Origin of the sequence: Desulfurococcus sp. (assembly GCF_038881575.1) — an archaeon.
Taxonomy (GTDB): domain Archaea; phylum Thermoproteota; class Thermoprotei_A; order Sulfolobales; family Desulfurococcaceae; genus Desulfurococcus.
In genome coordinates, this window is the sequence record NZ_JAVZPN010000003.1 from 144,576 (window position 1) to 239,905 (window position 95,330).

98 protein-coding genes, 4 tRNA genes and 1 pseudogene (1 of these 103 only partly in view) are annotated in these 95,330 nt (G+C 43.2%); 39 read left to right on the top strand and 64 right to left on the bottom strand.

Going from position 1 to position 95,330, the window contains the following annotated elements; translation table 11 throughout:
- The 3 genes from QXV08_RS04240 to QXV08_RS04250 all read right to left on the bottom strand — a co-directional run.
- Window positions 1-300, bottom strand: partial view of an ABC transporter substrate-binding protein gene (locus QXV08_RS04240; RefSeq protein WP_342786522.1) — the 5' end (the start) only. The gene continues 732 nt to the left of window position 1, outside the view; only the first 300 of its 1,032 coding nucleotides appear in the window; it begins with the start codon at window positions 298-300; the stop codon falls past the left edge of the window.
- A 96-nt stretch (window positions 301-396) separates the two neighbouring features.
- Window positions 397-978, bottom strand: a complete 582-nt coding sequence (locus QXV08_RS04245; protein ID WP_342786523.1) for a hypothetical protein — start codon at window positions 976-978, stop codon at window positions 397-399.
- Window positions 979-987: 9 nt separating this feature from the next.
- Window positions 988-1,533: an isochorismatase family cysteine hydrolase gene (locus QXV08_RS04250; RefSeq protein WP_342786524.1), complete on the bottom strand. Its 546-nt coding sequence runs from the start codon at window positions 1,531-1,533 to the stop codon at window positions 988-990.
- Window positions 1,534-1,760: 227 nt separating this feature from the next.
- Between QXV08_RS04250 and QXV08_RS04255 the strand changes: the two genes are divergently transcribed.
- Window positions 1,761-3,041 (top strand): Glu/Leu/Phe/Val dehydrogenase, encoded by a 1,281-nt coding sequence (locus QXV08_RS04255; protein ID WP_342786525.1) that lies wholly within the window; start codon window positions 1,761-1,763, stop codon window positions 3,039-3,041.
- Here the strand turns inward: QXV08_RS04255 and QXV08_RS04260 are convergent.
- The gene (locus QXV08_RS04260) at window positions 3,038-3,295 is read right to left on the bottom strand and encodes a DUF504 domain-containing protein (protein WP_342786526.1); all 258 of its coding nucleotides are present in this window, start codon (window positions 3,293-3,295) and stop codon (window positions 3,038-3,040) included. The two genes, QXV08_RS04255 and QXV08_RS04260, sit on opposite strands and share 4 nt — an antisense overlap.
- 191 nt (window positions 3,296-3,486) lie before the next feature.
- Here QXV08_RS04260 and QXV08_RS04265 point away from each other — a divergent pair, with 191 nt between their 5' ends.
- Window positions 3,487-3,729, top strand: coding sequence for a hypothetical protein (locus QXV08_RS04265; protein ID WP_342786527.1), 243 nt, complete (start codon window positions 3,487-3,489; stop codon window positions 3,727-3,729).
- Between the two features lie 57 nt (window positions 3,730-3,786).
- Here QXV08_RS04265 and QXV08_RS04270 read toward each other — a convergent pair whose 3' ends face one another.
- A complete protein-coding gene (locus QXV08_RS04270) occupies window positions 3,787-4,887 on the bottom strand; it encodes a polyprenyl synthetase family protein (protein ID WP_342786528.1) in 1,101 nt (366 codons plus the stop codon).
- Between the two features lie 328 nt (window positions 4,888-5,215).
- Between QXV08_RS04270 and QXV08_RS04275 the strand changes: the two genes are divergently transcribed.
- Complete coding sequence (locus QXV08_RS04275) at window positions 5,216-5,866, top strand: orotidine 5'-phosphate decarboxylase / HUMPS family protein (RefSeq protein ID WP_342786529.1); 651 nt, start codon at window positions 5,216-5,218, stop codon at window positions 5,864-5,866.
- A 29-nt stretch (window positions 5,867-5,895) separates the two neighbouring features.
- Here the strand turns inward: QXV08_RS04275 and QXV08_RS04280 are convergent, their stop codons facing one another.
- Entirely contained in the window at window positions 5,896-7,002 is a 1,107-nt protein-coding gene (locus tag QXV08_RS04280) for a tryptophan--tRNA ligase (RefSeq protein WP_342788267.1), read from the bottom strand.
- A 123-nt stretch (window positions 7,003-7,125) separates the two neighbouring features.
- Window positions 7,126-8,940, bottom strand: coding sequence for a glutamine--fructose-6-phosphate transaminase (isomerizing) (gene glmS / locus QXV08_RS04285; protein WP_342791458.1), 1,815 nt, complete (start codon window positions 8,938-8,940; stop codon window positions 7,126-7,128).
- Window positions 8,941-9,010: 70 nt separating this feature from the next.
- On the opposite strand from glmS, the gene QXV08_RS04290 reads away from it, so the two are divergent.
- A complete protein-coding gene (locus tag QXV08_RS04290) occupies window positions 9,011-9,694 on the top strand; it encodes a GTP cyclohydrolase (protein ID WP_342821418.1) in 684 nt (227 codons plus the stop codon).
- A gap of 148 nt (window positions 9,695-9,842) precedes the next feature.
- Here QXV08_RS04290 and QXV08_RS04295 read toward each other — a convergent pair whose 3' ends face one another.
- Window positions 9,843-10,142: a hypothetical protein gene (locus QXV08_RS04295; RefSeq protein ID WP_342821419.1), complete on the bottom strand. Its 300-nt coding sequence runs from the start codon at window positions 10,140-10,142 to the stop codon at window positions 9,843-9,845.
- A gap of 152 nt (window positions 10,143-10,294) precedes the next feature.
- Here QXV08_RS04295 and QXV08_RS04300 point away from each other — a divergent pair, with 152 nt between their 5' ends.
- Entirely contained in the window at window positions 10,295-10,918 is a 624-nt protein-coding gene (locus tag QXV08_RS04300) for a Snf7 family protein (RefSeq protein ID WP_342788169.1), read from the top strand.
- On the opposite strand, the gene QXV08_RS04305 is transcribed toward QXV08_RS04300, so the two are convergent.
- The 4 genes from QXV08_RS04305 to QXV08_RS04320 are packed head-to-tail and all read right to left on the bottom strand — an operon-like array spanning window position 10,915 to window position 13,654.
- Window positions 10,915-11,448, bottom strand: a complete 534-nt coding sequence (locus QXV08_RS04305; RefSeq protein WP_342788170.1) for a hypothetical protein — start codon at window positions 11,446-11,448, stop codon at window positions 10,915-10,917. The two genes, QXV08_RS04300 and QXV08_RS04305, sit on opposite strands and share 4 nt — an antisense overlap.
- Window positions 11,449-11,469: 21 nt before the next feature.
- The gene (locus QXV08_RS04310; RefSeq protein WP_342788171.1) at window positions 11,470-12,489 is read right to left on the bottom strand and encodes an AIR synthase family protein; all 1,020 of its coding nucleotides are present in this window, start codon (window positions 12,487-12,489) and stop codon (window positions 11,470-11,472) included.
- Window positions 12,490-12,494: 5 nt separating this feature from the next.
- Window positions 12,495-12,770, bottom strand: a complete 276-nt coding sequence (locus QXV08_RS04315; protein WP_342786766.1) for a hypothetical protein — start codon at window positions 12,768-12,770, stop codon at window positions 12,495-12,497.
- Between the two features lie 38 nt (window positions 12,771-12,808).
- Window positions 12,809-13,654 carry a TatD family hydrolase gene (locus tag QXV08_RS04320; RefSeq protein ID WP_342786765.1) on the bottom strand — a complete coding sequence of 282 codons (846 nt, stop codon included), beginning with the start codon at window positions 13,652-13,654 and terminating at the stop codon, window positions 12,809-12,811.
- Between the two features lie 139 nt (window positions 13,655-13,793).
- Between QXV08_RS04320 and QXV08_RS04325 the strand changes: the two genes are divergently transcribed.
- Entirely contained in the window at window positions 13,794-14,324 is a 531-nt protein-coding gene (locus tag QXV08_RS04325; RefSeq protein WP_342786764.1) for an ECF transporter S component, read from the top strand.
- 111 nt (window positions 14,325-14,435) lie between these two features.
- Complete coding sequence (locus QXV08_RS04330) at window positions 14,436-14,867, top strand: hypothetical protein (protein WP_342786763.1); 432 nt, start codon at window positions 14,436-14,438, stop codon at window positions 14,865-14,867.
- Here the strand turns inward: QXV08_RS04330 and QXV08_RS04335 are convergent.
- The 5 genes from QXV08_RS04335 to QXV08_RS04355 all read right to left on the bottom strand — a co-directional run bounded on the left by QXV08_RS04335 (window position 14,854) and on the right by QXV08_RS04355 (window position 19,348).
- Window positions 14,854-15,696, bottom strand: a complete 843-nt coding sequence (locus tag QXV08_RS04335) for an NAD+ synthase (protein WP_342786762.1) — start codon at window positions 15,694-15,696, stop codon at window positions 14,854-14,856. The genes QXV08_RS04330 and QXV08_RS04335 overlap by 14 nt on opposite strands.
- A gap of 652 nt (window positions 15,697-16,348) precedes the next feature.
- Window positions 16,349-17,038 (bottom strand): TIGR00296 family protein, encoded by a 690-nt coding sequence (locus QXV08_RS04340; RefSeq protein ID WP_342786761.1) that lies wholly within the window; start codon window positions 17,036-17,038, stop codon window positions 16,349-16,351.
- The gene (locus tag QXV08_RS04345) at window positions 17,004-17,552 is read right to left on the bottom strand and encodes a Mut7-C RNAse domain-containing protein (RefSeq protein ID WP_342786760.1); all 549 of its coding nucleotides are present in this window, start codon (window positions 17,550-17,552) and stop codon (window positions 17,004-17,006) included. The genes QXV08_RS04340 and QXV08_RS04345 overlap by 35 nt, the downstream gene beginning before the upstream one ends.
- Window positions 17,549-18,382 (bottom strand): CBS domain-containing protein, encoded by an 834-nt coding sequence (locus QXV08_RS04350; protein ID WP_342788172.1) that lies wholly within the window; start codon window positions 18,380-18,382, stop codon window positions 17,549-17,551. The genes QXV08_RS04345 and QXV08_RS04350 overlap by 4 nt, the downstream gene beginning before the upstream one ends.
- 3 nt (window positions 18,383-18,385) lie before the next feature.
- Window positions 18,386-19,348, bottom strand: coding sequence for a CBS domain-containing protein (locus QXV08_RS04355; RefSeq protein WP_342788173.1), 963 nt, complete (start codon window positions 19,346-19,348; stop codon window positions 18,386-18,388).
- A 244-nt stretch (window positions 19,349-19,592) separates the two neighbouring features.
- Between QXV08_RS04355 and QXV08_RS04360 the strand changes: the two genes are divergently transcribed.
- Entirely contained in the window at window positions 19,593-20,093 is a 501-nt protein-coding gene (locus QXV08_RS04360; RefSeq protein WP_342786404.1) for a flavin reductase family protein, read from the top strand.
- A gap of 51 nt (window positions 20,094-20,144) precedes the next feature.
- On the opposite strand, the gene QXV08_RS04365 is transcribed toward QXV08_RS04360, so the two are convergent.
- Window positions 20,145-20,603 (bottom strand): Lrp/AsnC family transcriptional regulator, encoded by a 459-nt coding sequence (locus QXV08_RS04365; RefSeq protein ID WP_342786405.1) that lies wholly within the window; start codon window positions 20,601-20,603, stop codon window positions 20,145-20,147.
- Between the two features lie 92 nt (window positions 20,604-20,695).
- Here QXV08_RS04365 and QXV08_RS04370 point away from each other — a divergent pair, with 92 nt between their 5' ends.
- Window positions 20,696-21,988 carry a glutamine synthetase family protein gene (locus QXV08_RS04370; protein WP_342786406.1) on the top strand — a complete coding sequence of 431 codons (1,293 nt, stop codon included), beginning with the start codon at window positions 20,696-20,698 and terminating at the stop codon, window positions 21,986-21,988.
- 15 nt (window positions 21,989-22,003) lie between these two features.
- Here the strand turns inward: QXV08_RS04370 and QXV08_RS04375 are convergent, their stop codons facing one another.
- Entirely contained in the window at window positions 22,004-23,131 is a 1,128-nt protein-coding gene (locus QXV08_RS04375; RefSeq protein ID WP_342786407.1) for an NAD(P)/FAD-dependent oxidoreductase, read from the bottom strand.
- Window positions 23,131-23,499, bottom strand: coding sequence for an adenosylmethionine decarboxylase (gene speD, locus QXV08_RS04380; RefSeq protein WP_342786408.1), 369 nt, complete (start codon window positions 23,497-23,499; stop codon window positions 23,131-23,133). Before speD ends, QXV08_RS04375 begins: the two co-directional genes overlap by 1 nt.
- A gap of 475 nt (window positions 23,500-23,974) precedes the next feature.
- On the opposite strand from speD, the gene QXV08_RS04385 reads away from it, so the two are divergent.
- Entirely contained in the window at window positions 23,975-24,211 is a 237-nt protein-coding gene (locus QXV08_RS04385; protein ID WP_342788174.1) for a hypothetical protein, read from the top strand.
- Here the strand turns inward: QXV08_RS04385 and QXV08_RS04390 are convergent.
- From QXV08_RS04390 to sufC, 3 genes are read right to left on the bottom strand one after another with little or no spacing between them, the layout of a single operon-like run.
- Window positions 24,198-25,211: a SufD family Fe-S cluster assembly protein gene (locus tag QXV08_RS04390; protein WP_342786410.1), complete on the bottom strand. Its 1,014-nt coding sequence runs from the start codon at window positions 25,209-25,211 to the stop codon at window positions 24,198-24,200. The genes QXV08_RS04385 and QXV08_RS04390 overlap by 14 nt on opposite strands.
- Entirely contained in the window at window positions 25,211-26,617 is a 1,407-nt protein-coding gene (gene sufB / locus QXV08_RS04395; RefSeq protein ID WP_342786411.1) for a Fe-S cluster assembly protein SufB, read from the bottom strand. Before sufB ends, QXV08_RS04390 begins: the two co-directional genes overlap by 1 nt.
- 6 nt (window positions 26,618-26,623) lie before the next feature.
- On the bottom strand, window positions 26,624-27,358 hold the full coding sequence (sufC, locus tag QXV08_RS04400) for a Fe-S cluster assembly ATPase SufC (RefSeq protein ID WP_342786412.1): 735 nt from the start codon (window positions 27,356-27,358) through the stop codon (window positions 26,624-26,626).
- Between the two features lie 165 nt (window positions 27,359-27,523).
- On the opposite strand from sufC, the gene arcC reads away from it, so the two are divergent.
- The 3 genes from arcC to QXV08_RS04415 all read left to right on the top strand — a co-directional run bounded on the left by arcC (window position 27,524) and on the right by QXV08_RS04415 (window position 31,004).
- The gene (arcC, locus tag QXV08_RS04405; RefSeq protein WP_342786413.1) at window positions 27,524-28,495 is read left to right on the top strand and encodes a carbamate kinase; all 972 of its coding nucleotides are present in this window, start codon (window positions 27,524-27,526) and stop codon (window positions 28,493-28,495) included.
- A gap of 163 nt (window positions 28,496-28,658) precedes the next feature.
- The gene (locus tag QXV08_RS04410; protein ID WP_342786414.1) at window positions 28,659-29,513 is read left to right on the top strand and encodes a DMT family transporter; all 855 of its coding nucleotides are present in this window, start codon (window positions 28,659-28,661) and stop codon (window positions 29,511-29,513) included.
- Between the two features lie 96 nt (window positions 29,514-29,609).
- Window positions 29,610-31,004, top strand: a complete 1,395-nt coding sequence (locus QXV08_RS04415; RefSeq protein ID WP_342786415.1) for an amidohydrolase family protein — start codon at window positions 29,610-29,612, stop codon at window positions 31,002-31,004.
- A 20-nt stretch (window positions 31,005-31,024) separates the two neighbouring features.
- Here the strand turns inward: QXV08_RS04415 and QXV08_RS04420 are convergent, their stop codons facing one another.
- The 3 genes from QXV08_RS04420 to QXV08_RS04430 are packed head-to-tail and all read right to left on the bottom strand — an operon-like array spanning window position 31,025 to window position 33,167.
- Window positions 31,025-31,432: a Trm112 family protein gene (locus QXV08_RS04420; RefSeq protein ID WP_342786464.1), complete on the bottom strand. Its 408-nt coding sequence runs from the start codon at window positions 31,430-31,432 to the stop codon at window positions 31,025-31,027.
- The gene (glmM, locus tag QXV08_RS04425) at window positions 31,432-32,808 is read right to left on the bottom strand and encodes a phosphoglucosamine mutase (RefSeq protein ID WP_342786416.1); all 1,377 of its coding nucleotides are present in this window, start codon (window positions 32,806-32,808) and stop codon (window positions 31,432-31,434) included. Before glmM ends, QXV08_RS04420 begins: the two co-directional genes overlap by 1 nt.
- A complete protein-coding gene (locus QXV08_RS04430) occupies window positions 32,805-33,167 on the bottom strand; it encodes a hypothetical protein (RefSeq protein ID WP_342786417.1) in 363 nt (120 codons plus the stop codon). Before QXV08_RS04430 ends, glmM begins: the two co-directional genes overlap by 4 nt.
- Window positions 33,168-33,247: 80 nt before the next feature.
- On the opposite strand from QXV08_RS04430, the gene QXV08_RS04435 reads away from it, so the two are divergent.
- The gene (locus QXV08_RS04435) at window positions 33,248-33,577 is read left to right on the top strand and encodes a hypothetical protein (RefSeq protein WP_342786418.1); all 330 of its coding nucleotides are present in this window, start codon (window positions 33,248-33,250) and stop codon (window positions 33,575-33,577) included.
- A 36-nt stretch (window positions 33,578-33,613) separates the two neighbouring features.
- Here the strand turns inward: QXV08_RS04435 and QXV08_RS04440 are convergent, their stop codons facing one another.
- Both QXV08_RS04440 and rnhB read right to left on the bottom strand, forming a co-directional pair.
- Window positions 33,614-34,774 carry a TGS domain-containing protein gene (locus QXV08_RS04440; protein WP_342786419.1) on the bottom strand — a complete coding sequence of 387 codons (1,161 nt, stop codon included), beginning with the start codon at window positions 34,772-34,774 and terminating at the stop codon, window positions 33,614-33,616.
- On the bottom strand, window positions 34,740-35,504 hold the full coding sequence (gene rnhB, locus QXV08_RS04445; protein ID WP_342786420.1) for a ribonuclease HII: 765 nt from the start codon (window positions 35,502-35,504) through the stop codon (window positions 34,740-34,742). The genes QXV08_RS04440 and rnhB overlap by 35 nt, the downstream gene beginning before the upstream one ends.
- 319 nt (window positions 35,505-35,823) lie before the next feature.
- Between rnhB and QXV08_RS04450 the strand changes: the two genes are divergently transcribed.
- A complete protein-coding gene (locus QXV08_RS04450; RefSeq protein ID WP_342786421.1) occupies window positions 35,824-36,222 on the top strand; it encodes a DUF2153 domain-containing protein in 399 nt (132 codons plus the stop codon).
- Between the two features lie 5 nt (window positions 36,223-36,227).
- On the opposite strand, the gene QXV08_RS04455 is transcribed toward QXV08_RS04450, so the two are convergent.
- The 3 genes from QXV08_RS04455 to QXV08_RS04465 all read right to left on the bottom strand — a co-directional run bounded on the left by QXV08_RS04455 (window position 36,228) and on the right by QXV08_RS04465 (window position 38,342).
- Window positions 36,228-36,707: a hypothetical protein gene (locus QXV08_RS04455; protein ID WP_342786422.1), complete on the bottom strand. Its 480-nt coding sequence runs from the start codon at window positions 36,705-36,707 to the stop codon at window positions 36,228-36,230.
- A 100-nt stretch (window positions 36,708-36,807) separates the two neighbouring features.
- Window positions 36,808-37,653, bottom strand: coding sequence for a hypothetical protein (locus QXV08_RS04460; RefSeq protein ID WP_342786423.1), 846 nt, complete (start codon window positions 37,651-37,653; stop codon window positions 36,808-36,810).
- A gap of 188 nt (window positions 37,654-37,841) precedes the next feature.
- Entirely contained in the window at window positions 37,842-38,342 is a 501-nt protein-coding gene (locus QXV08_RS04465; protein ID WP_342786424.1) for a hydrolase, read from the bottom strand.
- Window positions 38,343-38,773: 431 nt separating this feature from the next.
- On the opposite strand from QXV08_RS04465, the gene QXV08_RS04470 reads away from it, so the two are divergent.
- The 4 genes from QXV08_RS04470 to QXV08_RS04485 all read left to right on the top strand — a co-directional run bounded on the left by QXV08_RS04470 (window position 38,774) and on the right by QXV08_RS04485 (window position 44,470).
- Complete coding sequence (locus QXV08_RS04470; protein WP_342786425.1) at window positions 38,774-40,126, top strand: RuvB-like helicase; 1,353 nt, start codon at window positions 38,774-38,776, stop codon at window positions 40,124-40,126.
- Window positions 40,127-40,151: 25 nt separating this feature from the next.
- On the top strand, window positions 40,152-41,294 hold the full coding sequence (locus QXV08_RS04475; protein WP_342786426.1) for an aminotransferase class V-fold PLP-dependent enzyme: 1,143 nt from the start codon (window positions 40,152-40,154) through the stop codon (window positions 41,292-41,294).
- Window positions 41,295-41,296: 2 nt separating this feature from the next.
- The gene (locus tag QXV08_RS04480; RefSeq protein ID WP_342786427.1) at window positions 41,297-42,184 is read left to right on the top strand and encodes an RIO1 family regulatory kinase/ATPase; all 888 of its coding nucleotides are present in this window, start codon (window positions 41,297-41,299) and stop codon (window positions 42,182-42,184) included.
- 318 nt (window positions 42,185-42,502) lie between these two features.
- The gene (locus tag QXV08_RS04485; protein WP_342786428.1) at window positions 42,503-44,470 is read left to right on the top strand and encodes a DUF460 domain-containing protein; all 1,968 of its coding nucleotides are present in this window, start codon (window positions 42,503-42,505) and stop codon (window positions 44,468-44,470) included.
- A gap of 1 nt (window position 44,471) precedes the next feature.
- Here QXV08_RS04485 and QXV08_RS04490 read toward each other — a convergent pair whose 3' ends face one another.
- The gene (locus QXV08_RS04490; protein ID WP_342786429.1) at window positions 44,472-45,716 is read right to left on the bottom strand and encodes a methionine adenosyltransferase; all 1,245 of its coding nucleotides are present in this window, start codon (window positions 45,714-45,716) and stop codon (window positions 44,472-44,474) included.
- A 177-nt stretch (window positions 45,717-45,893) separates the two neighbouring features.
- Window positions 45,894-47,879, bottom strand: coding sequence for a ribosome rescue protein RqcH (gene rqcH / locus QXV08_RS04495; RefSeq protein WP_342786465.1), 1,986 nt, complete (start codon window positions 47,877-47,879; stop codon window positions 45,894-45,896).
- A 50-nt stretch (window positions 47,880-47,929) separates the two neighbouring features.
- Here rqcH and QXV08_RS04500 point away from each other — a divergent pair, with 50 nt between their 5' ends.
- Both QXV08_RS04500 and QXV08_RS04505 read left to right on the top strand, forming a co-directional pair.
- Window positions 47,930-48,214, top strand: coding sequence for a hypothetical protein (locus QXV08_RS04500; RefSeq protein WP_342786430.1), 285 nt, complete (start codon window positions 47,930-47,932; stop codon window positions 48,212-48,214).
- Window positions 48,211-48,843: an RNA methyltransferase gene (locus tag QXV08_RS04505; RefSeq protein ID WP_342786431.1), complete on the top strand. Its 633-nt coding sequence runs from the start codon at window positions 48,211-48,213 to the stop codon at window positions 48,841-48,843. Before QXV08_RS04500 ends, QXV08_RS04505 begins: the two co-directional genes overlap by 4 nt.
- A 15-nt stretch (window positions 48,844-48,858) precedes the next feature.
- Here the strand turns inward: QXV08_RS04505 and QXV08_RS04510 are convergent.
- Window positions 48,859-48,943 (bottom strand) — tRNA-Tyr (locus QXV08_RS04510).
- A gap of 59 nt (window positions 48,944-49,002) precedes the next feature.
- Here QXV08_RS04510 and QXV08_RS04515 point away from each other — a divergent pair.
- Window positions 49,003-49,638 carry a haloacid dehalogenase gene (locus tag QXV08_RS04515; RefSeq protein WP_342786432.1) on the top strand — a complete coding sequence of 212 codons (636 nt, stop codon included), beginning with the start codon at window positions 49,003-49,005 and terminating at the stop codon, window positions 49,636-49,638.
- 109 nt (window positions 49,639-49,747) lie between these two features.
- A complete protein-coding gene (locus QXV08_RS04520; protein ID WP_342786433.1) occupies window positions 49,748-50,203 on the top strand; it encodes an ArsR family transcriptional regulator in 456 nt (151 codons plus the stop codon).
- A 9-nt stretch (window positions 50,204-50,212) separates the two neighbouring features.
- On the opposite strand, the gene QXV08_RS04525 is transcribed toward QXV08_RS04520, so the two are convergent.
- A complete protein-coding gene (locus QXV08_RS04525) occupies window positions 50,213-51,532 on the bottom strand; it encodes a TIGR04013 family B12-binding domain/radical SAM domain-containing protein (protein WP_342786434.1) in 1,320 nt (439 codons plus the stop codon).
- A 114-nt stretch (window positions 51,533-51,646) separates the two neighbouring features.
- Between QXV08_RS04525 and QXV08_RS04530 the strand changes: the two genes are divergently transcribed.
- The gene (locus tag QXV08_RS04530) at window positions 51,647-51,928 is read left to right on the top strand and encodes an ArsR family transcriptional regulator (protein WP_342786435.1); all 282 of its coding nucleotides are present in this window, start codon (window positions 51,647-51,649) and stop codon (window positions 51,926-51,928) included.
- Here the strand turns inward: QXV08_RS04530 and QXV08_RS04535 are convergent.
- Window positions 51,918-52,601 (bottom strand): HAD hydrolase-like protein, encoded by a 684-nt coding sequence (locus QXV08_RS04535; RefSeq protein ID WP_342786466.1) that lies wholly within the window; start codon window positions 52,599-52,601, stop codon window positions 51,918-51,920. The two genes, QXV08_RS04530 and QXV08_RS04535, sit on opposite strands and share 11 nt — an antisense overlap.
- 186 nt (window positions 52,602-52,787) lie before the next feature.
- Between QXV08_RS04535 and QXV08_RS04540 the strand changes: the two genes are divergently transcribed.
- Both QXV08_RS04540 and QXV08_RS04545 read left to right on the top strand, forming a co-directional pair.
- Window positions 52,788-53,273: a hypothetical protein gene (locus tag QXV08_RS04540; protein WP_342786436.1), complete on the top strand. Its 486-nt coding sequence runs from the start codon at window positions 52,788-52,790 to the stop codon at window positions 53,271-53,273.
- Between the two features lie 18 nt (window positions 53,274-53,291).
- Complete coding sequence (locus tag QXV08_RS04545) at window positions 53,292-54,014, top strand: TatD family hydrolase (RefSeq protein WP_342786437.1); 723 nt, start codon at window positions 53,292-53,294, stop codon at window positions 54,012-54,014.
- On the opposite strand, the gene QXV08_RS04550 is transcribed toward QXV08_RS04545, so the two are convergent.
- On the bottom strand, window positions 54,007-54,279 hold the full coding sequence (locus QXV08_RS04550; RefSeq protein WP_342786438.1) for a hypothetical protein: 273 nt from the start codon (window positions 54,277-54,279) through the stop codon (window positions 54,007-54,009). The genes QXV08_RS04545 and QXV08_RS04550 overlap by 8 nt on opposite strands.
- A 56-nt stretch (window positions 54,280-54,335) precedes the next feature.
- Window positions 54,336-55,049 (bottom strand): transcriptional regulator, encoded by a 714-nt coding sequence (locus QXV08_RS04555; RefSeq protein WP_342786439.1) that lies wholly within the window; start codon window positions 55,047-55,049, stop codon window positions 54,336-54,338.
- Between the two features lie 312 nt (window positions 55,050-55,361).
- Here QXV08_RS04555 and QXV08_RS04560 point away from each other — a divergent pair, with 312 nt between their 5' ends.
- Complete coding sequence (locus tag QXV08_RS04560) at window positions 55,362-55,670, top strand: hypothetical protein (protein ID WP_342786440.1); 309 nt, start codon at window positions 55,362-55,364, stop codon at window positions 55,668-55,670.
- Here QXV08_RS04560 and QXV08_RS04565 read toward each other — a convergent pair.
- Window positions 55,650-56,732 carry an L-threonylcarbamoyladenylate synthase gene (locus QXV08_RS04565; protein ID WP_342786441.1) on the bottom strand — a complete coding sequence of 361 codons (1,083 nt, stop codon included), beginning with the start codon at window positions 56,730-56,732 and terminating at the stop codon, window positions 55,650-55,652. The genes QXV08_RS04560 and QXV08_RS04565 overlap by 21 nt on opposite strands.
- 90 nt (window positions 56,733-56,822) lie before the next feature.
- Here QXV08_RS04565 and QXV08_RS04570 point away from each other — a divergent pair, with 90 nt between their 5' ends.
- The gene (locus QXV08_RS04570; RefSeq protein ID WP_342786467.1) at window positions 56,823-57,611 is read left to right on the top strand and encodes a KaiC domain-containing protein; all 789 of its coding nucleotides are present in this window, start codon (window positions 56,823-56,825) and stop codon (window positions 57,609-57,611) included.
- On the opposite strand, the gene QXV08_RS04575 is transcribed toward QXV08_RS04570, so the two are convergent.
- Both QXV08_RS04575 and QXV08_RS04580 read right to left on the bottom strand, forming a co-directional pair.
- The gene (locus QXV08_RS04575) at window positions 57,608-60,052 is read right to left on the bottom strand and encodes a tRNA(Met) cytidine acetyltransferase TmcA (RefSeq protein WP_342786442.1); all 2,445 of its coding nucleotides are present in this window, start codon (window positions 60,050-60,052) and stop codon (window positions 57,608-57,610) included. The genes QXV08_RS04570 and QXV08_RS04575 overlap by 4 nt on opposite strands.
- 62 nt (window positions 60,053-60,114) lie before the next feature.
- Window positions 60,115-62,355, bottom strand: a complete 2,241-nt coding sequence (locus QXV08_RS04580) for a CDC48 family AAA ATPase (RefSeq protein ID WP_342786443.1) — start codon at window positions 62,353-62,355, stop codon at window positions 60,115-60,117.
- Window positions 62,356-62,444: 89 nt separating this feature from the next.
- Between QXV08_RS04580 and QXV08_RS04585 the strand changes: the two genes are divergently transcribed.
- Complete coding sequence (locus QXV08_RS04585; protein ID WP_342786444.1) at window positions 62,445-63,194, top strand: KaiC domain-containing protein; 750 nt, start codon at window positions 62,445-62,447, stop codon at window positions 63,192-63,194.
- Between the two features lie 56 nt (window positions 63,195-63,250).
- Here the strand turns inward: QXV08_RS04585 and QXV08_RS04590 are convergent, their stop codons facing one another.
- Complete coding sequence (locus QXV08_RS04590; RefSeq protein ID WP_342786445.1) at window positions 63,251-63,562, bottom strand: hypothetical protein; 312 nt, start codon at window positions 63,560-63,562, stop codon at window positions 63,251-63,253.
- 440 nt (window positions 63,563-64,002) lie between these two features.
- On the opposite strand from QXV08_RS04590, the gene QXV08_RS04595 reads away from it, so the two are divergent.
- The 5 genes and pseudogenes from QXV08_RS04595 (at window position 64,003) to QXV08_RS04615 (ending at window position 68,703) form a co-directional block, all read left to right on the top strand.
- Entirely contained in the window at window positions 64,003-64,587 is a 585-nt protein-coding gene (locus tag QXV08_RS04595) for a UbiX family flavin prenyltransferase (protein ID WP_342786446.1), read from the top strand.
- Window positions 64,588-65,010: 423 nt separating this feature from the next.
- Window positions 65,011-65,679 carry a DUF47 family protein gene (locus tag QXV08_RS04600; protein ID WP_342786447.1) on the top strand — a complete coding sequence of 223 codons (669 nt, stop codon included), beginning with the start codon at window positions 65,011-65,013 and terminating at the stop codon, window positions 65,677-65,679.
- Window positions 65,680-65,708: 29 nt separating this feature from the next.
- Window positions 65,709-66,227, top strand: a pseudogene (endA, locus tag QXV08_RS04605) (tRNA-intron lyase); the annotation flags it as partial.
- Between the two features lie 270 nt (window positions 66,228-66,497).
- Window positions 66,498-66,941: a hypothetical protein gene (locus tag QXV08_RS04610; RefSeq protein WP_342786448.1), complete on the top strand. Its 444-nt coding sequence runs from the start codon at window positions 66,498-66,500 to the stop codon at window positions 66,939-66,941.
- Window positions 66,942-67,110: 169 nt separating this feature from the next.
- Window positions 67,111-68,703, top strand: coding sequence for a radical SAM protein (locus tag QXV08_RS04615; RefSeq protein WP_342786449.1), 1,593 nt, complete (start codon window positions 67,111-67,113; stop codon window positions 68,701-68,703).
- Here the strand turns inward: QXV08_RS04615 and QXV08_RS04620 are convergent.
- From QXV08_RS04620 to glyS, 3 genes are read right to left on the bottom strand one after another with little or no spacing between them, the layout of a single operon-like run.
- A complete protein-coding gene (locus QXV08_RS04620; protein ID WP_342786450.1) occupies window positions 68,678-69,052 on the bottom strand; it encodes a hypothetical protein in 375 nt (124 codons plus the stop codon). The two genes, QXV08_RS04615 and QXV08_RS04620, sit on opposite strands and share 26 nt — an antisense overlap.
- A 13-nt stretch (window positions 69,053-69,065) precedes the next feature.
- Entirely contained in the window at window positions 69,066-69,443 is a 378-nt protein-coding gene (locus QXV08_RS04625) for a hypothetical protein (protein ID WP_342786451.1), read from the bottom strand.
- 56 nt (window positions 69,444-69,499) lie between these two features.
- The gene (gene glyS / locus QXV08_RS04630; protein WP_342786452.1) at window positions 69,500-71,251 is read right to left on the bottom strand and encodes a glycine--tRNA ligase; all 1,752 of its coding nucleotides are present in this window, start codon (window positions 71,249-71,251) and stop codon (window positions 69,500-69,502) included.
- A 69-nt stretch (window positions 71,252-71,320) separates the two neighbouring features.
- Between glyS and speB the strand changes: the two genes are divergently transcribed.
- Window positions 71,321-72,187 carry an agmatinase gene (gene speB / locus QXV08_RS04635; protein ID WP_342786453.1) on the top strand — a complete coding sequence of 289 codons (867 nt, stop codon included), beginning with the start codon at window positions 71,321-71,323 and terminating at the stop codon, window positions 72,185-72,187.
- Window positions 72,188-72,198: 11 nt separating this feature from the next.
- Here speB and QXV08_RS04640 read toward each other — a convergent pair whose 3' ends face one another.
- Window positions 72,199-72,348 carry a hypothetical protein gene (locus QXV08_RS04640; RefSeq protein WP_014766970.1) on the bottom strand — a complete coding sequence of 50 codons (150 nt, stop codon included), beginning with the start codon at window positions 72,346-72,348 and terminating at the stop codon, window positions 72,199-72,201.
- 97 nt (window positions 72,349-72,445) lie between these two features.
- On the opposite strand from QXV08_RS04640, the gene yciH reads away from it, so the two are divergent.
- Window positions 72,446-72,763: a stress response translation initiation inhibitor YciH gene (gene yciH / locus QXV08_RS04645; RefSeq protein WP_012607726.1), complete on the top strand. Its 318-nt coding sequence runs from the start codon at window positions 72,446-72,448 to the stop codon at window positions 72,761-72,763.
- 90 nt (window positions 72,764-72,853) lie between these two features.
- On the opposite strand, the gene QXV08_RS04650 is transcribed toward yciH, so the two are convergent.
- The 5 genes from QXV08_RS04650 to QXV08_RS04675 all read right to left on the bottom strand — a co-directional run bounded on the left by QXV08_RS04650 (window position 72,854) and on the right by QXV08_RS04675 (window position 77,105).
- Entirely contained in the window at window positions 72,854-73,813 is a 960-nt protein-coding gene (locus QXV08_RS04650) for a transcription initiation factor IIB (RefSeq protein WP_404991004.1), read from the bottom strand.
- 207 nt (window positions 73,814-74,020) lie between these two features.
- Complete coding sequence (locus QXV08_RS04655) at window positions 74,021-74,176, bottom strand: BtpA/SgcQ family protein (protein WP_342786469.1); 156 nt, start codon at window positions 74,174-74,176, stop codon at window positions 74,021-74,023.
- A gap of 583 nt (window positions 74,177-74,759) precedes the next feature.
- Window positions 74,760-74,844, bottom strand: a tRNA-Leu gene (locus QXV08_RS04665).
- A 406-nt stretch (window positions 74,845-75,250) separates the two neighbouring features.
- Window positions 75,251-75,360, bottom strand: a tRNA-Ser gene (locus tag QXV08_RS04670).
- 152 nt (window positions 75,361-75,512) lie between these two features.
- On the bottom strand, window positions 75,513-77,105 hold the full coding sequence (locus tag QXV08_RS04675) for a CTP synthase (RefSeq protein ID WP_342786454.1): 1,593 nt from the start codon (window positions 77,103-77,105) through the stop codon (window positions 75,513-75,515).
- 59 nt (window positions 77,106-77,164) lie between these two features.
- Here QXV08_RS04675 and QXV08_RS04680 point away from each other — a divergent pair, with 59 nt between their 5' ends.
- Window positions 77,165-77,722, top strand: a complete 558-nt coding sequence (locus QXV08_RS04680) for a phosphoribosyltransferase (RefSeq protein ID WP_342786455.1) — start codon at window positions 77,165-77,167, stop codon at window positions 77,720-77,722.
- A 26-nt stretch (window positions 77,723-77,748) separates the two neighbouring features.
- On the opposite strand, the gene alaXM is transcribed toward QXV08_RS04680, so the two are convergent.
- The 9 genes from alaXM to QXV08_RS04725 all read right to left on the bottom strand — a co-directional run bounded on the left by alaXM (window position 77,749) and on the right by QXV08_RS04725 (window position 87,904).
- Entirely contained in the window at window positions 77,749-78,468 is a 720-nt protein-coding gene (gene alaXM / locus QXV08_RS04685; RefSeq protein WP_342786456.1) for an alanyl-tRNA editing protein AlaXM, read from the bottom strand.
- A gap of 50 nt (window positions 78,469-78,518) precedes the next feature.
- A tRNA-Gln gene (locus QXV08_RS04690) sits at window positions 78,519-78,607 on the bottom strand.
- A gap of 309 nt (window positions 78,608-78,916) precedes the next feature.
- Window positions 78,917-80,212, bottom strand: a complete 1,296-nt coding sequence (locus QXV08_RS04695) for a hypothetical protein (RefSeq protein WP_342786457.1) — start codon at window positions 80,210-80,212, stop codon at window positions 78,917-78,919.
- Window positions 80,212-80,598, bottom strand: a complete 387-nt coding sequence (locus QXV08_RS04700) for a hypothetical protein (protein ID WP_342786458.1) — start codon at window positions 80,596-80,598, stop codon at window positions 80,212-80,214. Before QXV08_RS04700 ends, QXV08_RS04695 begins: the two co-directional genes overlap by 1 nt.
- Window positions 80,595-81,713 carry a hypothetical protein gene (locus QXV08_RS04705; RefSeq protein ID WP_342786459.1) on the bottom strand — a complete coding sequence of 373 codons (1,119 nt, stop codon included), beginning with the start codon at window positions 81,711-81,713 and terminating at the stop codon, window positions 80,595-80,597. The genes QXV08_RS04700 and QXV08_RS04705 overlap by 4 nt, the downstream gene beginning before the upstream one ends.
- Complete coding sequence (locus QXV08_RS04710; protein WP_342786460.1) at window positions 81,710-84,340, bottom strand: DUF2341 domain-containing protein; 2,631 nt, start codon at window positions 84,338-84,340, stop codon at window positions 81,710-81,712. Before QXV08_RS04710 ends, QXV08_RS04705 begins: the two co-directional genes overlap by 4 nt.
- Window position 84,341: 1 nt before the next feature.
- Window positions 84,342-85,109 carry a hypothetical protein gene (locus QXV08_RS04715; protein WP_342786461.1) on the bottom strand — a complete coding sequence of 256 codons (768 nt, stop codon included), beginning with the start codon at window positions 85,107-85,109 and terminating at the stop codon, window positions 84,342-84,344.
- A 261-nt stretch (window positions 85,110-85,370) separates the two neighbouring features.
- On the bottom strand, window positions 85,371-86,153 hold the full coding sequence (locus QXV08_RS04720) for a hypothetical protein (protein WP_342786462.1): 783 nt from the start codon (window positions 86,151-86,153) through the stop codon (window positions 85,371-85,373).
- An 8-nt stretch (window positions 86,154-86,161) separates the two neighbouring features.
- Entirely contained in the window at window positions 86,162-87,904 is a 1,743-nt protein-coding gene (locus QXV08_RS04725; protein ID WP_342788175.1) for a type II secretion system F family protein, read from the bottom strand.
- 163 nt (window positions 87,905-88,067) lie between these two features.
- On the opposite strand from QXV08_RS04725, the gene QXV08_RS04730 reads away from it, so the two are divergent.
- Window positions 88,068-89,732 carry a type II/IV secretion system ATPase subunit gene (locus tag QXV08_RS04730; RefSeq protein ID WP_342788176.1) on the top strand — a complete coding sequence of 555 codons (1,665 nt, stop codon included), beginning with the start codon at window positions 88,068-88,070 and terminating at the stop codon, window positions 89,730-89,732.
- A gap of 31 nt (window positions 89,733-89,763) precedes the next feature.
- Here QXV08_RS04730 and QXV08_RS04735 read toward each other — a convergent pair whose 3' ends face one another.
- Window positions 89,764-90,513, bottom strand: a complete 750-nt coding sequence (locus tag QXV08_RS04735; RefSeq protein ID WP_342786662.1) for a hypothetical protein — start codon at window positions 90,511-90,513, stop codon at window positions 89,764-89,766.
- Between the two features lie 140 nt (window positions 90,514-90,653).
- On the opposite strand from QXV08_RS04735, the gene QXV08_RS04740 reads away from it, so the two are divergent.
- A complete protein-coding gene (locus QXV08_RS04740) occupies window positions 90,654-91,610 on the top strand; it encodes a DHHA1 domain-containing protein (RefSeq protein ID WP_342786661.1) in 957 nt (318 codons plus the stop codon).
- Here the strand turns inward: QXV08_RS04740 and QXV08_RS04745 are convergent.
- The 3 genes from QXV08_RS04745 to QXV08_RS04755 form a co-directional block, all read right to left on the bottom strand.
- On the bottom strand, window positions 91,607-92,152 hold the full coding sequence (locus QXV08_RS04745; protein ID WP_342791513.1) for a DUF429 domain-containing protein: 546 nt from the start codon (window positions 92,150-92,152) through the stop codon (window positions 91,607-91,609). The genes QXV08_RS04740 and QXV08_RS04745 overlap by 4 nt on opposite strands.
- Complete coding sequence (locus tag QXV08_RS04750) at window positions 92,146-93,516, bottom strand: geranylgeranyl reductase family protein (protein WP_342786658.1); 1,371 nt, start codon at window positions 93,514-93,516, stop codon at window positions 92,146-92,148. Before QXV08_RS04750 ends, QXV08_RS04745 begins: the two co-directional genes overlap by 7 nt.
- Before the next feature lie 88 nt (window positions 93,517-93,604).
- On the bottom strand, window positions 93,605-95,134 hold the full coding sequence (locus QXV08_RS04755) for an AMP phosphorylase (RefSeq protein ID WP_342786657.1): 1,530 nt from the start codon (window positions 95,132-95,134) through the stop codon (window positions 93,605-93,607).
- Between the last annotated feature and the right edge of the window lie 196 nt (window positions 95,135-95,330).

The window sequence follows — 95,330 nt, forward strand, 5'->3', positions numbered from 1 at the left end:
AGTTGACCACCAGTACCCGCCGACGTCAATTACATCGCGTGACTTGAGAATGCTTGAGATATTAAACCATGTATCGCTTAACGATATCGAATCAGCCCCCACTACTCTATCTAGTTCATCTAGGTAAGCAAGGATCTCCGTGATGGATGGGCTGAGGGAAACTATTTTAGATGGTGCTTCATTAAGACTTATGGTTCTCCCAGTAGCATCTTGTACTATTACTCCGGCTTTTACAGGGATATTTGCAACTATAAGTAGGGCAAGTATTATTATATATCCATATTTAATCTGCTTGGACATTTTGTCCAACACCAAACAATACTAGAAAACAGCACGTATTAAAAACTTTTCTAGGGGGAATCTCAAATCTACATCCAAACTCTTAAAGGAATTTAGTCAGACCATTGATTCTGTACATATGTTTACAAGGGCGTTGAGAACAGCTGATTCATATAGTAATGGTATATGCTTTCTCCATAAAACTAATACCGAGTTATTTTCCAGGAGAGTTGTAGGCACGAGTTCGATGTATCTTCTACTAAGTTCTTCGGGAACCAATGGGAATACTATTCTATCCAGTACTACACCAATAACCTCTATACATTCTCTATCCCTGGTTTCAACAATGATCCAATCTCTTACCTCCACTATTTTTGACTTAACTGTTTTAAGGAGGCCCGGATCGACTGGGTGAAATATTGTGAGGAAGTATTGTTTAACTGGTTGTGTAATTATTGATGCTTGATGGATACCCTCTGTCACGAATTCATATAGTTCCGGGCGTGTTTTCTGAAGTGATTTAATGTATTCGTTTATCCGGCGTATTCTTCTCTCCCCTATACTGGTTTTCCTTGACACCGAGACTCTTCCAAGACCCTCCTTATGTATCCCCAGTATAACTACTAATAGCTCTGCTACAGTGAATCCCGACTCCTTTGAAATATTTTTAATTGTTTCCAGTAAGCCACAGTTGATCACTGTTCACCACTATTTGTTGCTTATGAATTCTATTACTTCCTTGGACTTCATTATCCTGCATCCAAGTATGGTCTTCATATAGTTTAACGCCCACTCGTGGTCGCTTCTACTAAAAGCGCTCACTGCATCCTCGACTACTATAATCTGGTACCTGTTATAGAATGCATCTATTGCTGTGTGGAGTACGCATATATGAGTATGTATACCTGTTATAATCACAGTGTCCACGCCTAGGTCTCTGAGCATGTAGTCTAAGCCTGTTTCCCTGAAGCCGCTATAGGATCTCTTATATAACACTATATCGCTTGGTCCAGGCCTCAGCTCCTCTATAATCTCTGACTCTGGATCATTATACATTGCATGCGACCCCCATATGGATAACTCATGGTCAAATGGATAGTGGTGATCAGCTAGGTATATAACTGGGAATCCCCTGTTATGCATGGCGCTTGCTAGATCCTTTATCACAGGGATTATTCTCGACGCCTCCGGGCTTCTTAATCTACCATATACAAACTCCTTTAACATGTCCACTACTAGTAGAGCCGGCTTCAAGAATGACACCGGTTATTAATAAAGGTGGTTGAGGGAATTAAAAATTAATGTGATGACCGACTTCGGTTCTGAGTCAAAGCGATGAAGACCCGTGTGAGGGCTGATATTAATAGGATGTATCATACGTTACTTCATGAGTCCTGGAAGCGTATTCAGGTATATATCGTATATATTGATAGGTAATCTTTTTAAAGCATTCCAGGAATAATAGTTATTCGGTGAAAAATATGAACGAATATGCATCACTATATGAAAATGATCCAGTATACCAGATGGCTGTGAAGCAGCTGCGTGAATCGGCATCGCTTCTAGGATTATCCGATGAAATCGTCGAAATACTCAGACACCCGGAGAAACTGGTACAGGTCAAAATCACTATTAGGAGGGATAATGGTAAGCTAGAGACGTATCTAGGCTGGAGGAGTCAGCACAACAGTGCACTAGGACCTTATAAGGGAGGAGTAAGATATGGTGAAGACGTGACCCCTGGTGAAGTAGTTGCCTTATCAATGTGGATGACCTGGAAGACCTCCCTAGCTGGCATACCTTATGGCGGTGGAAAGGGAGGTGTAAGGGTTAACCCGAAGGCTTTAAGCCAGAGAGAGCTAGAGGAGTTGAGTAGGAAGTTCTTTGCCGGCATAGCCAAGGACGTGGGCCCGGATGTAGATATACCTGCCCCAGACGTATACACTAATCCACAGACAATGGCATGGTACTTCGATGAATATAGTAAGATAGTGGGATACCAGGCATGGGGAGTCGTTACCGCGAAGCCTGTGGAGCTTGGAGGACTATATGCAAGGGTTGTATCAACAGGATATGGTACAGCTCTTACTGCAAGAGAGGCAGCTAAGAGATGGATAGGTGGATTGGAGGGTAAAACAGTTGCAGTACATGGTTTCGGAAACGTTGGCATGTATGCTGCAAAATATCTTGCTGAATGGGGTGCAAGAGTAGTTGCTGTAAGTGACAGCAGTGGATACATATATGATCCGAGCGGATTAGATATCGAGGAAGCAATAAGGGTTAAGGAGACAACAGGCAAGGTGGTAAACTATAAGAAGGGGAATGTGAAGGTCTCTGGAAACCATATGGAACTACTTGAATTACCCGTTGACATCCTAATACCAGCTGCAACACAGGATGTTATAACAAAGGAAAACGTTAATAGAATAAAGGCTAAAGTCATTGCGGAGGGTGCTAATGGCCCAACCACGCCTGAAGCCGAGAAGGTGTTACATGAGAAAGGCGTGATCATAGTGCCGGATATACTAGCGAACTCAGGAGGAGTGACAATGAGCTGGATCGAGTGGAGCCATAACAGGATGGGATGTTGGCTCACTGATGAGGAGGCATTATCGAGGCTGGATAAAATGATGTCACTAAACTTTAACAGAGTGTACGATGAGTGGAGAAAGAGGTTCCCAGAGCATCCAATGAGGACTGCTGCCTACGCTATAGCTGTAGACCGTGTTGTAAAGGCTATGAAGCTAAGGGGATGGATCTAACCCTCATATCTTCCCCTCTTATATAAAACTCTATTATTTTTATCCCTGATCTCCTCAACCCTGTGCAATGGTATGACCTCGTCATATGTGTATATATATCCTGCCCGTAGATCGATTATTAACTCACCGGGCACGGGCTTCAGGATTTCACCACTCTCTACCCGGTATCTTATGTAGATCACATAGTTGTTTTTAAATCCGCCGAAAACTATTCTCCTAAGCCAGTTCTCTAACTCCCCTCTCTTACGCCCCATATCTACTTAAGCCACCTTCAACTACCTGATCTAAGTGATCCATTTAAGACTACTTATAGCTTAACCTGGTTAAGTGGACCTTGATTTAAGAGATAAGTGGTTTTAATTAATTCCTTACTCTAATAATTTATCAGGTAAAGTCATGCTAGGTAATGTTGCAGCAAGCGTCTCAATTAGTATGAGGGGTAGTTATGGGTAGGAAGAAAATAGTAGGGTTGATAATCACTTTTAGCACTCTTGCTCTCGGTGTCATTTATACCTATCTACTGTTCTTCTCCACGCATCAAGTCCAGGCTCTGACATTAAAGCTCACAGTATACTTTTTTGTAATTGTTTTGCTGGCATCCCTATTTATAGTCGGTTACACCTTACTGAGGACAAACGTGTTTCCTCCGGAGGAGGTTGAAGAAGCTGTTTCCAGTGAGAAGGCCTAGGGATACGGGGCTAGTTGTTCCACAGGTTTGCTCTTGTAGACCTGTAGAGTTATAGTGCTATTTTTCACGGTATGCTAGTTTCTCCAGGAGCCATTTTAATATGTTGACTGCTTGAGCTGATATTTCCTTGGATTCCTCAAGTGCTTTCAAGGCGTTTTCCACATGTCTCTTTATCAGCTCCTCATTGTATTCCAGGCTACCTGTTTCACGGACTATCTCCTGCACATATTTCACGTGTTCCTGGGTTACTTCATTTATTCCCAGCACATCATATATCTCACTTAGCCGTCTCTTTACTTCATGGTCTCCGAGCTCGTAGGCCTTCACTACCAGGAGCGTCTTCTTCTTACCTCTGACATCGCTTCCAACAGGTTTACCCGTCTGCCGTGGGTCACCATAGAGGCCTATGATATCGTCCCTCAGCTGGAACGCTATACCGGCTGGGATAGCGTAGGAGGTGAGCTCCCGTAGTATTTTCTCACTATATTTCCCAGATGCTATCACGCCTAAGTGCAAGGGTAGTTCTATAGTGTAGGAGGCTGTCTTAAGAGTGTGGACTAATAGTACGTCTCTCTCGGATACGTTGCCCAGTGGTTTATTGGAAAACAGGACATCTAGGTATTGCCCGTAGGCAACCATTCTCAACCCCCTACTATATGTTTCCAATAGCCTTCTTAATGTTTCCCCAGGTAAATTCGCCCTTGAAATATATTCGACAGCTGTCGCCTCCAAGTAGTCTCCAACTGTTATGGCTTGTGAATCACCGTAATGCACGCAGTCTCCCTTCATCTCTTTTAGACATTTATCCCTAAACCATGCGTGTACAGTTGGGCCGCCCCGGCGGAGTTCATCCCTATCCATTATATCATCGTGTATAAGGAGATAGCTTTGAAGTAGCTCAATACCAGTCATCACATTTGTTATAGTTGCTAGATCGCCGCTTCCCCATTCCCTGCTCCAGTAGCCCACGAGGGCTAGAAACGCCCTCAGCCTTTTACCGCCTCTCAGAGTATAATCCGAGGCTATCTCGATAATATCATATGTAAGTGGTGAAACAGAGGATGCCTCTTCCTCTAGTTTTGAAAACACTGTTTTCAAGTTGTCCTCAACGAGTTTCACACTATATTTCAGCAACTCATCGTAATTTATTTGGCCCATGTATACACCCACATATTTCTTATTAAGGGCTTCAATAATAAGCTTGAGTTCCTGTATCTCCAACTAGCTTCCAGTATACTCTAGGAATACTAGGGTATTTTCCCATAAACCAGTCTAGGAGATCAGGTAGCCTGAAAATATAATAATGTTATGTCCTGCTCCACCATCAGCTTCCATTTCTCCCTTAGAGATGCTTTTAACTCTTTTACAATCGAAAGCCCCGTCCTTCAGGGCAGGGGGAGGTCAGACCCATCTACATCATCTATGAAAATATAATTTATAGAAAATATAATTTATACTCGGGATATAAGAAGACATGTGATGCAACATGGCTAGAATACTTCAAGTCGCGCTTGACCTAGCAGAGCTAACGAAATCTGTTGACATAGCAACCAAGATAGCCTCACATGTACAGTGTAAAAATATATGGCTCGAAGTAGGCACACCATTATTGAAGGCGTGGGGCAAGATAGCTGTAAAAGCATTGAAGAACCTGACAAACTGTTTCATACTAGTGGATACTAAAACCATTGATGTTCCCTCTATAGAGGGCGGTATAGTACTTGATGCGGGCGGCGACGCCTTCACAGTGCTAGGTGTGGCTGATGACGAGGTGGTCAAGGAGGCGGTTGAGACTGCTAGGTCCCGTGGCAAGCTAGTTGTGGCTGACCTCATAAGTCATCCATCTCCTGTTAATAGGGCTATCGAGCTGGATAGGTTGGGTGTGGACGTGGTATTATATCATGTAGGTATAAGTGTTCAAAAAGCCAGGGGTATAACTGTAGCCCATATGCTTAAGGAAATAGAGAATCTAAGGAGAAGCATCTCGGCTAAAATAGCTGTAGCCGGCGGAATAAAACCTGGAGACGTCGGAGAACTGGTTTCGAGAGGGGTTGACATCATAGTGGTGGGGGGTGCTATAACAAAGGCAACTAATCCTCTGGAAGTAGTGGATGAAATACTCAGAGAGCTTTCATAATAACATGAAGCGGTGGAGCTATGGGTAGGTTAAAAAGACGGCTTCTTCAATATTTTTTCCACTATTCCGCTGGCGATCACTTCCTTGAATCTCTTCTGGTGCTCTATAAGTAGCTTTCTAAGCTTCTCAGCTGCTATACGCTTGCATTGCCCACAGAGTATTTTACCGTTCACACACTCATCATATCTTTCCTTCAATTCTTTTTCATCATCTATTAAATGATATACGTAGAGCTCGAATATGCTACACTTCCATGGCTCTCCCCCAAGTCTTCTCTGCTCCTCTGCTGTAGCCCTTCCACCGGTTAACGCGTTCGCAAGCTTCTTTTCCGCTATCTCTGGATCGTCGTCGAGGTGTATAGCGTATTCAGGACGGCTTTTACTCATCTTGTTTCCATCTAATCCCCTTAATAGCTTATGATAGATGGAGCTCGGTCTCCTTAACCCCAACTCCTGCTCAAATCTATCAGCTATATCCCTTGTCAACCTCAGGTGTGGGTCTTGATCGGCTCCAACAGGCACCACTACATACTTGTAGCCTCCATATTTATCTAGTTGAAGATGTAGTATATCCGACGATTGTGTGAGTGCAGCCATTATTTTACCAGGGTTTATATCGCCGTATATAGCCTCCATTTCAGCCATAGTAATCTTCCTAGAGAATAATTGTATGAGTCTATAGTATTCACTATCCATAGCTGTCTGATAGTAGAATTCCGCGTTATCCGGGTTTATCCCCCATGCAATAGAGTGGGCTACAAATTCCATCCCTCTTCTTATTACCTCACTCCTATCCTCTCTTCTCACAATATATGCTTCGGCATCCGCTATAGCTATTTTTATATGTGCTCCAAGGGATTGAAGGAACCTTAATTCCTCGTAAACCATCGCTGTCCCAAGGTGGGGTCTTCCGCTAGGCATGAACCCTGTAAGCACAGCCACTTTTTCACCGCGTTTAAGTGCTTCAAGCCATACGTCGAAATCCCTGTGTCCGAATATGACTAGTCTCTCGAAGTACTTGTGTTTATGGGGTAGTAGTCCTAGGATCTTATCGACCGGGCTAATACCGAATTCCTCCAGTAGTTTCCTATAATCCTCTATAGCGTAGTGACCCCATGGATCTAGTTTGGCGCTCATTTCAACCACCCTATTCAAATTCTGGCTCGGTCCCGGAGATTCCTCATCACTATTCAACCTGGACTAGGATACCTCATTGCCTTCATCGATTAATAAGAGAGAGCATTGAAAGGAGTATTAAAGTTATGTCGTTATAGCCTTTGCCAGCCCTGGTGGGTGATCTATCGGTCTTCCAAGCTTCACGCCGATCCTGTATGAGAACAATTGAAGCGGTATCGTCGCTATAATAGGGTATAGGTATTTTTTACCCGGCACTTCCACACATATATTTTTACACGAGGCATCATCGATATTGATGGAGAACAACATGGCTTCACGGTTGAGGACCTCTTTTACAACTTTCAAATAGAGTTGTCTCGCTGATTCTTCAAAGGGCTCGATTAGTATCACTGGGAATTCACGGGATACCAGGGTAAGAGGGCCGTGTCTCAATTCACCTAGTTGCATCCCTTCTGCATGTATTAAGGCTGCCTCCTTAAGCTTCAATGCACCCTCCAGCGCTATAGGGTATGTGATGCCGCTTCCGGCCACGTATACATTATAGAATAATGGGAGGGAATCCACTATCGATGTAATCCTGGAGTCAAGCCTTGTAATTAATTCCTTAAGCTCTTTACTTGTGTTCCTAATCTCGTTAATTATCGTATTATAATCGTTGAAGCTCTGCCTTCCATTAAATATCCCAGTGTATGATGCCAGTAGTAATAATGCAGCTATTGTCGCGGAGAAAGACTTAGTGGCCGGCACAGCGATCTCGGGGCCTGCCCCTATTGGTAGATACACGTTTGATTCTAACGCAAGGCGTGAACCAACATTGTTAGTGACCCCTACAATAACGGCTCCTCGTTGCTTAGCTAGTTTAACGCTATTTATTACATCACTCGTCTCACCACTCTGGCTCACCGCTATAAGAACAGAGCCCGTGGTTATGGATTCTAGTATAGAGTAGGGGAACTCAGCCGCTGAGACAGGTGTGATGGAGACACCGGCTAGCTCGGCGAAATAGTATGAGGCAACTAATCCTGCATGGAGGCTTGAACCGTTCGCAACTATATAGACGTCTCTAGCGCCATGTATGATCATCGAGGCTAGTCTTAGGTATTTATCCATTATTGTAATGGTTGTCCTATAGATAGCGTCCGGGGTCTCATATATCTCCTTCAGCATGTAGTGCGGGAAGCCGGCTTTTTCCACGTATTCAATGCCATATTTAACATGCTTACTCTGTAGACTAGCTAAATCCACGTGTTCTCCTGTCGAGATCCTATATAATGCTTGTTTCTCTAAGCTGATTAATCCAGCCATTCCATCATCAATAATGTATGCTGTGTCTGCTAATCCGTGAAGCGATGTTAGATCACTGGAGAGGTACACGCATTGAGAACCGATCCCTATGACCAGGGGCTGGCCGTTCTGAATAAATAATATACCATCCACCCCGGAGACGAGGAATGCTAATGAGTATAGGCCCTTCAACTCGCTACCTACCCTTAGTAAAGCTCTTAGTAGGTCCTTCTCCATAGTATAGTATTTCTCGAGGAGGTGCACCGCGATCTCTGTATCGGTTCTCGATCTTAATATATGCCCTTCTTTTTCAAGCCCTGTCCTATATGCCTCATAATTGTCTATTATGCCATCTCCAACAACAGCTATTCTCCCGTTGCAATCGGTTAATGGATGAGTATTTTCATAAACTGGCCAGCCACGGCTCGCATACCTGGTGTGGGCCAACGCTATGCGGGAGGGTATGTTTTCCAGGTCTACTTGCTTAACCACATTGTTCAAGTGTCCTGGGGCTTTCCTAATCTCAAGCCCCTTGTCTACGAGGAATGCAACACCGGCGCCATCGTATCCTCTATAAAGGAGTCTTCGTAGCCCAGTAACTATGAGTCCCCCAGGTATAGTGGTGCTGCATATTACGCCGAATATACCTCCCATACTAAAGCACCATTTTAATAATTCGACTCCCTATTTATATTAATTTAGCTAGCGTACAGGAGAGCACGTCATGCCTCGATACACTATTATAAAACTCAGAGAGCTCCATAGGTACCTCAACAATAAGAAGTATTCCGAGAAAACCCGTCGCCTATTAGAATATAGTAGTAGTGTTCACTCCATTATTAACAGGGTTCTCCAACCCTATGGAGGAATAGTGTTCAACCTCGATACCGGCGAGTATATTGCGTTAACTAATGGGATAGGTGAGGACATACATAGGGAATTATTAATTGAACTAGATAAGGAGACCATACACGGGGTTCAGATAGCCTCTGTGACGGCTTCAAACCCATTAACGGCTTTACTGGGTGCATCAATATATTTCAGTAAAGGCCATAGATTCGTGTTCGAGGAAGAAGCAGGGGGTAGAGACGAGTACTGGGTTGCATCGATACAGCTACCATTATTCTCCAGCGGTTACGATGCATACATAGTGTATAACTCACTGTATAGCTCGATTCATAGGGCGGCAGAGAAGTATGGGGGACTACTTGTTGAGAAAGCAACTGGATTAGTAACTATTGTTGGAGGTAAGGAACTCGGGTCCCTAGTTAATGAGTTAACAAGCATAGGGTTTGTCGGGGTAGGAGTGTCCCCCATCGGCTGTAACGCGTATAGGAATGCTTTTAAAGCGCTTCAACACCTAATTGATGGAGTCATGAATGAGAGGTTATATATCATACAAGAATGAAGATGATTTCATTGTGTGTTGAAGGATTCTAGAGCCATCAGCTTCGGGGCCCGTTCATCGCCTGGCTCACCGGTAATACCATTCATCACGAGATAAATTAATTCATTTGAGCCTTAAATCCTTAAATTCAATAATTGGTGAAGGCTGGTTATGGGGCATGCATGGTTGAATCAACTATGGTCAGCTTTCCTAAGGAACCTCTGGATCTCGCGAAACCTATATATATATTGATTATTCTAAGCGACTGCTCCACTTCCTCACTGTAGAAGCAGGAGGAGTCAATTTTACTTCCATCAATTAATGTTGCAACGAGCTTCTTAAAACCTTTTTTATCGCAGTCCAGGATGTCAACCTTTATCACAACCCCGATCATCGCGAGTGCTTCTATGTGTCTTAGGCTACAATTACTCCAGCATGTGATATATTTCTTCAACTCTTCCGTAGACACGGAGACCACTCTCTAACATAGAAAACTAGTAGAACACTAGGAATGCATTGTTTATAAATGTTTTCACCGGGGAAATCAAACGAACCTTTTTGTCGTAGGGGGTCGAGGGTTTAAAAATAAACATTTATGCATAAGCATAGCGGGGAAAACCTATGAGCTATAGAAGAGAGGAAACCGTTGGGGAGAAATTAAGAAAATTGTTCACAAATGATAAGGACCCCGTTGAGAAGAAGGCTATAATCGCCCAGTACAGAATAAAGACTGCGATAGGTAGGATAAACAACTACCTTGAAAAACTCTCTGAAAGAGACCGTGAATTATTTGAGATGATAGTTGAATCACTTACAAAGAAAGATGAGTTAAGGGCTAAAATGTATGCCAAGGAAGTAGCTGAAATAAGGAAGGTCAGTAAGCAATTACTCACCGTACAATATGCATTAGAGCATGCCGCATTAAAGCTCGAGACATTCATAATATACGGTGGTGCTGTGAACGAGGTTGCACCGGTACTCGGCGTTATGAAGGAAGCAGTAAATATATTGAGGGGTGTGGCACCAGACATATGGATCGACCTACAGTACGCTGTGAGGGAACTAGAGACAGCTGTAGGCGCTGGAATCGTAGACCTAACCACGGATATAGGAGTAGGTATGGACAGCGAGGCGAAGAAGGTATTAGAGGAGGCGAAGATCGTAGCAGAGCAGAAGATGAAGGAGAAGTTTGCGGAGCTGCCGAAGGCTATTGTTCCAGAGGGAGAAAGCGTAAAGAGCGGCTAACCGGCTTTTTTACTTACATACTGTTCAATTAACTGTGATACTTTAAGGTCTATGTTTTTTCCGAGTACTCTTAGGGTATTTACTAGTTCATCTCTCTTTGATATATAATCCTCTGCCTTTAATGGATCGATCTCGACACTCACCCCTTTTACACGCATGTATATTCTACCAGGCTCTATCAATAGAACCGTGTTTCTTGTCTTTATGCTTATCGAGTTTTTCTCCGGGTTTACCGATACAATAATATATTCCGGTTTACTCCGCATAACCACTATTTCGTTTTTACCTATTATAAGATAGGTATATGATGCCAGCCTAGTAACCCCCCTCTTTACATCCTCGGCCTTCAGTCTTTTATCCACTTGATCAAGCCACATAGCAATATCATCAACTATCTTCCTTAGCCCCGAGATTAGGGTGATGGACTTTGGGTCTAATTCATGTCTTTCAATGACTTGGGACTTAATGTTTTGTGAGAGCATTGTAAGTGCTCTAACTACTCCCTCGATGGTGGGCGGTGTAGCACTCATTGCATTCACCAAGTCTCAGACTCATTTATTCCACAGCTTATAAATTTCATCAACTATATCGGAGTCTATAATAGTAATGGTTTCCCCACTATCTCCCTTAATTATGACCCTTCCCTCCCCTCTGGTAACCCGTCCCACTACACTGTGCCTGATACCATGCTTCTTCAACTCATTTAACAAGCTGTCTAAGTAGCCAGGAGTGACTGTTGCAACGATACATCCACTACTCAGTAATCTAAGCGGGTCTACGTTGACAGCGCTTGTTATTCTTTTAACCTCCTCATCGATGTAGAATGCCTTTTCTAAGACTACGATGTCTTTCCCGCTGGCGGATGCTACTTCTCTAAGGGCTTGTAATATACCTCCCTCTGTAGCATCATGCATAGTGTTCACGTAGTCTTTTATAGCTAAAGCTGTCTTAACAATACTTACATCGTAGATGAAGCTGCGTGCATGTTCGATAACATCTCTCGGAACTTTCCCCAGTAATTTATCCCCGAAGTCCCATGCAATAACCCCTGTACCCTCACCCCCTATCTTCCCGATTACAACCACGTAGTCCCCTTCCCTAGCGTCTCTCGTGGAAATTACCCTTCCATTAGTGTACCCTATCACGGTCATCGCTATTATCGGTCTATCTAATCCCGGCGTGACCTCTGTATGACCCCCTATAGCTACACCATGTATCTCGCTTAGTGCTTTCCCCATATCACTGAACAATTCCTCCGCCTCCTCCACACTATAATGCCTTGGGATTAACACTACTGGCATGAACCATTTCGGGGTCACCCCTCTAACAGCTATATCGTTGCTTGCTACGTGCACGGCTAGATAACCGGCTTTTTTCACTCCAGTGGTTATGGGGTCCACGTGTGTCACGAGAAAACCGTCTTTAAACCTGATGACGGCAGCGTCTTCGCCCTGCATCGGGCCTATTACTAGGTCCGGATCCATTGAGGGAAGCAGCGAGAGAAACCTATTCATAATGCTCCATGAAAACTTCCCGGTCTTATCCATAAGCAACCCTCGGTTCCTCCACATGGTATTCAATTATCTATCTTAAGCTTTAAATGATACTTTGCAGCGCAGTCTTTGCAGATATATTCTACAGGAGAGACCTGTATAAGGCAGTCTTCGCAACCAATCCTTCCACAATGCTTACAGTACCCGATAGATAGTTGTTGACCACAAATCTCGCATAATGCCTCACTGCATATTTTACATGTCTTCTTCGCCGAGTCAAAGTCATCCTCACACACTCTTCTACCACAGAGCTTGCACTTATACAATGCCTCCTTCTCACCGCATATTTCACAGTTCATCTTCCTCACCTAGTTTCCCTTGAAGTGTTCGTCTCCTCTTATGGTAAAACACCATAGTATCTCGATATGTTGTCAACCATTACTCTATAAACATACTCCTCATCAACCAGGTTATCCTCCAAGTAATTTCTTATGACTCTAGGTATTTCCCAGGGATATGATGCCACACCGGGTCTTCCTGGGTCATCTATAAAGTCCGATTCTATCATGGCGTTGGAAAGCTTCAGGGAGACAGCTTCCTTATTAAAGCTCTTTATGGGTATAGTGTATCCTAGCCCGAGTTCCTCAGCCGATACAGCCGTGTCTATTGCTGAGTGGTGGAGTATTATCTTACTGTGTTTAAACCCTATTAAGTCCCTCAGCTTCCTAATGGAGTATGCTGTGATCCACCCACCTTGCTCTAAATGTAGATGCACCACTGCATCATAGTTTCTAGCTATTTCTAGTGCCCTAATCATTATTGCCTCGGAGACAACAACTCTCTCCACGCTTGTCCCATAGTGTTGCCTACCGACTTCACCGATCCCGTCGAGAAGACCATTCTTCAAGGCATCCTCTATCAGGTTTAAAACCTTCTCAGCAAGCTCGTAGAGGCGTCTGCCTTTAATGCCTTGCCTATAGTATTCATCTACTTCAGCAGGGTGGAAACCCATAAGTCTAACTATTTTCACCCCGTTCTCAACCGCTGCCTTCGCCTCCCTGTCTAATATCTCAAGTACTCTTCTATATGACTCTATATTGATCTCCTTTATGCCATAGTGATATGGGGGAAGAGCGACGAGTGCCATAAACCAGCCACCCTCCTTGCGGAACTTTGCTGAGATCCTGCCAGCCCCAAGGCCTTTAACAGGGTTTGAATGTAGGTGTGCATCGCTGAAGAACATCGTACACGCCCCGTGTGCTCTACAATAGCGTTATCATTTTTAAATACCTCATGTAGTTGCTTTATATGATTGGTTTTTGATAACATAGTAATTGAATATTTAATAACCATGATATAAATATCGATACATGGTGATATAGATGGATCAGGCAGTGAAAAAATATACAATAGTGGATATATTATTACTCGGCGTTATCGCAGCTATATATAGCGTCCTCTTCTACGTATGGTGGGATGTATATTATCTCATAAAAGCCATTGGTGGGCCCATCGTGGCTAGATTAATCACGTATGGATTATGGTTTATGCCAGCTCCCCTGGCGGCATCTCTAATCCGTAAACCAGGAAGCGCGTTACTAGGCGAGTTCCTTCCAGCATTACTAGAATCAATAATACCTACTCCAGGCGGGTTAACGAATGCTATATATGGTATAGCTCAGGGAGTATTTAGCGAGGCATCATATGCAGCCTTTATATATAGAAGGTATGGGTTGCTACAGGCATGCCTAGCAGGGGCTTTACCAGCGGTACCAGCATTTATTCTAGACGCCCTATTATTCGGCGATATCTACCCAGTTAACGAGGCAGTAGTGGTTATAGCGGCCATAGCGTTAAGTGGAGCATTATACGGTGCGGTATCATACCTAGCGGCTAAGGTGGTTAAAGGCTGAGGAATGATAACTCGAAGTGTAACTCCGGAGACTATTGTTTTATATATGATTAAAAGCCTCTGTACTCCTAAGAACTTAGTAGTTTATCCCGGGATTTTGGGTGTAGGTAGCATGACTACCCGTATTATTCTCAGGAACGATGTTGTTGATGTAAATGGGAGAGCCTACTCGGCTCCCCAGATAGTTTTGAAGGGAGTTTTCACCGGGGAAATAGTTTTAACTAGAGATAAAATAGAAGGGGTTCTCACAGCTGATACTGATCCAAGGGTCTTATTAGAGGAAAACATCCTTTTCGTAGACAACGGGGTCGAATTAACTGGGACTGTTAACTCAATAGATATCCGTGGAATGCAGCGGGACATCACAATATCTACGGGTATTGGAAAATACCGTGGCTCCGAAGTAGTTGTGAGGCTCGAGAACACAAGATCTATAATAAGTCTAAGCACTCATCCATTAAATGCAAGACTAGTGTTCGAAAACCCTTACATAGAGGTTAAACAATCCTTTCTCGATGTAATCATTAAGGTTAGATCTCTCTAATTGGTTGGGGAAGCCATGGTAGACTAGGTATGGGCGGTAACCTCCTCTTATGCCGGCTCCTCCTATGTAGCGTTAGAACTTTTTCAAACACGTTTAGGGGTAGGCCGGTTGCATCAACGGCTTCTTCCATGCTTAATCCCTTATCGATTAACGAGTAGAATACTAGGTCTACCATGTTATATGATAAGCCAAGCTCCTCTTCAGCCAGATGATCCCTCCATAGTCTCGGTGAGCTCGGCTTACTGGTTATTCTTACAGGTAGCCCAAGATACCTACCCATCTCCCTGACCTGTGTCTTGTATAGGCATGCAATGGGCAATACGTCCACGCCTCCATCACCGTATTTTGTGAAGTACCCTAGGAGAATTTCGCTTCTATCCCCTGTGCCGATCACCACACCATTCAACTTGTTTGCTAAATAGTATAAAATATTCATCCTAATCCTGGCTCTTAGATTCCCGGTGCTTAATTTCTCGTTTACATCGAAGCCTGGTATAACTCTATAAGAGTCGACTACGTTATCGATTGGTATGATCATGTATTCCACGCTGAGATCCCTTGATAATTCCACTGCATCATCTACGTCTTCGGTAGGTGTCACCCTTGTATCAGGCATTATGACTCCGATAACCCGGTCCGATCCAACCGCGTCAACAAGTAGCTTCAGTGTTACAGACGAGTCAAGTCCACCGCTTAAACCAATAATGGCTTTCTTTGCTCCGGAATCATTGAAATATTTCTCAATAAAATCCGCTATCGATCTAGCTACGACATCAAATGGTATCGCTAATAAATCCTCAATGGAGATATGCTTCAAATCCGGCACCATTTAAATAATCTGTCTCGTCGAAGCTTAAAAGGACTCGCTTGTAAACAGTGTATTTGAGAATAGATTTTCATAATATACCTGATCAATTAGTACGTGGTGGTTATCCATCTTGACACCTGGTTTAAACTACTGTTAACTCAACCAGTATTTCCTTATGGCTGGATAAAACATCATAGCATGTAGCATTCAAAAGACAGGTATCCGGTGCCGCGATTGCTCCCATCCGGCTAGAGACCCATGAACCCAGGAGTACGAGTTCAAAGCGAATTTAACCAATACTTTTAATTATAATTATCGAGTGATTCACATTATTTCTTAGGCTTCTCCTAGATTATCCGGTTGATTGATGAAGCATTAACCGTTTCTCCCTAGGTGTTCACTCTAATCACTTTATATTATGTTCATGGTCGCGCCTTAGGGCTCCTGCCTCGCTTAGAGGGCCCCCATCTATGGATAGATACCTCACTGTACTACGGTTCATCGCCAACAGAAAATTCAAAAGCATTTAAATCCACGAGTTAAATATGCGATACCCTGTTATTCGGTTTGGTTATTTTTGTCTCAAGCACGTGGATAGCGTATTATTATAAGATTTGGTTATTTGAAAAGTATTCATGAAAATCGTTCCAGCCTGATCCTTGTTTCAAAAATATCAAGACGGCCGGGCATCCCCGGGTTTCTTGCATGAGGCCTCATACTCGTTATACATGTCTCTCTCGTATATTTCTCCACTTGGTGCTTTCTCTCTGAATACTCTGCCTTCGTAAATATATATTTTCGTTGATTTATCAAGCCAGCAGTCAGGCCTCAACCCTGCTTTCAGGCATGTTTCTGCGAGGAATGTCTCTTCATCCCAGCAGTACTCCACCGGTACAACTGGGAGTAGCGTTCCCTTAAACCAACCTTTCTCTGCTACCAATCCATGTTTCCCGATAATGATCATTGATGGTATTTGCCACCTATCCTCTACAACTACTGATACAGGGTTGGAAAGCACTGTTACCTCTACTATTATCTCCCCTAGCTCATCCGGGCTAAGTGGGGGGAAGCGTGGATCATTTACGGCTGCCTCAATAGCCGATTCAATGGTTGACTCTATTAAACTATACACAGGAGCCAGGAATCCTATGCATCCCCGGAGAGACGTTCTTCCGGTCGCATCAATCCTCTCTATAGTGGTGAAGGTCATGCCTGGCCTTCTTAGTTTTTCACTAATTACAGCATAGTTAGCAGCATCTACGTGCTCACCCTTTGTCACATATGCCTCTATTGCTTTCCTCGCTATCTTAACTAGGAGAACCCCTTCCTCAAAGGTTAACTCTGAAGGGTGCACTGGGTTCACTAATCATCCCCTTCTCAAATTGTTTTTGAAACATGCCCAGTTTCTTCCTTGCATCACTCAGTATCGTCTCAATCATTCTCCAGTGGTTTCCTACCCAATATACTTTACCACAGCGTGGGCAAATCCAGAAGTCTTCATGTATACTGTATACTCTTGGAGGAACCTTATCCCTTACTTCACTCTTATCTGTTTTCCTTAAGGGTGTATTGTCTTCGGGGCACCTTGTCTTCTCATAGTCCACGTAGAGTCTTATGCCTGTTAACCCCGCTATCCTGGCCAGCATGGTAGCTAGGTCCTCATCCTGCAGAAGAATACTTTTCAACCCCCTCTTCAATGCTTTATGATGTAGGCTTCTATCTCTTGTAAGTATTATCCTACCCTCTAGCTCCGCCCTCCTAAGTATTAGCCAATCCTCCATTTTATTCCCGTAAACAGTGTCATAGCCTAGTATTCTAAGCCATCTCGCCAGGGAGCCTAGCATAGCGTCTACGATGAATTTCTGCTCACTGCTCATCTTGTTATACCCAGGATTTTTAAGGCTAGATAACCTATTAAATCATGTTCTCTTACTATGCCGCTCACCTTACCCTCATTATTTAATACTAATACGCCGCGTGTCTTCTCCTCGTAAAGTATTCGTGCCGCCTTATATATCTCGGCTTCCTCGCTCACCACTGGCAGGCTTCTTTTATAGTAGTTCCTTACCACTAGCTCCTCTATCCTCTCCTTTCTATGTTTCTCAGGAATGTTCTCAATGAATGTTGTGAAGGCATATGCTAGATCCATTATGGTTATGTACCCAATAGGCTTACCATCCTCGCCCACCACTACCGCGAAGCTTTCATCACGGTTCAACATGCCCTGCCTAAGCATCAAGAGACTATCGTCTGCCCTGATCTTCAAGTAGTCCTTCTTCACAATTTTCGAAACCGGGTCTGTAATGGACTCGGCCAGCTTTAACAGGCTCCACCTGTAGATAGCTCCCTCTAGTCCTTCGTTGCCTACAATAGGCAGTATCCCGATGGATTTCGAGGCCATGGTTTTCACTATATCGCTTAAAGGTGTATCTAGTCTAGCTATTAATGGCTGTATACTCATGAAGCCCGATACTCTTAGCCTGCCAGGTGATGAGAGTCTGAGCCTCTCAGTGGCTATTTTCCCCACTATGTCTCTACTTGAGACTACTCCTGCAATGTTTTTAACATACTTTTCATTAACCCTCTTATTCTCCAGTATTATTGCCTTATCGTTTCCTGTTTTCTTAAGGAGTCTTACATAATTTATGAGCGAGTCGTTTTTATCCAGGGTTGCCGGCGTCTTCTCAATAAACTCGTCTAGGCTCATATGCTAACCAGCCCTGTACCCCGCTATTGTTAAGGCGTATAATACATCTCTCTCCGTGATTATTCCCTGGAGTACTCCTTCATCGTCAACAACGAGTGCAGAGCTGACCCCTTTATCTATAATTTCCTGTATCGCTACTGCTAGATCATCATCGGGCTTCACAGTTACTAGGGAGCTTGTCATCAAGTCCTCGATTTTCCTAGAGTGCACCTCCCTTATATCCCCGGTACTGGTGTCTCCGTATACTCTATGACTCCCGAAGTATTTGACTATATCCATTGCAGTCAGAATGCCCACCACAGTGTTGCCGCTTGTCACGGGCAGTCTTCTAAACCCATGGGTACCCATGGTTTCCAGTGCTTTTCCTAGTGTTGAATTGATACTTATTGTTAAAACCGGTGTTGACATAGCTTCCCTGGCTTTTAAACCGGTCTTGATGATGCCGTAGAGGTATTTAACGAGATCATGTTCAGTGATGATGCCGTAGATAGTGTTATCCCTATTCAATATGGGGATAACGCCTATGCCGTGCACGATCATTGCTTCAAGCACGTTGATTAATGTATCGTCAACGTATAAGCTAATAGGGTTTTTCACCATTATGGTCTCAACAATTTCCTTCTCAAGGGCTGAGTAGATATTATATTTATGCCTGTTGGCAACGATCTTGAAGTATTCTCCACCACCGAGATAACTAATTAAGTCTCCAAGGGTGAGTAAACCGTGAAGCCTCCTATCACTTAGTGAAACAAGGAGGCTTCTCCCATATGTAGACATCTCCTCAAGGGCCCGCCTTATCACGGTTGAGGGAGAGACTGTCCTGGGCTCTCTTCTAGCAATAAAGTAAAGCTCCTTCTCTACCTTGAAGATATTGTCATCAAAATTGGGGGTACCATCGCTTCTAAGTAGCCTGTATGGATCAGTTTTCCTGAGAGGACGGGGCTTCCGGGATATTGGTACATTCATTTCGACACCAAGTATAATAAATATTTGTTCCAGCATTAATTAATGTTTCCACTTGGAATATCCATGGAATAACTATTGAAACACATATGTATATAACTATATATAGAATACTATGATATATAAAACTATAAAGTTCATAAATCCTGTGGATTCAAAAATGATATTAAACAACGTAATCCCATATAAGGAAGGTGAATCCAGGCCCAAGATATATTGGAAAACCCTATAAGAGGGGATAGTAGGTATGGAGTCTATAGATTTACTCAGTGTATTGGGCTTAATCCCGCATCCACTAGTTATAGTTACAGCCGGAGACCCGGATAAACCTAGTGAACGTGGTGGCATGGTGGCTGCATGGCTTACCAGGGTATCATGGGATCCACCGTTATTAGCTGTATCTATATCGCAGAAGAGATTCACCTATCAATTAATCAAGAAATACAGGGGCTTTGCTATTCATCCTGTGACCAGCGGAATGGAGGAGAAGGTTGTGGATGTATTTGGTTCACTGAGTGGTAGAAACGCTGATAAGTTTGCATTGCTTGGTGTGAAGCCGTTGAGGGCAAAGAGAATAGTGGCACCTATACTACCCAATTCTCCACTTACGATTGAATGTGAATATATTAATGAGGTGCAAACCGGTGATCACCAATTGATAATTGCTAGAGTTGTCGACGCGTATGGTAGTACCACTTTTAAACCTCTGGTATACCGGAGAGATGTTTTCGCTGAGTCACCGGTATAAATCCCTTAAATGCCTTTCAACATCAATATTTTTCTCCATAGTGGCAAAGGATTAATCCAGCGGTAAATGTATGTTCTCCTTTATAGTCCTAAACACTATGCTTGTACGCGTCTGCTTCACGTAGGGGTTTTGTAATACCCATTTAATGAAGCTGTCGAGCTCCCTTATTTCCTTGAAAACAGCTATAACGGCTACATCGAATTCCCCAGTTATATCATATACTGTGAGCACGTTAGGGTGTTGGGATATATATCTCTCAACATCTATAATGTGCTTGCCATCCACGTTCATTAATACAAGTGCCTTAACCGTGTAGCCGAGTTTCTCATAGTCTATTAGCACGGTATACTTTCTCAAAACACCTTTCTCAAGTAGTCTCCTGATTCTCTCATGTATTGTTGAAACAGGTCTACCCAGTTTCTCAGCGATAGACTTAAGGGATTGACGACTGTCTTCCTGTAAAATGTTCAGGATCTTCTTGTCTATATCGTCTATAATTTTAGAATTCATACAATAACCCTCGTTATCCCTATGTATATTTTTCATTGATCTAGAAAACAGTTTAAAAACTTATTCATAGAATTTACGCATCTAGTGGGAATATGTATAAGACCACACTCCATATACTATTCACTGACGTTACCGGGGCCCACCGTAGGGTATCGATATCAATAAGTGGCAAGCCTGAGATTCTTGAGGGAATCATGGTTGGTGTCGATGGCTCAAGCATACCCGGGTATAGCTCAATAGAGAAGAGCGATCTCTATGTTAAGCCGGCTTCATCGAAGATAATTGATTTATCAAGGTTTAACAAGGGGTATTGGGTACCTGGGAAAATAGTAATGCATGATGGGAGAGAGCATCCATGGGATCCCAGGTTGATCGCTGACAAACTCACTGATGAGCTTCATAACGAAGGTTATATATCCAGGGTTGGCTGCGAGCTAGAATTCTATGTTGTGGAGAATATAGAGTATAGGCTTGGAAGGGAAAAACAATACTTGCTAGTCAGAAATATTAGCAGGAACAGTATCGAAAAGCTTGGGAGAAGCTATTACGCCTTAAACGTGTCTCTAACTATGGAGGAGCCTTTCACGGAGTTAATTAACGTGCTTAATGGTGACGCTGTTACACTATCGAAGATTCACAGGGAGAATGGTTTTTCAAACCAGTACGAGATATCTCTAGCCCCCAGTAGCCTTGTTGGCTTAGGGGATGATATACTGCTGGCTATAGCTTCAATCAGGGAAGTATTGCGTTCATATGGATTAACTAGTGTTTTCCTACCCAAGCCATTTATGGATGACTACGGTAGCGGGCTCCATATACATGTTAGCCTGTGGAGTGGCGATAGGGACCTCTTCTTTGATGGAGGCGAGTTAAGTAATATTGGGAGATACTTTATCGGGGGTATACTAGAACATGCGGAGAGCCTTACCGCGTTTACCAACCCATCAACTAATAGTTATAGAAGACTTATAGAGGGATTTGAGGCACCTGTATATGTGTCATGGGGTATAGGCAACCGCTCCACTATGGTAAGGATACCTCTTAATGGCGGGAGGATTGAAATAAGAACACCTGATGCCTCTATGAATCCCTACCTAGGTTTATCAGCTATAATATTAGCCGGACTCGACGGGGTAAAGAGGAAAATAGATCCAGGAGACCCACTCAACTATAATGTATATGAGAAACGGGAGGGAAAACTAAGGAGGCTTCCAAGGAGTCTAGAGGAGGCTGTTGAATACCTTATCAGCGATAATGAGTACTTGAGGCCCATATTCCCGAGGGACTTGCTGGAATACTATGCGGAGATTAAACTCAGGGAGGCCAGGAGGATTCGCAGCATCCCGGGTATTGTGGATTATATCACCTTGGAACACCTTGCCTAGGTTGGGAACACTTGTTTACGAATTTCTATGTATTCCATGATCTCTTAGAGGACTAGCTAGGAAGGGGAGTAAGCCGCCCAGTATTAGTGGTATGGTTTTAAATATAAGCACATAGTGCTTATCGTAGTCGCTTGGCATGAAGAACCCTATCTTATTTAAACCTGTTATGAAGGGTACTGGTATTTTCATCGATATCTTTCTAAGTATGCTTAAAGCTTGATGCTCCAGAAGTAATTTATGAACAGCACTATGGTAAATTCCCTTATAACTACTAAGACTATTGTTATCTATGGCTTCGCCCAGGTATTTTGATAATTTAAAAATATAGTGGAGTCCACCCCCCGTATATGGTTTAGTCAATGGGACACTATCCCCGTGGAACACTATTCTACCAGCATAGACCGGATCCAGTAGTGGCTTGTCCCTTGGTATTATCCCACCGAATTTCTCGATCACTTCTCCTCGTTTTACCCCGTAGACAGTGGTTATACGCTTAAGTGCTTTCTCAATTATTTCTACGCGGGGTTCATCGAATCCCCCTCCTATTATAGCTGTATCTTTATCCAATGGTATAATCCATGAGAAAAAGCCAGGTGTGAATTCCGAATAGCTTATATATATAGTATCAACATCAATATTTTCAACCCTAGACAAGTACTGGATTCCAATAATAAATCCAGGATAGGGATTTACGAAAAAACGTCTAAACCTCCCACCAGTTCCCTCGGCTACAAGTATTATATTACACTGGTATTCAACACTTCCAATAGATATGGTATTGATTCCTACCGGTTTAGCTGTGGAAGCATAAAGTATTCTATGTCCCTTTCCCTCGACGAGTGAGGCAAGCTTCTCTTCTAGCAGTGGTCTGTTAATGTGGAATACGAATTTATCCCTGTAGGATACCTCGTATACTCGGTTAAAAGCGTGGAATAATATTGTATTATAGGATGCATCAGTAATATCGCCCACATAACTCCTCATTAACCTGAGTGTCTCAATCCCTATTAGCCCGCTACAATGCTTAGGGATCCCGGGTTGCCTATGTTCCTCGAAAACAACTACATCCCTGCTCCCAATAAAAACAAGAGGGCTCAACCCAGCTGGGCCAGCACCAATTACGCATACATCTGTTTCAATCATTAATTATCCTCGTAGTCCCTACTCGCCACTCTCAATGTATGCCTTTTGGCTTTTAAAGCGTGAACAATATACTTGTATGCTTTAACCGGGTCGCCTTTATTGCCACAAGTATATACATCTACTGTGGCAAAAGCGAATTCGGGCCACGTATGAATACTTATATGGCTCTCCAACACTATGCCAACGACGCTTACACCAGGGTTGATCTTCCACGCCTTTACATCAAGTAATGTGAAACCACCTATTTCAGCTGCCTTCCTAACTATTTCTACTAAATCTTCCTCATTCATTAAAATCCCTGGGTCGCACTCGTAGAGCTCGCCGTAAACATGCTTCCCTATGACTTTCTTAATGGTAAGCGCTTCCATATCAACCCCCTCCCCTTCAATAATAAATCCCCCTCTCCCTATTTATAAATTTTACCCCCTTACCAAGCCGAGCTAGTTTAAAAGGAAGAGGTTTAATTCAATAATAAATCAGCTTACCACTACTAGATCACAGAATAGGTTCATTGAGGGGATAGGCGAAAATCCGCATCATGTTGAACAAGGTTGGTGAGGTAAAAAAAGTGTGATTGAAACAAGAGATTTAACAAGCAGGATGTTACTTCTTTTGTTCAGGTTTTTGCTCCTGTTTCTTCTCTTCCTTCTTACCCTTCTTGGACATGCAGATCCCCTGTAGAGGGCTCGATTAGGTAGTATCAATAAGGATGCTTATAAATATTTTAATGTTGAAATTGTTTGTATTATTTATGCTGTGGGCAGCATCTCATAAAATACATTAGATAACTATCGTTGCAGCTGAAGGTAGTTCTTAATAGGGTCGAAAGGAGTTAGAAGAATAATGGTGGTTACAGTGGTTTTACAACTCGACCTCACCAAGGCTGGTGGATGTAGTGATAATCCATTGTCGAGGTTGATATCCATCATAAAGGAAAACATAGATGAGGTGGAGGTTACCACAACACCCGAGATAATACCCCAGGGTTTGGCACAACTACTTGGCAATAGATATGGTTATAAAGTAAGTGTTAAAACCGTTGAGAATAATAGAATAATATATGTTTTCAAGAAGAGCTGATATTGCTTAAAATAATTTCTCTCGCAGTTCTACTCAGTCCTCTTGTTAGGAAGCCGTGTACCAGTAACATGGCCGCCTCCTCTGGTCTCAGCCCTCTTGTCTCGAGATAGAATAATTTATCCATGGTTAACAAATAATTCCTAGCGTAATGTCTGGCCTCCACTATATTATTGGAATGTATATCTAGGAATGGATGCATGTATACTGTACTCTCAGCATCATTAATCAATGACTCAATGCCATACACTATTCTAGAGCCAGATGCCCTCCTGGAGACTACGCCTCTGCCACGTAGAACAGCTATAGAGCCCCCCTCCAGTCTAGATCTTATATATGACTCCACGCTTGCACTAGGATTATCTATATATGAGTAATCTTCTACCTCTACACGTGATCCCTGTGTAGAGTTAACCAGTATAGTCTTCCCCATTGATGAGCCAGCACCCTGAATGGATTCCACTCTGGCTTGTAGTATAGAGCCAGTGTTGAATAATGCTACGAGGGCTAGCCTGCTTGCATCCCCTTGCTCAACCATGATTTCGCTGAGATCCATCGCCCTCCTACCTGATTTATGAATCAAGAGTACCTCGTGATCAACTCCTTTAACCACAGTTACTTTTATACCCATGATTCTATGTGCGGGATTCTCCGGTATTCTTAGAATCGTGAGACCTGAACCCTCTAAGATCAGCTCTATATACCCTACAGCTATCACGTCATCCTCAGAGTCCTCTACATTTACATCAAATACTCCACCAGTGCTTCGAACCCTGTAGAAGCCCTGGGACACTGTGATTACCGGGATTGATTTAAACCCTATGTTACCACTTGGTGGAAGCGGATCAATAAATACATCGGTGCTCAAGTCTTTAATTAATATGTTAGTGACAGGGGCTTCCCTGTTTAATGCTCTCCGAACAAGTTCTTCAAGCGGGGATTTATCAATGTATTTTTTAATGGTTGGTGAGTCCCCCACCCCTCTTGCAGCCGTCTTAGCCATTATCCAACCCCTCCGATCTCCTTGAATTCTAACTGTATAACCTTCGTCAACATCGATACATACTCGAATGGTAGCTTCGGAAAAATGTCCCTAACAAATCCGAGTACTATGAGCGAGACGGCTTCCTTCTCGCTTAGACCCCTAGAAGCCATGTAGAATAACTGATCCTCAGTTATCCTGAACGTAGTTGCTTCATGAGCGACTTCAGCATCCTTCTCCATAATGTGTTCTATCGGATATGTACTACTAGAGCTCTTATCGTCGAGTATAAGGCTGTCGCATTGCGTATAGCTCTTTACATTGAGGGCTCCCTTGTTCACCTGTACTAGTCCTCTATATATATTTATTCCCCCATTACTGCTAATACTCTTGGATATTATCCTGCTACTAGTATAGGGTGCGGCATGAATAATCTTCGACCCGGTGTCCTTAACCACATTACCATTACTTATACCTATCACGGTGCTCGTCGTCTTCGAGCCCCTCCCCTTTAATATCGTAGACGGATATGTCACGGTTATTTTACTACCTATGCTTCCCTCAACCCATTCTATAATGGCTCCATCCTCCGCAATACCTCTCTTATTATTGAAATTCACTATGTTCCTGCTCCAGTTCTGAACCGTTACAAAGTTTATCCTGGATCCCTTATGAGCATAGAGCTCAACCATACCATCATGGAAGCTATGCCTCTTCAGTCTTGGCGCGCTACAACCCTCAATGAATGTTATCTCGCTCCCCTCATCGCCAACTACAATTGTGTGCTCGAACTGCCCCTCTAGCTCGCTTCCAATGAAGAAAAATGCTTCAACCGGGTAGGGTACTTTAACGCCTCTCGGGACATAGACGAATACTCCACCACTCCAGAGGGCATGATGCAGCGCGGCAAACTTGTGGTCTGTGTACGGGAATACCCTACCAAAGTATTTCTTAACGATGTCTGGGTATTTCTGGACTGCCTCCTCCATAGGAAGCATTATTACCCCGAGCTCCTTGAGTAAGTCCTTCATTACAGTATATATGTTTTCACTATCGAGTACGGTTGAAAGCCCAGCCAGGTACTTGGCGTACGTCTCAGGTAATCCAAGCCTCTCGTATATTCTACGGATCTCGCTGGGTAGTTCATCGAAATTGCTTACTGTTGAAGCTACTGGTTTAACATAGTATGAAGCTATCTCATCGAGGTCTATGCTCTCAATCCAAGGAAGCCATCTAGGCGAAGGGAGTTTTTCAAATGCCTCCAGTGCCTTAAGCCTATAAAGCCTCATCCATTCTGGTTCTTTTTTCACTCTTGAGATCTCCTCTACAATACTTCTAGATAGTCTGCCCTTGATCTCTATTTCCTTTCTGTATTCAACAGGCTCGATCTCACGGTGTTCAAGACCCTTAGATAGCTCGATAGCCATACTACTTTACCTCAACCAGTTGTATCCCTCCCTAGCTATTTTATCAGCTATTTCTAACCCGCCCTCCGCAACTATCCTCCCATCCAGCATGACATAGATGATGCTGGGTTCAACGTAACTTAGTAGGGTAGGGTTATGTGTTACAAGTAGTACCCCGCCATTAGAGTATGCTACCTCCTTAATGTAGTCAGCAATTATTCGAACTCCGTCGACATCGAGGCCGCTATCGGGCTCGTCGAGGATCAAGTACTTCGGCCTTAGAACCCTGGCTTGAAGTATCTCGCTTCTTTTTCTCTCACCACCACTGAAACCAATGTTTAAATCCCTAGCGATTAGCTCGTCTTTCAACCCAATAAGCTTTGCCTCCCCGAGTATCCTTTCGGGTAATCCTGGCACGTGCTCTAATAGGTCGTTTTTACCCAGCCTCTTATTTACTGCACTCCTTATTAATGATTCAAGCGATACACCTGGGAGCTCAATTGGGTTTTGAAACACGAGAAATAGGCCGGCTAGGGCTCTCTCGTGTGTAGGCTTAAATGTATAATCTAAGCCATCTATTAATATACTCCCTTTAAGGATCCTATAGTATGGATGCCCCATTATCGCGTATACCAGGGATGTTTTGCCACTACCATTAGGGCCCATGAGGGCGGTGATGTTTCCTGTTTCCACCTTAATGCTTACATCGTTAATGACTATTTTATTGTTTACCTCGACCACTAAGTTCAATGTCTCGAGCATTTCCAACCCCTGTTATTAGTTTTATGTTTCAAGGCCTTAAAAATTAGTGGGATATATTGATTTTAATAAATAAATTTTATAATGTTGTTGTCCCACCAACTGTCAAGATTTAAAACGCTTCCTACGAAACTAATATTAATTATATCGTTGGAGAGTGAGATCTATATGAAGAAAGGATTGGATACAATAGTAATAGCGTTAGGAGGAAACGCATTCCAGACCAAAGGAGACAGAGGCGTGGCCGAGGACTATTGGAGAAATGCCTATACTGCCGCAGAACTTATAGCGAGACTCATCGAGGAAAACTATAGTGTCGTAGTGACGCATGGCAATGGTCCACAAGTAGGTATAATCGCGGAATGGATGAGCCTAGGATTAAAGGAGAAGAACATACCACCGATGCCCCTTGATGTAGCCGGCGCCATGAGTCAGGGATGGCTTGGCTACATGCTACAGCAGGCCTTATATAATAAGCTAGTAGAGAAGAAGCTACTTGGCTCCAAGGTAAGGGGAGTATTAACCATTATCACACAGACGCTTGTAGATAGGAATGATCCAGCCTTCAATGATCCAACAAAGTACATAGGTCCATGGTATAGCAAGGAGGAAGCTGAAAAATTATCGAGAGAACTTGGCTGGGTATTTAAACCAGATCCACGCGGCGGATATAGGAGGGTTGTGCCGTCCCCAGATCCCATGGGCCAGATTGAGATAGATGCCATTAAGATGCTAGTTGAACAGGGATTCATCGTGATAGCTGATGGAGGCGGGGGAATACCTGTATACAGGGATGAAAACAGCTTATTGCATGGATTAGAGGCTGTGATAGATAAGGATCTTGGCGCGGAGAGAATGGCCTCAGCGTTGAGGGCAGATGTATTATTAATATTAACAGATGTCGAGAAAGCATTTCTAAACTATGGAACACCGAGTGCTAAACCCCTTGACGTGGTGAAGGTTAGCGAGGCATTAAAATACTATAGGGAAGGACACTTCAAGCCAGGGAGCATGGGTCCAAAAATACTTGCCGGGATAAGATTCGTCCAAAACGGGGGTAAGATGGCTGTAATAGCTCATTTGAAGCAGGCTTATGAAGCGTTAAAGGGGAATGCTGGTACGAGAATAATACCTGACTAATCATGTCCATAGTTGGTTTTAAAGAACCATATCCTTTTTCTCCTATCTCTTATTCTACCTACTTGATTAATACTTTAAATTAAATGCGTTTCATATCCTGTAATTTATTATGTGAAAATACGATGTCTCTTAATCAACTTAGAGCAGACTTACAGGTGTCTCCATGAATAAGAGAGTTACTGGCGTGGTATCGTTGGTGGTTACAACTATACTTTGGGGTTCATCCTTCTCATTCATTAAGTTATCGGTAACAGACGTATCTCCTTTAACTTACGCATCTCTCAGATCATTTATCGCAGTAATATTGTTGACACCGATTATATTATTGAGGATGTATAGGGGAGTACTATCCATTAACAGCCTATATAAGGGGTTCATCGTGGGCATAACGTATTTCCTTGGCTTATTTCTTCAAGCAGCTGGAACAGTATATACAACACCGTCTCTCAGCGCCTTCATAACCGGGCTTAACTCTGTACATGTCCACCTATATGTTGCACTCGTTGAAAGGAATTATGGTTTAATAGATGGTATAGCCCTTCTTTTAGCGCTCTCCGGCCTATATGTGTTAACCTCTCCCAGCGGTGGGTTAACCATAGGTGTACTCCTTATTTTCATGGGGTCTATTGCCTGGGCAGCCCAGATAATCCTGGTTTCCCGCTATGGATCCTCTAGTATAATAGAGATATTGTATGGCATGTTCTTACCGGGCGCGCTCACATATCCCTTTGCATTAATTCTCGGAGGAGCTGTAGGCATTGAGGCTTTGATTTATATAACTTATCTCGCCGTAGCCTGCTCGGTTCTGGCAACTTTTTTCCAGGTATGGGGTCAGAGATATGTTTCCCCTCTAACAGCTGCACTAATATTCCTGCTTGAACCAGTTTTTGCTCTACTCTTCTCGCTGGCGATAGGGTTGGAGGAAATTGAACCATATAAAGTAATCGGGGGAGGACTAATAGTAATAGCCACCTACCTCTCATCTATGGCCGAGTTATCCTCTAATAGGTCAAAATAAAGAGGGATATCCCTAAGTATAGCTATTCCGATGTTTCGACTTAAATTTATTTACTTAGCTAAGGTAATATTAAATCAAAGAAGTGGAGGGTATTCCTTGAGGGAAAAAGTTGACGTACTGGTGTCAAATGTTCTAGTTGTAACAATGAATAATGAGCGACGTATCATAGACCATGGATACATCGCTATTAGAGGTGATCGAATAGTTGATGTTGGAGCAGGAGATGGAACCGATAAGTATATCGGTGAGGAAACAATAAATAGTCGTGGCATGATAGCCATACCTGGGTTAATGTGTGCACACACCCACTTCTACGGACTCCTTTTGACGGGGAGTCCATGGTTCTCTAAGATAGAGCCTCCCACGGATTTCCAGCAGAACCTCCAGAGAATATGGTGGGCCCTAGATGTCGAGTTAACGTATGAAGATGCCTATGCTTCAGCCCTCATGGGTTCAATATTGTTCGCTAAGTCGGGTGTGACTAATTTCTTCGATAACATTAGTAGTCCAAACGCGATCAACGGGGTCTTAGACTATATTGAGAAAGGGGTTAGTGAAGTCGGGATAAGAGGGATAATATCCTATGAAGCAACGCAGAGGAGAAGCATAGAGGAAGGGATCAAGGGGTTAAAGGAGAATGAGAGATTCATTATGAAAAATAATAGTGATCCCAGCAAGCTGGTGAAGGGAGCTGTTTATCTTCATGCAAGCTTCACCGTTACCGATGAATTATTTAGAATGGCCCGCGAAATAGCGGATAAGCATAGAGCCTTAATAGCAATACACACAGCCGAGGGATTAGTAGATGTCTACCATAATATAGAGAGGTACGGGGTAAGGCCAGTTGAGAGAATGAAGAAGCTTGGATTCCTCAGAGACGACGTCCACCTGGTGCACTCTGTTAACGTCACGGAGGACGAGCTCTACATTATAAAGGAGACAGGGGCGCATGTAGCTCACAACCCCTTAAGCAATATGTTGAACGCTGTCGGAGTAGCCAGGGTACCTGAAATGCTTAGGCTGGGGATAAATGTTGGAATAGGTAATGATGGCTATGTCTTTGATCAATTCGAGAACATGAGGGCAACATACCTCATCCATAAACTATGGAACAGGGATCCTAGGATACTCACACCTCTCCAGGTATTCGAGATGTCAACCATAAACGTAGCGAAAATGTTTCACGTAGAAAAAGAATTAGGGAGTATAGAGAAGGGGAGGAAAGCCGATATAGTATTATTAAGACCTGAGACGCCTTCAACACCGGTTAACTCACAGACTGTTCTAGGGCATATAATTAATGCTTTCAGCAGTAAAGACGTTGACACCGTGATAGTTAATGGTAGAATAATATTGAGGAACCATAGGCTAACCAGGGTTGATGAGGAAAAAACAGTAGAATACGTTCACAGGGTTGTAGAGCGTTTATGGGATCGACTAATGGAGAGAGGTAAATACCAATTAGACTATGTATGCCCTAGGCAGAAATGAGTTTTAACCAAAAGACCTTTTTACTTATTTACTTCTTCCCTATTCATTTCTAAGTTTACTGGTTTACCATGTTTCAATATGTGTTCAGGTATCTTGTCCATGTGGAGCTTTAGGAATTCTTTATCGCTTGAAAGGTTTCTCCTATTGTCTGTCAGCATGTAGACTATCCCGTTTTTAACAGGGTACCATCTTCCACAGCTGGTACAATATAGTACTGCTGTCTTAATACCTATCCTGAGGCATTCCTGGCAAGGGTAAACCTTGTTCCTATCTATTTTCTCCTTGAGGTATCCACAGTAATCCTTGCACACTGGTACCTCAATATTTTCTGTGTTTATTTCTTGGGTCTCGGATTCTATCACTGTGATCTCTAATGGGTGGTGTTTGCAGTGCACGCATACTAGGACATCTAGCCCCCAATACCTCATCACTTACCTACCACCTCCCTTATTATTGAATCAATTGATGATGATATCTCATTTAATCGTTCAATATCCTTAGCCTCGATCATTACTCGGAGCAATGGTTCAGTACCGCTTGGCCGCACCAGTAACCAGTAATCGGATGAGATGACTTTTACACCATCGATCGTTATCAACCGTTTATCCTTAAACGCTTCTTTAACTAGTTCAACCACTCTTAAAGCCTTCTCACGATCCATCCTATACTTCTTTTTCAAGGTATAATACTTTGGCAGCTTATCGAATAATTGTGATGCTGATGCATTGTACCTAGCCATCATCTCGAGAAATAATGCAGTTGTCATCCCTCCATCACGTACATATTGGTGTGGTGGATACATGAATCCACCGTTCTCCTCGAATCCACATAAGGCATCATCATTCCTTCTCATAGTGTGAGCTATATCGACACTACCCACTTTAAGCCAGGTAACCTCTATGTTGAGGGGTTTCAAAACCTCCTCCACCATTATGCTGGATGATACAGCGGTATAGACCTTCCCACTTAATCCCTTCTCCTCTTTCAGATATTTAGCTAGAAGCGTTGCTGTTCGATCTCCCCAGTTGACAATGCCTTTTTCATCTATTATTATAGCTCTATCGGCATCAGCGTCATGTGCGATACCGAGTGCGACTCCTAACTCCCTTGTTACCTTTGCTGTTTCAGCCAGGTTTTCAACCGTTGGCTCAGGGTTTCTCCCAGGGAATAAGGGATCTAGTGTTCCATTAATTACAATTGGTTTTACACCTAGTTCCTTAACTATTAGCGGCGTTGTTAATGCGCCAACACTATTAGCTGGATCTATGAGTACCCTATAGTTCTTGGCTCTAATAAGGTCCTTGTCTATATGGCTTAACACAGCTTTCACGTATTCCTCGTTAACCATCTTATACTTCTCTACACTATATGGTAGATTACTCCAGTTAACCCTCCTGAAGTTGCTTTCCCAATATATCTCTTCTATCTTTCTCTCTTCATCCCTATCGATCTCGATTCCGTGGGGGCCGATCACCTTTATCCCGTTATATTCAGGAGGGTTATGGCTAGCTGTAATCATGACTCCTCCATCAAAGCCATTAGATTTGACAACGTATTGAAGGGCTGGGGTGGGAGTGAATCCAGCATCATATACCTTTACACCTGTTGACATTAGTGCTGCTGAAACAATGCCCTTAATTATCTCGCCCCCAGCCCTTGAATCCATTCCAATAAGTACCCTGGAGCCTTTATCAAAGTAGGAGCCTATTGCTAGCCCGAGTCTCAGTATAAATTCCGGGTTTAAGTCTTCGTTTACAACTCCCCTGACTCCATCGGTTCCGAAAAGTCTCCGGGGATCGCTCATTCATTTAACCCCTCTATATATTCCTCTAAGAGAGATAATAACTCGGCACTACCCTCTCTTAACTTAAAGATAGTTATAAGTTTTCTCGACTCAGCCCATTTCTTAACTAGGAGGGCACACTCGTTTAAACGGCTTAATGCCTCATCCACGGCTTCCTCCACGTCCTCCCCGCTTGCTGATATCTCATCAAAAACCTCTCTCAATTCATTCGTGAAACCTATAGATGTATAGATTTTCCCGGTGTCTAGTTTTATCTCAAGGTATACTGGGAGCTCCTCGTCAAAGACGCGAATTACGTTATCGTAAACAACTGGTGTGAAACCATACCTCTTAAGAAACTCGGCAAGATCATTTATCATGGTAAACCCCTATAGTTAAACTAGCCCTATTATAAACTGTATTCCTTGAAATATAAAAACCTGGTTTCTACATCTACTCCATGAGGATCCTGGCAATGATAGTTTTATCCATTGAGAAGCCATGTAAGCCGGTAGTTGAATTCGTGGAGGATGCAATTGCAAGAGGTGATAAGATAATAGTAACTGATAGGGAGAGCATTAAACTCCTCCGTGAAGCAGGTGTTTTAAAGAGGTGGAGGGGTATTGAACTAATAGTGTTGAATAAACGATGCCCCGAGGAGGATTCTCTAAGGCTGATAACCCTGTATACCCCGGTGGAGGCGTTTATATGTGATCAGAGGGGCTCTCTTAATGTGTTATCGACACTGCTTACCAGGCTCAACATACCTCTTAGGGAATGCGATGTCTAATGAGTGATGATCTCCAGCTCTCGAATTAAGGATTAGCTAGCCGCGGATATGTATTTCCACGATATCCCCGTCCTCGACGATGTGTTCAAGGCCTACTTTTTCACCAGGGTATTTAACAGATTTACCCCATATCCTCGCGTAGAGAAAGTTCTTCACAAAGTCCCTATGTATGCTTTCAGCGACATCGCGTATAGTAGCGCCTTTTCGAAGTACAAGCGGCTTCTCGGATGGAGGTGTATTAGGCGACTTCGTGTATATCCGGATTAGTTCAAGCTGGTTGAATAATGCTTCACCTATTTTGTCAAGGCCCAGCCCGGTCATAGCGGAGCCGTATAATATAGGTAGATTACATGAACTCGTGAAAGCCTTTATAACGGTATCGATGTCTTTCACCAGGTCGGCTTTATTAATATATACTATAGCAGGCTTATAGGCTGTATTCTCGAATAATGCCTGTTCCACATCATCTAATGTGACTTCCCCATATATTTTTACATGTGCATTATATATCCTGTACTCCTCGAGTAGCTTACGTACATCATCAAGTGTTGCATTGAGTAATCTCCCCATCAACGTAAACCTTAACCCATGTTTTCCACTCCTGAATACCTCGATAACTACTCTACCGGCTGGCTTTGAAAGTATTATACCGTACTCCCTAAGTATTTCCTTAACCTCGTTGAATTCAGCCCTGGGATCCATTGTTGCATCCAGGATTATTAGAAGGCCATCGGCGTTTCTAGCGAGGCCGATAACCCTATTCGTGAAAATACTGTCCCTGCTTAATGGAGGGGTGTCAATTAATTGTATGTATATATCCCTATATTTAAGCATGCCTGGTACCGGATACGTAGTGGAGTAAGGGTAGTCAGCAATAATGGTTCTAGCCCCGGTTAACCTATTAACCAGCATGCTTTTACCAGTGTTAGGAGGACCCACAACAACCACTTGGACATCCCCCTCCTTCTCGATGAAGAATGAGACGCCTCTACCGGTCTTCCTTTTCTTTTTCTCCTCAATCTCTTCCCTGAGTTCAGCAAGTCTTCTAGTCGCCCAAAGTCTTAGTTTCTCCGTGCCCTTATGCTTGGGCACACTGGATAAGAAGTCCTCTAGCGCCTTTATCTTTTCCTCTGGTGTTTTAGCCTCCATTACCTTTAGCCATTTAGCCTTTGCTTCCGCTGGTAGATTGGTTACCATAGGTTACTCCCCTTCTAATATAGTCTAGTAAGGATTTCTCCTTTTTACCATGCTTCACCTGTTTACTAACGTACCAGCTGGGGGCTAGATCCCTCACTATGCCCCAGCTTCTCCTGATGTATACAGGGGGTTCACCATCTCTATACATATTAGCAAGCCATCTCCTAGAGACTGGATCGCCAGGGTACCCGGAGCCCGTTTCACCCGCTATTACTTGTAGCGCCTTAATATTGCTGTCCCTGAGTATTTTCGCTACTACGCTTGCAGCAGAAACAGCCGGGTATTTTGCGTCTGCCTTGGATTCAATGAATATTTCTACATTACCCTTGTACAGTCCTCTAGCACACTCCCCTATTTTATCATTGTAGCCCTTCACTTCATCAATATATATCCTTACCTCGGCACCCTGGTGTTGTCTTAGGATATGGCTGTAAGATAGATACTTAAGGATACTACATATCGCGGTGTATTCAAGTATATTCATGTTACTTCTGTCTATGTGGATAGGGCTTACATATGTTGCAACAATATCTATGTCCAGCGAGAGCATGTTATTTAATATTGTAAGCCTCTTCAAGGGTTCGAGGAGCTTGCTATCTCTTAATCCTATAGAAACCAGTGATTCAAACGTGCTACTTAAACCAATTACACCAGCTATCACCATGTCTCCTATAAATGGTCCTCTTCCGGCTTCATCAACACCTATTTCTATAGTCACAGGCTTACCCACTACTCCTTCCCATTATCTGCTGTATCCTCTTCAAGAGATTTTAATTATACCCCATTCTCTTAATATTTTAATTAATCCCTCAGATTGAGTGCCCCCAGTAGAATTACATCGATTTCATAATTCATCGACACAGGGATCGCGGGCAGAAACATTAGCATGTGGCTTTCTGTACCAGTTTATGTCTTTCTATGTCTTTAAGGGCTATGAGGTAAAAGTATTAATGAATAATTAAACCTGTTTTGCATTATCTGCTTGATTATATGGAATAGTAAAGTATAAAGTAGCATTAATACCTTGAAAATGATAAGGGTGAATTGGAATGGATGGATTTTTCAGTAACTTAGAGTCATGGGTGAAAAGGCAGAGCATGGTAAAAGAGATGTTTGAGAAGGCTGAGCAGAATTATAAGGAGCTGGATAGACTGGCGTTGATCACTCTTTCAAGGCTAGCTTTCCAACACATGGGGAAGACTATTGAGGCGTTCGACCAGTGGTTAAAAGATCCCATGATAACCAGCCATATGCCTAGGGAGATGCTGGTTGAACTATGGTCTAAGCTAAGGGTTATACTCTACGAGTTAATAGAGCTAGATATCGAGCACACCAGCAAGTTCAGTGAGCATCTAAGAAAACTAGCGGAGGAAAACGCGCTGAATCCATTATTTGCATTCGAGAAAGAGGAAAAAGAAACTAGGAGAGGTGTTTCTCCAACCATATAATGTGCCTATAGTTTTCTCTTGGTTTTTACATCTACCTCGACATCGAGGGGCTGTATCTTAGGCTTTAAATCACTGAATAGCTTCTTAATGGTTTCGGCGTCACCGCCCACTATATTTAAATGCGCCTCCAGGAACTCTTTGCCTGCACTAGATATGATCAGCTTCTTATTCACCCCTACTTCCACGAAACCCAGATACTTTAACATCGTTAACTCATTCAAGACATCCCTACTGGTTGGCGACTGAGTTAAAAGGGTAAAGGAGTAGCCTAGATCATATCCATTCTGCTTCATTAAGTATAGGAGGCTCATTAAGGCTTTCTCACTTATTCCATTGCTTAGCGATATTATATAGAGTAGTTTAACCGCCCTAGGATTCTTCTCAAGATCGCTTGGCGTCACCACATGCTTTGTTACTATTTTTATCTCCTTACCTTTCTCAGCACCAGTGGATTGTTGACCAGTATCCTTCTTCTCCTTTGGCATGCCTCAAACCACCATAAACGATTATTGCCTCAAATATGTTTTAACTAGTTAAAAAGCAATATAAAGCTGATTTGTTTCCAAATGACCATTAACTGAGTAGTCAGGCTCCTTGTTTCTCAGGGCTGGCTCTGAACAAGCTTTTTTCAACCTCTTCAATACTATAGCCATTCATTAGCATAACGACGGCCTTATACCTGAATAATTCAGCTATTTTATCAGCGCTATAATGTGACTGAATAGTGTTTAATAGGCTTGACACGGTGCTGGCATCCATGGGTTTAATATAGGATGCTACAAGAGTGTCGACAGCCTTAAGGGATTTAACTACCTGGTCTATGTATCTTATACTCGAGGACTCCCTAATAATGTATATGTGGAGCACTGCCGAAAAAGCAATTATTACCTCTAGGAATAATATGTCAAGCCTTAGCTCGTTGAGGTAGATGGATAGCATAATGTTTAAAACTATATTAGTTACAACACTTAACAAGCCTAGTGTTGAATTGAAATAGAAGATAGGCATACTCAAGATGGAGAAGCCGAGGGATACAATATCCGGGATAACTGGGTCTATCACAATGAATAAGGCAAATGAAACCGTGGTCATTAATAATGGGAGTGAGAGCTGTATCTTCTCCCTGATATAGGATTTTCTAGTGATATTGATGAACTCAGCCAGCTTTTCCTCGATTTTATCCAGGAAAACATATATTTCTAATTCATCAACCCCTTTATCTAACCCGGATTCAAGCTCTTTCACTAGTGATATGAAGCCGGCATACGTGTTAAAGAGATCTCTTGCAACTATCTGCGGGGTTCTAGTGGAGTTGAGCGCTTTAATCATCTCCTCAATCCTTGAAACACGGTATTCAGGTACCTTGAGATCTCTGAGTCTATTTACAAGAATGCTTATCTCCTTTGAAACTGTTTCAAAGACCGGGTTCACTCTGGCTCACTTATACGTGTTTACTATTTGGGATCAAAATAATAATAGGGGATTAAATAGCTTAATCCACCGATCAGCATATAAGTCAACTACGAATGAAGATCCCGCTCTTCAGGACGGAAGGAATCAGGTTAATGCATTATGGCTAATCGGCATTATCATTATAAAGTATGATAGATGCTACTTTTTCATCTTGTAAACACGGTTTTCGCAGCTAGCCCAATGTAATATATTAGTCCAGTAATCAACATTAAAGAACATGTAGTATATATATGTGAGGCAAGCAAGGGATTGTATAAAGGGTTTACCATTAATGGATAAAATGGTTTTATATCACTATATAATGGGGCGTCCAGTAAGACATGTAGTAATGCTCCAAGAGAACCAGCAGCAATGAAGGGCCAGGATCCTAGGGTTTCATGGGCTTCAAGCAGTAGAAGCTTATAAAGTGGCTGCATAAACTCCTCAATAACGTACATTGCATAACCGAAGATCCCCCCTATTAATATAGCTACTAGAAGCGAATGCAAGTACCCGTGTAAAGGGTATTTAAGATTGAAAACCAATACCAGGAATGGTTCAATATCAGGAAGAATGTTTGCGAGAATAAAAGTAGGCGCATGAATGACTCTTCTAAGTGGTAAACCTAGACATAGACCAGGGCCGAGATGGTAAGGTGTGAACGGCATACTAGTTTCAGCCCTGATTTTTATTTTTTATCGGGGAGTATAATAACCATGCCCTAGATCATTATTCTATAAGTGATGATGAGGAAGAAAAGACGAGGCCTTAGGGGCTGGGGTCTATGAAGACTTCAGCGGCGCTGAGCCACCGCTATCCTAGTTCATCTAAGATGATCATGTCTTAGTTCCACTTGGTTATCTGGCCTCCTCCGTCCTGAAGGCTTTCGGTTGTAAAGTAGTATAACGAGCTCTCGTATCCACCGTAGCCGGTGGTATCGAGGAGTCGATTCATTGATAGTATAAGTATATGTAGAGAGATGATACTAAGAAAGCTAGTTAAAAATCCCTCTTGCATAATTAATTATACTATGATAATCCATGCTGCTCCGTAGAGGTTTAACCAGCTTAAGTTAGATGATCAGCCAAGGTGGTATGGGATGAGTGGTATACGTGTTGAAGCACCTGTTCGTAGAAGGATAAGTGCACACAGTCATATCACCGGGTTAGGTTTGGATGAAAAAGGCAGGGCTAAAATAATCGGTGATGGTTTAGTAGGACAGACGGAGGCTAGGGAGGCCGCCGGCATAGTTGTCAAGATGATTAGGGAGGGGAGAATAGCTGGAAGAGGGATACTGTTGGTAGGGCCACCCGGCACAGGTAAGACAGCCATAGCTGTGGCAATAGCCAGGGAGCTTGGTGAGGAAACACCATTTGTCATAATGAGTGGTAGCGAGATATATAGTACAGAAAAGAAAAAGACCGAGGTACTCATGGAGGCCCTAAGGAAGTCGCTTGGAATAAAGCTCAGGGAGATTAGAAAAGTCTATGAAGGCGTTGTAAAGGAGTTGAAGATACGTAGAGCGAGACACCCAATGGTGCCTTATCTAACAGTCCCAGTAGAGGCAAGGGTGGTTCTAGCCACGAAGGATGAAGAGTTAACTTTAACAGTGCCTGAGGAAGTAACCCAGCAGCTCCTCGAGATGGGTATACGTAAAGGCGACGTAATATGGATTGATGCTGAAACAGGTAGAGTCCACAGGGTTGGACGCACCAGGGAGGTAGAGGGTGCTAGAACATATGATGTTGAGACTAAGAGGATTGTCGAAATACCCAAGGGGCCTGTGAGGAAGGAAAAGGAAATAGTAAACGTGTTAACCCTGTATGATCTTGACATGATATACGCTGCACAGAGAAGCGTGATCAGCTTCTTCGGGTTAACCTTTGAAAGAGAGATACCTTCAGAAGTAAGGCGCCAAGTAGATGAAACAGTGAAGAAGTGGATCGATGAGAAAAAAGCTGAATTACTCCCCGGTGTACTCTTCATAGATGACGCACATATGCTAGATATAGAATCATTCAGCTTTCTGACAAGAGCTATGGAGAGCGAGTTCGCCCCGATACTTATCCTGGCAACCAATAGAGGTATTGCAAGGATACGGGGTACGGACATAGAGTCGCCTCATGGCATGCCATTAGACTTACTGGATAGATTACTAATAATACCTACACGGCCTTACACACCTGATGAGATCAGGGAGATCATCAAGATACGTGCCAGCGAGGAAGAGATAGCTTTATCTAATGAGGCTCTAGAGAAACTTGTCGAAATAGGTAGTAAGACAAGTCTAAGATACGCTGTACAACTACTTGAGCCAGCTAGAATAATTGCAGAGGAAAGGGGAGCAAGCAGGATAGAGGTTGAAGACGTGGAGAGAGCTAGGAAGCTCTTTATAGATGTATCCATAAGTACCGAGTATCTAAAACAATATGAGAGACTCTTCATGAAGTAAATGAACTGGGGATGATGAGTAATAGATGTATATTGGTGATATTAATAAGGCTAGAGAATGGTTGGAGAAGGCTTTTTCTAAGACCCCCAACCACTTAGAGGGCTCGATACTTGGTTCAATGACGACTATGCCGCATGAATTAGGTGTTGAGGCTTTTCTCAGATTCATTCATATAAATGGTAATGATCCCATGGTCTTCCCTATTGTTAAAGAAGCTGAAGAGATCATTGTTAAAGGAATCGGAGGGTTATTTGATGTTGAGCACGGTATGTATACCTCGGGTGGCACAGAATCAAATATCATGGCGCTCTATGTTGGTAAAAGAGTGAACAAGGGCAAGGAGAATATAGTGGTTGCGCCATCAAGCATCCATAGATCCATAGATAAGGCATGCCTTCTAATGGGTTGTAAACTGGTAAAGATACCCGTTGATCCATTGAAGCCAGTTGACCCAGCGATCTTGGAGGAGTATATCAGATTATATAAGCCTTTCGCGGTAGTCGTAACAGCTGGCACTACGGAGGCAGGTGTCATCGACCCGGTTAAGGAAGCCGGGGAATTAGCTGAAAAATATGGTGTCTACCTACACGTCGACGCTGCTTATGGCGGCCTCCTAATACCATTCCTATATAGGAGGGGGTATATTGCCGTGGATTTACGGATGTTCCCAGGGGTATCAAGCCTAAGCGTCGACATGCATAAGAATGGGTGTGCGCCAATACCCTCGGGCCTCCTCTTCTTCTCCAACCGTGGTTTCCTTGAGCAGGCATGCTTTGATATGGAGTATATGCCGCTTGGTAAATCCTGCGGGCTCCTTGGCACGAGGCCTGGTGGAGCTGTTGTTGCTTCAGCAGCCGTCTTTATGGCAATGGGTATCAAGGGCTATGAGGAGAACGCGGTTAGAATGATGGAGAACTCGTATTACCTGTATAATGGCTTGAAAAATATCCCTGAGCTAGTAGTATTCAAGCCGATCCTGCCTATAAATGTGTTTAGGTCCCTGAGATACAGCTATATTGAGCTGTTCAAGCTTTTAGCTGAGAAAGGGATATACGTGTACAAGTCGCCATCCCTGCATGCTTTACGAGTGGTCGTAATGCCGCATGTGATCCGGGAACACCTTGATAAGTTTATCAATACACTTAAATTAATCCATGGAAGTGGTTAATCTTGCTCCCCGGTGAAATATATAAGTCGCTCACAGACAGGGACTTCAAGGTTCTCGCAGCCATCGAAAAGGGGATTTCAAGAGGAATGGAATATGTTGCCCTAGAGACCATAGAGAGGATCAGTGGCCTGCATGAAGGAGAGGTAATCCTAGTACTTGGCAAGCTCCATGAGCTTGGGTTAGTTAAGAGGAAGACTATAACAGGCTATAAGGCGTATAGGTTAACATATATAGGCTATGATATGCTGGCTTTCAGGGCCCTGGTCAACAAGAACATACTTGAGGCACTAGGAAATAAAATAGGGGTTGGCAAGGAGAGTGAAATATACATAGGGCTTGCACCAGGCGGTTTAAAGGTAGTGGTCAAGGTACTTAGGATCGGGAGAACCAGCTTCCAACGTACGAGGCTACTAAGATCTTGGAGTAGCAACAGGGTTTCAACCACATGGTATGAGGAGTCGAAGCTGGCTGCTGAGAGAGAGTTCAAAGCATTGAAAACCCTCTCCTCGATAAACGCACTTGTACCGGTTCCCCTGGGCTACAATAGACATGTAATTGTCACAGAGTACATTGAAGGCGTAGAGCTTTATAAACGCCCTGAGCTTAGGAAGCCCGAACAGGTTCTCGAATATATCATTGATACTATTAGTAAAGCATACAGGGAAGCCGGTATTGTACACGGGGATTTAAGCGAGTACAATATAATCGTAACGGTAAGCGATGAGAAGCCCTATGTAATAGACTGGCCTCAATATGTCTACAGGGAGGAACCCCATGCGTTACAATTGTTGAGGAGGGATGTTGAATATGTGGTGAGGTTCTTCAATAAGGTGTATGGGTTGAACATTGATCACATGGCGATCTATAATAGAATAGTGTCAGTTGGTTAATTGACCTCCTCCCCGCCCTAAAGGACGAGGCTTTCAGTTGTAGGGGGATCTACGGGAGTCTTTGGCTATTGTTTTGGTTTTCATACGGGTTTATAAGAGTTGATGTTGTTTCTATTGCTACATAAAAGCTTATGAACTAATGGTAAATAACATAGCGTGAATGCCTGGGTAAGGGACTGAAGGCCCCCTAAGATGCTCGAGATGTGGGGTGCTCTAGGGGTCGCCTTGAACGCCCCCAAGCCGGGTGCAGATCCAAGAAGGAATCCAGGGGAAGAGAGATGAAGGGATGACATTGAATTTATATCAGACCTGAACCCCGTGGGATCGGGTATAAATAGATGTTTTAAGCTAAGTAACTACCTAGGTGATACCATAGTCGTCACAGTAATCGGCGTGGATATACAACCTGGTTCATCGCCGAATAGTAGAAGGCAGCCCCTCTACTCAGCCGTGGTGTTAAGGGATGGAGAGATTATCGCCTCCTTCGAGGACGTTGAGTTATATAGGTTGCTTAGACTAGTATTGGAGTACCATGTTGATATTATAGCCGTTGACAACATATATGAATTAGCCTCTTCTGAGAATGAGTTGAGAAGGATATTTGAGTTGCTCCCTGGAAATGTTAAAGTGGTCCAGGTGACAGGGCCGCCGAATGATGCAAGAGATGTGAATAGTGTGGCAAGGGAGCTAGGGATAGATACGGTGGTTGAGACGCCTTTGAAGACAGCCTATGTAAATGCATTGGCAGCCTATAAGGGTATAGGTTATGAGGTCAGGTTATTTGCCGAGAAAACCAGGATAGTTGTTACAAAGGGGAGAAGTGTAACACAGGGTGGTATGAGCCGGGATAGATTCCTGAGGTGTATAAGGGCCAGTATCGCTCAAGCAACAAAGGAGATAAAGCGTATCCTGGATGAGAGCAAGCTCGACTATGATATGGTGATAAAGAGGAGTAAGGGAGGTCTTGAGAAAAGCGTGTTCATAGTTTATGCTCCAAGGGAAAGCCTGTATGGTTTAATAAAGCCTTTAAAGTACAAGAATGTTAAGATAATTATTAAGCCGTATGCGAGCAGGAAGCCAATAGGGCCAGTGAGTGATCAAGCCAGGAAACCTGTGATAGTCGGCGTGGATCCAGGTATGAGTATAGGTGTCTCAGTTCTTACGCTAGATGGGGAACCAGTACTCATAACCAGTATGAAGAGCCCTGATAGGGATGAAATAGTTAACTTGATAAGCAGGATTGGTAAACCTGTAGTAGTTGCGACGGATGTTTCAAAACCGCCTGAAACGGTTGTGAAGCTTGCATCAATGCTTAACGCGGTGCTTTACGTTCCCGAGCAAGATATAACTATCGATGAGAAAAACAGGATAGCTAGGGAATACTCGGAGAAATACATGGTCAACATACCTGACTCACATACTAGGGATGCCTTGGCAGCTGCTGTGAAGGCGTATAATAATTATAAAGCCACTATTGAAGAAGTGAAATCGAAGCTCGCTAACGTGAAAAAAGTAGATAAGTACCAGCTTATAGCCGAGATAATCAAGGGCAAACCCTTCTCAGAGGTTCTCGAGGAACACTTTAAAAGAAGTATTCCTAAGAGCTCCCCAGTAGTAGAGGAGAAGATGAAACCAACCACTACACCTGTATGCGAGAAGTTAAGTGAGAAAGTGAACACGTTGGAGGCACTAGTCCGGAAACTACTCGATGAAATAGAGAGAAAAGACCTGTATATAAAAGATCTAGAATTAGAGCTGAAACTCACGCGCTCTAGGAAGCCAGGGATAGAGGATTACGAGAGAAAGATAAGTGCTTTACAAAACGAGCTGGAAGCCTTAAGGAGGAAAATAGAGGACAAGGACAATGTTATTAGGGAGCTATATGAGAAGCTGTTGCAACTGGAGGAACATGTAGTTAAGCTGGGTCGCGGAGACCTAGTAATGATACCAAAAGTGAGTACAATGCGTAGGGAGGGGGTGCTAGTTAACCGCGGTGTCTACATGGAGAAAGTATTAGAGGTATCAAGCGAGCTAAAGGACATCTTAACTAGTGGAAGGGGCTTCATTGTTTCACCCGTGGTGGCAGTCGACCCGTTAAAGGAGAGGATCCCGGTGGTGAAACCGGAGATCATATATGACCTAGGAGATTATGTCATAGTTGAAAAAGGAGTCATTGAGAAGGCTAACGAGCTCTGGCGTAAAATAGATGAGTTAATCGAGTTGGAGAGACATGAGAGAATATTGAGGATGATAGAAGAGTATCAGAGGTCTAGGAAAAACAGCTAGCTTAGTACAGTGTTACTTGATCGTTTAGAACCATCTCGGTGACCATCTTTATATTAGCGAGTTCTTCATCTGCTATACCATGGATCTCGCTCATGATATGTGAGGGGATATCGTTCATCGATGGATCACTTGGAATCAATTTCACGCTTGCGACAAGCGGTTGATCTATCGGCTTACCGATCTGGCTCAATAGCTCCACATATACATCAGAGAATATGCCGTTGTATACTTCATAGACTCTCTCAGCTATCCTTCTAGCAACCACATTATATATCTTGCCTACGTGGTTCACAGGGTTCTTCCCAGCGGTTGCCTCAAGGCTTATAGGCCTCATAGGAGGGATTAATCCATTGGCACGGTTGCCTCGCCCGGTTGCGCCATCGTCTCCATGCTCGGCAGAGGTGCCTGTGACTGTTAGGTAAAAGCTATTCTTCTCCGGTATATCAGCTGTGTTTACATGTATTCTAATATTATAATCTGGAGCTATTCTACCAGCCAGGTCTGATACAACGTTTACTATGTCTTCTTTAACCTTTAGATATTCATATTTATCCCTTACCTCGCTGTCGACTATTGCAGCCGCTATTGTTAACACTATATCCTTATTCCTTCTCAGACCCATTACTTTCACGTCTTCGCCTACAGCTGGTACCCTGGATTTAAACTCTGGACTGTTCAATAATCGCTCGCTCTGCAGTACTAGTTTTTCCAGTGTGGAAAGGGGGGCGTAGCCTACACCGATGCTTGTATCGTTTGCAAGGGGTATGGATGATCTCCCAGCATCAAATACTGTTACGAGGTCTGCACTGCCCTTTCTAACCATGTAGTCCACTATTACGTGTCTCTCTGGATCCAAGTATCTCATGTTCCTCTTAATCCAGTCTTTAACGGCCTCCATGATTATTTTACCGAAGGGTACTTTAACTATGCCATCCTCAACTCTTACCTCTGTAGTAGCCCTGCCTGCAACCACTATGTATATAGGCTCTAAGAGCGTGCCACCGCCAAATCTAGGGTTCGACTGTCCTCCGACAAGCAGTGTTTTATCGAGGTTGTGATGTAATATTGTGCCAAACTCTTTTAAATAGTACTTTGAAAGAGCTCTTGAAGCGGCCTCGCTTGCTGAGTCAGCTATATAGTCTGGGTGTCCTACTCCTTTTCTCTCGACTAGTTCAACCTTCATCCTGCTTACACTAGTCATTCTTAAAAGCTCTACTTCTATATTTCTACCTCCTCCCACAATCATCCCCCTTACCGGCTTTAACATGTACTAGGATTAAAAGAAGGTCTAATATAGAATATAAGTTTAACTGATGTAAATCCGGAATAGATGCAGGGAACCCGTGACCACCCTTAGGGTGGGGAGGAGGCCAGTTGTTGAAGACTAGTATTGGTGGAAATAGTGTTCTAGGGGGAGGATTCTTCAATCATTTAATGGGGTGGAGACTAGCATTATATCCGAGGATCCAGGTATCTTTGACTCGATCTCGCTTAGAGGGATCTTATACTTAACACCTCTTTGTCTTAGAATAATTTCCTCCAGGTATCCAGCAATTTCTTTGGATATGTCATGTGGCTTTTTATCACCGGGGGTGATAACCACGTATGCCATAGCCTGGCTTCTAACTAATTCTTGGGGGCCTACCACTATCTTTAAGTACTCGCCGTAGATATCATCAATGTATTCCCTGACTCCTATCCCAAGTCTTAACGGTACTTGGAGATAGTTTTTCGAACCGTAAACCATGAACGCTCCTCTGGGTAGATACTCGCCTGGTGGGGGAGTCTTCGAGACTTGCCGACCCGGTACCCAGTAAACCTCTATGTAGCTGAAACCGGCTTTCCACGCTTTCGAATAGCATGCTGCTAGATAGGAAGCGTCGACCACGTCTTCCAGACTGTGGGCACCCCCGCTTTTTAAAACTACGGCTGAGCCTCCATGTATGTCTGCATGTATGAATACATCGTTTTCACCGAGATACTTACGTACTACCAACTCGTTTTGGGATTGATCCCTGCCACCGATGGCTAGAAAACCATTTCTGGTGAACAACCAGTGGAATCTTTCATACCAAAATGTGGGGGAGGGTTTTCTAATAGTCTTCTCCTCAGTATTCATACTTATCGATATAGTGTTCAATTGATGATGCATTTCCTCGAGTACTTTCTTAGCTGATTCAGTCTTCCTTACTAGTTCACCACGTTTTCTCTCCAGCTCTATTACCTGTCTACTCAGGTCTTCACGTATCGATAGCTCAAGTGTTTTCTCGCTGAGTTTGACCACGATCACTCCTTTATCCTTACGTACCTCGATGACACCATTGCATTCCTCGACTATGTGTTCCCAGCCCTTCTTCTCCCTGGTTTCACGGGCACATTCAAGTATCTCCTCGACTACATGGTAGTTACTGTATATGGTTTGAAGAATGGACTCTATGTTTTCTATCTCATTGTTATACTCGGCTATTATCTCCTCTTGCCGCTTGATTCTCGCCTCGATCTCCCTGAGTTTTTCCGTTATCTCCTCCATTCTCGCCTGGTAATCCAGGTATGCTTCGTATTCGGTGAAGTAGACATCTATAGCTGTGTTGATATCGTCAAGGGGCTTCACGGTTTTATCGTATACCTCGCTGAATAGCCTTGGTTCATAAGAGGTGTATATTTCAAGCTTGTTTTCATCGCCATACACCAGGTATCCCTTACCATTCGATGCCTCATTCACTATTCTCCTGTATTCATCCACAAGCTTCTCGAGATCCTGGTAAGGTATTTCCAAGACACCTTTGTTTTTAACTCCGTATAGTCCAGCACGGTGTATCGCTTCTTCAGCTATATGGCCTGGAATACCCCATGCTGAGATAATAGTTCTCACTAGGTCCCTTCCGCCCTTAACTACATTTAATAAAGCATACTTGTCCGATGGAGGCGGGCTCTTCAACGGGGGTGGACTATATGCTTCAGAGGGCTTTATGCTTCTATCCCTGTACTCCATGAACCTCGATGCATATACTATCTTATTGCTTTGATCCGTTATGATCCATTGTCCCCTTGGGAGTAATTCCACATAGTGTTTCAGGGTTTTATCGTGAATACTTGTCTCAAACAATATTATTCGCTCCCACCATGGCTGTTTAATAGACGTGATCCTGGAGTCCCTTATCCTGCTTCGAAGAAACCTGGTGAAGCCATCAATATCCTTCTCCTCAGGGTGGCTTCGTGAGAGATGCATCCTTACCCCGGGCTCTATTTTAATGATGTATACTCCCTCGCGGCATCTTAGCTTGAGGATCCAGTATGATTTATAATGGTATGCGTTATCTATAAGGCAGCCCGTGACCACGCTACTGTACTTGTTCACCCATGAATGGATATCCAATATATCCATGGCCTTCTTAAGCAAGCCCTTCACCATTATTTAAAATTAGTTTTAACGAGATTATTATCATGTGGTGCAGGCGAATGAACATTGAAGATGCTATATGGCTTATCAGACTTGCCTCAGGGGTTGTATACGGCGTCATCACGTTTATCCTACTGTATTTCATGGGTCCCATGCAAACCAGTGTTATAACCTGGAGTCTTTCACCTATAGTGTACTATATAACCATAATCTTCGTCGCGGTAAGGTATAGGCCTACTAAAAGGATGCACCTGTATCTCAGGGGATTGCTCTCTTTTTACACGGCATGGTTATCAACAGTCTTCATATTATACGATTTGATCCCGGTGAAGCTATCGCCATGATTCCCGGTGGATGTAGTAAGCCGGTTATTATAATAGAGCACTTGGAAGATGGATTGAGTCCATGGATACTCCTCGAATACAGACATCTCTCCGGTTTCTACGGCTCGAACTGTGTGGTGTTCACAAATATCCCTGAGAAATACCATAGAATATTAGGCAGATATGGAATACCGGTTAAGGAAAGCATTATTGAGATCATTAACAATGGTGTCATCAAGCCCGGTGAGGCGATAATACTTGATCCAGTCAGTCCCAGAGAGCTAACCTACGATATCCTCTCTAGAACTAAGTACATAGTAGTTGGAGGTATATTAGGAGATCACCCGCCTAAGAAGAGAACCTGGGAACTTATAAGTAGCAGGCTTAAATCAATCGAATCCTATAACATAGGGGATGGGCAATACAGTATAGATGGGGCAGTCTACTACATATACTACATGTACTTAAATAAGGGGATGGAGGGCTATAAGTACGTGGATGGAGTATCAATCAGGGATGGCGATAGGATAATTCATTTACCGTTCAGATACCCACTGGTAGAGGGCAAGCCGTTTATATCGAGTGATCTAATCTATTACATCCTTAATAGAAGAATACCCGATCACGTCTGGAAAGAGATAAAGGGTTGAAATATATAGGGGAAATCCCGCCGGGGGGATTTGAACCCCCGGCCACCCGGTGTCTATGCCCCCACTACAGCCGGGCGCTCTGCCGCTGAGCTACGGCGGGACTCCCATCGACAATTTAATTATGGCAGGGTCTTATATAGTTTTCAACTAGGGGGAGATATGGAGGACATAGAGAAAATACTCAATGTTATCAGGGATAGCATCAATGAGATCGACGGGATTCTAGGCCGTAAGGATTCTATACGTGAAGAAGTATACAGGCTTATCAGAGAGCTCACAAGGAACTCTAGCGACGTTGTAACACTGGTACACAGGGGGCTCATCGGCGATGCCGAGAAAAGGCTCAGTATCGCTGAAGATATCGTTAAAAAGATAAACGGGTTATTGAAGGAACACCCCGACATATACTATAGTGGCATGGTTTACAATGGGTTAAGCGAATATGTTGAGGCAGTATTGTTCTATGAAGTAATAGTTAAAAACAATGCCTCATCGTGGAGACGCCTAGACGTACCATATGTTCCATATTTACAGGGACTGGGGGACCTCATTGGGGAACTCAGGAGATATATTATTAAATTACTTGACAAAGGACTAATAGAGGAGGCGGTTAAATACTTTAATCTCATGGAGGAGATATACATAAGCCTGAGGAAACTAGATTACCCGGACGCCCTCACACCAGGATTGAGACATAAGGTGGATGTAGCATCCAGGCTTGTTGAAGACACCCGGATGCTTATTCTTAACACGAAAAACGCGTATATCTGTGCGCCTGGAAAACTTGAAGCCTAGTATTCAGGAATGTATCTGTTGATGTCAAATATATTAGATTCTTCACCAGAATATCTAATTAGGTAAGGTGCTTACCATACAAACCACGTGAAACCTGTGGTGAACAACAATGGGTGGCAGAGAGTTCTCGGAAAACGAGATACAGATACTAAAATACCTGGTAAGGCATTCAGGCCATGAGATATATCAAAGCCAGTTAAGCAAGGATTTAAACCTCGACCCGAGGATCATTTCGAAAACCCTCATAAAACTCGAGGAACTCGGTGCCGTGGAAAGAGCCTCTATCACGTATGGCGGCCGTAAGACATTCCTAGTTAAACCAGTGAGAGAGAAACTAGTTAGAATCATGGAGGAGGCGGGTGTAGATCCTTATTCGCTGGAAGAAGTATTCAACGATGTAGCGGATATCCCATGCATTAAGTGTCCATATATATATAAGTGTTATGAGGGAGGATACTACGATCCCGCTTCATGCCAATGGCTCACAGATTATCTGAGGAGAAGCGCTGGAACTCATGGCAGTTTAGTCAGCCCTAGAAGCGGATCCAAGACTCAAGGTATTTGAGAAGGATTGTTAAAACGTTTTCATAGAAGAGCCTTTATATAGGGAAGGCGCTATCACACCTCTTTCATGCAGCTTTATTATTTTTTCAGATAACTCTTTCTGACTAAACCAGGATCCATAAGCCTTCCCAGAACCTATTAACCGGCTTATCTTCACCTCTATATCGCTAGGTATCCTCGCTGGAGGATGAAGCCCCAGCGGCGAACCCGGTAATGGTAGATAGTAATGTACGTGTATCCTGCCGTTATTTCTTATTACTTCATCTATAAGTTCTAGAGTTAGCTCCTGGTCCTCCCGTGTTTCACCTGGTATCCCGAGAATGATGTCAACGCTTGGTATGAAACCATTCTCTGAGATCTCCTTTACGGCATTTAAAACATCTTCAACACTATGTCCCCTCCTTATTAATCTAAGTACCCGGTTACTTCCTGATTGAGCTCCTACAATGATCTCTCGGTTGTTCACGTATTTCCTTAGTACTCTTACTACATCCTTGTTCACGTGTTCCGGTCTTACTTCACTAGGGAAGGAGCCGTAGAATACGCGTCCACCGATACCTCTCAGAGCACTATGTATCGATGAGAGAAGCTCCTCGATTAAACCGGTGTCGGGCTCACGGCTTATTTTCGTAAGCCCGTATGATAGGCTATCCGGCGTTATAAACCTGTAATCCCTTACACCGATCCTAGCCATTTCCTTAACATAGAACACTATTTTTTCAATGCTTCTATGCCTATAGCTCATTCCATGTATATAGCTCACCTGGCAGTAAAGGCATCCATATGGGCATCCCCGCGTTATCTCTAATGGATTAATTATTCTCCTCCAGTATGGGAAGGGATCGTGTTTATCGAGGTCTACGGGTCTCGCCCTACCCGTGGTTATCACCTTGTCTTCCTCACGGAAGACTATCCCCTTGCTTGTAAATGGATCCGTGCCGTTAACCAGGTGACGTAGGAACTCATCGAGGCTTTCCTCGGCTTCACCTATGAAGGCTACTTTGAAGCCGAGGCTGAATAGGGTTCCCAGTGGATCTCCTGTGGCATGAGGACCACCTGCTATCGTAATACAGTTTTTCTCCTCGAGGTATTTGAGGATGCTTTTTAATTCACTAAGGAATGCATCATTCACTAACATGGTTGTTAGAATACTGTATCCTACAACGCATTTCTCATTATTCATTAAAGCTTTGTTGACAGCTGCGTAGAGCTCGCTGGCGTCCTCGGCTAACACTACTCTTACACCAGGTATTTTATCAGCTACAGCGATAAGCGGGTTTAAGCTATACCTCACCGTTTTATCATACCGTAGAATCAGTCTTACACTCATGCTAGGCACTCCTATTCCGGGTACTTATTGGGGAGATATATTTAAAGCGTCTTTAAACCAAAATTATACTCCAGTAATAAATGTTTAGCCTATGGAACTAGTGAGGCGATATCAATGACTAATTTAACCCAGGATGAGATCGAGGAATTAGCTAGGAGAGTAAGATTGAAGATATTGCATGAGGATGAGGAAGTAGTCCTCATGACAGCCCCTAATGAGGAGCAATTGGAATCCATCATAAAGGAGTTGATAAGCTATAAACCAATGAACCTGCGTGAAATACATATAATACTATCAGGTATCGCGAGTGAGGATAAAATCAGAAGAGCGCTTAACTCTCTACTAGACCGTGGTGAAGCCTATATAACTAGTGATGGAAGATACATTAGCACCTAGCCCTTTTATCTATTTCAGGTATCCATTCAATGACCTCGAAGAGGTTTTTAACTACTATTTCAGCCCCCTTCCTCCTTAATAATTCACCTCTATACTCATCCTTATTTACCCCGATGAATGGTATGCCGAGCTTCTTACAGCTGAGTAGATCCGTTGTAAAATCACCAATGCATAACGCGTTGCAGGGGCTTACCCAGTGTTTTCTAAGGATGTATGATATAAGCCATGATTTATCGAAGAGGTATTCTTCGAAGCCGTTAAGCCTCTTAAGGTCGCATACAGTGTATACTTCATCTACGTACTCGCTTAACCCATGCATCCTAAGATCCCTCCATATATACTCACTACTAGTCTCACGACCCGATACCACAGCCACCTTCACGGAGAGACCTTTAAGGAGTCTCAGGAGATCTCCGACGCCATCCATCGGTAGTGAGTGTCTTGAGACATATAGTCTCCTAAATAAAACCCAGAAATCAACCTCACTTACGTCTTCAGGGATACGAGTAGATAGCTTATCCTGGTTTAACAATGTCAGGAATTCTTCAAACGATATAAAGCCGCCTCCATAGTGTTTAAGAGCGTTTGAATAGGCTTCGTAGAAATCAAATACATTATATACCATTGTTAAATCATAGTCCAGTAGCACCAGTCTGATATTCAATAAATACACCCTTCCCCAGTATCTTATACTCAATGTGCTGGCAGCGCTATTCAAAATGAGATCCATAGTCAAAAATAAAAGCTTATTTAAGCTAAGAGACTACACAGGATCAGGTATTCGGGAGACACCTCATCTTTAATACGGTATTCGGCAAATTCATCATCAATACGGAGCTATTGTTGAAAGGGGTTATTAATGGTTAACATAGAGGTATGTGAACCTCTCCCCGACGGTGGATGTGGGCGGATGGAATATATTATCAGAGACAGCGTGATTTACTTCAAGGGAGAACATCCTCTTATATTATTCAAGCATGACCCGGATACAAGAGTGTTCTGTGAGGGATATTTCATGCAGGTGTTTACCTGGGTGAGAGAGAAATACACTATGTGGGGGATTAAACCAGGGGGTAAATGCGTTATTGCTTCAGGTGGTGTTTTAGAGGATCACGGCGACTACTATGTATATCTCCAGGAACCAGGTAAGATACGGAGAGTGAAGCCCGCGGGTCTCAACGAGTTTTTAATACTAGTATTGAAAACCAAGGATTATATCCCTCTAGTGGTAGATGATGCCAGCATAGCCTCGACACTTATCAATGCGGTTCATATATTTAGCGATGAATTAAACAGGGAAAAGATACCGTCGCTACTAGGAAATAATATTCCTAATACTCATTGATTCAGAGGGGTGTAAGTATTGTTAATCGACATGCATATTCACTGTCATGAATTAAGCCCTGATACGATAAAGGAGTACCTTGGGAAATACAGGTTGGTATGCGTCTCAGATGATCCATTGTCGAGTATGAAGACTATGAGACTTGCTGAAGCATACCCTGATATAACGCCCTGTGTTGGTATTCATCCATGGAGCATTAGGGAGTATAGTATCAGTGATTTAAAGAACATATTAGATACAGCGGTGGAAAACGATGTTAAATGCCTGGGGGAGATAGGGCTTGATAAACGTTTCACACCGGAAACCTTTAATAAGCAGTTGGAGTTCTTAAGGGAAGCCGTGGTTTATGCCAGGGAGTATGGTTTAATACTCAATATACATGCAGCTGGTGCTTGGAAGGAAGCGTTCGATGAAGTATATAGAGGAGGCATTGAAAAGGCGTTTTTCCACTGGTACACTGGTCCCCAGGACCTATTAAATAGCATAGTTGAAGCAGGCTACTATGTAGGATTAAACCCTGCGTGGAGGATCCAGGTTAAACATAGGGAGATTATTACACGGGTACCAATGGAAAACATATTAACAGAGAGCGATGCCCCATATGAGTACCATGGGTTGAAACTAATGCCCGATCTAATACCGGACTCGATAGAGTACTTAGCGTCTATAAAAGGTAGTAGTGTTAGAGAGATAGAGGAGAAAATATGGAGGAACTACTTAAAAATCACTAGCTCTAAGTAGAGGCGGATGCTTCATCATTGAATACCACTAATACAAGGTTGCCATTTATATTACGGGTAATTGTAACCGAGAAGTCGAGTGCATTTATACTAGCACTCTTAACATCGCTTAACCCCAGGTTCCTGAATGCAAGTATCTCCACCCTGGCTAGATCCACCGCTCTATTCAGTAATGCCTGAAACTTTTTCTCACTCATTTTAACAGCGTTCGTGGCGTAGTCAAGTACTCTGCCATTCTCATCCATCTTTACAAGTATAAACCCCATTCAACCCCCTATCGGTGAATCAGGGGGTCACCTTTTTTAAAAGAAGGGGCTTATTATTACCTTGTGCTAAGGGTGTTCTGCAGTTCCTCGAGTACTTTATAAAGGTTTTTCACGAACCCATCTATTCTCTCCTTAAGTAATCTATTGCTATCTATGCATGTATTTAACTCCTTACTCTTCGCCTCCATCTCGCTCTGAAGCCTATTAACCTCTTCTTTGAGCACCTGTACCTCATTCTCCCTATGCTTCAATAACTCCGTTAACTCATTGACCCTGACCTCGAGCTCTCTGTTTCTCTCCCTTTGTTTCTCAAGCTCCTCCTTAAGCACCTTGATTTGGTCTTCAATGCCTGCGGCAGGAGCCTTGATGAATGGTATGAGTAGCTTTAACTCTCCTTTCTTGAGCTTCTCGTATGTTTCATGGACTAGCTTACCAGCCTTTGTCTTCATGTTTAAATGGCTCCTTATAGTGGTCTCGCTTCTTCCTAGCTCCTCAGCTATCTGGCTGATGGGTAATCCAGCCTTCATTCTGGCATATGCTCCAGCCGCCACCGCTAGGCTGTCAACCCATGTAGACCTCTCTACAGGATCATGTATTAATTCAAGGATTTCCGGTCTGTAGAGCGTGCCTATTATCAGTGCCATCTCAAGCTGGCTTATCTCGCGTTTGCCAAGCGGCTTCAAAGGTATGTTTGATAAATCGATTAAGACATCTCCGGAACCACTAGTACCTATATTGGTGGCTTCCCCGGTAGGATTGATTTCACTCATTTTCCCACCCTATATTATTACTCTATATATCAGGATTTAAAATCATCCCTACTCCTGTGATCGATGATTATTCTTCAGAGAGAACAAATAATATTCATGATCAGCGATCATTCACCACTTCACGAGACCTCACCTTTCAAGGCGGGGAGCTCGTTTATAAGCTTTTTGCCACATAACAATACCTGGAGTTGATGCACCCGAGAATGTAGCATCAACCTACCTAGCAACCTGAAAAAATTAAAACAGCCATAAAAACATAAATAGTGTTTCAATCCATCTAGCTGGGCGTATTGTTCACGGGGGTAATGCGTTATGAGCACGTATTTCATTAAGGGGATCCCGGTTAAAGTATTAAATAACATGGTTGAGGAGCTTAGGCTGAAAGGCTTATGGACTGAGAGGCATTCCTACAGCCTGAGAATAATGTATAATAATAGATTCGTTGCTTCACTACATCTTTATCCAGGATTCAATGAAGCAGTGCTTAAGCTTATAAGCGGGGATCCCTTCATAAACTCGAGGATAAGGAGTATTGTTAAAGAGGTAATGAGTATCTACCTATCGGGATACGTGGTTAGAGAAGTCGAGGTCGAGAATGTATTAGACATGTATAATGCTTGAAGACGCCTTTCTAAGCCTGTTCATAACTGCTAACCCGATACCTGTTTCAGGGAATCCCTCAACAAATACTATTTTACACCCTATATTATCGACGTCTCTCAGTATTTTGAAGAGGTTTTTAGCTACTTCATATAGGTTTCTCCTAGAGCCAATGATTAATACGGCTTTCACTTTCTCCAGCTTCCTGTAATAACTGCTTGTTTCAATAGATGAAACTATGCATACATCGCTATTAGTGGATACGCTATATATATCCCTAACCGCCTCAATGATTTTATTAACAATTACGCTGTAATCATCTGCTGCAGACTCAACCAGGATCAACTTTGCCTCTGGGGAGTAATGCCTATACTTTATTCCGGGTGCCAGAGCCACCTCCGAGTATTTGAGGCCCCTAGCGAAATCAGGTATAGCTATTTTTCTTCCAAGCACCTTCTCGATCTCCTCCACTGGGTAGGCACCAGGCCTGAGTAAGGTGGGTGGCTCCTCAAGTATATTCACAACCGTTGATTCCACCCCGAAAAACGTCTCTCCAGCATCTATAACCGCATCAATCCTGCCCATGAGATCCCTTATCACGTGCTCAGCCATCACAGGGCTTGGTCTACCTGAGAGATTAGCGCTTGGAGCTGCTATCGGGTAGCCAACCATGTTTATTAACTCAAGAGCTGTTGGATGACCCGGCATTCTTACAGCAATAGTGTCTAATCCCCCCGTAACTATCTTGGGTACCCTGGGGTTTCTCGGCAGTATCAGTGTTAAGGGGCCGGGCCAGAATCTATTTATCAACCTGTATGCGTCTTCAGGTATATTCAATGCGACTTCTTCAAGCATGTCTAGAGTAGATATATGTATGATTAAGGGGTTGTCAGGAGGCCTCATCTTAGCCTTAAATATTTTCTCAACAGCATCCTCGTAATATATGACTGCGCCGAGCCCATACACTGTCTCGGTTGGAAAGGCTACTATACCTTTATTCAACAATATTCTCACGGCTTGGATCAGGATCTCCCTGCTGGGATTAAGTGGATCAGTTCTTAAAATAAGCGTCACAATCCTCACCGGTTTCCTGCTTAACTATTTAACAATGATTATAATCCTGTTTAAACTTATGAATTATTACGATACGTAAGGGTTGATGTCTTCTTGGATATGGAGAGAATACCCTCTGGGATACCAGGGCTAGACGAGCTCATAGAGGGGGGTATACCAAGGGGTTTCATGGTTGCTCTCGTAGGTGAACCAGGTACCGGTAAGACAGCTATGTCGATACAGTTCATATCAAAGGGGCTACTGGAAGGCGATAAGGCAATATATGTTACAACAGAAGAGTCCAGGGAGAGCATTATTACCCAGGCTAAACGGTTTGGAGCTGATTTAAAACCATATATTGATGATGGAAAGCTAGTTGTGATAGATGCGTTAATGGGTGAATACGGGGATCTATGGAGTCTTAAAGAACTAGACATAGATGAATTAATCTCTATCATCATTGAGGCAAAGAAGTACCTTGGCCCAGGCCACGCTAGATTAGCCATAGACTCTATGAGTGCGTTCTGGCTTGAGAAGCCGGTCATGGCTAGGAAATACAGCTACCAGGTTAAACGGGTTTTGAGTAAATGGGGATTCACAATACTTGCTACAAGCCAATACGCGGTAACAACTCAACTAGGCTTCGGCTTCGGCATCGAGCATGTTGCCGATGGAGTAATAAGGCTCCGTAAAAGCATTGTAAAAGGAGTCCTCAAACGCTTCCTAGTTATCGAGAAAATGAGGCAGACCAATCATGATCAACGCGTGTTCGAAGTAGAGATAGTGGATGGCTTAGGAGCCCGAATTACTGGACCCGTGAAGGCCTCAAGATGGGATTTAGCACTCCCACCAGATGTAGTAGCGAGAATTATTGAGAGCGGCTTTGATAAATTAGAGTACGAGGGCTAAATATTGGACTCATGGAATTCATACATATAATCCCGTACACCGGGCACGTATTTATCCGGCTCTAAGCTAGTCAAGTAGTTGAAGTATATACAGGCTATCTCATGCCCCTCCTTCTGAAGCTCTTTAACTGGCACACGGGTTATCTCATGAACTTCGTCCCATGTGAGTGCTTGAAGAGACTTAGTGAGCAATACTATTTCCTGGAGACGGGTCAGCTTAGGCCTTACATCCGGGTGGAGCAACCAATGTATTCTAGCAATCTTAAACATAATATCTGCAGCAGCCTCGAAAGTCATGGGTCCCTGGCAGTACGTCCATAGACGATCTATTGCCACAGGAGTGAACATGTATATTGGTTTATCACGATATACGTATGGCTCGCTGTCAAGAATAAGTAGGGCTATCTCGGGCTCCATCTCCCTGTAGTTAACCGGTATACTATTAAGTATCTTGGATTTAAACTCGCCTGCAGCCTTCTCAACCAGTCTTCTTGCTACCTCACTTATCGGCTGTATCACCAGTATTGTATACTCCCCGCTCACAGGATTTCTATCCGGGCTGATGTGTACAGGGATAAACCCATTTCTAAGCCAGAACCTCAATAATTGCTCGTTTACACCAAATCCAGAGCCAATCCAGTCCAATCCCAGTCGAACAGCCTCTTCTCTTATTCTATTAAGTATCCAGCTTCCAATCCCCCTACCCTGTACAGCTGGATGCGTTGCTATTCTTACTATACGCCACCCCTTGGTCTTAGCGAAGTCTACATATCTCAGGTGCTTAAGAAACCTATCCGGGATAATGTTTCCAGGTATCTTCGACCCTTTAAGTAGTTCGGTGGCTGTTGCCTCATCTATTGGTCCCTCGTAGGCTATCTGAACCGCGCAAACTATTTTACCATTCCTCGTCTTCGCAGCCCTCACAAGGTGGTGGGGTGCATCGGCTATCATTCCGAGATCGTCTGGCTCGTTACGGTAGTGTGCCAGGACGTATATTCCAAATAGCTGCCTCAGCTCATCCTCATTATTAAATAATTCCTCTGGAGCATATTCTACATACATGAGGTTGCCTGACTCTATGTCCTTCAAGTCCTCCTCGCTCAACTCGGCTGGCTCAGCATCGAGGAGAAGTGTTTTAAACTGCCAGTTTTCTATGGGGTCATCGTAATTGTAACGTATTGGCTCAGTCATTTCATACTCGTATAAGATAATATCCTTGCTATTCTTTATCCTCTTAAGGAATCTCACCGAGAACCCTCTACCGGCACCCTCGTAGCCATGTATAGTGCTCGAAAAGATTATCCGTTTATGTGACTCCAGGATCTTGTATAATAATGGAACGTGGATACCAGCAGCTTCATCCACTATGACTATATCACCGTTGATTTTCGGGATGTTTAATGGCTCCCAGTACTCTATGCTGAACCTATCGCTCCTTAACTCTATTACATTCCCATCCCTCTTGATTACATCGTATTTATACCCTAGTTTATCGAGGACCTTCATGGCGAGCATCATTAAGGATTGAATATTGCTTGGCTCCGGTGCTGTAACAAGGACTCGTGGCTTAGGCTTTACTTTTCTAAGTAAGTGTATTAATCCCACAGCGCCTATGCCCACTGCACAACTCTTCCCCCTTCCCCTATCCGCTGTAAGTACAAGTACTTTTTTCTTACCGGGAGGTGGCTTCTCGTAGAATTCCTCGATGATTTTCAACACGTTGACTTGGTCCATGGTTAAGGCGTGCTCGTAAACCCCGCTCGGGAACAACGTGTTTTTCGGTATATCTATTTTTCTCTCGTAAGGCTTATACTCGTTTCTTAGTTCAAGCCTCTTTATAATTCTATTATTGTCAGCATCATAGATACCTATTCCATCGAATTCTAACAGGTGTTTTTTAACCCATTTAATAAACACGTGACGTGGCTCAGGGTATTGGGGAACCGTTAGGTTCATTTTGAATATTGTCTTGAATTCATCCCATTTATCCCACGGTGGTGTCAGTAATACGATAAGGCCGCCTCCCTCAACTATACCGATTAACCTCCCTAGGTCGTTAGGCTTTAAATCACGTGTTAAATCCATAACGAGGATTGAGACCGTTGTACCTAGGTATTTATCGCTTTTCTCGTAGACTGTGAATTGGAAATCTATGCTCTTTAGTTTTCCTACTTGTTTTTCAAACTCATTACGCATTGAGACTGCATCGTCGAACTCGTCGTGGTAGATATATAGCCCTGTGAACTCCTTCTTATCCTTAATCATTCTACGCCATTTCTTAATATAGTAATATATTAGCCTATATGTTAGAGACGCCATTTTAACCGGGTTCGAGCCGGAGATTACAACCATGCCTCTTATACGGTATCTAGCTAGCTTCTCCGAAGCCCTCCCACACTGCGTTAAAAACTTTAAGAATGAAGCCGGGGTAGAACTATTCATCCTCGTCACCGAATATACTGGATGCCTCACCACATGAAAACCGTGTACTACGAGTAAAAAACCTAGCCGTAGGGTAGTGAAACCCTTCTAAAGGAGCCGCTGCCACTAACCCTCTTTAATTCCCTTGCAAGCCTCTCATACATCTCTATATCGCTTTTACTCAGTGAGGGAGGCACCTTTTCCAAAGCCTTAATGAAGTGCTCCATTCCCACCTTAACTACATCCAGAGTCCCAGTGCTCCTATATCTCTCCCTTAGAGCTATTAGTGATGCCTCTCTGCATACAGCCGCTATATCAGCACCCGTGTAACCCTCTGTCTTCCTCGCTAGCTCATCCAGGTTCACGTCTTCGGCTAGGGGTAACTTCCTTGTATGGACTTTGAATATCTGGAGCCTCGCATTATAGTCTGGAGGTGGCACGTATACAAGGCGATCGAACCTACCCGGCCTCAGGAGGGCTGGATCCAGGAGGTCAGGCCTATTTGTTGCAGCGATTGTCACAACCCTTCTCAAAGGCTGGATACCGTCGAGCTCCGTTAATAACTGGTTAACTATTCTATCTATTACACCGCTAGGATCGCTTCCCCTGATACCAGCTATGCTGTCTATCTCATCAAAGAATACAACGGCTGGTGCAACCATTCTAGCCCTTCTAAATATCTGTCTAATAGCCTTCTCAGATTCTCCAACCCATTTACTGAGCACCTCCGGCCCCCTTACAGTTATAAAGTTTGCCCCGCTCTCAGTTGCAACAGCCTTTGCAAGCAAGGTCTTGCCTGTTCCAGGAGGACCAAACAATAATATTCCTTTAGGCGGCTCCAAACCCATCTTCTCGAATACATGTGGATACTTCATCGGCCACTCAATGGCTTCTCTTAATTCCTGTTTAACATCCTCTAACCCACCTATATCATCCCAGTGCACACTTGGTACTTCCACGAATACTTCCCTGATTAATGAGGGCTGCACATTCCTCATTGCTATGAGAAAATCATCCATTGTCACCTTCAGCTTCTCCAGCTTCTCCGCTGGTATCGGTTGCCCCTTTTCTATCTCTATACCCTCCTCCTTCATGAATCTCCTTAAAGCATTCATCGCGGCTTCTTTCACAAGCGCCGCTATATCGGCCCCGGTGTATCCATGAGTCATATCAGCTATCTTATCGAGGTCTACATCCTCGGCTAGAGGCATGTTCCTAGTATGTACAGCCAGGATCTCCCTCCTTGCCCTCTTATCTGGTGGAGGTATCTCGATCTCCCTGTCAAATCTCCCAGGTCTCCTGAGAGCGGGATCTAATGCATCCGGTCGGTTTGTTGCACCGATAACTATTACTTTACCCCTCTCCTTCAAGCCATCCATCAATGTGAGAAGCTGTGCCACCACTCTTTTCTCCACTTCACCGGTTACCTCCTCACGCTTAGGAGCAATGCTATCTATCTCATCAATGAATATGACGGCTGGTGCATTGGCCTGGGCTTCCTCGAATATCTTCCTCAGCCTCTCCTCGGATTCACCGTAGAATTTACTCATTATCTCCGGTCCATTAATAGTTACAAAGTAAGCCCCTATCTCGTTAGCCAACGCCTTAGCCAGCAACGTCTTACCTGTGCCAGGTGGACCATAGAGCAATATCCCCTTAGGCGGCTCTATACCCAGGTGTTCGAAGAGCTCTGGGTATTTTAAAGGTAATTCAACGATCTCCCTTATTTTCTGCTTAACCTCCTCTAGGTCTCCGATATCCTCCCATGTTACTTTCGGAATGCCCTCGCCAAGTACCTCGGGCCTCACCGGCTCAGTCTTAACTTCGATATACGTGTGTTCAGTTATGTATACTATGGTAGAGGGTTGTGTACTTATCACGGCGAACCTGAGTAGCATACCGTATAATGGTACCTCGATTATATCTCCTCTCTTAACCGGGTTCCCCATTATCTGCCTCTTAATATAACTGGATAAATCACCGTACACCGGTAGCTCGCCAATAGGTGCAACAGTCACCTTCACCGCTGGCTCTACAGATATTGGTCTAACAGTAACATAGTCGCCTGGTGAAACACCTAGTTTCTTTCTAACCATTCCATCTATTCGTATCAGTCCTGCACCCTCGTCTTCAGGGTAAGCCTGCCAAACCTTCACTACATCACTACCCTTTGGACCAATGACCTCGATGAAGTCTCCTAGTGAAACACCTAGTTTATCCATGGTTTCCCTATCGATCCGCGCGATTTTTCTACCTACATCTCTTTGCCTTGCCTCACCAACCCTTAGCTTAATGCCTTTTTCACTTCTCTTTTGACTACTCATTTCATATCCCTGATTATAATAATTTTATATCTCAACAACTATTAAAATAAGATATATAGGTGTCGGAGAATTATAGCACGGTGATCATTATGGTGGAGAGAGTTAAAACAGGGATACCTGGCTTAGACGATATCCTTAATGGAGGTATACCAAAGAGAAACATAGTACTGTTAAGCGGGGGGCCGGGTACAGGGAAAACGATACTTGCTTCACAATTCCTCTGGAACGGGTTGCAACTCGGCGAGCCAGGCATATATGTCGCACTCGAGGAGCACCCTGTACAGGTACGCATCAACATGAAGAATTTTGGATGGGATGTCCGCCAATACGAGCAGGAGGGCAAGTTCGCTGTGATAGATGCTTTTACCGGTGGGGTTGGTGAAGCAGCTAAGCGGGAGAAGTATGTTGTGAAGGATACTGATAGTGTCGAGGAGTTGATTGATGTATTGAGGACGGCGATCAGGGAGATTAATGCCCAGAGAGTCGTTGTTGACAGTGTTTCAACACTATACCTGTTAAAGCCCTCAATAGCCAGAAACGTGGTGCTTCAATTAAAGAAGGTATTGTCTGGAATGGGGACCACGAGCCTTCTTGTTTCACAGGTATCAGTGACCGAGAGGGGATTCGGGGGTCCGGGTGTTGAGCACGCGGCTGATGGAATAGTGAGACTAGACCTTGATGAAATAGATGGAGAACTAGTTAGGAGCATAATAGTTTGGAAGATGCGTGGAACAAGTCACAGCATGAAGAGACATTTAATGGAGATAACGGATAAAGGCATAGTCGTATACCCTGATAAAGTATTAAAGACACGTAGATACATTGCAATGCAGGAGTAGAACAAGCCGCAGTAATATCCAGTAGTATCAATGAGAAGTCATCGACTACTTCCAAGCTAGGAGGATGAAGCTTTGCTTATAGCTTGACTACGGGAAGTAGTAGGTATTTCAGTATCCTGAACCAGTTCACGGATCTCAACGTTAGCCCTAATAATCCTTACCAGATCCCTGATATCAGGTGGGCTCTTAACTACTATAGGGCTTAGATCATTGATTTTTATAACAGGGTACACTACTTCCTCGTCCTGTATAATTTCCACATCTAGTTTCACACCGGTTGAGAGCTCTACTGCTTTAATCGCTTGAAGCAGTGTTTCAGCAGTTATTTCCGAGAGCCCGTTTCCACCAATTATAAGTATGATCCTCAATTCGACCCCGCTTAATAACTGCGATAATGACTCCTTTAAAAACCATCACTCCTACAGCATGAAGACCTTTCAGCCAAGAAGTGAGAAGGTTAGGAGGCAGAAGCAGTGTTCATGGTTTTTAGGGTTGTAATGTGGGTTAGTGCTGTGTGCTTGGGAAGGATTATAATTCTTAATCTTAGAGACTACGAATTTATTTGGTGGACTCTAGTTCCAAGATCCATGGGGGACCATGAGAGGGAGCTCGATGAGACCGTAATGAACCCGGGGCTGCGGCCATAAACCAATCATAAAACAATCTGAACAACTGCTCTCAGGTGAACGGTATGCTATTGTTATAGATACATGGAACAGCTTAATAAGCATGAAACACGTAATTAACATTAGATGATAGGGCTCGAAAGGTCTGAGTATGTGATGACCCCGCGCAGGATTGATGGATAATGGTAGGCTCCTCACTTATTATCGCCTTAACTGGGGCAAGTGGTATCTCGTACGGGTTGAGGTTGCTTAAGAAAATAAATGTGTTTAAAAACAAGTATAGTGAGGTCTACGTGGTTTACACCTTTAACGCTGTTAAAGTGGCTTTATATGAGGAGGGCTTAGATCTTTTAGAGTTCCTCAAGGGCTTAAATGGTGTTAAGGCAGTTTACCCTGAAAATGATTTTTCATCGGAGCTAGCCAGCAGTAGTAATCTAGTGTTTACAGACATGGTTATAGTGCCTGCCTCAATGAACACGATTGCTAAGATAGCTAATGGCATCCAAGATAATCTAGTCACGAGAACAGCTAGTGCAGTATTGCGTCTAAGAAATAAACTAGTGTTAGTCTTTAGGGAAACCCCGCTTTCCAGTATAGATTTATTTAACCTATATAGACTAGCAATGGCTGGCGCGGTAGTAATGCCTGCCTCACCAGGCTTTTATATTAAGCCTAAAAGCATAGAGGATATCACCGACTTCATAGTTGGGAAGATACTCGACGCATTACATGTAGAACATAATCTCTATAAGAGATGGGGACGTTAGTTAGCCGTTTACCCGAGAGTGGTAGGTTAGGGCAGTTTATGGTCATCCTCGGGTTCATCACGGCTTCCCATCCCCTCCTCCCCGCGTGTGGGAGTGCATCTACCCTAGTTGCCTAGGGTTTCACCACACTCTCCTCGGCGGAGAGGCGGTTCACTAAGAGTCCCCCCCCCCCCGCATGGCTCACAGAGTTCATCCCCACTTCACTAACTATGTTTATGCAAATACCTAATAAGTTTTCCTAAAGAACACGGTGAAGTAATTAAGTTAATAACACTAAAAGGACTGAAACAACCATAAATGACCTTAAACACTATTTTTGCCCCACTGCTTGATCTATATGCATGCTGATGTTATTGACTCCCAAATTACTTAAATACCCTTTATACAATGATTTATCTTGACCGAGATGAAAGGGGGTTAGTGGTGAGCGAGGGCCCTGAGAGAGGTTCGCTGGCTGAGTTGACGGCTATAGAGTACCTAGGTAACATGATGTCTATTGTGAGTGATCAGGTCTCAGTGTTAACGGCCTTGATGAACCAGTATTCTCCAAGCCCTGATGTCGAGAAGATGTATGAGAGGGTAAGGTCTATTAAGCATCGTGGAGAGGAGATGAAAATAATGTTGATGGAGTACCTGGTTAAGAATAGCGAGGTAATGATGTATTCGAGGAGCTATATAGAGATGGTTAGAACCATAGATAGATTCATACAACACGTGGACAGCGTAGCGTACAGGATACTCATAGCATCTAAAAACAATATCAGTATAAACAACGACCTGGTTACCACGCTTCAAACAATGATAGGGAAGGTTAGACAACAGGTTAACCTAATACAGGACTCACTACAAAAACTGTCAACGCATCCAAGAAAATCCATGGAGCATGTTGACGAGGTGTTGAAACTAGAGGATGAGGTGGACAACATATTTAGGGAGTCTATATTCAAAGTATATGAGGCCTACTCTAGCTCCGTAGCTGGATTGATGGTTTTAAAGGATTTAATAGAATATATTGAAGAGCTCAGCGACCTACTCAAGAATCTCGGTGAGGAAATACGTTATCTAGCACTAGTGAGAACCGTGACGAGGTAAATGAAGTAGAGGAGTGCCAGGGATATTTACTACATAACAGGGTTATAATTCCCGATCCCAAATGCGCTTCTAAGATATACTGGGATGGATATTATGGTTCCTTCCTCGGCGTATCCAAGCCGAAGGATAGAAGCATAAGCGCCCCTTTAGAGCTCTCCCTGATAGAAGCTCTCTACCTTCTTAAGATGGGTAGAATAAGGGTTTTCCAAGGCGACTCCTCACTGAATGCAGGGGATTTATATAGTATAGCTGTTGGAAAGATACCGAGGTTCGAGGAATTATACGCCGTATATAACGACCTACGTAGCCATGGCTTGATACCGAGAAGAGGGCTTAAATTCGGTTGCGACTACTTAGTATATAGGCATGGACCTGGCATAGATCACGCGCCCTTCGGGCTTCAAGTTTTCAGGACAGATGAGATCATAGATCCAATGGAATTAGTAAGGATGGGTAGATTACTCCACTCTGTGAGAAAGAAACTTATCATAGCAATCTATACTGGGAACAACATAGTGTACCACCTACTCGACTGGTGGAAACCATAGCTAAACTGGATCCCGGCTATGGCCAACCATTCTCCGCCTACTGAGACAATAAAACCGTAGGTTGGAAACGGTTTAGGAGGGTATTTAGCAATAAGGCTTCTTTAACGAGTGTGCAATGGTGCTAGCGAATCACTTCTAAACATATACCTGGTGAGATAATGAGATATAAGCATGGGTCTGAGCCTGTGTGAGCCTTAAAAACATTTTTCAACATTAAATGTTAACAAGGGATAATGTAGCTGATAATAGTGAATCATGAGGTGTGCCTAGTTGAATAACACCAGTAGTGAGCGATGGAGGAGTGAAGACCGACGCCACTACGAAGGTAGAGGAGCTAGGTACGAGAAAACAGGGCATCATGGTAGTTATGCATCAACCCGTTTCCAACACCTCGAGGAGAAGAGGTTGGAGCCGCAGCCTATAGGTGATAAATGTAATCCTCTATGTCCATTTTTCACTTGCAACAAGAACGCCTTAATGATAACATCCAAGTCTATAAGGGGAAAAATGATCCGCGTTGCACAATGTAGATTAATAGGCGGGGATTGTATCAACGGTGAGTGCCAATATGCATCATGCAGGTTGAATTCATTACTACCAGATGGTAGATGCGCCAAGGCATTGGAGAGAAAGATTAAGCAGAGCAGTGATGAAGAAATGTTTAGGCAAATGAAGCAGTTCGAAGACTATGATGTAAGCGACTTCATAAGGTGATAAGACCGGTTAAAACATACTTTCCTTGAACGCTAAGCAATCCAATGTTAACGAGTTAGTAGATATCATAGGGGTCGAAGCTACCTGGCTTTTTCAAGAGCTTTTCCAAGGATAATGCACCGCTATAATGCTCTATATCCAAGAATATTATCTAGGCGAGGCTGGAAAAATGAGGATGCTAGTTATCGATGTACTTGCCAGGTCCACGGGTAAAAGGTATTCAACACATGATGTCGTGGGTGCAGGTCCACGAGTAGTAGCCGGCATGCTTTCTGAAAAATACGAGACATTACTCATACCATACGAAAAAGCCATAGGTAGTAAGGACGTCGTCAGAAGCGCTACCCATATCTTTCTATCAGCAATGAGCAGTGATAAGGGAGCTCTGGGTAAAGTCATAGGGTATATTAGAAGAGTTAATCCCTCAGCAGTAATTACTGTGGGGGGACCAGTTGGCTTTGAATACGGCGAGTTATTGAAGAGGTTCGACATCGACTACGTTATAGTTGGTGAAGCCGAGATACCTCTTCAAAGATTTATGGAATGCGTAGTTGAGGGCAGGTGTAGTAAACACGAGGTTCCAGCGCTAGGTTTTAGAGATAATGGGTTAGTCACCTTAACGACTAGGCACATACACACCCCCAGCGATGTTTTATCCTCTATCAAACCCTGGACACGGATAGATGAAATGCTCGACTATCCACAGGTTTACAGAGTATATGTGGAAGCCGTGCGGGGATGCAGTAATTTCACGCGCCCTATGGTGGGGAGCATAGGTTGCATATTCTGCGGAAACTGTAGAAGCAGTATGAACGAGGAACGGGCTAACTGCCCAGCCAATATCCCGCCTGGTTGTAGTTTTTGCAGTGTTCCCTCAATGTTTGGTCCAGCTAGGTCGAGGAGTGTTGACAGTATAGTGAAAGAAGTAGAAGAGTTAATCGAGCATGGTGCACGTAGGATAGTGTTAAGCGCCCCGGATATCCTAGACTATGGGAGGGATTTACTCGTAAATGGGCCTTTAACTAATCCATGTAACCCACCAGCGAACACTGAAGCTATCGAGGAGTTACTATCACGTCTCAACGCGTTGAAACCAGTGTCCCAGGGTAGAGTCGTGGTCATGATTGAGAATATCAAGGCATGCCTGGTCAACGATGAAGTAGCTAAAATACTGGGAAAATACCTGCCTGGGACAACAGTGCATATAGGGCTTGAAACCGGTAGTGATGCATATAATGACAAGGTATTAGGGAAACCCATAAAAGTAGCTGACGTAGTAAACGCGGTAAGGCTCTTAAAGAAGAACTCGCTTAGACCCTACGTATACCTAATGCATAGCCTGCCCTTCGCCAGCGGGAAGATATATGAGGAGACACTCAAAACTGTTAACGAACTAGGTAGGGCAGGCGTTGAAAAAATAACTCTCTACAAGTATACTCCCCTCCCATATACAGCTTTTGAAAAAATACCACCCGAAGAACGTGGCGTGGAGGAATGGATAGCCAGGTTGAAAGCCGCCGTAAGAAGGTATAACACTATGCAGAAAAAGGAAATCCTGGGTAAGCATGTAGAGGCATTCATAATTGAAAGCGGTGGCAGAGTCTATGGATATCCAGTTAAACATGGACCAGTGATATTTCTGGGCCGGATAGCCAGGAGGGGTCTGAATGGTTGTTTAGTGATAGTTGAGGTGACTGGAGCACGGTATAGATATGTGAAGGGTAGGATCGTGAAGATTAAAGAGTGTCCTCCAGCTTCTTGAACCCGGCTAAAAGCCTCTGAAGCTCGCTTAATACCTCTGGCATCCCCTGGTAGACCGGTAAGGCTTCCTCTAGGAGATCCACAATGTATCTTATACTGATAAGTTTTAACATCCTATAGTACACTGATATATGTTTAACTGTAACATCTTCCAAGCTATGGGTACTTACAACTAATTTAGCCTCTGGTAGGATGCGTGCCGAGGAATCAAGCAGTTTGCTGGCTTCTGAGATGAATAAGTCAACCTGTTCCTTATCATACAGGCTTTTAAGGATCTTCCCCTGGTCTATAAGCTTCTCATAGTCATCGACAAGGGTTCTTATTAATGAGGCTAATTCATTTAAATGCATTTAGATTATCATCTCAGCCGGCTTTCCTTATTGTTGCAATACTATTATCTGCAACACCGTTTTTCTCTATTTCTCCTGGATATACGTAGACAATGTTTTCATCGGTGGACTCGAAGATTAGTGCCTTAAACTCGAATCTTTTCCTACCGGCCACCACTACTTCAACCCGCTCATCATTCTTTATGCCCAGCATTGATGCAAGGGCTGAGGGTATTTTAGCTATTGCCTCGTTCAGCGTCCGATCAAACCTTATCCTAACCCTTTTCTCAGTCAGCTTCTTTTCTTTCTTCTTTAACTCAGAGGCTGGTGGAACTATTGAGACCAACTTGGAGACGTCGACTTTCTGTTGCGTACCTGTTTCCTTTTCTCCTCCACTGGGGGACTGCTCCATTCAATCACCATTATATTGAGATATACCGTGTTCAACCTTAAAAACACGAATGCTGGTTAAGGAGTAAGTAAGTCAGGCTGGAACCCGTATTTCGTGAGCAGGTATTTCTCGAGCTCATCGATCTTTACTCTCTCCTGGAGAGTACTATCTCTATCTCTCACAGTTACTGTGCCGTCTTCCAGGGTCTGGTAGTCTACTGTTACAGCGTATGGGACGCCTATCTCATCGACCCTGGCATATCTCCTACCGATGCTTCCGTCGTCATCGTAGATAACTCTGAATCCTCTTGCAATGAGTCTTCTATATATGTTTCTAGCTATTTCCACTATCCTCATATGCTCTTGCTTTTTACCTGTTACCAATGGGAATACTGCTACATGATAGGGGGCTAGGTATGCCGGTAGTTTTAGAACTGTCTTACCATCTCTCACTGTGTACGAGTATTCAAGGACTATATATAGGAGCCTCTCAACACCGAATGATGGTTCTACGACGTGTGGAATGATTTTCTCTCCATGTATTTTCTCCCTTTCCCGCTTTACTATGAAGGCCTCGCTAGGTATCTTAAGTCCTTCTACTTCGATATATCCCTTTTCAGCCAGCTCTCTATAAATCTCCTCAGGGGTTTTCTGGGCTAGTCTTTCCATTATTCTTCCTTTTTCCTCGCCATAGAGGTCTTTTATTTTACCTGGATCAGGGTATGCTTTTAAGACAATTCTTTCAACCGGTTTCTCATAGTGTTTAAAGAACGTTAGGTCTGCTTTACTATACTGTATATGCCTGCTTAAATCATATGTCGTTCTATACGCGTATCCAGCTATCTCTATCCATCCATATTTCTCGGTGTATACTTCTTGGTCGAATGTCTGCTGGGAGTAATGGGCTCTTTCATGAGGCAGCTTCTCGATGAACCTGATCTTTTCATGTGGTATTCCAAGTCTTCTCGCAAACACCTCTCCTAAACCAATCCAGTAGGCAAGCCACGGGGTTTTAACTACCTGCTTCTCAACTAGTTCTCTAATAGTATATTCAGCTGGTTCTTCCACACCCCTTAGTCTAGCTTCACCAGTGAGCACTCTCACTTTTACATCTGCAATGCTATTAATGTACCCACTTGCCTCTCCCGCCTCTTCTGGATCGAAGAAGAACTCAAGCTCCATTATAGTGAACTCCCTGAGCCTGAGTAACCCTTGACGCGGCGATATCTCGTTTCTAGCAACCTTGCCAACCTGTGCTATGCCTAGTGGAAGCCTGTTTCTAGCTACTCTGAGGATATTCGCGAAATTTATGAACATCCCTTGGGCGTTCTCGGGCCTGAGGTAGCCTGTTTCCCCCTTGTATGGGCCTATCTCTGTTTTAAACAATAGGAGGGTATAGAAGGGCTTGCCTAGATCACCACCGCACTCGGGGCACTTGATATTGTTTCTCAGGATAACACTGTGTATTTCCTCGGGGCTTAAACCCTCTACATCTATGTGTGCTGCCTCCTTAACCAGGTGATCAGCTCTGTATACTCTACCGCATTTAAGGCATTCTACAACAGGATCCATGAAGCTTTCCTCGTGACCACTTGCCTTAAATACTATCCTAGGGTTAATTATCGGTGTTTCAATCTCCACAACCAGGTCATTAGAGTATACGAAGGTCTTCAACCATAGGTTGATTAAATTCCTCTTAAGGAGTACTCCAACCGGACCGAAATCATAGAAGCCCGCTAACCCGCCATATATATCGAAGCTCCCCCAGAATATACCGCGTTTCTTCGCTAATTCCATTATGTTACCATATATCTCTTCTCCATTACTCAACTCGATCCCCTTGTACTTGGATTTTAAATAACGCGTTCACCTTAAATATTCGTTTAAGTGGTGGTTGACATGAATTGGAGGCTACTACTACAGGAATCCGTGAAGTTCGCCTGTATGGAGTCCAGTAGTAATATAGGGGTATTAATCGGCGTACCCATGGATTACACATCAACATATAAGCCTGGTTCGAGATTCGCACCGGACTATATAAGGAACGCGTCATGTAACATCGAGTTCTATAGTTTGTCAACCGGGAAAATCATGGAGAGCGAGGGCTTCATTGACTTGGGAAACATTATCCTGCCACCCGGGGATGTAGAGAAATCTCTATCAATAATACAAAGCGTTGCCGAGGGGGCTCGGAGGGAGTACCAGGGGATACCCCTTGGTTTCTTAGGAGGGGAACACTTAATCACCTACCCGATTGTAAACGGGCTAATGGACAGCATTGACACCCTAGTGGTTTTCGATGCACATCTCGATCTAAGGGATGAATACCTTGGCTCTAGATTAAATCACGCCTCATTCCTTAGAAGACTAGTTGAGAAAGGGGTGAGAGTTATACATATAGGCTCCAGAGCCTATAGCGGCGAGGAGTTGGAGTACTTGAAAACCTTGAAAAACATCAAGGTATACTCAGTTCTAGACGTCCTTGAAAAAACAGTGGAAGCAGTGGAGTTAGGGAGGGTATATATAAGCATAGACATGGATGTCATTGATCCATCATATGCGCCTGGCGTGGGGAACCCGGAGCCTTTCGGGTTAACCCCTCTACAATTACTTGGACTGTTAAAGAAAATAGTGGGGTCGTCGAGTCGCCTGGTAGGATTTGATATAGTTGAAGTGAACCCGCTGGTCGACGTAAACGATGTTACAAGTATACTAGCTGGTAAACTAGTATTTGAGCTAGCTGCATTAGCCAGGGGTGGGAGGTAGATCTACTAGGGCTAAATAGCTTTAATGATTCTATATGGTCTTGCAACCTTGTATACTATCTCATATGTGCAGTTAGGGCATTTAACTTGTTTACCGAAGATCCTCTTCATCTCCTCCTCGTCAAATACATACCCGCATCTACCACATTTATATTTAACCATGCTAGCCCACCATACACCAGTATAATGTTCAAAGGCTTTAAAACCTCCCTCTACATATTTTCTAATTGGAATCGTTGAGTTGGTGATGGAGTAGGCAATGGATGAGAAGATAGATGAATCAATATGTGGTGGGCTACCACCAGAGCTCTGCGAGCAATCAGGCATAGAGCAGTCGCTTGTCAAGATAAGGCTTGATACGAGAAAATTCGGTAAGGCAGTAACCATTATAGATGGATTACCAAACGATAAGGAATTCCTCAAGCAGGTTGCGAAAGCATTGAAGACGAAGCTAGCCACTGGTGGCACATTCAAAGAAGGGAGGATAGAGCTCCAGGGAGATCACAGGCATAGAGTAAAACAGATCCTGATAGAGGAATTCGGGATACCTCCTGAAAACATATTAGTTATAGACTAGGGTTGAAATACTGAATAAACTATTTTTAACCCATCCTACGTTATTCACCACTTAATGCCGGTTTTCTAGAGTCTGTGAAACATCTGTGGTTTATTCATACTCTAGTCCAAGTATTTTCGCGAGTTCCTTATACCTGTTCCTCACAGTTACCTCCGTCACTCCTGCCACATGTGCTATCTCTTTCTGGGTCCTCTTCTCCCCCAGTTGCTCAGCAGCGATGTATACTGCTGCAGCTGCTAATCCAGCCGGGTCCTTTCCACCCGTCACACCCTGTTCCTTCGCCTTATTAATTATCTCGATAGCTATTTTAACTGCCTGCCCAGGAAGCCCTAATCCATGCACAATCCTAGGGACGTAGTCCACCGGATCGGTTGTAGCAACTTTTATACGTAGCTCCCTTAATAGGAGCCTATAGCATCTGGCTATCTCCTTCCTGTTCACCCTGGTATGTCTTGTTATCTCATCAAGCGAACGCGGTACCTTCATTTCTCTGCATGCAAGATATATTGTAGCAGCTATTATACTCTCAATACTTCTGCCTCTAACTATTCCCTTTTCAACTGCATTACGATATATTCTAGCTGCTTCCTCCTTAACGTATGAGGGTAGGTTCAATATATCTGATAACCGATCCAACTCGTTCATTGCTTGTGCTAGATTCCTTTCAACACTAGTTATTATCCTCGTCCTTGCCTGCCACTTCCTTAGCTTAACCAACTCATGTTTTTTCTCTGTCAGTCTTCTACCTGCTGCATCCCTATCTGTGTAATCAATCGTTGTCGCAAACCCCATATCATGGACTGTAGCTGTGACCGGGCCGCCTGTCCTCGCGCGTCTACCCCTCTCCTCTGATGTAAAAGCCCTCCATTCAGGCCTCTCATCTATCACTTTCTCCTCTATTACCTCGCCGGTGTCCTGGCACACGTATTCTCCATGTGTTGCATCATATACTATCTTGTCCTGAGGGCACTTAGGCTTCTTCGGCTCACTATTCATGGATGACTCAGGAGATGATGTAGTGGAATCTATAAACATTGTTAAAACACCCATTAAGGTGCATACAAATATTCCTTATGAATATACCTTTATAAATCTTGCGCTAGACTTAAAAAACCCTTCATTGAACCCGTTTATAAAGTACCGAAGCTGTAAATCCCAGTGGAGCGGCTCCGGGGAAGGGAAATATTAGCTAACAATGTTTTTAAACATCGATATATATATGTCCTCGCTCTCTCGGGGTCTAGTGGATTTCCAGCCCTACCACCCTTTAATATATGAGCCTACAATTACTCCATCAGCCATACTCATCAGCATCTTCAGGTTACCTGGATTACTCCCGCTCCCGATCACAACAGGTCTAGCCGAGTATTTTTTAACCAACCCGACAAACTCGGGATCTGGGGTATCCCTCATAGCACTAGAAAACCCGGAGGTCGTTGGCTACCTACGCTACTACTGGATACGCAACGGCGATAGAGGTTCACAAAACTACAACTACAAGGTAAGCATCTTCAGAAACAGAGTTATAGAAACAATATCATACAAAGCACCGCTATACTCCATAGACGTAGCATACATAGACCCGAAAGGGACTACAAGCTCTAAAGAACACGGCAAAGCAATGAAGAAGCATGGATTAGATAGACACACAGCATCAGCCTACCTCATAGCTCTCAAAGGTATAGAAAGACGCAAACCGATACAGAAAGCTACACTCTAATGTTTCTACCCCCTCACCGTGGTTCAGCCACGGTTCTCGGAAATAGGCGGTCACCGATAATAAGCTTGCAGCCTCAAGACTTAAAAAAGCCTTCTAGAGTATAGCACACAGCTAGCGCGTACCTCACAGCCCTGAAAGAACTCAGACAACCATAAACAACCCTAAACACCATTTCAGTCCACACCGAGTTGAAAACATTGAAAATATCTAAAAACACTGTGGAAGGGGAACACTTCACCTATATATTATTTAGCATCATTCACTACTTCGAGGGAGTGCGGGGGGTGGGATTTGAACCCACGCAGGCCTACGCCATCGGGTCCTAAGCCCGACCCCTTTGACCAAGCTCGGGCACCCCCGCACCATTATTTCACAATTATTCATGGCACGGTTTTAAATCTGTTCATAGATACTGGGCTTAATGATTTTAACTGCCCTCCTCCCTGCCCTGAAGAGGACGTGGGTTTCCTTCCGAGTAGTTCATTGGTTCCCTACATCTATTCCGGGGTTACACCTGTCATCTGCTGGGCAGTCGAGGGAGTCAGGCCTCCATCTTGGTTTCCACGAGCTCTAAGGCTATTCCACGCTGGAAGCATGCCTACCGAGGCTCTCTCAAAGAATATAGTAGAGAACTCAGCTTACAAGCTTTTCACCATCCCCGCCCTAAAAAGGCGACGCTTTCAGTTGTAACTGAAATTATTTATAAGCTTCCCTGATCGACATCGATAACCATAAACCAATATGAAAAACGAAACAGTAGTCAAAGGCGCCGGGGGCGGGATTTGAACCCGCGCGCCCCATGAAGGGGCAGTGGGTCTCCCACGTGTAGCCGGAAGGGTCTCGAGCCCACCCCCTTAGACCGCTCGGGCACCCCGGCACCATTAGAGAAATATAGTTAAAGAGGTTTAAATTTCATTGAAAGTGAATGCCCCTCGTAGCCAGGGGATTCTTCATCTCTCAGAGGGTAGTCTCCCGACGGGTTTTCATCGGGGCATTATTATATTATGGTTAAGGAGGCTTATTTAGTGATTAATGGCTTGTGGATTCCACGAAATATTTATACACTGGGCTCGGCTTCAATGGGTTGCTCTTGAACTCTGGGTGGGCTTGCGTCCCATAGTAGAATACATTACTGTCTTTTAACTCTATTATCTCAGCGTATCCCTCCTCGCTCCAGCCAGTTATCCTTAACCCGGTTTTCTCGAGTATGTCGATATATCTCTGGTTTAACCCGTAGCGGTGTCTATGCCTCTCGAACACCTCTCTAACACCGTAGATCTTCCAGGCTAGGCTGTCCGGCTCGATCAATATTTTTCTAGCGCCAAGCCTCAGTGTTCCACCCAGCTGGTTCAGGTTCCTTTGCTCTGGGAGGATATCTATTACAGGGTAGGGTGTGGAAGGATCCAGCTCACTACTGTTAGCGTTTTCCAATCCAGCCATGTTTCTAGCTGCCTCCACAACCATCAACTGCATGCCGAAGCATATCCCTAGAAGAGGCTTACCGGCTTCACGGAATGCCTTGATAACACGTATCTTGCCTTCGCTTCCACGGCGCCCGAAGCCGGGGAGTATCACAGCTCCATCAGCCTTCAATATCTCATCAACCGATACCTTGCCAGCCTCTATCTCTGATGCTTCAAACCACTGAAGCTCAATTCTTGTGTTGCTCCATATGCCTGCATGCCGTAGAGCCTCGACAATGCTTATATAGCTATCCCTTATCTTAGTGTATTTGCCGACCATAGCTATCCTGGCTACGCGTGAAGCATTTGAATGCTTTTCCACGATTTCAGCCCACCGGGTTAGATCCGGTTCCCTATATTCTAATCCCAGTCTTGAGGCAAGGTATCTTGATAAACCCTCGCTATGTAAGACCAGTGGAACCCTATATACTGGGTCCACATCCGGGTTGCTGAAGACGGCTTCAACGGGTATGTTGCCGAATAACGCGATCTTGTATTTCGCTTCTGGATCCAGGGATCTGGTGGATCTAGCTATCACGATATCTGGCTGTATACCTATGCGTCTAAGCTCCTGTATACTGTGCTGGATAGGCTTGGTCTTGATCTCACCGCTTGATAACACAGGGGCCAGGGCGACGTGCATGTAGAGCGTGTTCGAGGCTCCCTCCTCAAACCTCATTTGTCTAGCTGCTTCTAGGAATGGCAGTCCTTCTATATCTCCCACGGTACCCCCTATCTCAACTATTGCTATATCAGCGCCCTGCTCCTTTGCAACCTCCCGTATTCTCTCCTTGATCTCATTGGTTACATGGGGTATTATCTGGACGCATTGCCCCAGATATTCTCCTTTCCTCTCCTTAGATATTACGCTGTAGTATATCTGTCCCGACGTAATATTATTCTTCCTAGATAACTCTATACCCAGGAACCTCTCGTAGTGCCCTATATCTAGATCGGTCTCCCCACCATCCTCAGTGACAAACACCTCGCCATGCATATAGGGATTCATTGTCCCGGCATCCACGTTTAAGTAGGGATCTATCTTTATAGCTGTAACCCTGTAGCCCATGGACTTTAAAAGTAGACCTGTTGATGCTGCCACGATGCCTTTTCCAAGCCCGGATAACACTCCTCCAGTTACAAACACGTATTTAGCCATGGCGCCCGCTTCAATATAATAAATACATGGCTTAAAAATACTTAATTAACAGGGGATGAATGGTGCATCAGAAGGTTAAAACCAGGTATATAACCTGGAGCATGCTGCATGAATCACTAAAGAATCTAGCTGAGAAAATAAGTAGCGAGTACACTGCAGACACTATTATAGCGATAGCGAAGGGTGGGTTGATACCGGCCAGGATCCTTGTGGATCTACTTGGAGTAGATGAAATGGGCTTTATAGAGGTTAAATTTTACAGGGGGATAGCGGAAACACGTGAGAAACCATATGTTACCTTCACAGCTCTTCCCCAGCTAGATAATAAGAGAATCATCATCGTAGACGATATAGTTGATTCCGGTAGGACCCTACAAGTAGTCGCGGATGTATTAAGTAGGTTCAAATATAGAGATATGAAATTCGCCACGCTCTACGTGAAGCCGTGGAGCACTATAATGCCCGACTACTATAGCGAAATCGTGGATGAATGGATTATATTTCCATGGGAAATATGCGAGTCCATTAGGGAGAACGCTGAATTAAAAGGAGTAGATGTAGAGGGGATACTTGACTACTGTAAGAAGAAGCATGGTTTCCCAGAGTCTTTGAGTTAGAGTCGGCTTGGAAACCAGGATCGTGATCACGGTTCAACGCTGAAGTATAGTCTCTTCTTATTCTTACCCTTATTCTCGACTCTAAGTAATTTGATCACACCGATTTCACCAGTTGACTTGACATGTGGTCCTCCATCGGCTTGTATATCTACCCCCGGTATTTCAACGATTCTTAGCTTCTCTACTTCAGGGGGCATTTTACTAGCCAGCTTAATAACCCCCGGTATTCTCAGAGCCTCCTCTCTGGGTAGCCAGTATATTTTAACCTCGATGTTTCTTGCTGCCACCTCGTTAGCCTTCTTCACGGCTTCCTCGAATATTTCACGATTGAACTCTGTCAAGCTGTAATCATCGTACCCGTATTCAGGCGTAATGTTCCCGCCAGTGATTAATGCATTGTAATTAGTATACATTATAGCGGATAATATATGGGCAGCTGTATGAAGCCTCATAAGCCTATACCTCCTCTCCCAATCCAATACGAGTTTAACGCTTGACCCAGGTTGAGGGAGTAGTGATGCATTGTCAACCTCGTGGGCTACATCCCCGGACTCCTTATCATAATATACATTTACAACCCTCACCATCCCCCCATTGAAAACCATGTAACCAGTATCGTTTTCAACGCCTCCACTGCGTGGATGAAATATCGTCTTATCCAGGAAGACCCTGCTTCCCTTAACGGCTTTAATAGTAGCCGTATATTCTTTCAAATACGAGTCGCCCTGGTACACAAGCTCGGTCAAAACACGTCAACCCCTAACCATCATTTACTAGGGGATGAATAATAAAAAGGTAGCCGGGCGGGGATTCGAACCCCGGTCACGGGGTTTCCTCCCGTGTGGGACCAAAGCCCCGCATCCTTGGCCGCTAGACGACCCGGCTTCCTCAAGAATAAATAGATTAAAGACAGGGAGTTTTAAACTTAAAATTATTCCTATCCCTGATGCTAGAGATATTAGCTATGCTGAGACCTTTTGAAAGAACCAGCTCGGTAATCCTGACAACACCTTTTCCATCATCTAATCATAAGATCAAGAAGAGTAGAATGATTTATCCATGCAAAAGTTTTTCAAAAATACAGTATCATTTTACTCTATTGCTTTAAATAGAGAACCATAGGGTCAAGTACAGTAAGGAGAAGGAATATGTTCCCCTGTACTCTTTATCAGAATTTAGGAAACTGTTAAAAGTTTACGATATAAACTGTGGGAATGAGGCTTTCTCATCACCGTAAAGATCGAAGGGGATGCTATCTAGCCAGTCATTATATTCAGTATTAGCATAGTGTTTTAAGATTATTTTAAGACCATTAAACACTGTTAACCCATTTATATTTGTCTCTACAAGGCCCGCAAGCAGAAATGCTACTGTTACCTTTGTTAGTTTTTGTGTACATTTATCATCTTTAGTAGTGAATGGAGGAGGAAAAGTGTCATCGCAATACACACAACTTAGTACGGTGGTATTCCAGATTATTTCCTCCTGCTTCCAGAAATCGGTGATTTTTGCAGGTATCTTAAAGTATAAGAGTACCGTTCCATTGTTAATATAGTATGATGCATATGGTTTCAAAGTTATGTTTCCATTATTAGTATTGAGGAAGGAGAGTCTCTTCAACATTACACTATAAATTGTGAGGCTCGTTTTATCTGGATCTATAATGTAGACACCTTTCTGACCATTTAAATCAACATATGCTGTTAAGTAGACTGGTAAGATCATTCCATCATTGGACCAAAGTCCCATACAGAAAGTACTGTTATACGCTATTTCCACATAATTATTTATCCTGCGGTATCCTGCATATATAGAGTATGCATCAAGCGATACTGATACCCTGAGTTTAGATTGGGAGGTTGAGCATGATGTATTATAATCCCCAGGCTTTGAGGTCACGGTTATATTATAGCTTACATTTATGCTCTTAGCGTAGATGGAGAGGCCGTATTTATTCATTATTCTAGCCCAGTTATCCAGGTAGTTTGAAACAATCTGGCCAAGTAATCCAGCATATACCTGTGCACTATCCATGAGGATGTTAGTATAGTTTGCTAAAGCCCAGTTGATGCCGGCTGAAGTATAGTTGCTGCCACACAGCCCAGGACACCTGAAGTCGTCGTAATTATATGATATCCATGAAGCAGTGCAGTATTTCTTATTATTAGTTAGTTTACCGCATGTAGCGCAATTCTCATTGTTAATAAGAACACAGGTGCGTTGCCAGCTTCCGGTTTCAACCACTGAATCCTTGTAGCTACTCCAGTAGTGTGATTTAAAGCCTTGTGAGGCATTTACACTGGCAGAAGCTAGTGATGAGAGTATGATTGATGTTATCTGTTCCTCTATATAGCTCCATTGAGATACGTCTTCTCGTTCGAACCTAACTACACTAGTATATGTAAGCATTGAAGTAGTGTAATATATTGTTGACACGGCTAAAGCCAGTAATAATATGACAGCTATTATTATTGGTATTTGAGACCTCACTAATACATCACCTCAACACTATAAATCACCATTGTACCAATAGGGGTCCCAACAGAGTAGACCCTCTTATCATGGTATGTGACCATGGAACTCGCGGATGCAGTAATATTGCATTCCTCACTTCTAATGATAGCTCCATCGAGAATATTTACCTCGGTTAAATTCACATAGACTAAGCGAGCATTAATGCTCTCAATTATTCTCTCGGCTAATCCACAGGCCGTCCATGTCGGTTTTTCAACTATTACTTGATAAATGTTCCCTATTCTCCCTTTTACATTATATGAAGTTGTGTAAGAGTAAATATTAACGTAGAGAACCATTATGCTAAATACTAGAAGACTGAAAGCCAAGACTGTAGCTATAATCTGTATTTGAAGCCTCATACACGCCACACCCATAGTTCAACCATATAAGTGAAGATGCCTATTTCGATCCAGAAATACATTTTCTTAGCATTTAACGAGGGAGGGCCATGCCCTATTTCCTGGCTATGCCAGTAAGCAGGTGCGTAGGCTACATTTCCTTTCCCATCATATAGCGTCACTAGCAGTAAGTTAGTAACTGGGAAATCTATTTGATACACATAATTGTATTGTCCTGCCGGCACTTCACTAAAGCCTGGACAGTTATTTACAACAAGATCGTTTCTATACATCCATAGCTTGTACATGACGTGAGAACTATTGTAATTGGTGTAGTTGGCTAGATAATTGACCTCGCTTACATTATAGTTTAAACATGATGGAACATTCCCACTGAAAACAGCCCACCTGATTATATTAAAGACTCTTCTCGAGTAATTAGAGACCGCGGTACTTGAGTAGTAATAAAGGGTTGCATTTGCGACCTTTCCCATGCCTGGTATATCTAATGCATTAATAACTTTGCTATTTACTATTGCTAACTGATTGTTCATATTAATTATTGAACCAGTATTCATCGTGTTGTTAAACCAGTATCCAACGAATTTAACATTACTTGATTCAAGTATTGCTATTATCGCTGAAAAAGATTTGATTATATAGCTTGAATAATCCACCATATATATGTAGGTATTATCAGTGTTGTTAACAGAGATCGCAAAGATGATCGGAGTGCTCATGCTGGATAATCCGTTACTGCTAATTAAAGTGAGCTGGAGGCTCATATTGTATAATGTTTTTACGATTATCTTCTTATTCACGGCATCTACAGAGATATTCGTTATGGCTGAGTAAATTCTTACATAATAAGAGTATTGAGAAGCAGTAGTATTCCCCACATAGCTTTTTATCCATGAATCAATAAGCATATTTATTTCATTGACGTTGAGACTGTAATTGCCTTTTTCATAAGCTTTCTGCAAAGCATATTTAATAGCATCAGCGTAAAGAATCGTAATACCTTCTTCGACCTGTTGGGATGTTCTTACATAATAGTTTGAAACAACCATGTTATAGAATGGGATTACTGAGAGTATTATTATTGCTGTGAGAATGTATTCTATGATCTCCTTCAAGGACCCCGCCCTCCTTGAATAATTAATACTAGTACAAGCTGTCCGTTATTTCTTAAGAGGATGGAGAAATCTACTAGAAGACTGCTTGAAAACACTATGTATCCTCTTTCTTCATCTATAGATAACTCAGGTGGTTTAGCGATTTGGGCTCCTTCAGGTTGACCCCATAGGGTAATATTGGGCTCTGGATATACGAAAGGTCTTACCCTGGCAAACACGTAGATTCCTGTTGTATTTGTCTGCGGTATTTTATTAGTATTCCCGTCAGAAACGCCGAACACCGGCCTTAACGAGGTAATATTTACTTTTGCATCGATCCTACCCTGTAAGCTATCATTTATAAAGTAGTAAAAGCTTCCATTGTAGTATCCAACAGACGTATATGTAAAACCTCTCCAGGCTATATTTGTGATACTACATGATGATGTAGAATTGTCGCGATATATCAAGATGTATTTATTGACTGCATTACCGTTACATATGTTTTTAGGGGTTGCTCCAGCGCCATGTATCATAGCATCAAAAGATGACTCGCTCTCCTTTAATCCAGGCATGTACTCTATAACCATGCCTCCGGAAATAATATCGTTCATATAGATCTCGTCAACCACGTGGCCGTATTGATCTAGTATTCTAAGTAATGGGGGAGCTAGTGTTCCAAGTATCGGATGTGTTAAGACATCTATTGAGGCAACTCCATTGGAGTCAGCTACTCCACTGCCAATAAGCTCGTACTTTACCGATTCATTCTCATAGACTCCATCCCACAGCTCTGCCACCCACCCATCTCCAAGTCCAGTTATATTGATCCTTGTAAGATTTATTAAGAGGCTTGAATCATATCTTGTAGATATTAAATCATCGAATGATGAATTATTCAGTATCTGTGTATCAGATAATACTATTGGACCAACATAATTTGGTTGTAGCGTAAACCGTGTTCCCTTTTTAGGAGAGTATTGTATAATAATGTTTCCTTCTTCATCATATACAACAACTTCAAGCTTTGGGTTGGCTGAGCCTGGTCCACGTATTTTATAGTATACGTAGTACCATTTTCCATCTCCAGGGTTTTCACTAGCATTACCCCCTAATTTCTCTAATTCTAGAGAAGATATATCACTGAGGCCATAAAGACTTAATCCATTTTGTTCCTCATATCTTAAGAGGAATCCATAATAGTTGTTCTTCGTAAGTGCTATATCTTGCGAGATCAATACACCACGATATGCATCATCATTAATAACCTTTATCTTGAATAACAACTGGTAATCTTCGCTACCAGGAGGGATGTCTGCAGCTGGGTTGTTTCTAAGTGCTACTGCCAGGTATATTCCTGTTAAATTACTATATTTATATGCATCTAAATATATGTTCCTACTAGTATCATTGATCGCTATTGTCCAATTACCATATATTGTGGTGTAATTGGCTAGGTTATTCATGAAGGGATCTGCTATGACCGGTCTATATGTTATATTAAACTTCCTTAGACCTGGGAACTCTATATAGAATCCTGCACGATAGTTTTGATCATTAAGACTCGTACTTATGGGTGCCCCATAAAACTCGGCTATTAGTCCAGGATACTGGGATGTATCAAATATCCTGTTTAGATATATGTTAACATATGATGGTGTACTATTATATGTGGCGGATACTATCAATCCTGATCCATTGTTGAAAATCAATAAATTATTTACACCCTGCTCCTTGATTGACCATCTCTGTAATAGATCCTCTATACTGTTATACATCGTAAAATTCTCGAACAAGGGAAATATCGATGAATCACCTCTGCTGGGCGCGTATGGTGCACCCCAATACATATATATGGTTCTAGAAGAATTTGGTACCAAGTTTGAGACCTCTACCCATATAACTGCATCGGTGGGTCCCCATTTCTCAATCCAGTACCTAAGCGGTGTTAAACCATCGCTATCGGTAAATCTAATATCCGAGCCATCTGGCTTAGGGGATATGTTTAAGTCACCATATTTGCATGTTAACTTGCTCGTATTATCTATTTTAACTCTTACTATATAGGTAAATGGCTGTGATCGAACTCCTGATCTCTCAGTTATATTTATGGCTTGTCTGCATAACCATACAACACCTTGCTCACGGTAGCCTTGAACAGGATCGAACCCCACTCTGTATTTATCTATTATGAACCTGCCCTTTGCAAGAATTACCTGGACCGATTTATTTGGTGAAGACACCAGGTCTGATGGAGATATCAGGATTGAGTAGGCGTATATCAAGCCGTCTGGTGATGAAACAACCACATATATTGTATCATCGCTATAATTGGGATCCGTCTTTAAAAGGGAGAATAGCGATGCTAGCTCTCTTCCTTTACCAATATATACATTATATCCCTCCATACTAGCGGATTCAATAGGATTTATAAGTGATATCAACGTATTGTTTATTCCCTTCATATATGTATTGATTAATGCTGTTCTCAGCTCTACTGCTATTTTCTCGGCCAGAGCTTTATATATCTCCACTAGGTTATTCATTCTTACAGAGTTGTATAGTGATGAGCTGTAAGCTATTAAAGCTATAAATATACCGATCATTATTGTGGTGCCTATTACATGCGTTATAATTGTTGAAGGCATTCTAGGACACCTCAACTAGTATGTTATTTATATACAGGTCTAACTTTAATGGTATACCAGGCAATGGTTCACCAAGCACTATTCTAGTTAAATCAAATGGTCCTAATATGCTAGAGTTACCTGTCCCATACTCGTTAAACACTAGGGTTAAGTTGTATAATGACTCATTATATGATGCCACTAGTGGTTCCCCAGTTAATCTAACTCTTATAGAGTGAACCTCTTCTCCATGGTAATTGATTGTTAAATTATAAAATATAAACCTGTAATAATACATTCTACCACTTCTGTCCTCCGTAATCTCTATATCTAGGTAGACCCTGCAGGTATCAAGCAGTAGGTATTGTGAACCATTGATTCTTTTTTCACGAACAAGTGGGATCAATCGAGTATCGTTAACAACTATGTTTTCAACACCGTATACTCTCCCTGTAGTAGCCGATATATAACTCGATGTCATCAAGGCGTTACATGGTATAGTTAGATTAGGTGTTATACTGGAATTTAGGAAAAGACTAATCATGCCTACCGATGTGTATCCGACTGACATGTAATTAGAGGGAATGGACACCTCGTATTCTCCCCCTTGCAACACCAATGGTAATATATTGGCTATGCTGACGAATACCTGCCTATAATACATGTATTCGACAACATTATTTTGAAAAGCATGTAAATTGTATGTATATGGGAGTATGGCTAAAAGTATACCAACTATTAAACTAGTTAATATAATAGTTGAAACTGTTTCCGAAACCGATTTTTTCATTTTCACACCTTTAAACTAATCAAAATATCCTTTTTTACTACTATTTGTTGTCACCCTAAAATATTTATTTCCATTGGCATGTATTATATATAGAGCCTGCTTCACCTTACAAGGCTTCATCATTCCAGAGGACTTACTTTAAGTAGATTATGTAACAATAAAAACAAATTCAATAAGCTAGGAAGTAGTGGTTGCCCGCCCCGCATTTAATGATCATATATTGAAGAAGGCGTACAATTGATACTAGGAGATGCAATCTCTTTAACCTATCAGGATCCTGATTGGTTTTATGAGTATTTTTAGACTTGTAATGTTTTGTGCTCCTACTTGTTTAAGTAGATCTAATTTATCTTTGTCGATCTCTATAATTACTGATGTAACATTTGAAAATATGGAAGTGATGTCATCGTTTTGTGATCTAGATATAAATAGGTATCCTTGTCCAGTTACTTTTGGCGGCAGAGCAATATTGTCAATACTGGTTATATTGAATAATATTAATGTTAGTTGCGTATCTATGAATTGACCAGATGCATTTTCAAGTCTAAAGATATAGAACACCCTGCATAGATTAAATGCTATTCTTGTTTCGCCATTATTATAGTATTCATATACAAGTGGTATTTTGTAAATATCATCAACTAAGCTAGTGTTTAAACCGGTAATAATTCTTGGCTCACTAGTAGGTATCAAGCTCCTTCTAGTTGCTCCAACTAGTTCGTAGCATCCATCCATAAGCTTGATGCTTTTGGATCCTGTAGAATCCGTTATGAGTAATGAAATGTTTACATTACTATAAGTAAATCCTATAGCCGACACTTCATGAGGATACACGTACTCTAGTTTCATATCATTCATGAAGTTTTCAATATTATAGGCAAGCCTGGTGAAGAGTGTTTTTATATAACCATACTCTGTGGATGCCTTCATTTGATCAATATATGCCATAATATAAAAGAATGCCGATAGTGAAATAGTGATTATTACAGCGAATAATATTACTCCGGCTATTATCTCGCTTACAGCTCTACGGTTCCTAACCATATCATGTATTACCCCGTGAATAATGGTGAAACCAGTATGGCTGCCAGGGTTATCAGGGTTAACAGTATAGCGTGGAATAATCCAGCTATTAATCTACCTGAGGATATTTTACCCGCGACAAGCCCCATGATGTAGTTATTTAATACTATGCTAGGTAAGACTAGCCCGGCTGCTTGACTGAATGCACCTACCTGCACTGGTAGTTTAGCCATGTAGCTGACCATGTATATTACTGTAACCGCTGAGAGTATCCCACCCATGTATGGGACTATCATGAGGGTCCTCAGACTCCTCTTTTTCTCATCCTCTATTGCTTCAACGCTCTCCGCGAACCATGCTAGGTTCTCAAGCACCTCTACAGTTCCTCCCCCGACTTCTATGGAGTCCGTGAGTATGAATAATAATACCTGACCTGTCCAAGACCTTATCTTCTTCATTAACTCATCAATAATCCTTCTTAATGGAACACCTATGCTTAGCTGCATAGCCGCCTTCCTAAGGTACGGAGTGAAAACACCGTAGTCCCTACTACTAAGCTCTATAATGCTTCTCTCAGGCGGCAACCCGGTTTTCCTTACTTCAACGAGATCTCTGAGAAACCTTGTTATACCTTTCACCACCTTATATTCCCTCGATGCATACAAGTAGTAGATGAAGCCGGGTATGGTGGCTATAATTAACGCTGTTGATAAAGCTATAGTTGAATACATGTAACCGGGTGGATTGCCCGCGCCAAATAACAGGAGTATTCTCCCAATGAATTGGGTAACAGGGTTCAATCTCAATGGATTATATGATGGAAGCATCAGGTAGAATAATATACCGAATAACGAGAGAACTAGTATTATAGGTATAAAGGTGGCGAAGAACACTATGTAAGGCTTCCAATCCATATATGGATCCTTATACTGGAGTAGATCAGCCAAATATATTATGACGCCGCTTAACAGAGGCATAACTATGTAGAGGAAGAAGAACATTCCCTCACTTGACAAACCAAAAGGCACTACCCCAGCAAACCCCGTGGTCACGAAGTACAGCACAGCAAAGCTTATCATGGTTAATAAAACCATGGCTAAGTAAGCCTCGAGGAGCCCACCAAGCCTGTCGGCGACAATCTTCATGCCGACAAGCAACTCATTGAAGAGCAACCTGGATCTCTTATTGAGGTAATCAATAACGTCTCCCCCAGCCTTCACTATGGCTATATAACCTGACAACGTCTCCTTAACCCTGGAGCTGGCAACCCTCTTAGCAAGTTCATCGAAGGCCGTTAATGGATCCCTTCCGAGAACCCGGCTTAACAATATGAATCTCTGAGCCAGCTCACTACTCCTCTTAAATATAATACTGCCCCTCAAGACCCTCTCAAAAGCTATGTATGGTGAAAGACCACTCATAACCATCGTGCTGAGATAAGCTGATAGAAAAGGGAACTCTCCGTCAATCGATGAAGCCCGGTTAGCCGCAATGAGGGATGGGAGAGACACCATGAGTAATAAGACTATAGTGGGAAGAACAACCAGTACGATTATGAGGAAGGGATTGGGGAATAAGAATATAGTTAAAGCAATTAAAGATAATGATGCAACTAGGGAAATCATGAACATGAAGCCTGTGAAAGACGCATATACCTCTGAGTAAACATGTATACCTGATTTCTTCACGGAGTCAGATATGTTTGGAAACCATTTTAGAATCCACTTACCGATCCAGTGGAAATGACGGTAGATCCAATCCCAAAACCTCAAATGTATACACCTACCACTACTTCTAAATTTTTAACTTAAATGCAAATTTAATTTTTATTATTAACTAATCTAATAAATAATTTGTAAAAGGCATCCCCGTGTTTTAAACACAGCTGATACTTGGATATAGGAGGTTCCAAGCTTGAAATTAAAAATACCATTGATGAAGCTGGGGAAGAAACCTGCGGAAGAGAAATCCGAAGTGAGGGAAGCGAAGATATTAAAGGAGAGTATCACAGCTATTGAGGAACTAGTACAGGTGTCGTCGAGAGATCCCTCCTGGCGCATCCTCGATTCATACTACATATATAAGCCATTCGTTAAGATAACCATTGCTGAAACACCTAAGGGACCCATGTACTTCGTGGAGGAGCAGGGGTTGGACAATGAAGATAAGATAGCCCTGGAGAAACTCTACGAGATCCTTATGGATGAGATAAGACTGCCCCAGAGAAGAGAGGATCTGGCTGATCTAAGAGGATACGTGTTTAAGGAGGTCGAGAGAATTAGTGAGAAATACCGTGAGAAACTGGGTATGGTCGGCTCTAGAAGGCTTAAGGTGATGTATTATATTGAGAGAAACCTCCTCGGCTATGGTGTACTGGATCCTATAATGAAGGATCCCAATATAGAGGATATCTCCTGCAACGGCGTAGGGATACCAGTATTCGTCTGGCACAGGAAATATGAGAGCATACCCTCCAACATCACATTCACCGCTGAGGAGGCATTGAACGAGCTGATAATGAAAATGGCTCATATGGCGGGTAAGCACATAAGCATCGCATATCCTATTCTAGACGCAATGCTACCAGAGAAACACCGTGTTGCAGCAACCTACGGTAGAGAGGTCTCCACCAAGGGACCCTCCTTCACTATACGTAAGTTCCGTGAGAAACCATTCAGCATCATAGAAGTTATCGAGCAGGGTAACATAGATGCTTTATCCGCAGCATACCTATGGATACTTCTAGAGCATGGTAAGACATTCATGATTGCTGGTGGCACCGGTACAGGTAAAACAACAATGCTGAACGCGCTTTCAATGTTCATTAAGCCAGGTATGAAAATAGTGACAATCGAGGATACACCAGAACTAAACCTACCCCACGTCAACTGGGTTCAGTTAACCAGCAGGGAAACCTATGTTGTGGGAATGCAGAGTCTTGGGACAAGTGTGAAGCTCTATGACCTAGTAAAGTTAAGCCTTAGATACAGACCTGACTACGTGATTGTTGGAGAGGTGCGCGGTGAGGAGGCGTCTGTATTATTCCAGGCAATGGCAACTGGACACAGCGGTGCTAGCACCATCCATGCTGAAACACTTGACTACGCTATTAAAAGGCTTACAAGCCCCCCGATGAATATTTCTCCGGCATATATGAAGCTTATGAATGTATTTATGCATATCCAGAGAGTGATCACTAGAGTGGAGAAAGGAGTGGTAAAGGTTAGGAGAAGAATAACCGTGGTACAGGAGGTCGAGGACTTTGAAAAATATAGGTCGATAAGCGTATGGGATCCGAGAACAGATACTCATAAAGTAGACCTAAAAGAGAGCATCCACTTAGAGGATGTCGCAGCAAAGAAGGGATGGGACCTGGAAGACGTTATAGAGGAGGTAAAGAGGAGAGCACTTGTCCTCGAGTGGATGAAGGAGGAGGGGATTAAAGACGCCTGGGATGTCTCAAGAATAATCTTCGACTACTACTATGAGCCACAACTAGTGTACGAGAAGGCTGTTAAACGATTGGCAGAGATAAGAGGGGAGAGTAGGGAGAAGATTAGTGAGGAGATCACAGCGGAAACCAGGCCGGGGACCGGGTAGATTTAATAGCATTGAAACCCACACCTAGAGGCTAACCGGTTAGTTGAAACTCTATTTTAACCTCCAAGCCCACCTCATGTAACTCCTTTAGTATCGGTAAATCCTTCTCTATATTAGTCTTTAATTCGCTATCCCTGCATTTACCAAACAACCCCTTTTTTCTGAGTTTAACCTTAACCGCTAATACCTCGTTGCTTAGATCGGTTGAGATATCATCAATCATTACACATCCATATAGTTCGGCTGTCTCACTTATAATGTCTCTTAAATGCTTTACAAATCCTTTTAATCTATCTTGATCTATAGCTGGTGGGGCAGCTGGTTTCACACTCTCCATAGATTTACCGCCGGGTTCTACAGGTTGCACCTCTTTTACTTCTCCAGCTTGCATACTAACCTGTGTTCCTGACTCCCCTTCTCTCCGCTTAGCTGTGAGATCGAATATACGGCACTCAATCATCGATGATGCAAGCTTTCTACTGAAATCCCTTAGAGCCATATACCCTGGTATTCTAATTGATGTCTCAAAGTATTCGACTATCGACTTGATTACTCCGTCCTCGATTAGTATAGTATAGCTGATGTCATCCCGGCAGGAGAGCAGGTAGGAGCCCTTTGATAGCCTTGAAGAGACAAGTTCTACGAAATCAGATAATGTAATGGTAACGGCTTCAACATACTGTCCTCTTAAAAATAATTCAGCCTCTTTAACAGGGTCTTCAAGTAAATTAAGACTACTTGGATCGTGTTTCAACCCTGTTAAATCGTGAAAATCACTCAAAACATAATACACCTGTTTCAAGTATTTTATCTAGATGAGATCTACTTATAAGGGTTCACTCCTAAATCAGGGAAGAATAAGGGTTATAACTGAAGCCCCGCCCCATTCAGGGCGGGAAGGAGGAGAGAGGGTGGTTCACCATGACTAATACATTGATAATAACCCACACAGACATGGATGGCGTTGCATCGGCAGCACTATACATATATTTAAACAATCTAAGGGACTACCATGTATACTTCACTGAGCCATATAACCTCCACAAGGCACTCGAGAGGAATAATGACGAAGAGTATTCAAATATAGTAATCACAGACATAGGGGTTAATCCAACAATATTCGAGAGAGTTAAGGAACTCCTAGACGAGTATCGTAGAAGAGGGAGCAGGATATACTGGTTCGACCACCATGTATGGTGCACCAAGTGGATCCAGGAGGTGAGAAGTATAGGGGTTGAGCTATATATTGATGAATCCACATGTGCCACAGGGGTAGTATACAAGTATAGTAGGCATGAGGTAGACGCTAATAAAGACTTCGCCTCCAACCTTGTCAACGGGGTTTGCGCAGGCGACTTATGGAGGTTTGATCACTGGCTGGGCCCATACTATATAAGGCTGATCAGGAGAAAGGATAGTAACGAGTGGAGAAGACGGGTTCTCAGCAGGCTTGCCGAAGGTGTCTACTGGGATCCATTATTCAATGAAAAAATCTCAACTACAATAGACTTGGAACTAGGGTTATTCAGAGACGATGTTAGAAAAATCATCAGAGAGGTGAATGGTTTCAGGGTATGTATCGTTGAGTCAAACGAGAATGTGGAAAATAGTTTCCTGGCCTCATTTATAATGGGGCGCTTCAACACCGATGTCGCTGTCATCGCTTCAAGCGATGGAAAACTAAGCTTTAGAAGCAGAGGTGTAAACGTGAGAGATATAGCAGTAGCACTGGGAGGAGGCGGGCATTTAACCGCTTCAGGGGCCAGGATCAATATACCATGGAGGATCAGGGTTTTATCCAAGATTTCGAGGGAAGCCTTGTTAAAACATGTTGCCAGTAGAATAGAAGAGTACTCGAGGCTTTTACAGCCAATTTAACCACACAGTGGTTTAAGAAGGAAGATCTCGCCGTCGGGGGCCTTGAATGAGACAGCTTCTCCTCTAGCATACTCCATTGCAACAATAGAAGCTATTAAAGCGTCCTCCTCATCCCTGGTTAGGCCAGTCCTGGCTGGGAGACTCAGCTTCCCCACTAACTCATAGATGTTTCTACATCCACTCGACTTTAAAGCACTCCGTGGATGGGTCTCCACGACTTTAATACCCATATTGCAAAGTATTCTAGTTAATCTAACAGCCCTCTCATAGAGGAGCCTCATACCACGCCAACCCGGGGGCAATACCCTGTATCCATTATTCAGGAGTAAGAGATCTACTTCACGATAACCATGGCCAGGCGTTAAGGGAGCGTCCAGTGCAACTATATTGGGCTTAAATACCCCCAGTAAATCGATTATTTCTCCATCACTGTAAAGGACTCCTATAAAAACTATTCTGGCTCCACCGTTATGCTTGATTAATGCTACGCCTGTCGGATTCCTTGGTGAACCAGCTAGATCTATACCAGCATATATCACCATTTAACTCTTTCTCCCTTATTGAATCCTATTGTCCTCCTGTATTCTTCAACCATGTCTTCAACCATCCTCATCCAGCTTGGTAGCCCGTTAGGTGTCGAGGGGTATTTATCAAGATATAGCTCGCTCACCTTCTTCATATAGCTTCTCACAATCCTTAACTGGTTTAGCAGGCTCGGCCTGCTTAAGGCTCTTAACACTGATAGTATCGTATGAGTTATTTTCTCACCCAACTCGCCTTTAACGCCTATATCATAGACTGATGCACCGTCAACGATCTTATTCGCCATCAACCATTCGAAATCCTCATTGGAGAGCTTCTGCATATACATCCTTAGGATATCTAGCCCTGCTTGCTTAGCCCCATAGGCCCTCATATACTCTATGTTTGCCTCCCACATTGCCTTCTCACTGACTTCTCCCTGCTCGAGGGCATCCCCTACATGTCTAGCTACTATATCGGCTGCCTCCAATGATGAGCCTATACCACCTCCATGCACAGGGTTTACTGTATATGCAGCATCACCAATAACACCGACATTCCTCCAGACCATGGTTGGCAATGGCCTGCGTGTAGGTACGATTCCTCCTCCTGCATATAGCACTTTACCATTGAATCTTTGTCTGAGGTACTTATCATAGTTATGCCTTGGATTATGGAGTCCATTCCATATTACTCCCAACCCAACATTGATCACTCTGCCATCACGTGACTTAGGGAAGAGCCACCAGTAGCCGCCTGGGGCTATAATAGTGTTCAAGTATATTACAGCGTAATCCCTATCCTCCTCCCTTACACCGCCATCGTACTCTACTACCTCCCTATAAGCTATATTGAAGTCTGTTGTATAGGGTTTATCAGAGATAGGCCATGTCTCGGGAAGCCTACTCCTTAAAGCCGGCTTGGAGCCGCTTGCGTCAATGAATGCCTCTGCCTCTAATTCCACTGTGCTCCCGCCAACCTTCTTTGCTATAATAGAACCTACCCTATCACCCCTTATATTCACCCCTATGACACTGTGCTGGTCGAGTAATTCCACACCCTTATCAAGCGCCTGCTTAAGCAGCCACTGTCCTAGTTTAACCCTGTTAACGCTTACTCCCTCACCGGGAACTATTATCTCATGCCTCTCGCTTGGACTATATATCTTCACTCCCCTGTAGACATGGTCTATGATGTCTTCAGGTAGCCTTAACCCTATGTGCTGGAAATGATGGACACCTATCGCGTCCCCGCATGTCTTATCCCCTATTTTACTGGCTGGTTTGCTCTCCACTAACGCGACCCTGAACCCCTTTGAAGCCAGGACTAATGAGGAGTATAATCCAGCGACACCGGCTCCAACGACTACTACATCATACTTCAAAGCACTAGCACCCCTTATAATACTTAACTATGTTATAAGTAAATAAAAATAAAAGCACTCTGGTTAAGGACATGAATAATCTATCATCCTATGGTAGAGTCCTTAAAAGCATCCCCTCAACTATCACTGGCTGTAGGTCTCTTAGAAGCCTCACAGCTGTCTCAAGTCTTGGCGCGCTGTCACTATATAACGTTATTAATGGATCACCCTTGTTAACCCTGTAGCCCACCTTTGCATGGAGTTTCACGCCGGCTCTTTTATCGTAGGGAGCTCCACACGCCTTAGCTATCAGAGAGATGGCAGTATTATCTATATGTGTAACAGCTCCCTCAAGCGGTGAGGTGAGAGTGTAGGTGTGGGAGCCCATGGGTATATCGCTTGGCTTGGTCTCAGGGTTCCCTCCTTGAGCCTCTATTATCTGCTTAAACTTCTCATACGCCTTTCCGGATACAAATATCTCCCTAGCCACCTCCTCACCCTGCCCAGGCTGAACTCTCCCGCTTAACTCCATAACTAATCCAGCTAGAAGTATGGCTTTATCAATAAGGCTCCTACTTCCCTTCCTCTCAATAAGGGCTTCTAGAGCTTCCCTCGCCTCTAGAGCTGGGCCAACCGATGTACCTATGGGTTGCCCACCATAGGTTAAGGCGACCTTTATTGTAACCCCTAGTAACCCGGCTTGCCTTATGAATAACCCGGCTAGCTTTTCGGCGAGAGAAACCTTTTCAACCTTTGCTCCACGCCCCACCGGTATATCTATCACCAGTCTCTCCACACTCATAGCGAGCTTCTTGGATAATATACTTGCAACCATTTGTTGCTCGGGATCTATAGAGAGCCTTCTTTCAATATTAACAAATATATCATCCGCTGGAGCCAGATTAAGCCTACCTCCCCAGGCTAAAACGCCTTTAACCTTCCTAGCTATCTCAACTATCTCATCAATCGTTAGATCAACCCTAGCTAAGACCTCCATGGTATCAGCTGTGCCAGCTGGGCTCGTTATGGCTCTACTACTGGTTTTAGGTATCAATAACCCCGAAGCAGCAACTATTGGTACTGTTATCAAAGCCACCTTACTATTACCGGGTACCCCTCCAATACTATGCACATCATATACTGTCTCCTCGAAGACGAGTTTACTCCCTGTTTCAACCATTGCTTTAACAAGATAGCTTAATTCATCCTCGCTTAACTCATGGTAGAGCTGACTAATGAGGAAAGCTGCTATCTCAGCCTCGCCATAGATCCCGTTCACAACATCCTGTATAATACCCTTCATCTCGCTCTCAGAGAGCTTAACACCGCTCATCCTCTTCTTTAACGCATTGAAGCTACTCGGTAACCCAATGGGTTTAACGCCAACCATATCTCCTTCTGAAACCCTTAGCGCTGAAGCCGTCTGCGTTGATAAAGCTACTACACCGGGTTGAACAACCGTCTTACTATTTATAACCATCGCGTAAGCCGAGTAATCTCCAGCAGTAACTAAAACAATATTGTTTGTAGCCACACCTAATTCCTCAGCATCACCACTATTCATTATAATTAAATTCCTATGTAAATCCAGGTCGACTATTTTTACACTAAATAGCTTAGACTTACTCTCAAACCCCATTACTATCCCACCCTAATCCCATGCATCGGGCAAAAAGAGCTATGATTACCTATAAGGGTTTTTAAACATTTACAACTGAAAGCCTCGCCCTTCTGTGGCGGGGATGAGAGGAGAGTTTATTAAGTTTTGGCGGTAGCGTTATGATTAGATGATGATGTGGCGATGAGTGTGAATAGTCAAGCCCTCGGATGATGAT

Excerpts from the sequence above, each read along its gene's own strand:
- QXV08_RS04330 (WP_342786763.1), top strand. The coding sequence starts at position 14,436 with ATGACTACCCGTATTATTCTCAGGAACGATGTTGTTGATGTAAATGGG.
- QXV08_RS04435 (WP_342786418.1), top strand. The coding sequence starts at position 33,248 with ATGAGGATCCTGGCAATGATAGTTTTATCCATTGAGAAGCCATGTAAG.
- QXV08_RS04290 (WP_342821418.1), top strand. The coding sequence starts at position 9,011 with ATGCCTCGATACACTATTATAAAACTCAGAGAGCTCCATAGGTACCTC.
- QXV08_RS04260 (WP_342786526.1), bottom strand. The coding sequence starts at position 3,295 with ATGGGGCGTAAGAGAGGGGAGTTAGAGAACTGGCTTAGGAGAATAGTT.
- QXV08_RS04430 (WP_342786417.1), bottom strand. The coding sequence starts at position 33,167 with ATGATAAATGATCTTGCCGAGTTTCTTAAGAGGTATGGTTTCACACCA.
- QXV08_RS04520 (WP_342786433.1), top strand. The coding sequence starts at position 49,748 with ATGGGTGGCAGAGAGTTCTCGGAAAACGAGATACAGATACTAAAATAC.
- QXV08_RS04730 (WP_342788176.1), top strand. The coding sequence starts at position 88,068 with ATGAAGCTGGGGAAGAAACCTGCGGAAGAGAAATCCGAAGTGAGGGAA.
- QXV08_RS04320 (WP_342786765.1), bottom strand. The coding sequence starts at position 13,654 with ATGTTCTTCAGCGATGCACACCTACATTCAAACCCTGTTAAAGGCCTT.
- QXV08_RS04595 (WP_342786446.1), top strand. The coding sequence starts at position 64,003 with ATGGTAGGCTCCTCACTTATTATCGCCTTAACTGGGGCAAGTGGTATC.
- QXV08_RS04420 (WP_342786464.1), bottom strand. The coding sequence starts at position 31,432 with ATGAGGTATTGGGGGCTAGATGTCCTAGTATGCGTGCACTGCAAACAC.
- QXV08_RS04300 (WP_342788169.1), top strand. The coding sequence starts at position 10,295 with ATGAGCTATAGAAGAGAGGAAACCGTTGGGGAGAAATTAAGAAAATTG.
- QXV08_RS04560 (WP_342786440.1), top strand. The coding sequence starts at position 55,362 with ATGAGCACGTATTTCATTAAGGGGATCCCGGTTAAAGTATTAAATAAC.
- glmM (WP_342786416.1), bottom strand. The coding sequence starts at position 32,808 with ATGAGCGATCCCCGGAGACTTTTCGGAACCGATGGAGTCAGGGGAGTT.
- QXV08_RS04525 (WP_342786434.1), bottom strand. The coding sequence starts at position 51,532 with ATGAGTGTAAGACTGATTCTACGGTATGATAAAACGGTGAGGTATAGC.
- speD (WP_342786408.1), bottom strand. The coding sequence starts at position 23,499 with ATGGAAGCGCTTACCATTAAGAAAGTCATAGGGAAGCATGTTTACGGC.
- QXV08_RS04715 (WP_342786461.1), bottom strand. The coding sequence starts at position 85,109 with ATGAAAAAATCGGTTTCGGAAACAGTTTCAACTATTATATTAACTAGT.
- QXV08_RS04410 (WP_342786414.1), top strand. The coding sequence starts at position 28,659 with ATGAATAAGAGAGTTACTGGCGTGGTATCGTTGGTGGTTACAACTATA.
- QXV08_RS04450 (WP_342786421.1), top strand. The coding sequence starts at position 35,824 with ATGGATGGATTTTTCAGTAACTTAGAGTCATGGGTGAAAAGGCAGAGC.
- QXV08_RS04570 (WP_342786467.1), top strand. The coding sequence starts at position 56,823 with ATGGAGAGAATACCCTCTGGGATACCAGGGCTAGACGAGCTCATAGAG.
- QXV08_RS04620 (WP_342786450.1), bottom strand. The coding sequence starts at position 69,052 with ATGCATTTAAATGAATTAGCCTCATTAATAAGAACCCTTGTCGATGAC.
- QXV08_RS04575 (WP_342786442.1), bottom strand. The coding sequence starts at position 60,052 with ATGAATAGTTCTACCCCGGCTTCATTCTTAAAGTTTTTAACGCAGTGT.
- QXV08_RS04650 (WP_404991004.1), bottom strand. The coding sequence starts at position 73,813 with ATGGGTGTTTTAACAATGTTTATAGATTCCACTACATCATCTCCTGAG.
- QXV08_RS04375 (WP_342786407.1), bottom strand. The coding sequence starts at position 23,131 with ATGATTGAAACAGATGTATGCGTAATTGGTGCTGGCCCAGCTGGGTTG.
- QXV08_RS04615 (WP_342786449.1), top strand. The coding sequence starts at position 67,111 with ATGAGGATGCTAGTTATCGATGTACTTGCCAGGTCCACGGGTAAAAGG.
- QXV08_RS04265 (WP_342786527.1), top strand. The coding sequence starts at position 3,487 with ATGGGTAGGAAGAAAATAGTAGGGTTGATAATCACTTTTAGCACTCTT.
- QXV08_RS04640 (WP_014766970.1), bottom strand. The coding sequence starts at position 72,348 with ATGGTTAAATATAAATGTGGTAGATGCGGGTATGTATTTGACGAGGAG.
- QXV08_RS04335 (WP_342786762.1), bottom strand. The coding sequence starts at position 15,696 with ATGGTGCCGGATTTGAAGCATATCTCCATTGAGGATTTATTAGCGATA.
- QXV08_RS04350 (WP_342788172.1), bottom strand. The coding sequence starts at position 18,382 with ATGAGCCTAGACGAGTTTATTGAGAAGACGCCGGCAACCCTGGATAAA.
- QXV08_RS04675 (WP_342786454.1), bottom strand. The coding sequence starts at position 77,105 with ATGGCTAAATACGTGTTTGTAACTGGAGGAGTGTTATCCGGGCTTGGA.
- QXV08_RS04680 (WP_342786455.1), top strand. The coding sequence starts at position 77,165 with ATGGTGCATCAGAAGGTTAAAACCAGGTATATAACCTGGAGCATGCTG.
- QXV08_RS04365 (WP_342786405.1), bottom strand. The coding sequence starts at position 20,603 with ATGAATTCTAAAATTATAGACGATATAGACAAGAAGATCCTGAACATT.
- QXV08_RS04655 (WP_342786469.1), bottom strand. The coding sequence starts at position 74,176 with ATGAGGGATACCCCAGATCCCGAGTTTGTCGGGTTGGTTAAAAAATAC.
- QXV08_RS04270 (WP_342786528.1), bottom strand. The coding sequence starts at position 4,887 with ATGGGCCAAATAAATTACGATGAGTTGCTGAAATATAGTGTGAAACTC.
- sufC (WP_342786412.1), bottom strand. The coding sequence starts at position 27,358 with ATGCTCGAGACATTGAACTTAGTGGTCGAGGTAAACAATAAAATAGTC.
- QXV08_RS04470 (WP_342786425.1), top strand. The coding sequence starts at position 38,774 with ATGAGTGGTATACGTGTTGAAGCACCTGTTCGTAGAAGGATAAGTGCA.
- QXV08_RS04390 (WP_342786410.1), bottom strand. The coding sequence starts at position 25,211 with ATGGCTAAGACGGCTGCAAGAGGGGTGGGGGACTCACCAACCATTAAA.
- QXV08_RS04710 (WP_342786460.1), bottom strand. The coding sequence starts at position 84,340 with ATGCCTTCAACAATTATAACGCATGTAATAGGCACCACAATAATGATC.
- yciH (WP_012607726.1), top strand. The coding sequence starts at position 72,446 with ATGGATGAGAAGATAGATGAATCAATATGTGGTGGGCTACCACCAGAG.
- QXV08_RS04555 (WP_342786439.1), bottom strand. The coding sequence starts at position 55,049 with ATGAGTGAAATCAATCCTACCGGGGAAGCCACCAATATAGGTACTAGT.
- QXV08_RS04625 (WP_342786451.1), bottom strand. The coding sequence starts at position 69,443 with ATGGAGCAGTCCCCCAGTGGAGGAGAAAAGGAAACAGGTACGCAACAG.
- QXV08_RS04255 (WP_342786525.1), top strand. The coding sequence starts at position 1,761 with ATGAACGAATATGCATCACTATATGAAAATGATCCAGTATACCAGATG.
- QXV08_RS04305 (WP_342788170.1), bottom strand. The coding sequence starts at position 11,448 with ATGAGTGCTACACCGCCCACCATCGAGGGAGTAGTTAGAGCACTTACA.
- QXV08_RS04550 (WP_342786438.1), bottom strand. The coding sequence starts at position 54,279 with ATGGGGTTTATACTTGTAAAGATGGATGAGAATGGCAGAGTACTTGAC.
- QXV08_RS04740 (WP_342786661.1), top strand. The coding sequence starts at position 90,654 with ATGACTAATACATTGATAATAACCCACACAGACATGGATGGCGTTGCA.
- QXV08_RS04580 (WP_342786443.1), bottom strand. The coding sequence starts at position 62,355 with ATGAGTAGTCAAAAGAGAAGTGAAAAAGGCATTAAGCTAAGGGTTGGT.
- QXV08_RS04275 (WP_342786529.1), top strand. The coding sequence starts at position 5,216 with ATGGCTAGAATACTTCAAGTCGCGCTTGACCTAGCAGAGCTAACGAAA.
- QXV08_RS04385 (WP_342788174.1), top strand. The coding sequence starts at position 23,975 with ATGGTGGTTACAGTGGTTTTACAACTCGACCTCACCAAGGCTGGTGGA.
- QXV08_RS04720 (WP_342786462.1), bottom strand. The coding sequence starts at position 86,153 with ATGGTTAGGAACCGTAGAGCTGTAAGCGAGATAATAGCCGGAGTAATA.
- QXV08_RS04745 (WP_342791513.1), bottom strand. The coding sequence starts at position 92,152 with ATGGTGATATATGCTGGTATAGATCTAGCTGGTTCACCAAGGAATCCG.
- QXV08_RS04530 (WP_342786435.1), top strand. The coding sequence starts at position 51,647 with ATGACTAATTTAACCCAGGATGAGATCGAGGAATTAGCTAGGAGAGTA.
- QXV08_RS04505 (WP_342786431.1), top strand. The coding sequence starts at position 48,211 with ATGATTCCCGGTGGATGTAGTAAGCCGGTTATTATAATAGAGCACTTG.
- glmS (WP_342791458.1), bottom strand. The coding sequence starts at position 8,940 with ATGGGAGGTATATTCGGCGTAATATGCAGCACCACTATACCTGGGGGA.
- QXV08_RS04455 (WP_342786422.1), bottom strand. The coding sequence starts at position 36,707 with ATGCCAAAGGAGAAGAAGGATACTGGTCAACAATCCACTGGTGCTGAG.
- QXV08_RS04755 (WP_342786657.1), bottom strand. The coding sequence starts at position 95,134 with ATGGGGTTTGAGAGTAAGTCTAAGCTATTTAGTGTAAAAATAGTCGAC.
- QXV08_RS04345 (WP_342786760.1), bottom strand. The coding sequence starts at position 17,552 with ATGAGCAGTGAGCAGAAATTCATCGTAGACGCTATGCTAGGCTCCCTG.
- QXV08_RS04540 (WP_342786436.1), top strand. The coding sequence starts at position 52,788 with ATGGTTAACATAGAGGTATGTGAACCTCTCCCCGACGGTGGATGTGGG.
- QXV08_RS04315 (WP_342786766.1), bottom strand. The coding sequence starts at position 12,770 with ATGAACTGTGAAATATGCGGTGAGAAGGAGGCATTGTATAAGTGCAAG.
- QXV08_RS04355 (WP_342788173.1), bottom strand. The coding sequence starts at position 19,348 with ATGAATGTACCAATATCCCGGAAGCCCCGTCCTCTCAGGAAAACTGAT.
- QXV08_RS04465 (WP_342786424.1), bottom strand. The coding sequence starts at position 38,342 with ATGCCGTTCACACCTTACCATCTCGGCCCTGGTCTATGTCTAGGTTTA.
- QXV08_RS04500 (WP_342786430.1), top strand. The coding sequence starts at position 47,930 with ATGAACATTGAAGATGCTATATGGCTTATCAGACTTGCCTCAGGGGTT.
- QXV08_RS04370 (WP_342786406.1), top strand. The coding sequence starts at position 20,696 with ATGTATAAGACCACACTCCATATACTATTCACTGACGTTACCGGGGCC.
- QXV08_RS04585 (WP_342786444.1), top strand. The coding sequence starts at position 62,445 with ATGGTGGAGAGAGTTAAAACAGGGATACCTGGCTTAGACGATATCCTT.
- QXV08_RS04475 (WP_342786426.1), top strand. The coding sequence starts at position 40,152 with ATGTATATTGGTGATATTAATAAGGCTAGAGAATGGTTGGAGAAGGCT.
- QXV08_RS04280 (WP_342788267.1), bottom strand. The coding sequence starts at position 7,002 with ATGAGCGCCAAACTAGATCCATGGGGTCACTACGCTATAGAGGATTAT.
- QXV08_RS04700 (WP_342786458.1), bottom strand. The coding sequence starts at position 80,598 with ATGAGGCTTCAAATACAGATTATAGCTACAGTCTTGGCTTTCAGTCTT.
- QXV08_RS04490 (WP_342786429.1), bottom strand. The coding sequence starts at position 45,716 with ATGATTGTGGGAGGAGGTAGAAATATAGAAGTAGAGCTTTTAAGAATG.
- QXV08_RS04325 (WP_342786764.1), top strand. The coding sequence starts at position 13,794 with ATGGATCAGGCAGTGAAAAAATATACAATAGTGGATATATTATTACTC.
- QXV08_RS04310 (WP_342788171.1), bottom strand. The coding sequence starts at position 12,489 with ATGTGGAGGAACCGAGGGTTGCTTATGGATAAGACCGGGAAGTTTTCA.
- QXV08_RS04360 (WP_342786404.1), top strand. The coding sequence starts at position 19,593 with ATGGAGTCTATAGATTTACTCAGTGTATTGGGCTTAATCCCGCATCCA.
- sufB (WP_342786411.1), bottom strand. The coding sequence starts at position 26,617 with ATGGCTATCGAGCTATCTAAGGGTCTTGAACACCGTGAGATCGAGCCT.
- QXV08_RS04515 (WP_342786432.1), top strand. The coding sequence starts at position 49,003 with ATGGAGGACATAGAGAAAATACTCAATGTTATCAGGGATAGCATCAAT.
- arcC (WP_342786413.1), top strand. The coding sequence starts at position 27,524 with ATGAAGAAAGGATTGGATACAATAGTAATAGCGTTAGGAGGAAACGCA.
- speB (WP_342786453.1), top strand. The coding sequence starts at position 71,321 with ATGAATTGGAGGCTACTACTACAGGAATCCGTGAAGTTCGCCTGTATG.
- QXV08_RS04440 (WP_342786419.1), bottom strand. The coding sequence starts at position 34,774 with ATGGTAACCAATCTACCAGCGGAAGCAAAGGCTAAATGGCTAAAGGTA.